Annotated in this window: 98 protein-coding genes and 1 pseudogene (2 of these 99 cut by a window edge); 39 read left to right on the top strand and 60 right to left on the bottom strand. The window is 56.9% G+C overall.

The genetic code is table 11. The features are described 5' to 3' along the window. The 8 genes and pseudogenes from KZO83_RS06165 to KZO83_RS06130 all read left to right on the top strand — a co-directional run. On the top strand, window positions 1-60 hold the 3' end of the coding sequence (locus KZO83_RS06165; protein ID WP_247620137.1) for a uracil-xanthine permease family protein. The gene continues 1,323 nt to the left of window position 1, outside the view; the window shows 60 of its 1,383 coding nt (coding positions 1,324-1,383); its start codon lies off the left edge, out of view; its stop codon occupies window positions 58-60. Between the two features lie 47 nt (window positions 61-107). Continuing rightward, entirely contained in the window at window positions 108-1,334 is a 1,227-nt protein-coding gene (gene hpxO, locus KZO83_RS06160; RefSeq protein WP_247620136.1) for an FAD-dependent urate hydroxylase HpxO, read from the top strand. Window positions 1,335-1,432: 98 nt separating this feature from the next. Next, entirely contained in the window at window positions 1,433-2,038 is a 606-nt protein-coding gene (locus tag KZO83_RS06155) for a hypothetical protein (RefSeq protein WP_247620135.1), read from the top strand. Window positions 2,039-2,094: 56 nt separating this feature from the next. Next, window positions 2,095-2,757, top strand: coding sequence for a response regulator (locus tag KZO83_RS06150; RefSeq protein ID WP_179000150.1), 663 nt, complete (start codon window positions 2,095-2,097; stop codon window positions 2,755-2,757). Then, complete coding sequence (locus tag KZO83_RS06145) at window positions 2,754-4,157, top strand: sensor histidine kinase (RefSeq protein ID WP_247620134.1); 1,404 nt, start codon at window positions 2,754-2,756, stop codon at window positions 4,155-4,157. The genes KZO83_RS06150 and KZO83_RS06145 overlap by 4 nt, the downstream gene beginning before the upstream one ends. A gap of 154 nt (window positions 4,158-4,311) precedes the next feature. After that, window positions 4,312-5,685, top strand: coding sequence for an MFS transporter (locus KZO83_RS06140; RefSeq protein WP_246923567.1), 1,374 nt, complete (start codon window positions 4,312-4,314; stop codon window positions 5,683-5,685). Between the two features lie 18 nt (window positions 5,686-5,703). Continuing rightward, window positions 5,704-6,075: pseudogene (locus KZO83_RS06135) on the top strand (YkvA family protein); the annotation flags it as partial. Between the two features lie 218 nt (window positions 6,076-6,293). Further along, window positions 6,294-6,842: a cytochrome b/b6 domain-containing protein gene (locus tag KZO83_RS06130; protein WP_179000153.1), complete on the top strand. Its 549-nt coding sequence runs from the start codon at window positions 6,294-6,296 to the stop codon at window positions 6,840-6,842. Window positions 6,843-7,153: 311 nt separating this feature from the next. On the opposite strand, the gene KZO83_RS06125 is transcribed toward KZO83_RS06130, so the two are convergent. Both KZO83_RS06125 and KZO83_RS06120 read right to left on the bottom strand, forming a co-directional pair. Then, entirely contained in the window at window positions 7,154-8,806 is a 1,653-nt protein-coding gene (locus KZO83_RS06125) for a phosphoethanolamine transferase (protein WP_247620133.1), read from the bottom strand. A gap of 13 nt (window positions 8,807-8,819) precedes the next feature. Further along, complete coding sequence (locus KZO83_RS06120) at window positions 8,820-9,560, bottom strand: phosphatase PAP2 family protein (RefSeq protein WP_247620132.1); 741 nt, start codon at window positions 9,558-9,560, stop codon at window positions 8,820-8,822. Window positions 9,561-9,719: 159 nt separating this feature from the next. Here KZO83_RS06120 and KZO83_RS06115 point away from each other — a divergent pair, with 159 nt between their 5' ends. The 3 genes from KZO83_RS06115 to KZO83_RS06105 are packed head-to-tail and all read left to right on the top strand — an operon-like array spanning window position 9,720 to window position 12,472. After that, window positions 9,720-10,478, top strand: a complete 759-nt coding sequence (locus tag KZO83_RS06115; RefSeq protein ID WP_247620131.1) for a glycosyltransferase family 2 protein — start codon at window positions 9,720-9,722, stop codon at window positions 10,476-10,478. After that, the gene (locus KZO83_RS06110; protein ID WP_075368761.1) at window positions 10,471-10,758 is read left to right on the top strand and encodes a lipid-A-disaccharide synthase N-terminal domain-containing protein; all 288 of its coding nucleotides are present in this window, start codon (window positions 10,471-10,473) and stop codon (window positions 10,756-10,758) included. The genes KZO83_RS06115 and KZO83_RS06110 overlap by 8 nt, the downstream gene beginning before the upstream one ends. Further along, window positions 10,724-12,472 carry an ArnT family glycosyltransferase gene (locus KZO83_RS06105; RefSeq protein ID WP_247620130.1) on the top strand — a complete coding sequence of 583 codons (1,749 nt, stop codon included), beginning with the start codon at window positions 10,724-10,726 and terminating at the stop codon, window positions 12,470-12,472. The genes KZO83_RS06110 and KZO83_RS06105 overlap by 35 nt, the downstream gene beginning before the upstream one ends. Before the next feature lie 35 nt (window positions 12,473-12,507). Here the strand turns inward: KZO83_RS06105 and KZO83_RS06100 are convergent, their stop codons facing one another. Continuing rightward, window positions 12,508-12,888: a hypothetical protein gene (locus KZO83_RS06100; protein ID WP_246923546.1), complete on the bottom strand. Its 381-nt coding sequence runs from the start codon at window positions 12,886-12,888 to the stop codon at window positions 12,508-12,510. Between KZO83_RS06100 and KZO83_RS16460 the strand changes: the two genes are divergently transcribed. Next, entirely contained in the window at window positions 12,830-13,348 is a 519-nt protein-coding gene (locus tag KZO83_RS16460; RefSeq protein ID WP_378075902.1) for a phosphatase PAP2 family protein, read from the top strand. The genes KZO83_RS06100 and KZO83_RS16460 overlap by 59 nt on opposite strands. A 10-nt stretch (window positions 13,349-13,358) precedes the next feature. Here KZO83_RS16460 and KZO83_RS06095 read toward each other — a convergent pair whose 3' ends face one another. From KZO83_RS06095 to KZO83_RS06080, 4 genes are all read right to left on the bottom strand, one after another. After that, window positions 13,359-13,730 (bottom strand): diacylglycerol kinase, encoded by a 372-nt coding sequence (locus KZO83_RS06095; RefSeq protein WP_178999936.1) that lies wholly within the window; start codon window positions 13,728-13,730, stop codon window positions 13,359-13,361. 110 nt (window positions 13,731-13,840) lie between these two features. Further along, window positions 13,841-15,253, bottom strand: coding sequence for a mannose-1-phosphate guanylyltransferase/mannose-6-phosphate isomerase (locus tag KZO83_RS06090; protein WP_178999935.1), 1,413 nt, complete (start codon window positions 15,251-15,253; stop codon window positions 13,841-13,843). A 192-nt stretch (window positions 15,254-15,445) separates the two neighbouring features. After that, window positions 15,446-16,081 carry a glycosyltransferase gene (locus KZO83_RS06085; RefSeq protein ID WP_247620129.1) on the bottom strand — a complete coding sequence of 212 codons (636 nt, stop codon included), beginning with the start codon at window positions 16,079-16,081 and terminating at the stop codon, window positions 15,446-15,448. 28 nt (window positions 16,082-16,109) lie between these two features. Beyond that, window positions 16,110-16,478, bottom strand: coding sequence for a protein kinase family protein (locus KZO83_RS06080; protein ID WP_247620128.1), 369 nt, complete (start codon window positions 16,476-16,478; stop codon window positions 16,110-16,112). A gap of 19 nt (window positions 16,479-16,497) precedes the next feature. Here KZO83_RS06080 and KZO83_RS06075 point away from each other — a divergent pair, with 19 nt between their 5' ends. Further along, window positions 16,498-17,211, top strand: a complete 714-nt coding sequence (locus KZO83_RS06075) for a glycosyltransferase (protein WP_247620127.1) — start codon at window positions 16,498-16,500, stop codon at window positions 17,209-17,211. Between the two features lie 9 nt (window positions 17,212-17,220). On the opposite strand, the gene KZO83_RS06070 is transcribed toward KZO83_RS06075, so the two are convergent. Beyond that, complete coding sequence (locus KZO83_RS06070) at window positions 17,221-18,120, bottom strand: LysR substrate-binding domain-containing protein (RefSeq protein ID WP_178999932.1); 900 nt, start codon at window positions 18,118-18,120, stop codon at window positions 17,221-17,223. 149 nt (window positions 18,121-18,269) lie between these two features. Between KZO83_RS06070 and KZO83_RS06065 the strand changes: the two genes are divergently transcribed. After that, window positions 18,270-19,217, top strand: a complete 948-nt coding sequence (locus KZO83_RS06065) for a YeiH family protein (protein WP_247620126.1) — start codon at window positions 18,270-18,272, stop codon at window positions 19,215-19,217. A gap of 74 nt (window positions 19,218-19,291) precedes the next feature. Here KZO83_RS06065 and KZO83_RS06060 read toward each other — a convergent pair whose 3' ends face one another. The 5 genes from KZO83_RS06060 to KZO83_RS06040 form a co-directional block, all read right to left on the bottom strand. Beyond that, on the bottom strand, window positions 19,292-20,632 hold the full coding sequence (locus tag KZO83_RS06060; RefSeq protein ID WP_247620125.1) for a UDP-glucose dehydrogenase family protein: 1,341 nt from the start codon (window positions 20,630-20,632) through the stop codon (window positions 19,292-19,294). A gap of 63 nt (window positions 20,633-20,695) precedes the next feature. Further along, window positions 20,696-21,697 carry an NAD-dependent epimerase gene (locus tag KZO83_RS06055; protein ID WP_040244702.1) on the bottom strand — a complete coding sequence of 334 codons (1,002 nt, stop codon included), beginning with the start codon at window positions 21,695-21,697 and terminating at the stop codon, window positions 20,696-20,698. A gap of 75 nt (window positions 21,698-21,772) precedes the next feature. Then, window positions 21,773-22,234, bottom strand: a complete 462-nt coding sequence (locus KZO83_RS06050) for a hypothetical protein (protein ID WP_247620124.1) — start codon at window positions 22,232-22,234, stop codon at window positions 21,773-21,775. A gap of 246 nt (window positions 22,235-22,480) precedes the next feature. Next, the gene (locus KZO83_RS06045; RefSeq protein ID WP_247620123.1) at window positions 22,481-23,248 is read right to left on the bottom strand and encodes an SDR family NAD(P)-dependent oxidoreductase; all 768 of its coding nucleotides are present in this window, start codon (window positions 23,246-23,248) and stop codon (window positions 22,481-22,483) included. Between the two features lie 102 nt (window positions 23,249-23,350). Next, window positions 23,351-24,325: a LysR family transcriptional regulator gene (locus KZO83_RS06040; RefSeq protein ID WP_247620122.1), complete on the bottom strand. Its 975-nt coding sequence runs from the start codon at window positions 24,323-24,325 to the stop codon at window positions 23,351-23,353. Between the two features lie 139 nt (window positions 24,326-24,464). On the opposite strand from KZO83_RS06040, the gene KZO83_RS06035 reads away from it, so the two are divergent. The 6 genes from KZO83_RS06035 to KZO83_RS06010 all read left to right on the top strand — a co-directional run bounded on the left by KZO83_RS06035 (window position 24,465) and on the right by KZO83_RS06010 (window position 30,714). After that, the gene (locus KZO83_RS06035; protein ID WP_247620121.1) at window positions 24,465-25,598 is read left to right on the top strand and encodes an iron-containing alcohol dehydrogenase; all 1,134 of its coding nucleotides are present in this window, start codon (window positions 24,465-24,467) and stop codon (window positions 25,596-25,598) included. Between the two features lie 171 nt (window positions 25,599-25,769). Further along, window positions 25,770-26,747 carry a tripartite tricarboxylate transporter substrate binding protein gene (locus KZO83_RS06030; protein WP_247620120.1) on the top strand — a complete coding sequence of 326 codons (978 nt, stop codon included), beginning with the start codon at window positions 25,770-25,772 and terminating at the stop codon, window positions 26,745-26,747. A gap of 13 nt (window positions 26,748-26,760) precedes the next feature. Beyond that, a complete protein-coding gene (locus KZO83_RS06025; protein WP_178999925.1) occupies window positions 26,761-27,228 on the top strand; it encodes a tripartite tricarboxylate transporter TctB family protein in 468 nt (155 codons plus the stop codon). A 3-nt stretch (window positions 27,229-27,231) separates the two neighbouring features. Continuing rightward, window positions 27,232-28,740 carry a tripartite tricarboxylate transporter permease gene (locus KZO83_RS06020; RefSeq protein WP_247620119.1) on the top strand — a complete coding sequence of 503 codons (1,509 nt, stop codon included), beginning with the start codon at window positions 27,232-27,234 and terminating at the stop codon, window positions 28,738-28,740. Further along, entirely contained in the window at window positions 28,737-29,804 is a 1,068-nt protein-coding gene (locus KZO83_RS06015; RefSeq protein WP_247620118.1) for an Ldh family oxidoreductase, read from the top strand. Before KZO83_RS06020 ends, KZO83_RS06015 begins: the two co-directional genes overlap by 4 nt. Window positions 29,805-29,823: 19 nt before the next feature. Then, the gene (locus tag KZO83_RS06010) at window positions 29,824-30,714 is read left to right on the top strand and encodes an NAD(P)-dependent oxidoreductase (RefSeq protein WP_247620117.1); all 891 of its coding nucleotides are present in this window, start codon (window positions 29,824-29,826) and stop codon (window positions 30,712-30,714) included. A 132-nt stretch (window positions 30,715-30,846) separates the two neighbouring features. Here KZO83_RS06010 and KZO83_RS06005 read toward each other — a convergent pair whose 3' ends face one another. Both KZO83_RS06005 and KZO83_RS06000 read right to left on the bottom strand, forming a co-directional pair. Continuing rightward, window positions 30,847-31,815 (bottom strand): GntR family transcriptional regulator, encoded by a 969-nt coding sequence (locus KZO83_RS06005; protein ID WP_247620116.1) that lies wholly within the window; start codon window positions 31,813-31,815, stop codon window positions 30,847-30,849. Window positions 31,816-31,894: 79 nt separating this feature from the next. Continuing rightward, window positions 31,895-33,424: a UxaA family hydrolase gene (locus tag KZO83_RS06000; protein WP_247620115.1), complete on the bottom strand. Its 1,530-nt coding sequence runs from the start codon at window positions 33,422-33,424 to the stop codon at window positions 31,895-31,897. A gap of 321 nt (window positions 33,425-33,745) precedes the next feature. On the opposite strand from KZO83_RS06000, the gene KZO83_RS05995 reads away from it, so the two are divergent. The 5 genes from KZO83_RS05995 to KZO83_RS05975 all read left to right on the top strand — a co-directional run bounded on the left by KZO83_RS05995 (window position 33,746) and on the right by KZO83_RS05975 (window position 39,623). Then, window positions 33,746-35,062 carry an L-fuconate dehydratase gene (locus KZO83_RS05995; RefSeq protein WP_247620114.1) on the top strand — a complete coding sequence of 439 codons (1,317 nt, stop codon included), beginning with the start codon at window positions 33,746-33,748 and terminating at the stop codon, window positions 35,060-35,062. A 206-nt stretch (window positions 35,063-35,268) separates the two neighbouring features. Further along, a complete protein-coding gene (locus KZO83_RS05990; protein WP_247620113.1) occupies window positions 35,269-36,339 on the top strand; it encodes a TRAP transporter substrate-binding protein in 1,071 nt (356 codons plus the stop codon). A 101-nt stretch (window positions 36,340-36,440) separates the two neighbouring features. Further along, entirely contained in the window at window positions 36,441-36,923 is a 483-nt protein-coding gene (locus tag KZO83_RS05985; RefSeq protein WP_247620112.1) for a TRAP transporter small permease, read from the top strand. After that, complete coding sequence (locus KZO83_RS05980) at window positions 36,920-38,176, top strand: TRAP transporter large permease (protein WP_178999916.1); 1,257 nt, start codon at window positions 36,920-36,922, stop codon at window positions 38,174-38,176. The genes KZO83_RS05985 and KZO83_RS05980 overlap by 4 nt, the downstream gene beginning before the upstream one ends. A gap of 25 nt (window positions 38,177-38,201) precedes the next feature. After that, complete coding sequence (locus KZO83_RS05975; RefSeq protein ID WP_247620111.1) at window positions 38,202-39,623, top strand: FAD-binding oxidoreductase; 1,422 nt, start codon at window positions 38,202-38,204, stop codon at window positions 39,621-39,623. A 35-nt stretch (window positions 39,624-39,658) separates the two neighbouring features. Here KZO83_RS05975 and KZO83_RS05970 read toward each other — a convergent pair whose 3' ends face one another. Beyond that, a complete protein-coding gene (locus tag KZO83_RS05970) occupies window positions 39,659-40,414 on the bottom strand; it encodes a FadR/GntR family transcriptional regulator (RefSeq protein WP_178999914.1) in 756 nt (251 codons plus the stop codon). Window positions 40,415-40,575: 161 nt separating this feature from the next. Here KZO83_RS05970 and KZO83_RS05965 point away from each other — a divergent pair, with 161 nt between their 5' ends. From KZO83_RS05965 to KZO83_RS05930, 8 genes are all read left to right on the top strand, one after another. Then, on the top strand, window positions 40,576-41,316 hold the full coding sequence (locus KZO83_RS05965) for an SDR family oxidoreductase (RefSeq protein ID WP_247620110.1): 741 nt from the start codon (window positions 40,576-40,578) through the stop codon (window positions 41,314-41,316). Between the two features lie 100 nt (window positions 41,317-41,416). After that, a complete protein-coding gene (locus KZO83_RS05960) occupies window positions 41,417-42,259 on the top strand; it encodes a fumarylacetoacetate hydrolase family protein (RefSeq protein WP_247620109.1) in 843 nt (280 codons plus the stop codon). A 219-nt stretch (window positions 42,260-42,478) separates the two neighbouring features. Continuing rightward, window positions 42,479-43,528, top strand: a complete 1,050-nt coding sequence (locus tag KZO83_RS05955; protein ID WP_247620108.1) for a zinc-binding alcohol dehydrogenase family protein — start codon at window positions 42,479-42,481, stop codon at window positions 43,526-43,528. Continuing rightward, window positions 43,525-45,165, top strand: a complete 1,641-nt coding sequence (locus tag KZO83_RS05950) for a UxaA family hydrolase (RefSeq protein WP_247620107.1) — start codon at window positions 43,525-43,527, stop codon at window positions 45,163-45,165. The genes KZO83_RS05955 and KZO83_RS05950 overlap by 4 nt, the downstream gene beginning before the upstream one ends. Then, entirely contained in the window at window positions 45,162-46,298 is a 1,137-nt protein-coding gene (locus KZO83_RS05945; protein WP_261529135.1) for a mannitol dehydrogenase family protein, read from the top strand. Before KZO83_RS05950 ends, KZO83_RS05945 begins: the two co-directional genes overlap by 4 nt. Window positions 46,299-46,336: 38 nt before the next feature. Then, window positions 46,337-47,323, top strand: coding sequence for a C4-dicarboxylate TRAP transporter substrate-binding protein (locus tag KZO83_RS05940; protein WP_247620105.1), 987 nt, complete (start codon window positions 46,337-46,339; stop codon window positions 47,321-47,323). Between the two features lie 95 nt (window positions 47,324-47,418). Further along, on the top strand, window positions 47,419-47,886 hold the full coding sequence (locus KZO83_RS05935; RefSeq protein WP_247620104.1) for a TRAP transporter small permease: 468 nt from the start codon (window positions 47,419-47,421) through the stop codon (window positions 47,884-47,886). Between the two features lie 12 nt (window positions 47,887-47,898). Continuing rightward, window positions 47,899-49,182: a TRAP transporter large permease gene (locus KZO83_RS05930; RefSeq protein ID WP_247620103.1), complete on the top strand. Its 1,284-nt coding sequence runs from the start codon at window positions 47,899-47,901 to the stop codon at window positions 49,180-49,182. Window positions 49,183-49,250: 68 nt separating this feature from the next. Here KZO83_RS05930 and KZO83_RS05925 read toward each other — a convergent pair whose 3' ends face one another. Continuing rightward, window positions 49,251-50,441, bottom strand: coding sequence for an ROK family transcriptional regulator (locus tag KZO83_RS05925; RefSeq protein WP_247620102.1), 1,191 nt, complete (start codon window positions 50,439-50,441; stop codon window positions 49,251-49,253). A 328-nt stretch (window positions 50,442-50,769) separates the two neighbouring features. Between KZO83_RS05925 and KZO83_RS05920 the strand changes: the two genes are divergently transcribed. The 3 genes from KZO83_RS05920 to KZO83_RS05910 all read left to right on the top strand — a co-directional run bounded on the left by KZO83_RS05920 (window position 50,770) and on the right by KZO83_RS05910 (window position 53,919). After that, a complete protein-coding gene (locus tag KZO83_RS05920) occupies window positions 50,770-51,507 on the top strand; it encodes a D-xylose 1-dehydrogenase (RefSeq protein ID WP_178999904.1) in 738 nt (245 codons plus the stop codon). A gap of 46 nt (window positions 51,508-51,553) precedes the next feature. Then, entirely contained in the window at window positions 51,554-52,960 is a 1,407-nt protein-coding gene (locus KZO83_RS05915) for a sugar porter family MFS transporter (protein ID WP_040243567.1), read from the top strand. A 68-nt stretch (window positions 52,961-53,028) separates the two neighbouring features. Then, on the top strand, window positions 53,029-53,919 hold the full coding sequence (locus KZO83_RS05910) for an SMP-30/gluconolactonase/LRE family protein (RefSeq protein WP_247620101.1): 891 nt from the start codon (window positions 53,029-53,031) through the stop codon (window positions 53,917-53,919). 115 nt (window positions 53,920-54,034) lie between these two features. Here KZO83_RS05910 and KZO83_RS05905 read toward each other — a convergent pair whose 3' ends face one another. The 24 genes from KZO83_RS05905 to KZO83_RS05790 form a co-directional block, all read right to left on the bottom strand. Next, window positions 54,035-56,155 (bottom strand): methyl-accepting chemotaxis protein, encoded by a 2,121-nt coding sequence (locus KZO83_RS05905; RefSeq protein WP_247620100.1) that lies wholly within the window; start codon window positions 56,153-56,155, stop codon window positions 54,035-54,037. A gap of 4 nt (window positions 56,156-56,159) precedes the next feature. Further along, window positions 56,160-57,317 (bottom strand): ABC transporter substrate-binding protein, encoded by a 1,158-nt coding sequence (locus KZO83_RS05900; protein WP_247620099.1) that lies wholly within the window; start codon window positions 57,315-57,317, stop codon window positions 56,160-56,162. Between the two features lie 274 nt (window positions 57,318-57,591). Then, a complete protein-coding gene (locus tag KZO83_RS05895; protein ID WP_247620098.1) occupies window positions 57,592-58,836 on the bottom strand; it encodes an NAD(P)/FAD-dependent oxidoreductase in 1,245 nt (414 codons plus the stop codon). A gap of 43 nt (window positions 58,837-58,879) precedes the next feature. After that, on the bottom strand, window positions 58,880-60,595 hold the full coding sequence (locus KZO83_RS05890) for a sensor domain-containing diguanylate cyclase (RefSeq protein ID WP_247620097.1): 1,716 nt from the start codon (window positions 60,593-60,595) through the stop codon (window positions 58,880-58,882). Continuing rightward, the gene (locus KZO83_RS05885; protein WP_247620096.1) at window positions 60,580-60,888 is read right to left on the bottom strand and encodes a hypothetical protein; all 309 of its coding nucleotides are present in this window, start codon (window positions 60,886-60,888) and stop codon (window positions 60,580-60,582) included. Before KZO83_RS05885 ends, KZO83_RS05890 begins: the two co-directional genes overlap by 16 nt. A gap of 286 nt (window positions 60,889-61,174) precedes the next feature. After that, window positions 61,175-62,395, bottom strand: coding sequence for a hypothetical protein (locus KZO83_RS05880; protein WP_247620095.1), 1,221 nt, complete (start codon window positions 62,393-62,395; stop codon window positions 61,175-61,177). 9 nt (window positions 62,396-62,404) lie between these two features. Beyond that, window positions 62,405-63,043, bottom strand: coding sequence for an HAD-IB family hydrolase (locus tag KZO83_RS05875; protein ID WP_247620094.1), 639 nt, complete (start codon window positions 63,041-63,043; stop codon window positions 62,405-62,407). After that, window positions 63,040-63,795, bottom strand: coding sequence for an SDR family oxidoreductase (locus KZO83_RS05870; RefSeq protein ID WP_247620093.1), 756 nt, complete (start codon window positions 63,793-63,795; stop codon window positions 63,040-63,042). Before KZO83_RS05870 ends, KZO83_RS05875 begins: the two co-directional genes overlap by 4 nt. Continuing rightward, window positions 63,792-65,093, bottom strand: coding sequence for an FAD-binding oxidoreductase (locus KZO83_RS05865; RefSeq protein ID WP_247620092.1), 1,302 nt, complete (start codon window positions 65,091-65,093; stop codon window positions 63,792-63,794). Before KZO83_RS05865 ends, KZO83_RS05870 begins: the two co-directional genes overlap by 4 nt. After that, window positions 65,090-66,061 carry a lysylphosphatidylglycerol synthase transmembrane domain-containing protein gene (locus tag KZO83_RS05860; RefSeq protein ID WP_247620091.1) on the bottom strand — a complete coding sequence of 324 codons (972 nt, stop codon included), beginning with the start codon at window positions 66,059-66,061 and terminating at the stop codon, window positions 65,090-65,092. The genes KZO83_RS05865 and KZO83_RS05860 overlap by 4 nt, the downstream gene beginning before the upstream one ends. After that, window positions 66,058-66,930: a decaprenyl-phosphate phosphoribosyltransferase gene (locus KZO83_RS05855; RefSeq protein ID WP_247620090.1), complete on the bottom strand. Its 873-nt coding sequence runs from the start codon at window positions 66,928-66,930 to the stop codon at window positions 66,058-66,060. The genes KZO83_RS05860 and KZO83_RS05855 overlap by 4 nt, the downstream gene beginning before the upstream one ends. A 173-nt stretch (window positions 66,931-67,103) precedes the next feature. Next, the gene (locus KZO83_RS05850) at window positions 67,104-68,873 is read right to left on the bottom strand and encodes an asparagine synthetase B family protein (RefSeq protein ID WP_247620089.1); all 1,770 of its coding nucleotides are present in this window, start codon (window positions 68,871-68,873) and stop codon (window positions 67,104-67,106) included. A 113-nt stretch (window positions 68,874-68,986) separates the two neighbouring features. After that, window positions 68,987-70,309: a lipopolysaccharide biosynthesis protein gene (locus KZO83_RS05845; protein ID WP_247620088.1), complete on the bottom strand. Its 1,323-nt coding sequence runs from the start codon at window positions 70,307-70,309 to the stop codon at window positions 68,987-68,989. 255 nt (window positions 70,310-70,564) lie between these two features. After that, window positions 70,565-71,659 (bottom strand): glycosyltransferase, encoded by a 1,095-nt coding sequence (locus KZO83_RS16410; RefSeq protein ID WP_247620087.1) that lies wholly within the window; start codon window positions 71,657-71,659, stop codon window positions 70,565-70,567. 151 nt (window positions 71,660-71,810) lie between these two features. Then, window positions 71,811-72,932, bottom strand: a complete 1,122-nt coding sequence (galE, locus tag KZO83_RS05835; RefSeq protein WP_247620086.1) for a UDP-glucose 4-epimerase GalE — start codon at window positions 72,930-72,932, stop codon at window positions 71,811-71,813. Then, entirely contained in the window at window positions 72,932-74,077 is a 1,146-nt protein-coding gene (locus KZO83_RS05830; protein ID WP_247620085.1) for a glycosyltransferase family 4 protein, read from the bottom strand. The genes galE and KZO83_RS05830 overlap by 1 nt, the downstream gene beginning before the upstream one ends. 228 nt (window positions 74,078-74,305) lie before the next feature. Next, a complete protein-coding gene (locus KZO83_RS05825) occupies window positions 74,306-75,340 on the bottom strand; it encodes a polysaccharide deacetylase family protein (protein WP_247620084.1) in 1,035 nt (344 codons plus the stop codon). Beyond that, window positions 75,337-76,482, bottom strand: coding sequence for a glycosyltransferase family 4 protein (locus tag KZO83_RS05820; protein ID WP_247620083.1), 1,146 nt, complete (start codon window positions 76,480-76,482; stop codon window positions 75,337-75,339). Before KZO83_RS05820 ends, KZO83_RS05825 begins: the two co-directional genes overlap by 4 nt. Before the next feature lie 93 nt (window positions 76,483-76,575). Then, on the bottom strand, window positions 76,576-77,538 hold the full coding sequence (locus KZO83_RS05815) for an acyltransferase family protein (protein WP_247620082.1): 963 nt from the start codon (window positions 77,536-77,538) through the stop codon (window positions 76,576-76,578). A gap of 74 nt (window positions 77,539-77,612) precedes the next feature. Beyond that, window positions 77,613-78,602, bottom strand: a complete 990-nt coding sequence (locus KZO83_RS05810; RefSeq protein ID WP_247620081.1) for a hypothetical protein — start codon at window positions 78,600-78,602, stop codon at window positions 77,613-77,615. Window positions 78,603-78,719: 117 nt separating this feature from the next. Beyond that, the gene (locus KZO83_RS05805) at window positions 78,720-79,841 is read right to left on the bottom strand and encodes a glycosyltransferase (protein WP_247620080.1); all 1,122 of its coding nucleotides are present in this window, start codon (window positions 79,839-79,841) and stop codon (window positions 78,720-78,722) included. 154 nt (window positions 79,842-79,995) lie between these two features. Beyond that, entirely contained in the window at window positions 79,996-82,200 is a 2,205-nt protein-coding gene (locus tag KZO83_RS05800; RefSeq protein WP_247620079.1) for a polysaccharide biosynthesis tyrosine autokinase, read from the bottom strand. A gap of 97 nt (window positions 82,201-82,297) precedes the next feature. Next, window positions 82,298-83,449: a polysaccharide export protein gene (locus tag KZO83_RS05795; protein ID WP_472924480.1), complete on the bottom strand. Its 1,152-nt coding sequence runs from the start codon at window positions 83,447-83,449 to the stop codon at window positions 82,298-82,300. A 454-nt stretch (window positions 83,450-83,903) separates the two neighbouring features. Then, a complete protein-coding gene (locus KZO83_RS05790) occupies window positions 83,904-85,259 on the bottom strand; it encodes an exopolysaccharide biosynthesis polyprenyl glycosylphosphotransferase (RefSeq protein WP_247620077.1) in 1,356 nt (451 codons plus the stop codon). A 405-nt stretch (window positions 85,260-85,664) separates the two neighbouring features. Here KZO83_RS05790 and KZO83_RS05785 point away from each other — a divergent pair, with 405 nt between their 5' ends. Both KZO83_RS05785 and vapB read left to right on the top strand, forming a co-directional pair. Next, window positions 85,665-87,773: a right-handed parallel beta-helix repeat-containing protein gene (locus KZO83_RS05785; RefSeq protein WP_247620076.1), complete on the top strand. Its 2,109-nt coding sequence runs from the start codon at window positions 85,665-85,667 to the stop codon at window positions 87,771-87,773. Between the two features lie 124 nt (window positions 87,774-87,897). Next, window positions 87,898-88,098, top strand: coding sequence for a type II toxin-antitoxin system VapB family antitoxin (gene vapB, locus KZO83_RS05780; protein ID WP_247620075.1), 201 nt, complete (start codon window positions 87,898-87,900; stop codon window positions 88,096-88,098). A gap of 1 nt (window position 88,099) precedes the next feature. On the opposite strand, the gene KZO83_RS05775 is transcribed toward vapB, so the two are convergent. Both KZO83_RS05775 and KZO83_RS05770 read right to left on the bottom strand, forming a co-directional pair. Next, window positions 88,100-88,540: a low molecular weight protein-tyrosine-phosphatase gene (locus tag KZO83_RS05775; RefSeq protein ID WP_247620074.1), complete on the bottom strand. Its 441-nt coding sequence runs from the start codon at window positions 88,538-88,540 to the stop codon at window positions 88,100-88,102. A gap of 201 nt (window positions 88,541-88,741) precedes the next feature. Beyond that, a complete protein-coding gene (locus KZO83_RS05770; protein ID WP_247620073.1) occupies window positions 88,742-89,716 on the bottom strand; it encodes a glycine betaine ABC transporter substrate-binding protein in 975 nt (324 codons plus the stop codon). A gap of 237 nt (window positions 89,717-89,953) precedes the next feature. On the opposite strand from KZO83_RS05770, the gene KZO83_RS05765 reads away from it, so the two are divergent. Then, a complete protein-coding gene (locus KZO83_RS05765; RefSeq protein WP_336296566.1) occupies window positions 89,954-90,901 on the top strand; it encodes a glycosyltransferase family 2 protein in 948 nt (315 codons plus the stop codon). A gap of 90 nt (window positions 90,902-90,991) precedes the next feature. Here KZO83_RS05765 and KZO83_RS05760 read toward each other — a convergent pair whose 3' ends face one another. The 17 genes from KZO83_RS05760 to cysN form a co-directional block, all read right to left on the bottom strand. Then, window positions 90,992-92,050 (bottom strand): glycosyltransferase, encoded by a 1,059-nt coding sequence (locus KZO83_RS05760; RefSeq protein WP_247620071.1) that lies wholly within the window; start codon window positions 92,048-92,050, stop codon window positions 90,992-90,994. A gap of 4 nt (window positions 92,051-92,054) precedes the next feature. After that, window positions 92,055-93,194, bottom strand: coding sequence for a glycosyltransferase family 92 protein (locus KZO83_RS05755; RefSeq protein ID WP_247620070.1), 1,140 nt, complete (start codon window positions 93,192-93,194; stop codon window positions 92,055-92,057). Window positions 93,195-93,329: 135 nt separating this feature from the next. After that, window positions 93,330-94,433 carry a glycosyltransferase family 92 protein gene (locus tag KZO83_RS05750; RefSeq protein ID WP_247620069.1) on the bottom strand — a complete coding sequence of 368 codons (1,104 nt, stop codon included), beginning with the start codon at window positions 94,431-94,433 and terminating at the stop codon, window positions 93,330-93,332. A gap of 31 nt (window positions 94,434-94,464) precedes the next feature. Continuing rightward, a complete protein-coding gene (locus tag KZO83_RS05745; protein ID WP_247620068.1) occupies window positions 94,465-95,343 on the bottom strand; it encodes a hypothetical protein in 879 nt (292 codons plus the stop codon). A 202-nt stretch (window positions 95,344-95,545) separates the two neighbouring features. Continuing rightward, entirely contained in the window at window positions 95,546-96,697 is a 1,152-nt protein-coding gene (locus KZO83_RS05740) for a glycosyltransferase (protein ID WP_247620067.1), read from the bottom strand. Next, entirely contained in the window at window positions 96,697-98,052 is a 1,356-nt protein-coding gene (locus KZO83_RS05735; protein ID WP_247620066.1) for an O-antigen ligase family protein, read from the bottom strand. Before KZO83_RS05735 ends, KZO83_RS05740 begins: the two co-directional genes overlap by 1 nt. 150 nt (window positions 98,053-98,202) lie before the next feature. Next, window positions 98,203-99,591, bottom strand: a complete 1,389-nt coding sequence (locus KZO83_RS05730) for an undecaprenyl-phosphate glucose phosphotransferase (RefSeq protein WP_247620065.1) — start codon at window positions 99,589-99,591, stop codon at window positions 98,203-98,205. Window positions 99,592-99,669: 78 nt separating this feature from the next. Then, complete coding sequence (locus KZO83_RS05725) at window positions 99,670-100,887, bottom strand: glycosyltransferase family 4 protein (RefSeq protein ID WP_247620064.1); 1,218 nt, start codon at window positions 100,885-100,887, stop codon at window positions 99,670-99,672. Then, complete coding sequence (locus KZO83_RS05720) at window positions 100,884-102,143, bottom strand: glycosyltransferase family 4 protein (RefSeq protein ID WP_247620063.1); 1,260 nt, start codon at window positions 102,141-102,143, stop codon at window positions 100,884-100,886. Before KZO83_RS05720 ends, KZO83_RS05725 begins: the two co-directional genes overlap by 4 nt. A 27-nt stretch (window positions 102,144-102,170) precedes the next feature. Continuing rightward, entirely contained in the window at window positions 102,171-103,940 is a 1,770-nt protein-coding gene (locus KZO83_RS05715; RefSeq protein WP_247620062.1) for a hypothetical protein, read from the bottom strand. A gap of 144 nt (window positions 103,941-104,084) precedes the next feature. Then, window positions 104,085-106,769 carry a heparinase II/III family protein gene (locus KZO83_RS16405; protein WP_247620061.1) on the bottom strand — a complete coding sequence of 895 codons (2,685 nt, stop codon included), beginning with the start codon at window positions 106,767-106,769 and terminating at the stop codon, window positions 104,085-104,087. 87 nt (window positions 106,770-106,856) lie between these two features. Further along, window positions 106,857-107,540 (bottom strand): alpha/beta fold hydrolase, encoded by a 684-nt coding sequence (locus tag KZO83_RS05705; protein ID WP_247620060.1) that lies wholly within the window; start codon window positions 107,538-107,540, stop codon window positions 106,857-106,859. Between the two features lie 70 nt (window positions 107,541-107,610). Further along, complete coding sequence (locus KZO83_RS05700; protein ID WP_247620059.1) at window positions 107,611-108,300, bottom strand: Stf0 family sulfotransferase; 690 nt, start codon at window positions 108,298-108,300, stop codon at window positions 107,611-107,613. 66 nt (window positions 108,301-108,366) lie between these two features. Continuing rightward, the gene (locus tag KZO83_RS05695; protein ID WP_247620058.1) at window positions 108,367-112,452 is read right to left on the bottom strand and encodes a glycosyltransferase; all 4,086 of its coding nucleotides are present in this window, start codon (window positions 112,450-112,452) and stop codon (window positions 108,367-108,369) included. Window positions 112,453-112,500: 48 nt separating this feature from the next. Beyond that, window positions 112,501-113,781 (bottom strand): UDP-N-acetyl-D-mannosamine dehydrogenase, encoded by a 1,281-nt coding sequence (wecC, locus tag KZO83_RS05690; protein WP_247620057.1) that lies wholly within the window; start codon window positions 113,779-113,781, stop codon window positions 112,501-112,503. 35 nt (window positions 113,782-113,816) lie between these two features. Further along, the gene (gene wecB, locus KZO83_RS05685) at window positions 113,817-114,935 is read right to left on the bottom strand and encodes a non-hydrolyzing UDP-N-acetylglucosamine 2-epimerase (protein ID WP_247620056.1); all 1,119 of its coding nucleotides are present in this window, start codon (window positions 114,933-114,935) and stop codon (window positions 113,817-113,819) included. Window positions 114,936-114,976: 41 nt separating this feature from the next. Continuing rightward, a protein-coding gene (gene cysN, locus KZO83_RS05680) for a sulfate adenylyltransferase subunit CysN (protein ID WP_247620055.1) crosses the window boundary here: on the bottom strand, window positions 114,977-115,343 show its 3' end. 1,547 nt of this gene lie beyond the right edge of the window; 367 of the gene's 1,914 nt are visible here — the last part of the coding sequence; its start codon lies off the right edge, out of view — the gene reads right to left on this strand; it ends in the stop codon at window positions 114,977-114,979.

Here is a 115,343-nt window from a genome sequence, read left to right as displayed (position 1 = left end):
GACGCTGAAGAAACCGCCGACACGACGCCGCGTGCCACAGCGCCGCATCAGTCTTCGTAACTCATAACAATCTCGTAACCCATAACAATCGATTGAAGGAGTTCGCCATGTCTCGCTCAGCACCACACGCTTCTCCCTTGCACGTCCTCGTTGTCGGCGCAGGAATGGGCGGCCTGAGTGCCGCACTTGCCTTTCAACACCAAGGCCACCGGGTCACCGTCGTCGAGCGTGTCAACGAAATACGTCCAATAGGCGCAGCCATTTCCCTATGGCCCAACGGGGTAAAAGTGATGCACCGCCTAGGGCTCGGCGAGACCATCGAGCGATTAAGCGGCGAGATGACCCGCATGCGCTACCTCAACCACCATGGGCAGACCTTGACCGATTTTAGTCTTGCGCCACTGTTCGAGGAAGTTGGGCAACGTGCCTGCCCCATCGCACGCGCCGCCTTGCAGCAGACCCTGTTCGATGCCGTGGGGGCCGAGCACATTCAGTTGGGGCGGCGTTGCCTCGACTATACCCAAGACGACGACGGCGTCACGGCACATTTCGAAGATGGCGGCAGCCTTCACGGCGACTTGCTGGTGATCGCCGACGGCACGCATTCACGGCTACGCGGAAAGCTCACGGGGCACGCCGTGGAACGTCAGTACGTAGGGTACGTCAACTGGAACGTGCGCGTACCCGCCGATGATGATCTGGCCCCGCTGCATAATTGGGACCAGTACGTCGGCGATGCCAAGCGGGTTTCCTTGATGCCGATGGGTAGCGGCGGCAATGACCAGGGCGCGCCGGAATTCTACTGTTTCTTCGACGTGCCATTGCCCGCCAGCACGCCCAACAACTCCCAGCGTTACCGTGACGAACTGCGCGAACACTTCGCCGGCTGGGCCGAACCGGTACAAGCGCTGATCGAACGCTTCGATCCCGAGCACATGGCGCGCGTCGAAATTCACGATATTCCACCGCTCGATACGCTCACCGCGCCCCGCGTGGCGCTGCTCGGCGACGCCGCGCACGGCATGGCCCCGGACCTTGGCCAGGGCGGCTGCCAAGCCATGGAAGATGCCTGGGTGCTGGCCGAGGCCGTGCAGCATGCCCTCGATGAGGACGCCGACACCTCGGCGGCGATTGCCGCGGCGCTGACGCACTACGATGCGGCGCGTGTCGAGCGCGTCGGCGAAATCGTCTCGCGTGCCCGCAAACGCGCGGCGATGATTCATGGCTTGGAACCGGAGCAAACCCGCGCCTGGTACGACGAACTCGCCCGCGAAGATGGAGACGCTATCCTCGCCGGGCTCAAGAAGACCGTCGTCGGCGGGCCACTTGGCTAAACATTGGGACTGGCGTCTCCGTGAGCGACGTAAGCATCTCTTAAGCGTTACCGTGCGAGCGTTGCGATTCTTTCATCTCCGCCATCGGCAGGTAACTCATGGATTGGTCGGAACGTCGCATTCTCATCACGGGCGCTGATACACCTTTCGCGGAAACCCTCATCGATTGGTTGCTACCGCGGGGTGCCTTGTTATGGACGTTGGGCGCGAACCAGGCCGCACTCGAGCGACAGGTGCGCGGCATGCCGACGCGCGTCCAGCCCATGGCGGCCACATGTCAGACACAACAAGCATGCTGCCGTGAGACCGTGGCGCGCGCCGGTATCGAGATGCTGATTCATGTGCGATCGACCGACACGAATGACGCTATGAGCGTCGAGGGTGCACTGCATGTCGATATCGGCCTCGTCACGGCAAACGAAAGTCGGTCACGGCGCCAATGTGTCTCGCGGGTGCGGGAATCGTCGCGGCCAGACAGGCTCGTACTTAGCGTCGACCCCGCCCCGAAGCGCGCCCGCTATTCGCACCTAGCGCCCGAGGACATTCCCCATGTCCATCACTTGACGGCGCTAAACCACGCCGCACGGCGCGTGATACAGGCCATCGAGCGACACAATCATCCTTCCCTTGCAGCCCAATGGCGAGGCCACATTCATTCCTATCAGCGTCGGCGTGCAGCGGCCGATGGTTTCACCCCGCCTTAAGAAAGACTTAAGCTTTACGCATCATGCTACGCTGGCGCCAATACCGAGGAGGCCCCATGCGTATACTCTTGGTCGAAGACGATCCGCTTCTGGGCGATGGCATCAAGACCGCACTCACCCGCGAAGCCTATACAGTGGATTGGTTCACCGAAGGCCATCATGCTATCGAAGCTGCCCAAAACGAGGCGTTCAGCGCCATGATTCTCGATCTGGGGCTGCCCGACATGGATGGCATGGCAGTGCTCCAGCATCTACGCCAAGCTTCCGGACTGCCAATACTCATCCTCACCGCACGCGACGCCGTCGAAGAACGCATTCGTGGACTCGATGCCGGCGCTGACGATTATGTACTCAAGCCCTTCAATCTACAGGAGTTGCTGGCGCGCCTGCGCGTCATCACGCGGCGCGCCGAGGGCCGCGCGTCACGCACCCTGACACTCGGCGCCTTGAGCATCGACGAAGCCAGTCACAGCGTCAGTTGGCAAGGACAAGACATCGCGCTGGGGCGCCGCGAATACGCCCTATTGCTCGAACTGGCACGCCACCCCGACAAGGTGCTCTCGCGCCCTCGGCTGGAAAGCCTGCTCTATGGCTGGGGAGAGGAAGTCGCCTCGAATGCCGTGGAGGTCCACGTTCATCATCTGCGCAAGAAGTTCGGCAAGTCGCTCATCATGACCGTCCGTGGTATCGGTTATCGCCTGGATCGTCGCGCAGTATGACGTCCATTCGCTATTACCTGCTCCGCACGCTGACGCTAGTACTCGTCGTGTCCGGTGGTGTGGCGATGCTCGCCTCGTATTTGATCACCGATCACGAGCTGGAAGAAGTGCTCGACACCCAACTCAGCCTCCACAGCCGCATTGTCGCCGGCCAACTACCGGAAAACGCCAGCGATGACGCGTTCAAACGACTGGCCAACCAGCTCAGTATCCCCGATTACCCGGCGCGCCTCTATCACGATGGCCAGCCCGTCGCACTCGATGGCGATGACACCACGCCGACCAAGCTTTATCACGAGGAAGAACGCAAACTTGCGCTGGGCCTATGGAAGTCCGACAAAACACCACGCCTACTCCAGGGAAAATGGACACAAGATGGATCTTTCCCTGCCCCCGATGAAGAAGGCTTTCGCTGGGTCGACTATGCCGGCCATCGCTGGCGCGTCTTCAGCATGTTCGACGAACGCCACGACCTGTGGATCAGCATGGGCCAACGCAGCAATTTCCAGCGTGAAATAGTCGAGCGCATCACCTGGAACAATCTCATTCCGATGCTGATCCTATTGCCGCTCATGTTGTGGTTGATGAACCGCATCATTCGCCGTGGCCTGACTCCTATACGGCGTCTATCTGACCAGGTGCAAGGACGCCATGCCCGCGACCTTCGGCATATCGAGCTCGACGTTCCCCACGAGTTGGAGGGATTACACCAGTCGCTGAACGACTTCATCGACCGGCTGGGCGAAACCCTGGAACGCGAACGCCGGTTCACCGCCGACGCCGCGCATGAGCTGCGCACCCCGCTGGCCGCGTTGCGCATCCACCTGGACAACGTCAAGGCTGGGGAGACAGCATCCCTGCAAAAGGCTTATACCGGCGTCGAACGCCTGCAACGCGTCGTCGAACAGCTGCTAGTCCTGGCGCGGCTGGATCGCACACCGGATAGTCACACCGCTCCGATCGACCTCTACCCCATCGTCATCGAACTCATGGCCGACTTGTGGCCCCTCGCTCATGAGCGCCAACAGCAATTGACGCTCGAAGGTCTCAAACAATTGCGCGTCCATGCCGATGAGACCGAAGTCGGCATCCTGTTTCGCAACCTGCTCGACAACGCCCTGCGTTACACCCCGGAAGGCGGCCATGTAGAGGTCGAGCTCGGCGAGACCACGCAAGGGGGCGCACAAATCCGCGTCCGTGACAGCGGCCCCGGCATCCCCGAAGACCTGCTCGAGAAGGTGACCGAGCGTTTCCGTCGCGCCTCAGACCAACGCACCACCGGCAGCGGGCTGGGACTCTCCATCGTCGTCGAACTGGCTCAGCGTCAGCAGGCGACACTCCAACTGCGCAACCGTCCTGAACATGGGTTGGAGGCCACGATCACCTGGCAGGCACAATAAGTTGCATCAGGCTCGTCAAGGCTAGGCTTATGTACTACATCTTCCATTGATTTGAACACCACAAGGTCTTACCAAGACAAGCAACAGCACATCCCCCTGACTTTTTACTACACATGCCGCCTGTAACCGACCGCCACGCCGCAAGGAGAGTCGCATGCTCGAAGTGCTGAGTCACCGTCGCTATCGCCATTTGTTCCTGGCCCAGGTCACCGCCCTCGCCGGCACCGGGCTAACGACGGTCGCCCTGGCATTGCTGGCCCATGACCTAGCGTCCGGGCAGGCAGGAGTCGTGCTAGGCACGGCACTAGCGATCAAGATGTTGGCCTATGTGGGCATCGCACCGGTGGTCGGGGCCTACGCCTCGCGTCTGCCGCGCCGCACTCTGCTGGTCAGCCTGGATCTGCTGCGGGCGTCCGTGGTCTGCGCGCTGCCCTTCGTCACCGAAATCTGGCAGGTCTATGTGCTGATCTTCCTGCTCAACGCCGCCTCGGCGGGCTTCACCCCGGTCTTCCAGGCAACGATTCCGGACCTGCTCCAGGACGAGGGGCAGTACACCCGCGCGCTGTCGCTGTCGCGGCTCGCCTATGACCTCGAGAACCTGCTCAGTCCCATGGCCGCCGCGGCGCTATTGATGGTGATGAGCTTCGATGTATTGTTCCTGCTCAATGGCCTGGCCTTCCTGGTCTCGGCCGGCCTAGTGGTCTCGGTGATGTTGCCGTCGCCCAAGGCAACGGAGGACGAGGTACCAAGCGTGTGGCGCAAGGTCTCCCACGGCATGCGGATCTACCTGAAGACGCCGCGACTGCGCGGACTGCTGGCCCTGAACATGGTGGTCTCGGCGGCCGGGGCCATGCAGATCGTCAACACTGTGGTCTACGTGCGTTCTTCCCTGGGCCTGGGCGCGCAGGCAGTGGCCATGGCTTTCGCGGCAGTCGGAGGCGGCTCGATGCTGGTGGCCCTGCTGCTGCCGAAAGTGCTGGAGCGCACGCGAGAACGTCCGCTCATGCTCGCGGGCGGCGTTCTGATGACACTAAGCCTCTTTCTTGGCCTGCTGGCACCCGGGTTCGTGGGGCTACTAGGGCTGTGGTTCTTGCTGGGTGCCGGCGCCTCGCTGGTCATGACGCCTACTGGGCACCTACTCAAGCAATCGTGCCAGCCCGAGGACCGTCCGGCGTTGTTCGCCGCGCAGTTCTCGCTATCGCATGGCTGCTGGCTGGTCTCCTATCCGCTGGCCGGCTGGTTCGGGTCGCAGGCGGGCCTGATCGAGACCTTCGCCCTGCTAGGGGCGATCGCGCTGGTGTCTACGACACTCGCGATCCGTGTCTGGCCATCACGGGACCCGGTGGCGCTCGAGCATGGCCATGCTCCTGTGGAGCACTCCCACCTGCATTACCATGACGACCACCACCAGCATGAACATGAGGGCTGGGAGGGACCTGAACCGCATCGCCACTCTCATCATCACCCAAGAGCTCGACATCGTCATGCCTTCGTGATCGATCATCATCACCCGCAATGGCCTAGATGAGTGATGGTCTTTATAACAACAAAGCTATTGCTGAGCGCCCAGCAATGGGCGCGCGCACTCAAGCGGGACGTACATGCGATCTGGCTTGCCGCGCACGACCCGCGCACACCGTGCGTCGTTAAAATTCTAGCGCTGGTTGTCACTGCGTACGCGGTGTCACCCATCGACTTGATCCCGGATTTCATCCCAGTGCTTGGCTATCTGGACGATCTGGTGATCGTGCCCCTCGGGATCCTGATAGTCGTCCGACTCATCCCCTCCAGAGTAATGGAAGAGCACAGGAAAGCAGCCGACAAAGCAATCGCTAGACCAGTCAGTCGCCTGGCGGCTGGTGTCATCATTGCCACCTGGGTCGCTTGTGCCGCGCTCTTGGTCAGGCTTTTCATGTGAATATATAGCCATCATCACATCACTTAAGCGCCATGACTGCCTGTTCAAGAGGGGGGCTCGAACCGAGATAACACGCTATCCAACCTGAACATAGAACCACCGCGCTCTTTAAGTAAGGCATCAGAATATTTTCTTACCATATAACCTCCAATAGCTTCTGCTTAATCAATAGACCAAACCTATTGGCTTTTGCTTCATACCAAGAATGGAGAAACCTGATGGCGCATAGAGAAGAACATCCACAAAAGTTAAAGATCTGGGACCCAATAGTAAGGATACTTCACTGGACATTGGCTATAGCATTCATGACAGCCTGGGTGAGCTCTGGCCAATGGCAGACACTACATGAATGGGCAGGGTATACAGTAGGCGTAGCAATAGTATTACGAATCATATGGGGAATAATAGGGACTCGACACGCACGGTTCATCAATTTCACTTACTCACCAAAAGAAATATTTCAACATTTACGAAACATGCGACATGGGCATGAACGACATTATGACGGCCACAATCCCGCCGGCAGCGCCATGGTCTTTTTACTATTAGGAGGACTTGGCCTGCAAGCAATATTGGGCTGGCTTCTAACAACGCACACCTTTCAAGAAAACACACTGATAGAAACTGTACACCCAATATTAGGAAACGCCCTTCTTATTGCAGCAATACTACATGTTGTTGGTGTAACAATTTCAAGCAAGTTAACAAAACAAAATCTTGCCAAGGCAATGCTTACTGGTAAAAAAACAAAAAAACGCCAAGAATAATTGAAAGAGCCGCCTCAAGGCGGCTCTTTCAATTCACGCCCCTCCGCCGACCTTCGCAAGAACATACCTGACGATCTTATAAAAACCAAGCGCCAGTGCAAAAGGCACAACGAGTGTCCCAATAAAAATGTATAAAGTAAAAATACAGGCCTCGAAAAAGAAACATCTAAAGAGAGCCTCGCCAGCTATACTACGGACGGCCTTGGCTAAGTTTCTTACAATCCGACAAGGCCTTGCTAACACATCATACTGAAATCTATAAACCATCATACACTCCCCAGCTCGGTGCCACTGTAGGTAAGATTTTAAAGTCATGTACGACACGCCGATGTTATGTCTTGATCGGGCTTATAGACCGATGTTGCTACTTGCATCAACCCCAGGATGCTTGAAAACAAATTGGCATGACTATATTTACCGTCTGCATTTTTATATAAACAATCATCATCCAGTCCCGTGGAGCCAATAAAACCCTTATCCAACCACCACGTCATGGGTACATGCGTTTGTTCTTTCGGTGCGATTGAGTAAGGCAATCCATGTAAATAAACACCATTTTCACCTAACGACTCACCGTGATCAGCCACATACAACATGGCAGCCGAATATTGAGACTGATATTTTAAGGCGGCAATCAGACTATCTAAGACACTATCGGTGTAAAGAACGCCATTGTCATATGCATTTACAATCTCATTTTTTTGGCACTTGTTTAAATCAGCAGTTTTACATACCGGGACAAACCTGCTAAAAGCCTCAGGATAACGCTGGTAATAACTAGGGCCATGATTGCCTAACTGGTGCAAGACAATGACTTTGTCATCGTTAGAACCCGAAGTTTTCTTCAACTCATCTTTTAAACGCTCGGCAAGAGCCTCATCATAGCAGCGGCCCGATGCACAAAGACCAGGAAAACCCTGCTGGGACAGTGTCTCATTTTTAACGCCTTCGCAGACTCCTTTGCATCCCGATTGGTTATCAATCCATTCCACATCGATACCGGCATGCTTTAACACATCAAGAAGTGACTCATGACTTTTAATATAGCGCTCGTCATAGTCATCGTGACCAAGCGGAGAGAACATGCAAGGTAAAGAAACTGCCGTGCTTGTGCCACAAGATGTTACATGAGGAAAATTGATCACGTTGCGATCATTCAACTTCGGTGTTGTCTGCCTCTCATAGCCATTGAGACCCCAATTGGCAGCCCGCATCGTCTCCCCGACCACAATGACGAGCAGCTTAGGCTTGCTATTGCCATTCGATGCCGCGTCTGCCAGTTTCGCATCGCTCTCAAGCGGAATTTTCTTATCAGGCAGAGGAGCTTGTGCAGGAGCTAAAGCTTGAACAGCAGAGACTATCGCGTTACCCGGAGTGACCAAGAAACGCAGCTCATGATGCGTCCTCATCAACGCCGACACGCTTTGAAATGTCAGTAAAATGAAGCCGCTCAATACCAGGGTGCTTGCTAGCACCACCACTGCGCGTCTCAAAACAGACCTCAAAAGGCTCTCTCTTTTTATACGCACCCAGATAACAAACAGTGAAGGAATAGCGGCATAAACAATCATGTATCCAAGGAACCCCCAAGTAAACAGCTCACCAGCTTCCTTGGTATCCGTCTGCAGAACGTTGTTCACCATATCGGTATTGAAGTATACGCCATAACGGCTTGTATAAAAGTTAACGGCCGCTGCCAAACATATTATGGCGACAAGAAAAGGTTTCGCCAGCCAACGATTCACTAAAAAGACAAATACAAAAAACTGCAAAAAAGTAAGAACAACCCCATACTCGAGCAAAAGCAACCAGTCCATTATTCCTACTGGAGAGATATAATCAAAAACCTCATCCCAAAAAGGCGTATTATAAAACAATGTAGCACCAAGGCTCACCAAAAAGGTCAGGAAGTCCGTCGTCAAAACCGGACGCAGGAAGCTCAGCCTTGAAAATAAATTATACATAAACGACCTCACCTCAAGAATTAACAAGATCACCAACAGCGACTTTTCGATTTTTAATTAAACCAAAAAACAGATACGCCAATATTCGGGAAACACTAAAACTAATCATCAATGTCCACAAATCATGCGACAAAAAATGAGCCCCACGAACTTGCTGATCAATACCAAAAAGAAGGCCCATAGACATAGCCCCCCCTGCACCTAAACGTCTCCACTTAGAAGAGACAAAGAGGTAGTCGAAAAAGAAGTACAAGGCAATCCAGGCATAACCCGCACTAGCATGCCCGGCAGGAAAGCATGCAATATCTGGAAACTTAGAAGGCCACTCTTGGAAAAAACCAACGTAAGGAATATTCCCTCCGTAGCGTACTAAATCCCAAGGACATGCCACATTAATGCTGTTCTTTATAGAAGAAACTATTAATGCGGAAAGTGCAACTGATACAAAGAGATACACCAAAGGACGACGCAGACTTTTCATTGCCCCCACAAAGAAGGTTGCAACAATTGCCACCAAGACCACTACACCTATAGATATACTAAAGCGTTTCCCTATATCATGCAGAACATACTTAGTCAGCCAGAAATCCGATAACGTCCAATCCCCTCCCTCCATCGTGTAAACGGCATCAGCCGTCCTAAAATCTAATTCAAAATAAGCTATTGCAATAATTAACAGGGTGAATAAAACCCACATCTTCAACAAGGGCACCCAAGGTGATTCACTGTATTTTAAAAAAGTTCTGGGGAGCATGTGCACATCAACTTTATATATAACAAGGATACTTCATGATGTCACCCCACTTCTTAAGTCATGCTTACGCGCAACAAATAAATTCATCAAAAGGCTTAAGAATACCTTAAGAAAAAATATTTATAATCAAGACAAAGCCACTACTTTATATATGCAATCATGCGACCAAAAACACTATCAGTCATCATTCCTGCAAAAGATGAAGTTGAAAACTTACCAACGTTGCTTGATGAAATTGATCAGGCACTTGTTTCAATTGAACACGAAATCATCGTTATCGATGATGGCTCTATAGATGACACCCAAAATTGGCTTGCAAATGAAGCCAGGAAAAATCCACGGCTACGCGCATACCGCCACCACAAAAGCTCCGGACAAAGCACGTCTATCTGGCAAGCGGCAAGGCTAGCGGAAGGGGATTGGTTGGCGACTATCGATGCCGATGGACAAAACGACCCGGCAGACATACCTATCCTTTATCAATATGCGAGCACTAACACAGTCACGGTAATTGCTGGGCACCGCAATAAAAGACGTGATATTTGGCATAAGAGGTTTTCTTCAAAAATCGCCAACCGTATCAGGAGCAAACTACTGAATGATTCAACACCCGACACCGGGTGTGGCCTTAAATTAATAAACAAAAATGCGTTTCTTAAACTGCCATATTTTAACCATATGCACCGCTTTATACCTGCGCTTATTCAAGCGCAGGGAGGGACCTGTATTTCTATGAATGTAAACCACCGAGAACGTCAAAACGGACACTCACATTATGGTTTACATGACAGACTTTGGGCAGGGATTATAGATATTCTCGGTGTTATGTGGTTGCGCCGCCGATCACGACTACCGGCAAATTTAATGCCGCTGGTGGATTCATACCCTACTGACAACGACTCCGGCAAACATGTTTAAACCCGACTTAATCTGGATGATTATTGGATTTCTTGGACAAGGCTTTTTTTCGGCCCGTTTCTTGGTCCAGTGGATTGCAAGTGAGAAGGCGCGACGCAGTATCGTGCCCAACGCGTTTTGGATATTAAGCCTAGGCGGAGGCGCCACGCTTTTTGCTTATGCAATTTATCGACAAGATCCCGTATTTATCGTTGGTCAGGGAGCAGGGCTTTTTATCTACATGCGTAATATGATCTTAATTCGTAATGAAACACATCGAAAATCAACGAAAAGTGAATAGCTTTATGCGTTTCTTGCCCTTGCCAATGACGATGGCCCGGCATAATCGGTTTTTTTGGTGCCTTTTTCTTCTTGGTAGTTTTGTAATTTTAGCGATTGGGCTGGGGCTACGTGATCCATGGCCAGCAGATGAACCACGCTTTGCACTCAATGCGCTTGAAATGCTTAAGACAGGTCAGTTTTGGTTTCCTCATCGCGCCGGCGAAATTTATCCAGACAAACCCCCTATTTTCATGTGGGCAATGGCAATAGGTATTGCTCTAACTGGCTCGGTCCGTTGGGGATTCATGCTCCCGTCTCTACTTGCTGCTTTCGGAACTCTCTTTTTAGTAGCAGATTTAACGAAAAGACTCTACGGTATACGCATCGCACTATTAGCCGGCGTTGCCCTGTTGAGCACGTTCCAATTTGCTCTTCAAGCTCGGACGGCACAAATAGATATGTCTCTCACTTTTTTTACTACGTTAGGGGCTTACGGGTTTCTACGCTATTCATTAATTGACGCCAAGAATATCTGGTGGTATGTCAGTTGGATCGCAATGGGCATCGGTATATTGACCAAGGGGGTAGGCTTTCTGCCCTTGGCGTTAATACCCGGCTGGATATTATTCTATAAACAAGGAGTAGTGCATCACCCTGCATGGAAACAGTATATAAAGGGTTTTTCATTACTTATCTTGACGGTTAGCTTGTGGGTCGTGCCCATGGTCTTGATCGCCACATTTGGAGACGATTCAAGTCTCACAGCTTATCGGGATAATATCCTTTTCAAACAGACGGGCGAAAGATATGCCAATTCATGGCATCACTTGAACCCTTGGTATTACTATCTAGCCAGTGTCATTCCTTGGGCATGGCTACCTCTAATACTGGCCTTCCCATGGCTTATTAAACACTGGCAGCGTCGATTGAGAAGACGCGATGCTAAGATTTGGATGCCTTTAAGCGCAATATTGCTGATCCTTCTGTTTTTTTCGTTGTCGCCAGGCAAACGAGGCGTTTATATATTGCCTACAATCCCATTGTTAATATGGGCGGTCGCGCCGTCCATACCCGGCCTATTGCAACAAAAGGGTCTCAATTATCTGGCAACATTTACTATCATTGCCATTTCAGGCACTTTACTAACTGCAGGAGTCTTAGGTGGTTATGGAGTCAGTAGCCTAAACGAATTATCGCAGCACTATGGAGTAGTGCCTTGGAATTGGTGGATGACGATTGGTGCGCTGTCTATCCCCCTCATCCTCTGGTTAAAACCGCACCGTGGAATGTTGATATTTGTAATATGGATGCTGGCCTTCTGGGTTTCATGGTCTACATGGGGCTATGTACTAATGAATACGGCCAGGTCGCCTCACGATATGATGCAAAATGTTCAGCGCATAACAGGAAAAAACGCTTCATTGGCGCTCCCGGATTTCGATGAAGAATTTGTGCTACAAGCACAACAACCCGTCGTGCAATTCGGCTTTAAAACCCCATTAGAAAAACAATTACAACGTGCTTACGCATGGGTTAAACAGTCTCCCGATGAGCGTTGGATATTAACACGAGCAGATCAGGCAAAAGGGGAAGCTTGTATCGATCAATCCGAAAAGCATGATCTGGGTATTCAGAACAGTGATCATTGGTGGCTTCTTCCCGGAAGCGCTTTTTCTCAGTGCCCAGGAAATAAAAAATCTGCGCCGCTATACGAAGCTCCCACGACAAAATAGTCATCACCACCCTAAAATCCCGTCAAAGAGAGGCTTTAAGCCTCTCTTAACATTATAGAAACAAAACCCCTTAACACCTCCAACCTGAGCTTTAAAATGAAAAAGACAATCGCTGTATCTGGCAATTCATCAAGATCACCAAGATCTTTCTTGATACTTTCAGCAACATGCTTTTCACTCTTCTTGATACTATCATTGATAGTTAAAACTACTAATTGGTTTACTGGAATAAATGGAACCATACACAACCTCTTTGCACAGCACCAGAGTTCTTTTCTATTCAACTTCATGCTAAGCATAACTGAACTTGGTGATGGCATCGTAGTGGGCATAATATCCTCAGCAATAGTAATATCCATGCTCGTAAGGAAAGAAAAAGCACCCGCTATACTTTTAGCCTTAACCATGACCAGCATATCTTTAACGGTTCCTCTACTGAAGTTTTTAATACATGAAAGTCGCCCAATGGTGGGGCTGTATGAAAACTGGGAGACTTTTTCTTTTCCGAGTGGTCACACCACATTAAACATAACGCTCTACTTGTGCATCCTCCTCCTATTTACTCATCACTTTAATGTTAAACACAGAATATTGACTGGCCTCACCATCTTTTCATTACTGTTCCTTATATGCTTTTCTAGAGTTTATCTGAATGCGCACTGGTTAACTGATATTGTCGGCGGGGTGTTTTTAGGGACAGGATGGGCTTGCCTTTTTTTCTATCTATTTTTGCACCAATTTTCTCAGCACCAAACCAATAAAAGCTCTTCCATTTACTTCGCAATACTTATTGCAAGCATTTTAACAGTATGGCCGCTTCACTCCTTTAAAGTCTTTCAAAGTGACGTAACAAGGTACACTTCAAACGACCACTAGATGACTGAAATCACTTCATTAAAATATTAAACCAGACCCAAACAACAAGCAAAAATGTCATAAAAACCGATGCTGACCCAAGATCCTTGGCTCGGCCGCTTAATGTATGCCATTGCGTTCCCACGCGATCCACAACAGCTTCAATAGCTGAATTTATAAGCTCCACTACCAATAGCAAGATGAGAGATGCCCCCATCATCGCTTTTTCTATAGGCAAGTAATCCCCAAAGGTAGGAATTGGCATCAACAATGCAAGGACCACTAATTCTTGACGAAATGCCGACTCATGCACCCAGGCAGCACTCAAGCCTTTTAGAGAACAAAAAAGAGCTTTATTTAAACGTACGAGACCTGTTCCATTCCATTTATCTAGATCAGCCATTTTGTCAACACGTCCAAATTTACAAAGAAGCTAGTAGGATAGACTCGATACCTTAAGGGCTGATTAAGTCTCTCCGCTTGATCATGGCTCCTGATACAAAACGTTCTCTATCAGTCGCGCCGATAATCGTCATCGAGGCGCACGATATCGTCCTCACCGAGATAGGCGCCGCTTTGCACTTCGATGAGTTCCAATTCGATGCGGCCGGGATTTTCCAGACGATGTGCGATGCCCAGTGGGATGTATGCGGACTGGTTTTCACCCAACAGGAAGATCTCGTCTCCCCGGGTGACACGTGCCGTGCCCGAGACAACGATCCAGTGCTCGGCGCGATGATGATGGCGCTGCAACGATAGGCGGGCGCCAGGATGTACGCGAATATGCTTGACCTGAAAGCGTGCGCCCTGCTCGACGCATTCGTAACTGCCCCACGGGCGATAGGCACGCCGATGGGCGATACCTTCCTGACGCCCGAGCGATTGCAGACGCGCGACCAGGGTTTTGACCTCTTGGACGCGGTGGCGATCCCCTACCAGCACGGCGTCAGCGGTTTCGACGACGACCAGATCCGAGATCCCGAGCGTCGCGACCAGGCGCGACTGCGACTGTACCCAGGCGTCTCGCGTGTCTTCCGCGATGACGTCGCCGCGCAGCAGGTTGCCGTCATCGTCTTTCGACGCAACGTCCCACAATGCTTGGTAGGAACCAACATCCGACCATCCCGCCGCCAGAGGGACGACGACACCGGCTCGGGTATGTTCCATGACGGCGTAGTCGATGGATTCGGCATCGCATTCGGCGAATGCGCCCGCCTCGGGACGTAGAAAATCGAGGTCTGCGCCGCGTCCGGCCCATGCCTTCTCCACCGAGGCATGCATGGCCGGGCGCCAATGTCTCAGCTCTTCGAGGTAACGATCACCGCGCAACAAGAACATGCCGCTGTTCCAGAGATGATGGCCGTCATGCGCAAATTCATGCGCGCGGGCGGCATCCGGTTTCTCCACGAAACGTACAAGCGGTTGCAAGCCCGCCGTGACATCGGCGACCTCCAGATAGCCATAGCCGGTTTCTGCTCGCGTCGGCACGATGCCAAACGTCACCAAGTCACCTCGCCCCGCCGCCGGCAGCGCCGTCTTCACTACTTCGTGGAACGCCGCCACCTCTTCGAGGTGGTGGTCGGAAGGCAATACCAACAGAGGCGCGTCACGGTTCGCGCTGTCTTCACGTGCCTGCTGGCAAAGCGCCGCCATGGCGATAGCCGGTGCGGTGTCGCGCCCCTCGGGTTCGAGCACGATATCCGCCTCACAGTCGATTTCACGCAACTGCTCGGCGACCAAAAAACGATGGGCATCCGCGCAGACAACGATGGGACAAGCCACGTCGAGCCCCTCCAAGCGCAAAAGCGTCGCTTGCAGCAGGCTCCGCTCGCCAAGCAGCGCCAGGAATTGCTTGGGCGTATCGCGACGCGATAGCGGCCACAGACGCGTTCCATTACCGCCAGCGAGAATCACAGGCGTCAGCATGGCATCTTCCTCATCCGGGGATATCTCTGAGCGTACGTTAACCAGCCGCCACGGCAGGCGCCAGTCCTGTCATGACATCGCCTTGACAACCTTCCCCCGCTTCCCGAGGATTAGCGCCTTGTTTTCCGAACGAGGCGGATCGCCACTCATGCCGTTGTATCGTGTCTCGCTCAATGGCGTTGCGCGCTGGTATTACATGCGCACACGCTTTGCGTTTACTTCCCGCCTCATGTTGTCGCAACCCGGCACGACACGACAAATGGAAGCGGTGGGCAGCAGTCGCTTCTTTCTCGATGCGGCGTCGAATACGCTATTCAAACTGGTAGCCGACAAATACACGGTGCGGCGCCACCCCATCAAGTGGTGGATTCGCGACATCCTGGAGAAACGCCTGCTGGGCGGTTTCGATGCGCTCAAGGAATGGCGAGCCAATGCCTGCATCCGCTTACCGGGATCGCTGAATTTCGCCGAGATATCGCTCTTGATCCAGAACCACAGGTTGGGGAATGTCAGATGTCGAGTGATCTTGTCGCAAGAACATGACAGCACGACATCCGGACCGAAAGTGCTTAATGCGCGTGCGATACGTTTGGCTTGCCACTTTTCCACCCATATGGAGGAGAATAGCTTGCTGAAGCGATTGATAACTCCGAGATTCTCGATCTCCAATCCTTCCGGCAGGCGGTGCTCGATCTTGTCGCGCAGGATGAAGACCTTGACGACGTGGCCGCGCTGGCGAAGACCGTCGGCCGTATAAAGCAGCGATTTTTCTGCGCCGCCGCCGTATAGATCGGCAATGACGAAGGCAAAGCGTTTGGGCGTTGGCATGAATGTCTTCCCTGGTGGGGGCTAATCCCTATAGCGCGAGTTGGCGAATCAAATACGCTTCGGCGAATGCTCGGTAGCGCTCGCCTTGCAATTTCGTGGGGCTAAGCATGGCCACAATGGTCTGGCGGCGTTGGCGGGCATCTTGAGGCAGACGTTTGACGTGGGTGTCGATCCAGACGATCTCGCCAGCGTCATCGAGCAGCAAGTTGCCATAATGAAAATCGCGATGATAGTAGCCGTGACGAATCAGGGCCACGGCGTCGTCACAGACGCGTTGCAGGAACGCCAAGCGTGCTTCTTCTTCCTGGCGGCGAAAGTAATCCGCACCGGACTCGCCCCGGTCGAGATGTTCCATGGCCAGCAGTGACCCCAACGGATTGAAGGGGTTGAGGGCCACGCCGACTCCACGGCATTCGATGGCGCGCAGTCCGGCCCAGCGCACCAAAGCCTTCAACAAGGTGCATCGCTTCTATAGTGGACGCAACGTCGTCGCTGTCTCACAGGGCGTCAAGGATAACTTGCTCAACGTCATCGGCCTCCAACCCGCCGAGATTCGCGCTATCTACAATCCTTACGAGCGAGAGCCCTTCCTGCGCATGGCCGAGGAATCGGCGCCAGTGCCGGACGGCGAGTACCTGATCAATGTCGGCACGTTTGAAGCCCGCAAGCGCCATGACCGCTTGCTGCGCGCCTATAAAACCAGCGGCGTGACGACCCCGCTGGTCCTGTTGGGCAAGGGTAAGGGCGATGAAGAAGCCAATCTTCGCGCGATGATAGAAGACATGGGACTCGCCGAACGCGTTATCCTGCCGGGCTATCAAACCAACCCCTACCCGTTCATTCGCAACGCCAAGGCCTTGATCCTGACCTCGGACGCCGAAGGGCTACCACGCGCGCTCATCGAATCGCTGCTGCTGGGAACGCCCGTGGTCAGCGTCGACTGTCCCTCCGGTCCGCGCGAAATACTCTCGGGAGAACTCGCCGCTTTCTTGGTCCCGCTTGAAGACGAAACGGCGCTGGCCGACGCCATCGCCCGCATGGATGCCGCGCCCATCACCGTCACCGAAGCGCACTACCGCCCCTTCCTCAAGGAGACCGTGCTGCCGCAGTTCGAAGCCTTGGCGAAGTAACGATACGCCTTACACAATTGAGCTCGCGTCCTGAAGAAATACCTTGAACGCCTGCCATAACGGGCTGCGATAACGCTCAGGATGCCACAATAACGAGAAGTCACGGACCAGATGTAGTGGAGTCTCCAGTGCGACGAGTTCGCCGCGTTCGAGTTCGCCCGCCACACTGAGCCTCGACAAACAACCAAGGCCGAGGCCAGCCCGCACGGCCTGCTTGATGGCCTCATGTTGGTCGAGTTCCATGCGTACCCGCAAGCGCGCTACATGAGGCCGAATCGCCGCTTCGAAGATCGCGCGAGACCCCGAACCACCCTCTCTCAAGATCCATTCGGCGGCCTGCAGATCCTCAGGCGACAACCGCGACTGAGCAGCGAAACGCTGTGTCGGCGCACAGACAATCACCATCTCGTCGCGACACCAGAACTCACTGGACAGACGCGGTTCCGTACACTGCCCTTCCACCAGGCCGAGGTCGGCGTCGTATTGCAATAAGTCGTCGATCACGCCTTGCGTATTACGCAGCCGTAGTTGGAGGTCCGTCTCCGGATGAGACTCGCTAAAGCTACCCGCCAGCTGCGGCAACAGATAAGTACCCACGGTGGCACTAGCCGACACTTGCAAACGCCCGCGTAATGCCCCTTGCGGCTCACGCGCCGTTTCCACCAGTACCGTTAACCCTTCTAACAACTGCTCAGCCTGTGGTAATAACCGCCGGCCGGCATCGTTGAGCACCAGACGACGCCCGAGACGCTCGAACAGCGCTACGTCAAGCTGGTACTCAAGATCGCTCAATGCCTGACTGCTCGCCGACTGTGAAAGATGCAGGCGCTGAGAGGCGGCACTCACAGAACCAGCGCGTGCCACATTCACAAATACATCGAGTTGGCGGAACGTTACCTTGGATGTCATATCGAATTTACTTAAATGGCATATCGTTATTACTCGATATTAGGTTACACGATGCACGCTTACCCTGTCCTCCTCATCGGCATTCGAGAGGAAACATCATGTGGCAGGGGCTAAGTGTATGCATCGCTTTGACGCTAGGCGGGTTCGCCATGGCTAGATTGCCAGGCATCGCCTCGAGCGGTGTCAGTCCGCTAGTGTTCACCTTATTGCTAGGACTGATGGTAGGTAATTTACCCCTGGCGCGACGCTTGTCTGGCGTGGCACCAGGACTCCAGTTCGCTACCCGCCATCTATTACGTGCCGGCATCGTATTATTCGGCTTTTCACTGACCTTGCAGCAGATCGTGGGGCTAGGGCCAGCCATCATCGCGCTTGATGTCCTTGTGGTAAGCGTCGTTTTGGTGACTGGCTATCTGATCGGCACGCAAATACTAAAGCTCGACCGCGACACCGCCTTACTGACAAGCGCCGGTAGCGCGATCTGCGGAGCCGCCGCAATCCTGGCTACCGAAAGCATGATTCGTGCTCGTCCCGCCGCTACATCAATGGCGGTGGCTACCGTCGTACTGTTCGGTTCGCTATCGATTCTAGTCTATCCGCTGATCTACCCTCTTACGCAGATGCACGAGGGCCTATTTGGCATCTATATTGGCGCCACCGTACACGAAGTCGCCCAGGTGGTAGCCGTCGGCGATGCAATCGGGCCCGAAGCGCTAACCAACGCAGTGATCGTCAAGCTGGTACGCGTCATGCTACTAGTACCCTTTCTGCTAGTGATCGGGCAGTGGTGGCATCGCCGTCAGGTTCGCGACGGTGAATTCCCGGCAACCCGAGGTTCGCTCGTCATTCCTTGGTTCGCCTTCGGCTTTCTCGCCATGGTAGTCCTCAATAGCATCGTGGCTCTGCCCGCTCCCTTGCATCAGGGGCTCGTGACGAGCGGGCAAATCACCCTAGCGATGGCCATGGCCGCACTGGGATATGAAACACGATTAGAGAAACTCCGCGCTCTGGGAATCAAACCCTTCCTGCTGGCATTAATGATGTTCGTGCTCCTGTTGATCGGCGGCGGGTTGATAACACCTTGGCTCATGCGCTGAATCCGCAACGCAAAACGGCGCCTCAAGAGGCGCCGTTTGCATATCTCACTGACTCGTATATTGCACTGATCCGGTCACGCCGACTGGAGTGAGTCTCCCCGACCTACGGCGAAGTAAAGCAAGCCCGCGCGCTTGACCGCCTGCGGGTCGAACAGATTACGCCCATCGATCACCACCGGCATGCGCAGCGTCTCTTTGAGCCAGCCGAAATCGATGCTACGAAATGTCTTCCACTCGGTGCAGATCACCAAGGCGTCGGCTCCTTCCACGGCTTGCTCGCGATTCTCGACAAGGGCGAGGTCGTCGCGCTGACCGTAAATCCGGCGGCACTCGTTCATGGCTTCCGGATCGAAAGCTTGAACGCGTGCCCCCGCCGCCCATAGCGACTCCATCAAGGCACGACTGGGCGCTTCGCGCATATCGTCGGTATTCGGCTTGAAGGCCAGTCCCCACACGGCGACCGTCTTGCCCGTTAGATCACCATCGAAGGCCTGGGAAAGCTTAGCGAAGAGCGTGGCTTTCTGGCGCTGGTTGACACCTTCCACGGCCTCGAGCAGTTCGGCGCGATACCCGATCTCACCGGCGGTTCTCGCCAACGCCTGTACGTCCTTGGGGAAGCACGAACCGCCATAACCGCAACCGGGATAGATGAAGTGATAGCCGATGCGAGGGTCGCTGCCGATGCCGCGACGGATCTGCTCGATATCGGCACCCAGGCGCTCGGCAAGATTGGCGATCTCGTTCATGAAGCTGATCTTGGTGGCCAGCATGGCGTTGGCGGCGTACTTGGTCAGCTCGGCGCTACGGATATCCATGAACATCAACTTTTCATGGTGGCGGTTATAAGGACCGTAGCACTCGCGCATGATATCGCGTACACGTTCGGCATCGGTACCGACGATGATCCGCGCGCCATGGGTGAAGTCCTCGATGGCAGCGCCTTCCTTGAGGAATTCCGGGTTGGAGCAGACATCGACGGTGAGCGCAGCGCCCCGCGCGTCGAGCTCGCCCTGTACGGCACCGCGCACCTTGTCCGCCGTCCCCACTGGCACGGTCGACTTGTCGACGACGACCTTGTCGTCGCGCATGTATTGGCCGATGCTGCGCGCCACGGTCAGCACATATTGCAGATCGGCACTACCGTCTTCGTCGGGTGGCGTACCCACGGCGATGAACTGCAGCGGTGCGAAATCGACGGCGAACGCCACATCGGTGGTGAAACGCAGGCGTCCTTCCTCGACATTGCGACGCACCATGGCGTCGAGTCCCGGCTCGTAGATGGGGATCTCGCCGCGTTCGAGGCGCGCGATCTTGTCGGCATCGACGTCCATGCACATGACCTCGTGCCCCACGTCCGCCAGGCAGGTTCCGGTGACCAGGCCCACGTATCCCGTGCCGAAGATACTGATCTTCATCGTGTGTTGTCCTTTACGTGTCATGTCATCAAAAAAAGCGTGGGCGTCAAGCCCGAGTGGGCATCAAACGTGATAGAACGCGCGATACCAGTCGACGAAGCGTGCCACGCCTTCCTCGACGCCGACCGTCGGACGGTAATCGACCGCGTCGAAAAGGGCCTCGGTATCCGCCCAGGTACGCGGCACGTCACCCGGCTGCATGGGTTGATAATCGCATTGCGCGGTGCGCCCGGTCACGCGCTCCAGGGCGCGCACGAAATCCATCAATGCCACGGGGCTCCCATGGCCAATATTATAGAGTGCGAACGGCGCGGTACTTTGATCCGGCGCCGTCGCTTGCCGTTCGGTATCGGCCTGGGGAATTACGTCCTGAATGCGGACCACGCCCTCGACGATATCGTCGATATAGGTGAAATCCCGCGATAGATCGCCGTGGTTGAAGATCGGCAGCGGTTCGCCGGCAAGAATCGCCCGAGTAAACTTGAACATCGCCATGTCCGGGCGTCCCCACGGACCATAAACGGTGAAGAAGCGAAGCCCCGTGGAGGGAATGCCGTACAAGTGGGCGTAGCTGTGCGTCATCAGCTCATTGGACTTCTTGGTCGCGGCGTAGAGGCTGATGGGGTGATCCACGGCGTCGGCGGTCGAGAACGGCACATGCGCATTCTGTCCGTATACCGAGCTCGACGAGGCATAGATCAGATGCGGCACTTGCTGATGGCGGCAGCCTTCCAGCACGTTGAGGTGGCCGACGAGATTGGCCTGCGCGTAGACATGCGGGTTGTCGAGCGAGTAGCGCACGCCGGCCTGCGCGGCGAGATGAATCACTCGCTCGAAGCGCTCACCGGCGAAGAGCGCTTGCATGGCCGCCTGATCGGCAAGATCGATGCACTCGAAGCGCACATTGGGATACGCGGCCAGATCGTCGAGGCGCGCCTGCTTGAGCGCCACGTCGTAGTAATCGTTTAGATTGTCGATGCCGACGATGGTGTGGCCATCGGCCGCCAGGCGCTTGGCCACGGCATGACCGATGAACCCGGCCATGCCCGTAATCAGAATATTCATGGGGTTACCGGTCTCTCCTGTGATGGCGCGCACTATAGCATGGCGCTTGGGGCGCGCCGATCCATGCATCGCGCTTCATTGACGAGGCGCAAGCCAGGCGACGATACCCACGAACAAGAGCATCAAGGCAAGCAATGAAATACCGTCGAGCACGTTTTCCAGCGACGGCAAGCGCGGATCGTTCGCAGCCACCTGATGCGCATTGTGCATGCCCTGCAACGCCAACTGCCCCACGGCCGCAATCAACGTCAGCATCATGCCCAACGGCAGGCTGGCACGCAGCCACGTCGGCAAGCGCAGGAACGACAATCGAGGCCGGGAGGGAGACGACTTCTGCGTCTTGGCGCTGGCCCGAGAAGACCCTTTGCGTGAGGCGGCATTGGAACGCTTGGACGCAGCATTCTTGTCACGTGACTTCCCGCGTGGCTTAGAAGACGAGGCACGCCGCCCCATCCAGCGATAAACCAGCATGGTGAAAGCAGCCGTCAACGCCACCGCAGAAATCAGGATGGAAAGAAATAAAGAAAGCGAGGCCATGGCATCCCGTTATCTTTCGAAGAGGAATAGCGACAAGGATACCAGCGATGGCCTCGCGGTTCAGGCACCGCGTGGGCCGATGCCTGCGTCTCAACGCATCGAATCAGGCGCTGTCTGCAAAGTCGGCGAGCGAAGGTCAGACAAGGCAAAAATCGGCGAAAGGGCGGAGTTTACGCGTTGTAAATGAGCACCTTGAGCCGATTTTTAACGCCGTATGGGCAAGCGCAGACACTTTTCAGATAGTGCCTAGGGCATCAACTGCCCGCCATTGACCTCGACGATCTGGCCGGTGACATAACCGCTCAAGGCATCGGTGGCCAGGAACAAGAACGCCCCCACGCACTCCTCGGGTGTGCCGAGCCGTCCCATGGGAATACCGCCACGCATGGTCTCGAGCTGAGCGTCGCTGCTGTGTCGGTCGTGGAACGGCGTGACGATGACCCCGGGCGCGACGGCATTGACGCGAATATTGTCCGCCGCGAGTTCCTTGGCCATGCCCCGTGTGAACGAACTCACGAACGCCTTGGCCGACGCATACAACGACGCGCCGGGACCACCGCCATTGCGTGCCGCCACCGAGGTGGTGTTAATGATCTTGCCGCCCTCGCCCTGGCGGCGGAAATGCGCGATGGCCGCGCGCGTCGCCAGCGTCACCGAGCGGACGTTGAGATCCATGACCCGCGCGTAATGCTCGGCCTCGATATCACCCGCCGGTACGCGTCCCAGCATGTCGCCGGCGTTATTGATCAAAATGTCCAGACCGCCCAATTGCGCGACGGCCCGATCGACGACGGCGACCGCTCCTTCGGCGGTACTGACATCCTGTTGCAGTGTGAACGCCTTGCCGCCATCGCGTTCGATCGCCTCGGCCACTTGTCGCGCTGGGGCTTCGCTGGCGTTGTAGTGAACGGCGATATGCGCGCCGAGCGCACCGAAACGCTGAGCAACGGCGGCCCCGATCCCTGTGCTCGCCCCCGTGACCAGCACACGCTTACCCTGCAATTCATCGAACATCGTGATCTCCTTGAACGCTAGAACGTGCCATGCACGCGCTGTCATACATCACACAGATTGTCCGTCTAGGATTTCAGATCGTCGCGTCCCCGGGCATTAGACTTAGGTGTCGGTCGTGACATCCGCCGGTAACAGCGCCTCACTGGCCAACTGCCGCAGATGAGCGATCAACTCGTCGGCGGCCACGGAGTGTGGCTCTTGACGACGCGTAATGATGCCGTAGTAGTCCAGCGGCTTGCCGATCACACGTTCGAGCACGACGTATTGCCCGCCCGCCAGCGGTCGTCGCATCACCGAACGCGGCAATACCGCCAGCATGTCCGAGGATTGCAGCAATTGCAGGGTTGCCTGAATCGAAGTGGTTTCGACCACATTGGCCGGCGTGGCGATGCCCTCTTCCGCCAGGGCCGACTCGAATACGCCACGCATGGGGCTCGACAACGGATGCAGTATCCACGGCCAGTGGCTCAGTTCGTCCAATCCCGGGGCGTGACCAAGTCGCGTCAAAGGATGATCGCGACGCACCACGACCCGCAGCGGTTCATCCAGCAACGGCTCGAAATCGAACAAATTGTGCTGACTGACATGCGTCAAACGTCCGATGACGACATCGAGGCGCTTGTGCTCGAGTTCGAGCAACAAGCGATCGCTGGTTTGCTCCTGTAGGCTTACCGATAAGCGTGGCCGATCACGTTTGAGCCGTGCAATCGCCGCCGGCAGGATTTCCGGCGCGGCAGCGGCGATGGCGCCGATCAGCAGTTGGCCATAGCCCCCTTCACGCAGATCATTGATGTCATCCACCAGACGTTCCATGTCATTGAGCAGGATCCACGCATGGCGAATGACCTGCTCGCCCAGCTCGGTGGGCTGCATGGCCCGCGGCAAGCGTTCGAAAAGCGCGAACCCGAAATAAGTCTCCAGGTCGCGCAACATCTTGCTCGCCGCCGGCTGACTCAGATGCATGACCCGCGCCGTGGCATGCATGTTGCGGCTCTCGGCCAAGGTGGTCAGCAACATCAGATGTTTGAAACGCAACCAGGCACACAGATGTGCATGTGAAAGCTTGCCCGCCGTCATGATCGCCCTTCCTGATAACCAGAACGAATCACAATGCCATAAACTTCGATTGGATTGTGATTTCAATGCGGCCATAGCCTGAGCGAAACGCTAACAACAATTCCCGCCTTGGCAATGCCAAGGTCACAAGGAGTCCGCCATGAGTTCGATCATCAACTACCTCACCAAGATACGCTTCGGCGACGATGCCCTGGACGATCTCGCCGACGAATTGGCACAGCTCGGTGTCGCCACACCCTTGATCGTGACCGATGCCGGGCTCACCGCCAGCGGACTGGTCACACGCGTTCAAGAGGCCATCGGCGGTACACGTCCAGTCCCGGTTTACGACGGCACGCCCGCCAACCCCACCGAGGTCGCCATCGAAGACGCCGTCGCCTGTTTCCGCGAGCATGCTTGCGACGGCATCGTCGCCCTGGGCGGCGGTTCGAGCATCGATCTCGCCAAGGGGGTCGCCCTGCTGGCCAGCCATCCCGCGCCATTGCGGCAATATGCGATGATTGAGGGCGGTGCCGCCCATATCAGCAGCCAGGTGCTGCCATTGGTGGCGATTCCCACCACGGCGGGAACGGGTAGCGAGGTTGGACGCGCCGCCCTGATCAGCATGCGCGATGAACGTAAGCTCGGCTTCCTCTCGCCGCATCTGATTCCCGACGTGGCGATCTGCGATCCACTGCTGACGCTATCGCTACCGGCGCACCTGACCGCCGCCACCGGCATGGACGCCATCGCGCATTGTGTCGAGACGTTCCTCAGTCCGCGCTTCAACCCACCCGCCGATGCCATCGCCCTGGATGGATTGCAACGCGCCACGCGCTATATCCGCACTGCCGTCAACGATGGTAGCAACCTAGAAGCACGCCGAGAGATGTTGATGGCCGCCACGCAAGGCGCTTTGGCGTTCCAGAAAGGTCTCGGCGCGGTGCACTCTCTTTCCCACGCCCTGGGCGGCTTTCACGATCTGAAGCTCCACCACGGCACGCTCAATGCCTTGCTAATGCCCATCGTACTGCGCTTCAACCAGGACCATTGCGGCGACAAGTTCGCCCGGCTACGCGATGCCATGGGGTTAGCCCCCGGCACGGATGTCGTCGAGGCCTTCACCCAGCTCAACATCGACCTGGGCTTGCCCATGCGTTTGAGCGACCTGGGCGTCACGCGCGAACGTCTGGCACCGGTTGCCCAGTGGGCGCTGGAAGACCATTCCACTGCCACCAATCCGCGTGCCCCAACGCATGACGATTTTCAGCGCATGCTCTTGGAGGCGCTATGAAGATCGCTTTTAAAGAAATTTAACTAACTGAAAAAAGAGGAGATTCAACCTACCCGGTAGACCAAAGTCTAGATAAATGAATATTGCGCACAATGTACATTAAGAACTAACTTGAAAGACGCATCCCGTGCACGACAACACTTCATGACACGCCAATAACAAGGATCGATCATGCTCAAACTGCACAATAAAGCCGGACTCGCCAGCATCGCCGTCCTGCTTACCGCCATCGCCGGACCGGCTCTCGCCGACTACCCCGAAAAACCCATCACTATCATCGTACCGTGGGCCGCCGGCGGCGGTACCGATGCCACCGCGCGCACCATCGGCAAGGCGCTGGAAGAAGAACTCGGCGCGACGGTCAACGTCGTCAACCGCACCGGCGGGAGCGGCGTGGTAGGCCACAGCGCCATCGCCCGCGCCAATCCCGACGGTTACACGCTCGGGTTGGTGACGGGTGAGATCAACATGATGCATTGGCAAGGCCTCACCGACCTGACCTATCGGGATTACACGCCCATCGCACAGATCAACTACGACTACGCGGGCGTTCAAGTGGCCGCCGATGGTCCCTTCGATGACCTCGAAGACCTGGTCAAAACCGTAGGCGAACAACCCAAGGGCACTTACACCGCCTCCGGTACCGGCCAAGGGGGCGTCTGGCACCTGGCATTCGCCGGCTTCTTGATGGACCAAGGCATGGAACCCGACCGCGTCACCTGGATTCCCAGCCAAGGCGCGGCGCCCGCCATGACCGAACTCGCCGCCGGCGGCATCGACATCGTGCCCAGCTCAGTGCCCGAAGGCCGTTCGATGATAGAAGCCGGACGTGCCAACAGCCTGGGGATCATGGCACCCGAACGCCTGGATAGTTTCCCCGACGTCCCCACGGTCCAGGAGGCCATCGGCAGCGACTATCAGATCGGCGAATGGCGTGGCATCGCAGGTCCCAAAGGCATGGATCCCGAGATCGTCTCGACGCTGGAAGACGCGCTGGAAGCCGCTTACAACAGCGATACCTACCAAGGGTTCATGGCCAAGCAAGGCTTCGGGACCGAATGGCGCAACGCCGAGGAGTTCGGCCAACTGATGGCGGACATGGACGAGCGCTTCGGCAAGATCGTCGAACAAGTCGGTTTGGCCAAATAGCCGGGAGGCCACGATGAAAGACTTCCTCCTCGGCCTCGCGTTCATGGCAGCGGGCGCTATCGTCTATCTCGTGGCCCAGCAGTTCCCCACCATGCCGAGCCTGCAGTATGGGCCTTCACTGTTTCCCTCCCTCATCGGGGGAGGGTTCATGATTGGCGGTCTGATACTCGCAATCAGTCATGTCGGGGCACTCAAGGGCATCGGACACGGTATGACCTGGCGCATGGAGCGTGAGCAGCTGCGCAACACGCTGCTCTCGCTGCTGCCCGCCCTGGCCATCGTTTTCTATATTCTCACCAGCGAGTGGCTGGGCGCCCTGCTCAGCCTCGCCCTGGTCATGTTCGTATTGATGCTGGCACGGCGCACACCGCCTCTGCTGGCACTTGGCGTTTCCCTCGTCGCGGCGCTGATCGTCGATCTCTTGTTCTCTCGTTACCTGCTCATTCCCCTCCCCGAGGGCCTCATGAGCATCTGGGGGTAAGCCATGGATGCATTTCTGCAAGGCCTGGCGCTGGTCTTCAATTTCCAGACGCTGCTGGTGATCGCCGGCGCGGCCATTTTCGGCGTATTCGTGGGCGCAGTGCCCGGGCTGACCGCCACCATGGCCGTCGCGCTACTGGTGCCCATCACCTTTTACATGGACCCGACGCCCGCCATCGCGGCGATCGTCACTACCTCGGCGATGGCTATTTTTGCCGGCGACATTCCCGGCACCTATCTCAATATTCCCGGTACGCCCGCCTCGGCCGCCTATGTCGGCGAATCGCATCAGCTGGCACGACAAGGGCGCGCGCGCGAAACGCTGGGTACTAACTTGGTGTGCTCGATGTTTGGCGGGCTGTTCGGCACGCTGGTGCTGGTTTTCGTGTCACCTTCGCTCGCCGAGGTCGCGCTCAAGTTCAGCTCGTTCGAGTATTTCTGGCTGGCCCTGCTGGGTCTGAGCTGCTCGATCTTCATTTCCATCGGGTCCAAGACCAAGGCCTTCCTGTCGCTGCTGGTGGGCCTGCTGCTTTCCACCGTCGGGCTCGATATGATGAGCGGTGCCCCACGCTTCACGTTCGGCATCCCGGACTTGATGGCCGGCGTCAATTTCATCCCCGTGATGATCGGCATGTTCGCGCTCAACGAGCTAATGATGTTCTACGGCTCGCGCAACGAGGGCCGCAACGTCCCCGCCGTGCATAAGGACGAGGTCTTCAGCAGCGTTCCCAAGCACCTCAAGCGCTACTGGCGCAACCTGCTTCGCGGGAGCTCGACCGGCACCCTGATCGGCGCGCTGCCCGGCGCCGGTGCCGATATCGCGGCCTGGATTTCCTATGCCATGGGCAAGAGCCGGTCGAAAAACCGGGACGCCTACGGCACCGGCCACATCGAGGGCATCGTCGACGCCAGCTCGGCCAACAATTCCGGCATCAGCGGCGCCTGGGTGCCGGCACTGGTGTTCGGCATTCCCGGCGATTCGATCACCGCCATCGTCATCGGCGTGCTGTACATGAAAGGCATGAACCCCGGGCCGACCATCTTCATGGACGGCGGCGGGCTCATCTATGCCCTATTCATCGTGTTCTTCATCGCCAACTTGATCATGCTGCCCATTGGCTATATCGCCATTCGCTCGGCCAAGGTCTTCATACTGACTCCGCGCAAGATATTGATGCCGATCATTTTATGCTTCTGCATCGTCGGGGCCTTTGCCATCAACAATACGATTACCGATGTCTGGATCATGCTGATCACCGGCTCGGTCGCGTTCATTCTGGCACGCAACGACTTCCCCATGGCCCCAGCCATTCTGGGTCTGGTACTCGGCGGCACGCTGGAGAACAACTTCATGAGCTCGATGCTCAAGAGCAACGGCGACCTGCTCAGCTTCTTCTCGCGCCCGATCAGCGCGAGCCTGGGCGCCATGGTCATCCTGATCTGGTTCCTGCCGTTATTCATTCGTCTCTATCGCCGTTATCGCGGCGCTCCCCAATCCCCGAGGACGCCATGACCACCTACTCCCCTGAACACCTCCATGAGCTCTTGACGGCCCTCTTCGAGGAGGCCGGTGCACATCGAGAGGTCGCCGACATCACCGCCGACGTGCTGGTCGAGGGCGATCTTCTCGGCCACCACACACATGGCATCAAGCTCGCGCACGGTTATCTCAAGGACCTCAAGGCCGGTAAAGCAAGCGGCAACCCCGATGCACTCGAGATGACGGAAAGCAGCCCCGTGGCCGCCGCGATCGATGGGCATTATGTGTTGGGGCCATACCTGGTCAGGCGCGCGCTGGAACATGCACGAAAAGCGGCCGAGGGCTTTGGCATCGGCATCGTCACGCTCAAGCGCTCCCACCACATCGCCTGCCTGGCGGCCTATCTGCGCCCCCTCGTCGAACGCGACCTGGTGCCCATCGTGCTCAGCTCAGACCCCGCAGTGGCGTCAGTCGCCCCCTATGGCGGCGTAACGGCTGTGTACACGCCGAACCCACTGGCGATCGGCATTCCGGGTCGCGACAACCCCATGCTGATCGATGTCAGCATGTCGAGCATCACCAACGGCACCGTCAACAAGACACGCGCCGCAGGCGGCAAGCTCGCGCACCCGGCCATCCTCACCAACCGAGGAACGGCCAGTGACGACCCCGAGGACTTCTTCACCACCCCGCCCGGCAGCATTCTGCCACTCGGGGGGCAAGCCTTCGGCCACAAGGGATTCGCCCTGGGACTGATGGTCGAGGCGCTGACCTCGGCTCTCGGCGGTTTCGGGCGCAAGGACGCTCCCACGCAATGGGGCGCCTCGGCCACGGTGATGGTCATCGATCCAGCGCGCTTCGGCGGCACCGATGCCTTCGTCGAGGAAACCGACTTCCTCACCCAGCGCTGTCTCGATGCCGAGCGCGCCGATCCCGATGTCGCGGTCCGTCTACCCGGCCAATCCGGACTTGCCAAACGTCAGCGGTATCTACGTGAGGGAATTCCCCTGCCCGATGACGTCGTCGACTCGTTACGTCAGGCCGTCGCCGACTCGACGCTAGCGGGCGGCTCATTGAGTCGCACACTGGGGTTATGAAATGACACGAGGTAAGCGCATGCACGACATCAATACCATCGGTGTCATCGGCACTGGCCTCATGGGCGCGCCGATGGCCCGCCGCCTCGCCGAGGCGGGACATCGAGTCCGCGCCTGGAATCGTACGCCCGACAAGACAGAGACACTGCGCGAGCACGGTATCGAAATCGCCCCATCGGCGAACGATACCGCCACCGACGCCGATCTCATCATGGTCATGCTCAGCTCGGGACCGGTATGCGATGACATCTTGCTAGGCGACGACGGCGTGATCGCCCACATGGCACCCGGTGCAATTCTAGTGGTGATGAGTTCGATCCCGGTCGAGACGGCCAGGAGCCAGGCCCAGGCCGCCGAGGCAGCGGGTGTCGGCTATCTGGATGCACCGGTGTCCGGTGGCGAACGTGGCGCCATCGACGGCACGCTAGCGATCATGGTCGGCGGCGAAGCGGCCACCCATGCTCGGGCACGAGCGCTTTTTTCACACCTCGGTCGCGACGTGCACGTCGGCCCCGCGGGGAGTGGCCAACTCGCTAAACTCGCCAATCAGACGATCGTCGCCAACACCATCGCCACCGTGGCCGAAGCCTTGCTGCTCGCCGAACGCGGCGGTGCCGACCCCGGCAAAGTGCGCGAGGCCTTGCTGGGCGGCTTCGCCGACTCGACGATCCTTCAAGTCCACGGCGAACGCATGCTAAAGGAAGATTTCCGTCCCGGCGGACCCGCCAAATGGCAATGGAAGGACACGCAAACCGCCCAAGCGCTCGCGGATGAGCTGTCACTCGAGCTTCCGGTATCCCGTCTGGTGGATGGCTTGTTCGCCGATATGGTCTCGCACGGCGACGGCGATTTGGACCACAGCGCCCTGATCCGCGAGCTGCGCCGGCGCAACGGCGAACGCCCGAGCTGATCGACACCGAGCCCTCACGCTGGGAGCAGGTTGGAGCAAGGGTCTTTCGACAGGATGGCGAAAGTAGCGCCCAGGGAAGGGTTTATAGCGCCCTTGCGAAAACCTGCTCCAGGCGTTTGTTTTGTCGCGCACTCAGGAAGGCGCGACCTCGCGCAGATAGTCCGGCACTTCAATGGCACCGGCCTCGCGGAAGTCGCTGAGGCGCGTCTGCACCTGGGATTCGGAGCGCGCCAAATGTTCTTCGAGAGCGCGCCCTGCATCTTCGCCGCGACGGGCACGCGCTTTTTCGAACACATGGCGGTGTTCGTCGAAGAATGGCGCCACGCTGGGCAATTCGATCGACGAGCCCAATAGGTGCTTGCTGATCAATAGAATCGGGCGTGTGCGACGCAACATGGTCATGATTTCGGCATTGTTACCGCGCATCAGTGCCTCGTGGTGCAGATCGTTCTCGAGGGCATCGAGCAATGCGCTGGGCACCTTGGGGTAATCGCGCGCGGCATCGTCCAAGCGCGTCAGATAACGCTGTATATCCGCGTCGCTCAACGTCTCGGCAGCACGGGTCATCATAAACGGCTCCAACTGACGCCGTGCCTGGTAAAGATCGTGCAAGCGCGTATCGTCCAGCGGCACCACCGTCCAACTGCTGTACTTGACCTTCTCCACCACACCGATGCTCTGCAGATACAGCAGGATACGATGCGTCAGGGTCCGACTCACCGCCAACGAACGCGCCAGTTGCAGTTCATTGAGTTCGAAGCGCCCTTTCATCGAACACAGCACCACGTCGCGCTCTACGCTTTCGGCATGCGCACGCCAGGTATCCGTGCGCTCGATACGCGAAGCGCGAAAATCGCCCTGACCCAACGAGCGGCGCACCGCATCGCCGGGTTGCGTCCCCACTTGGTAGCCGCGCCCTTCGAAGCGACAGATGCGCCCTTCCTCGTGAAGGCGAGCCAACGTCTGGCGTACCGGCGATCGGCTCATTGCGAAATGCTCGGCGAGATGGCCTTCCAGCAGCACCAATCCCGGCTCGAGACGCCCATCCTCGATGGCCTCGCGGACTACCCGATAAAGTTGATCCTTCAACGATCTGGCCATGCGGCTGTCGTACTCCCCCCGATTAGTGCGCGCACGCGCGGTTCGAGTGCCCTTGAACGTGATGGAAATGCAGTGTCCGTCAGGTGATCGCGCCGACCATCCAGGGCACGAACTCATTGCTGCCATAGCCCAGCGACTCGCTAGCACTGGTATCTCCGGACGCAACGGCGACGATCCGTTCGAAGATCGCCTCACCCATTTCCTCCACCGAAACGTCACCGTCGATGATGGCGCCGCAGTTGAGATCCATATCCTCCTGCATGGTCTCATACATGTGCGTGTTGGTGGCCAACTTGAGGCACGGCGCTGGCTTGAAGCCAGAGACCGAGCCACGCCCGGTGGTGAAGCAGACCACGGTCGCCCCCGAGGCGATCTGTCCGGTGACCGAGACCGGGTCATAACCGGGACTATCCATGAAATTGAAGCCCGGCACCTTGAGCGGTTCGGCGTATTCGAGTACATCGTTCAGGCTCGACGAGCCCCCCTTTGCCACCGCGCCCAACGACTTTTCCAGAATCGTCGACAGCCCGCCGGCCTTATTGCCCGGCGAAGGGTTATTATTGAGTTCCGCACCGTTGATCTCGGTGTAGTGCTTCCACCAGGCGATACGTGCCAGCAGCTTACGCGCGACGTCCACATTCACCGCGCGGTCCAGCAACAGATGCTCGGCGCCATAGATCTCCGGCGTTTCGCTCAAGATCGCACTCCCCCCGTGGCGCACGATCAAATCGGCGGCATGTCCCAGCGCCGGATTGGCGGTGATACCCGAGTATCCGTCCGAGCCACCGCATTGCAGCGCCACGCTCAAGTGATGGAGCGGCGCGGGACGTCGCTCATCGCGTTCATGGCTGCGCGCCATGTCCAGCACCTTGTCGCAGGCCATCTGGATGCTGGCGCGCGTGCCGCCGACCTGCTGAATGTTGAAGTAGGCCAGACGCCCGGCCTCTTCCAGCCCCGACTTTTCCACCAGTTGCTTGACCTGGTTGGTCTCGCAGCCCAACCCGATGATTACCACGTGCGCGAAGTTGGGATGCCGCGCATAGCCTGCGATGACGCGCTCGAGAAATGCAAACCCCTCGGACTCGGTATTCATCGCACAGCCCGAACCGTGGGTAATCGGCACCAGCCCATCAAACCCCAATGCCGCGATTTCACCCTCCGCATTGAGCCGTTCAGCAGCGACCTTGGCCACGGTCGCCGAACAATTCACGGTCGACAGAATACCGATGTAGTTGCGCGTGCCCACCTGACCATTGGGGCGGTGATAGCCCATGAAGGTGCGCTCCGAATCACTTACCGGCGTGCGCGGAAAAGGCTCGAAGCCCTCCAGCGCCGTATCGCGCTCGAGCATGGCAAGATTATGAGTATGCACGTGTTCGCCGACGTCGATATCGCGGCTCGCCCGGCCGATGACCTGGCCGTACTTGATGACGTTGTCTCCCTCAGCGAGCGGTGTCAGCGCCACCTTGTGTCCGGCATCGATATTGTGACGTGCCACGCACTCGTCGACGCCGAGCGGCAGGCCTTCCGGCACGGCACGCGTGGCGACCCCCACGTTATCGGTCGCATTGAGTCGGATGACCGACGGTGTCGTATTGATGAGCTGCATGATGGACCTCGGTAACAAGGACACGCCTCGCCGCCACGGTGGGACGCATCGGTTTCGGGACATTGCTTCTAAATCTACTCTCAGACGCCGATCGGAAAACGTCGATTAGACCAACGTCACAATATTGAATATTGCACACAATGTTCAATTAAAATCTTAACGCACCATGAGCAGCCCCGCGAGCCCTCGCATCACGCGATAACTAGAAGAAATCGCCACAATAAAATTGCGATTGGCCTGTTATTGATGGTTCGCCTTAGTCTGATCCTGAAAACACTCGTTGACGCGGCGCAGACCGCTCTCTCTTCAGGACCCTAGATCATGACCACGATTACCCACCTGCAAGCGCGTGATATTCGCTTCCCCACCTCGCGGCAGCTCGACGGCTCGGACGCCATGAACGCAGCGCCGGATTATTCGGCCACCTACGTGACCCTCACCACCGATGCCGACGATGACCATCAAGGCCATGGCCTGACCTTTACCATCGGGCGCGGCAACGATGTCTGCGTCAAGGGCGTCGAGGCGTTGGCCTCGCGTATTGTGGGGCGCGATCTCGACGCGATAACCGCCGATATGGGCACCTTCTGGCGCGATCTCACCAGTGGTGATAGCCAACTGCGTTGGCTGGGACCGGAAAAGGGCGTCATGCACCTGGCGGCGGCGGCCATCGTCAACGCCGTATGGGATCTATGGGCCAAGCGCGAAGGCAAACCGGTCTGGAAGCTGCTGGCGGACATGTCCCCCGAGCAACTGGTCCGCTGCCTGGACTTCCGTTTCGTCACCGACGCGCTGACGCCGCAAGAAGCCATCGCCCTACTCAAGCGCAAGGAAGCCGGCAAAGGCGAGCGCGAAGCCCATATGCGCGCCGAGGGCTATCCCGGGTATACCACTTCCGCCGGCTGGCTCGGCTACTCCGAGGACAAGATGCGGCGCCTGGCGCGCGAAGCGCTGGCCGAAGGCTGGACGCATTTCAAGCAGAAGGTCGGCGGCAACCTCGAGGAGGATCGCCAACGCGCCCGCATACTGCGCGACGAAATCGGCTGGGACCGCGAGTTGATGATGGACGCCAACCAGATGTGGGACGTGGACGAAGCCATCGCCAATATGCGCGACCTGGCGGAATTCGATCCATTATGGATCGAGGAGCCCACCAGCCCGGACGACATCCTCGGCCATGCCGAAATTCGTCGTCGTCTCGACCCCATGGGTGTCGCCACCGGCGAGCACTGCCATAACCGCGTAATGTTCAAGCAGCTATTGCAGGCCGAGGCCATCGACTATTGCCAGATCGATGCCGCGCGGCTGGGTGGACTCAACGAAGTGATCCTGGTGCTGCTGATGGCCGCCAAGTTTGATGTGCCGGTCTGCCCGCACGGCGGTGGCGTGGGGCTGTGCGAGTACACGCAGCACATCTCACTGTTCGACTATATCGCCGTCTCCGGCTCGCTGGACGGCCGCATCCTCGAATACGTCGACCATCTTCATGAGCATTTCGTCGATCCGGTACGCATTGAACGTGGCCGCTATCAGGTACCCGAAGCTCCCGGCTACAGCATCACCATGCATGACGACTCTCTCGAACGTCATCGCTACCCCGAGGGAGAGGCCTGGCATGCGGCTTCCAACGAAAATTAATTGGCCATCTACGACTAACGATGAAGTCTCAACGGGGGGCATCTAGGTGTATGTTCAACATTAAGATGCTCAAGAGCAGACACACACTCTGCCGTAGACATCGCGCGACCCATCAGTAGGCAAGGGTTTTTGGTGCAGGTCGCGATGATACCGGTGTCATTCGTGACACACATGCCAGCACTAACCATCAGTTCCAGGAGGACAAGATGACAACAACCACAACGACACGCTTTGTTTCGGTCGTCGGCGGCGCCTTTCTCGGCTTGACCGCACTGAGCGCCTCCGCGGCGACCGAAATGCCCGCGCTGCCCGACGTCACAGGCGACAAGGTTCAAGCCGATGGCGACTTCAAGATCAAATTCAGCATCGGTACTACGGAATCCGGCGCGCAATACCGCGGCCTCGAGTACTTCGAGAAGATCGTCGAACAACGTAGTGACGGGCACATCCAAGTGGATCTCTTCCCCGGTGCGCAGCTAGGCGATGACCGCGAAGCCACCAGCGCACTCCAGGCCGGCACGCTGGAAATGACCATGCCGTCCACCTCACCGCTCGTGAACATGTTCCCGCAGTTCGCCGTATTCGATCTGCCGTTCCTGTTCCCACAGCCGGAAATGGCGGATGCCGTGCTGGATGGCGAAATCGGCCAACAAATGCTGGAAGATGCGTCCTCTCAGGGACTGGTCGCCATCGGCTGGGGCGAGAATGGCTATCGCCAGTTGACCAACAGTCAGCATCCCGTCGAAAAGCCGGAAGATCTCGATGGTCTGAAGATCCGCACCATGGAAAACGATCTCCACCTTGATATCTGGCGGACACTGGGCGCCAATCCCACGCCGATGTCCTTCGCGGAACTGTTCACGGCGCTTGAGCAAGGTGTCGTCGATGGCCAGGAAAACCCCTGGATTACCATCGAGTCGTCCAAGTTCAACGAAGTTCAGGACTACGCCACTGAAACCAACCACGTTTATACGCCGTTCATTACCTTGGTCTCTGCACGCTTCTGGGACCGTCTACCGGAAGACTATCAGCAACTCCTGCGCGACGCGGCTACCAAGATGGGCGATTACCAGCGCCACGTAAGCCGTACGCTGAACGACCAGATCAAGCAGGACCTGAAAGATTCAGGCATGCAGATCACCGAACTGAGCCCCGAGCAAGTCAAGGTCTTCCAGGAGAAACTGGAACCGGTCTATGAAGATTGGCGCGATGAGATCGGCGGCGAGCTGATCGACAATATCCGCGAGCAGGTGCAGCAGGCACAAGAGCAAGAATAAGCACCACACATCCTCAGTAACACACGTACGCAGGGAAGGTCGGCCACGCCCTTCCCTGCTTTTGGCATCAACACGATAAGCATCCCCTCCTTGGAGGCTTCATGAAGTCACGTTCGGGTAACGCCTACTTGAACAAGCTGATAAGCGGATTGGACGTCATCATCGGGCTCCTCGTCATTGGCGTGGTCGTTACCGTCTCGATGAACGTCTTCGGACGCTTCTTATTCAGCTACTCCTTTGCCTGGGCAGCGGAAATCTCACGCTTGTTCTTCATCTGGATAGTGCTACTCGGTGCGGGCATCGCCAGTCTAACCAACGAACACGTCGCCGTGACCTTATTCAAGGACAAGGCGCCTCCCATACTGCAGAAGATTTTCGCCTTGCTTGCAGCAGCGATCATCTATGCCGTGTGCATCAGTATCTTCCTCGGTTTCAACAACATCATTTCAGGCTATGTGGGGACGACCCCCTTCCTGGGCATTTCCAAGACCGTCCTCTATAGCGCGATGGTGGTCATGGCAGTACTCACCATCATCGGTAACACCATTTTTCTCTATAAAGTCTTCAAGCGAGGTGCGGCATGATCCTATGGAGCATTCTCTTAGGGCTGTTCGCCTGCATCGTGATCGGCATGCCGATCTCGTTTGGCCTGGCCGCGATCTGCCTGTTCATCTTTCACTTCGCCGACTACGGCCTCTCCTCGCTAGTATCGGAAGCCGTCAACGGGCTTGATTCATTCCCCTTGCTGGCCATTCCTCTATTCATCCTCGTTGGCGAAGTCATGAGTTCGGGCGGCATCGCCAAGCGTCTTGTACGTCTAGCCAGTGCCATGGTCGGTTTCGTCGCCGGCGGTCTGGGCCAGGTGACCGTATTGACGTCGATGTTCTTCGGCGGCATCAGCGGCTCCGCCGTGGCGGACGCCTCCGCGGTGGGCAGCATGATGATCAACCCCATGAAGCAACACGGCTATTCGGGGCCGCGCGCCACCGCCATCGTCGTCGCCGCTTCGGTGGTCGGCATCATCATTCCACCGTCCATCCCGATGATTCTCTTCGGGGTCGTGACCGGCACCTCGATTTCGCAGCTGTTCATGGCAGGTATCGTACCGGGGATTCTGATCACCATGGGCCTCGCCATGGCGACGTATTTCCAGTCCAAGAAGACCGGCTCCGCGCAGCCGTTCGACTTCAAGGAACTGATCGCCGCCCTCAAGGACTCGGTACTCGCGTTGCTGCTGCCGATCATCATCGTCGGCGGGATCTTGAGCGGTGTCTTCACGCCCACTGAAAGCGCCGCGATCGCCCTGCTGTACGCCGTGGTGGTCTCGATGTTCGTGTATCGAAGCCTCACCTTGAAAAGCTTCTTCGCCCTGTGCGTTTCCACCGGCCGTTTGACCGGGGTCGTCCTACTGTTGCTGGCATTTGCCAGCGTCCTGGCGTGGCTTTTGACCGCCAATCTGATTCCACAGCAGATCGTCGTCATGCTCTCGGAGCTATCCCAGAACAAGTACTTCATTCTGGGTATTCTGACGCTGTTCCTGTTGGTCGTGGGCTTCTTCATGGACCTCACACCGGCCATGGTCATTCTGGCGCCGTTGATGACGCCCGTGGTGGTCAAGCTTGGCATCGACCCGGTCTACTTCGGCGTCCTGATGTCGTTCGTACTCGGGATCGGCCTGATCACACCGCCAGTGGGCACCGTACTCTATGTCGGCTGCGGGGTCGGCAAGGTCAAGCTCGAAGAACTGGTCAAGAGCCTGCTGCCCTACTACTTCACGCTGATCGCGCTGCTCATCGCGTTCCTGGCCTTCCCCGGCCTGGTGCTCTGGTACAAGTGACATGAAAGGACAACGAGACGATACGATGCCGATCGATACCGCCGAGCTACATCGTTTTCTGACCGAGCTGCTGGGCGCTAGCGGGGTCATCGACGACCCCACGGAGTTTGCTCGCTACACCACCGACTGGGCCGGCGACAAAGGCGGCGATCCCTGGATGATCGCCCGTCCCAGAACCCCCGAACAGGTCGCCGACATCGTCGCGTTCTGTCATCGTCACCAGATTCCCATGGTGGCGCAGGGAGGCCATTCAGGTCTTGTCGGCGGCGCGCAACCCGATCCCGAGCGCGGCGAACTAATGATCAGCCTCGAGCGGCTTAATCGGATTCGGCATCTCGATCCCATCAACTTCAGCATGAGCGTCGATAGCGGCTGCATCCTGCAAAACGTCAAGGATGCCGCCGAAGAGGCGGATTGCTACTTCCCGCTCGCTCTCGGCGCACAAGGAAGTTGTCAGATAGGCGGCAACGTCTCCACCAACGCCGGCGGGCTCAATGTGTTGCGCTACGGCATGATGCGCCAGTTGGTGCTCGGGCTCGAGGTCGTGCTGCCCGACGGTCGCCTGTGGAACGGCATGCATGCCCTGCATAAGGACAACCGCGGTTACGACCTCAAGCAGTTGTTCATCGGTGCCGAAGGCACGCTGGGCATCGTCACCGGCGCTGTGCTCAAGCTCGCGCCTCGGCCGCAGACGAGTCGCACCGCACTGATCGCGGTGCCCGATGTCGCCTCGGCTTTGGCGCTGTACGCTCAGGCACGCCGTAGTTGCTGCGACCTGCTCTCGGCGTTCGAGTTGATTCCTCGCGTATGCATGGAACTGGCTTTCGAAGCGGCGCCCGACCTCCCCGACCCACTCGACGAAGCGCATCCGGTCTATGTCTTGATGGAAGTCTCGGCCAGTGGCCCGGCGGATCTCGATACGATGATCGAGCATCTCTTCGAGACGGGCTCGGAGCAGGAGCATGTGTTGGATGGCGTACTCGCTAGCAGCGAGACGCAGGCAGCGCAACTATGGCAGATTCGTGAGAGCATGCTGGAAGGCCAGCAGATGCGTGGCGAACACCTGCGCACCGATATCTCGCTGCCCATTTCGTCGTTGACGGCGTTCTGTGACGCCGCCAATCACGCCATGGCCCAGCGCTCGCCGGAGACACAGGTCATCGCCTACGGCCACATCGGCGACGGAAACCTCCACTTCAACCTCCTACCGCCCGCGAGTCTCGATCTCGAGGCCAAGAAGGCGCTATTACATGAGCTGGAAGAGGTCTTGTTCGATCTCGTCGATGCGCACCATGGCAGCATCAGTGCCGAGCACGGCATCGGGCGCGTCAAACAGGTACCTTTCCTCGAGGATTTGGGCGAGACCGAGTACGAGCTCTTGAAAGGTCTCAAGCACCTCTTCGACCCAGAGGGACTAATGGCAGCCGGCCGCATTCTGCCGCGTTGATCTCGGGAAAGCCCGATATCGGGTAGACACGACCACTACTCCGCGAAAAACACCCGCAGTACATGATCGAGGTGGACTTCCATGGCCTGGCGTGCCGCCGCCGGGTCACGCGCCTCGATCGCTGCCACCAGGCGCTCGTGATCCTCCTGCGAGCGCTGTGGCATACCGGTTTCCATGAACAATTCCTGCAGGCGCCGGAACATGACTCCGTACTGGTGGCCCAGCAGGTGCTTGATCAACAGCGCATAGGCCGCGTTGCCCGAGGCTTCGGCGATGCGGATGTGCAGCAATCGGTCCCCCGCCAGGTTTCCCCCACCGTGGTTGTTATCGTAAATGTTGCGCTCCAACGCCGCGCGTATGGCACTAAGGTCCTCGTCACTGGCGTTCATCGCCGCCAGGGCCGCATTCTCTGGTTCCAGATAACGCCGCGCCTGCAATAGGGAAAACGGCGGTATTTCCTCGTCGAGATTGAGTTCGATCTCACTGGTGAACTCAGGATCGAGCGCCCACGGTTCCTTGCGAGCCGCGGCCTGCATCACCGAGCCCGGCGGCATGGCATCGACTTCCTTTACCAACACCCCATGCCCCACGCGCACCTCGACGATGCCCACGACTTCCAGCGCGATCAGCGCCTCACGCACCGAGGCGCGGCTGACACCCAGTTGCTGCGCCAAATCCCGCTCGGGAGGTAATAGTGCCCCCGGGGGAAACTCACCGTCACGAATCAGTTGTTGCAACTGATCGGCGATCTGCCGATACAGGCGTTGTGAGCGAATGGTTTGAATCGGCATCGCGTCGTCTCTCCGCACCGCGTTGCGACTAAAGTTGATGGCAATTGACTTGCCGCCGAGACCTAGCCCAGTAGATGATGGCTCGACCATTGGTCAGGCCTCTGGATCTTCGAATGGCTGGCCGCGCTATGTTCCCACGTTCAGCAGGGATTCGCCACACCATGAGACTTCAACACAAGACCGCACTGGTCACCGCCGCGGGACAGGGCATCGGCCGCGCCACGGTGGAGCGCTTTCTCGCCGAGGGCGCCAGCGTCATCGCCACCGACATCGACCCCGGCCTGCTCGACGACCTCGACGACGTCCGGGTACACCGGCTGGACGTCACCCGGCACGCCGACATCGAGACGCTGGCCGACGAGATCGGCGGTATCGATATCCTCTTCAACTGTGCCGGCATGGTGCCGGGCGGCTCGATACTCGAATGCGACGACACCACTTGGGAGCGCAGCTTCGGCCTCAACGTGACCGCCATGTTCCATATGATTCAGGCCTTCCTCCCCGGCATGCTCAATCGAGGCGGCGGCAGTATCGTCAACATGGCTTCTCTGGCATCCAGCATCAAAGGTATCCCCAACCGCTTCGCCTACGGCACCACCAAGGCCGCCGTCATCGGCTTGACCAAGTCGGTGGCCGCCGACTACATGACGCAAGGCATCCGCTGCAATGCCATCTGCCCCGGCACTGTCGAATCGCCTTCGCTGCATCAGCGCATTGAGGCCCAAGCCCAACAACAGGGGCGCGACAAGGCCGCGGTGTTTCAGGACTTCATCGACCGCCAGCCCATGGGGCGGCTCGGAAAACCGGAAGAGATCGCCGCGCTGGCGACGTTTCTCGCCTCCGACGAAGCAGCGTTCATCACCGGCACCGCGCAGCTGATCGACGGCGGCTGGGCCAACTGATCGCGGCGCGATCGCCCGCAGCGCCCCGACACCGGCGCAGCGCTGGTGCTCGCTGACCATCAGTCTCAACTCACTAACGTGGTACATAAAAGGAAATCGCATGAAACTGCTACGCTTCGGCCCTCCGGGCCAGGAAAAGCCCGGCCTGCTGGATGCCAACGGCAAGATTCGCGACCTCTCGTCGCTGATCCAGGACGTCGCCGGCGAGTCGCTCGATGACACCGCCCTGGCGCGCATCGCCCAAGCCGATCACGAGAGCCTGCCGGAAGTCCCCGAAGGGACGCGTCTGGGGCCCTGCGTGGGTCGAGTCGGCAAGTTCATCTGCATCGGCCTCAACTACTCCGACCATGCGGCGGAGACCGGCGCCGAGGTGCCGCCGGAACCGGTGGTCTTCAACAAGTGGACCAGCGCCATCTGCGGTCCCAACGATGACGTGGAGATCCCCCGCGACTCGCAAAAGACCGACTGGGAGGTCGAGCTGGGTGTCGTCATCGGCAAGGGCGGACGCTACATCGACGAAGCCGATGCCATGAACCACGTGGCCGGCTACTGCGTGATCAACGACGTCTCCGAGCGGGAATTCCAGCTCGAGCGCAGCGGCAGCTGGGACAAGGGCAAGGGCTGCGACACCTTCGGCCCGCTCGGCCCCTGGCTGGTCACTCGGGACGAGATCGTCGATCCCCAGTCGCTCGACATGTGGCTGGAAGTCGACGGCAAGCGTTATCAGGACGGCAACAGCCGCACCATGGTCTATCAGATCCCCTACCTGGTCGCCTACCTGAGCCGCTTCATGAGCCTGCAGCCCGGCGATGTCATCTCCACCGGCACACCGCCGGGCGTCGGCGCCGGACAGAAGCCGCAGGTCTTCCTCAAGTCCGGCCAGACCATGCGCCTGGGCATCGAAGGCCTCGGCGAGCAGTGCCAGCGCACCAAACAGGCGTGATCGCGCCAGAGACCGCCCACGCGGCGGTCTCGGCCCTCATAGCGTGGCGTTAGACCAAAGACGACCACGACCTATGTCTAGCCCTGGTTGCTACTACAACGCTTGAAGTCAGGTCCATCGCTTGGGCATCTTGTTAGCCAATTGGCCTGACCTCTAGATCAAAAGACCGCTAGGTGACTGGCCTGACCATCCTGCCTGGCGATGCGCGAAGGAACCCTTATGCAAACGCTTGTCTGTACCCAACCCCGACACATGGAACTGCGCGACGTGCCCGAGCCGCAGTGCGCGCCCGGCGAGGCCATGCTCAGGATTCGTCGCGTGGGTATTTGCGGTACCGACATCCACGCCTATGGCGGCAATCAGCCCTACTTCACCTATCCCCGCGTGCTGGGCCACGAGCTGTCCGGCGATATCGTCGACGTCGGGGAAGGCGTCGACGAGGCGCTCGTCGGTCACAGCGCCTACGTGATCCCCTATCTGCATTGCGGTGAATGCCGCGCCTGCCGTCAGGGCAAGACCAATTGCTGCCAGCACATGCAGGTCATCGGCGTACATCGCGATGGCGGCATGGCGGAGTATCTCAGCGTGCCCATGGATCACCTGGTCACCTCGAGCACTCTCGACGCCGAACAGCTGGCGCTGGTCGAGTGCCTTTCCATCGGCGCGCACGCCGTGCGCCGCAGCGGCATCGAAGCCGACGAGCTGGCCGTAGTGGTCGGCGCCGGGCCAATCGGCATCGGCATCGTGCAAATCGCCCAGAGCCGTGGAGCGCGGGTGCTGGTGGTGGACACCAACCGCGACCGCCTGGCCTTCTGCCGCGACACGTTAGGTGTGGATGGTGTGCTGCACGCGCTGGACGACGACGTGGAAGCTGCCATCGAGCGTCACAATGACGGCGCCCTGGCCGATGTCGTATTCGACGCCACGGGCAATCCCGCCGCCATGAATCGCGGCTTCGATTTTGCCGGCCATGGCGGTCGCTACGTGCTGGTGAGCGTGGTCAAGGCCGACATCACCTTCAACGATCCTGACTTCCACAAGCGCGAGCTCAGCCTACTGGGCAGCCGCAATGCCACGCGTGAAGACTTCGAGACGGTGGCCCGCCTGATGGAAGAAGGCCGCCTGCAGTCGACGGCAATGATCACGCATCGCAGCCGTTATACCGACCTTCCCTCGTTGATGCCGCAGTGGTGCGACCCGGCGACCGGCGTCATCAAAGCGATGGTGACGTTCGATGATGCCACCGCTGATGGAGGTCGCTCGGCATGACCCAGACCATCGTCTCCGACCAGCTTCAGCAGCGCAGTCTGCGTGTCCATGCCCACGACAACGTGCGTGTTGCACTGCGCGACTTGCCCGAAGGCATGGAGATCGACGACAACGGCCACCGCCTGTGTCTGTCCGAAGCCGTACAGCACAAACACAAGTTCACGTTGCACGCCATGCAACCCGATGAACTCATCGTGATGTATGGCGTGACCGTGGGACGTGTCGTTGAGCCCATCGCCGCAGGCGCCGCCATCACCACGGCCAACGTCGAACACGCCACCGCCGACGCCGAGCCCCAGGGCTGCCGCGCGCAGTGGGATGCCCCGGACGTCAGCGCCTTCACCGGGCAGACCTTCGACGGCTACCACCGCCCCGACGGGCGCGTGGGCACCGCCAACCACTGGCTGGTCGTGCCCCTGGTGTTCTGCGAGAACCGCAACATCGAGGTACTGCGCCAGTGCGTCGAGGATGCCATCGGCGACGACCCCTACCGGGATTACAAGCACATGGCCCGCCGCATGCTCCACGGCGATGCGCAGGCGGCGCCGGCCGCGACGCCCGACGCGTCCCTGTTCCCGAACGTCGACGGCGTGCGCTTTCTGACTCACACGCTGGGCTGCGGCGGTACCGACGACGATGCTCAGGCGCTGTGCCAACTTCTCGCCGGCTACATCTGCCATCCCAACGTGGCCGGCGCCACGGTGCTTAGCCTGGGATGCCAGAAGGCCCAGATCGAGATGCTCAAGGAGGCGGTGGCCAAGCGCGACCCCGAAGGCCTGCGCCCCGTTCACTATTTCGAGCAGCAGGCCACCGACACGGAGCCCGAGCTGATTCGCCAGGCACTGGGCAGCATCTTCGACGGTCTCAAGGTCGCCAACGCCGTCGAACGGCGCCCGGCGCCGCTGTCCGAGCTCACCATCGGCGTGGAATGCGGCGGCTCCGACGGCTTCTCCGGGCTTTCGGCCAATCCGCTGGTGGGCGCCGTCATCGACCGCCTGGCGGCGCTGGGCGGCAGCGGCATCCTGAGCGAGTTCCCCGAGCTGTGCGGTGTCGAACACGAACTGGTGGCGCGCTGCCGCGATGACGCCACGGCCTCGCGCTTTCGGCAGCTCATGGAGGCCTACCAGCGTCACGCCGCCTCGGTGGGCGCGCATTTCTCGATGAATCCCTCGCCCGGCAACATTCGCGACGGCCTAATCACCGACGCCATGAAGTCCGCCGGCGCGGCCAAGAAAGGCGGCGACAGCCCCATCGTCGATGTCCTGGACTACACCGAGCCCCAGGTGCGCAAGGGCCTCAACCTGCTCTGCTCGCCGGGCAACGACGTCGAGTCCACCACCGCCCTGGTCGGCTCCGGCGCCAATCTGGTGATGTTCACCACCGGCCTCGGCACGCCCACCGGCAACCCCGTCACGCCGGTCCTGAAGCTCGCCAGCAACAGCGAGCTGGCGCAGCGCATGCACGATGTCATCGACTTCGACGCCGGGCCCATCATTCGCGGCGAGGCGGATATCGCCGAGCTCGCCGACGAACTCCTGCGCCTGTGCATCGACACCGCCTCGGGGCGTTACCGCACCAAGGCCATGCGCCTCTCGCAGCTCGATTTCATTCCCTGGAAACGCGGAGTCTCCCTGTGACAGCGCCAACGCTCGCCGAGGCCGGCATCGTGCAGTTTGGCACCAGCCGCTTCCTGCTGGGCCACGTGGCCGCGTTCGTGCACGCCTCGAGAGAGGCCGGCCACACGCGCGACGGCATCCTCGTGGTCCAGACCTCGCCGCGCGAGGCCGGCAAGCAAAAGGCCCGCGACCTGGACACGCACCGGCAGTACCCCCTGGCGATTCGCGGCCGTCGCGACGGCCGCGACATCGACACCCGCGAGACCGTCACCAGCATCGCCGGCTGCTGGATCGCCGACGAACAGTGGGACGCGCTGGAACGACACGTCGTCGAGCACGCCCGTTTCGTGGTGTCCAACACCGGCGACAGCGGCTACCGCGTCGATGACGACAGCGCCCTGGCATCGGTGCCGCAAAGCTTTCCGGGCAAGCTCGCCAAGCTGCTGCACGCGCGCTACCGCGCGGGACGCGAGGGCCTCACCGTGCTGCCCTGCGAGCTGGTCAGCCGCAACGGCGAGCAGCTCCTGGCCCTGGTGCGGGAACTGGCGCAGCGCGACTACGCCGATGCCGACTTCGACACCTGGCTGACGACCCGCTGTCTATGGGCCAACACCCTCGTCGACCGCATCGTCTCGGCGGCCCTGGAACCGGTGGGTGCCGTCGCCGAGCCGTATGCGCTCTGGGCCATCGAGGACCAGCCCGGCCTCGAACTGCCCTGCCGGCATCCCGACGTGCAGCGCGTGACCTCCCTGGCCCCCTACGAGATGCGCAAGCTGCACATCCTCAATCTGGCGCATACCTATCTCGTCCACCGCTGGCAGCACGAGCCTCGATCGCACATCCGCTTCGTGCGCGAGGTCATGGACGACCCGGCATGGGCGGCGGAACTGCGCCAGGTGCTCGACGACGAAGTACTGCCCACCCTGGCGGAACACCTCGAGCGGCCCTCTATCGAGGCCTATCGCGACGCCACGCTCGAGCGTTTCGCCAACCCTTATCTCGACCACGCCCTGCAGGACATCGCCCAGCACCACGCCACGAAGTGCCAGCGACGCCTGCAACCCGTGGTCGAATCGGCGCGCCGACGAGGCATCGCCACGCCGCGACTCGATGACGCCATATCGAGCGCTCAATCCACGACGCATTCCCGGTAACCCGACCGCACGACCGACAACAACCAAGGAGCACGACAATGCGTTTCAAGAAACTCACGCTCATCGCCACCAGCCTCTCCATCGCCGGCCTCGGCAGCCTGAACCTCGCCCAGGCCGCCACCGAGATCCGCGTCGCCTATGGCAACCAGCCGGGCGAGCCGGTCGATGTGGCCGTCAAGGAATGGGCGGAAAACGTCGAGCAGGCCAGCGACGGCGAACTCACGCTCAGCGCGTTCCCCGCCAGCCAGCTCGGCTCCGAGACCGACGTCATGGAACAGGCGCGTTTCGGCTCGCTGATCATCACCATCACCGCCTACAGCAACTTCATGAGTTCGGTGCCCGACCTGTCGGTACTCGATGCGCCCTATCTGGCCGACAGCTTCGACGACAAGCTCAAGGTCTTCGACTCCGAGTGGTTCGCCGAACAGAGCCAGAAGGTCGAGGAAGCCGGTTATCACATCGTCATTCCCAACACCGTGTACGGCACGCGCCACCTGCTTTCACGCGAGCCTGCCACCACACCCGAGGAACTCGACGGCGTGAAGATCCGCGTGCAGAACTCGCCGATGTACGTCGAGGCCATTCGCTCTATGGGCGCCACGCCCACGCCCATGTCGCTGGGCGACGTCTATCCGGCGCTGGCCCAGGGCATGGTCGACGGGGTCGAGAATCCCACACCAGTCTTGTTCGGCGGCAAGTTCCACGAAGTCGTCAAGCACCTCAACCTGACCGGCCACATGAACACCGTGGCGCCGTTCGTCACCGGCAAGGCGTTCTGGGACCAGCTCAGCGAGGAAAACCGCCAGATCCTGACCGAGACCGGGCAGGACATGGCCGCGCATCTTCGTGAACTGGTCGAGAAGCAGAGCGACGTCGCCCTGCAGCAGCTCAAGGATGCCGGTGTCGAGGTCCACGAGGTGGATACACAGCCGTTCCGCGAACGCGCCGCTGAGCAGATCCCTGCTGCCTTCCCGCAGTGGAGCGACGGCCTGTACGAACAGGTTCGCCAGATCATCAACGGATAAGCGTTGACCGACCGCCGGCGCCACACAAGCCTGTGGCGCCGGCACGCGTATCACGCACGGCAACACCGTGAATTGCCGTGACCGAGGAGTCTCAAATGAAACGCGTATTCCATTGGATCGACCGCATCATGCGCCTCGATGAAGTGTTGGCCAGCGCGGCGCTCTTCGCGATCTTTCTCGTCGCCATCAGCAACATCTTCATGCGTTATATCTTCAACACCCCGCTGGCCTGGACCGAGGAGGTCCTGCAGCTACTCATGGTATGGGCCACCTTTCTCGGCGCCAGCGCCTTGGTGCGGCGTAACGAACACGTGCTCATCGGCATGCTGTCGGAAAACCTGCCGGCGTCGCTCGCCCGCTGGAACGACCGTCTCTTCAACGTCGGCATGGTGCTGATCGCCGCCATCGTGCTCGGCTACTGGGGGCTGCAACTGTTGCCCTACTCCAATTTCCGCAGCACGCCCATGCTGCAGATCCCGTACATGTGGATTCACGTCGCCATTCCGGTCAGTGCCGTCATCATGGCCTACCACTGCCTCGTCCGACTGGCTCGCGATACCTAAAGGATACTACCCATGGCCGTAGGCATAGCACTCGCAGCGCTGTTGCTTCTTTTCGTGCTGGGCACCCCCGTCGCCTTCGCACTGTTTCTGTCGACGTTCCTGTATTTCCTGTTCGGTGCCGACCAGCCCACCATGCTGCTGATTCAGCGCCTGGCCGGGGGGCTGGAGTCCATCTCGCTGCTGGCGATCCCGTTCTTCATCATGGCGGGGGTGTTCATGAACCACTCCGGCATCACCGACCGCCTGCTCAAGCTGGCCGAGCTCATGACCCGACGCCTGCACGGCGGACTGGCGCAAGCCAACGTGCTGCTGAGCACCTTCATGGGTGGGCTCTCCGGTTCCAACATCGCCGATGCCGCCATGAACGCCAAGCTGCTCGTACCCAGCATGACGGCCAGCGGCTATCCCAAGCCGTTCTCCACCGCCGTCACCGCCGCCTCCTCGCTAGTGACCTCGACCATTCCGCCGGGGATCGCGCTGATCGTCTACGGCTACGTCAACAACGTCTCCATCGGCCGCCTGTTCCTGGCCGGCGTGGTGCCCGGGGTGCTGATGGCGGTGTGCATGATGCTGCTGGTATCGCGTCAGTGCCGTCGGCTGGGCTACCAACCGCCGCGCAAGGAGCGGGTCTCGCGGCGTGAATGGGTCAGCGTGACGCGCGCCGGCATCATCGCCTTGCTGTTGCCGGTCGTGGTCATCGGCGGCATACGTGTCGGCGTCTTCACACCGACCGAAGCCGGCGCCATGGCCGTGCTATATGCCTTGATCGTGGGAATGTTCGTCTACAAGGAAATGAACGTGGGCAGCGTCGCGGTGGCCACGCGGGAGTCGCTGTTCGCCTCGGTCAACGTGCTGTTCATCATCGCCGTGGCGTCGGGATTCGCGCGCTTTCTAACCTGGGAGCACATTCCTCAGGACATCGCCATGCTGCTCTCGTCCCAGGTGGGCAGCGCGGTGGCGTTCCTGTTGCTCGCCAATGTCATCCTGCTGGTGCTGGGCATGTTCCTGGAAGGCAACGCCATTCTCATCGTGCTGTCCCCCCTGCTGGCACCCGTGGCGGCACAGTTCGGCATCGACCCGGTGCATTTCGGGATCATCTTCATCCTCAATGCCTCCATCGGCACGATCACCCCGCCCCTTGGGACGGTGATGTTCACCACCTGCAGCATCACCGGCGTGAAAGTGCCCGATTTTATTCGCGCCATCATGCCTTATTGGCTGCTCTTGGTCGGCATACTGTTGATCGTGACCTTCGTGCCTGCCGTATCGATGGCATTACCCAACGTGATTTTCTGAACACAGGCACTTTTTAACACGGGCACTTTTTTAACACGGGCACTTTGCTGAACGCGGAACAACCAGACTCACGCCTCCAGCGCCGCCTTGGCCATGACCTGGGCGGCGGCTCCCCGCGCGGCGGTGAAGGTACTGTCGTGAATGACCTTGACGGGGACGCGCTGCGTCCCTCGCAGCAAGTCATTCTGGTGGGCTTCGAAATAGGCCAGCGCCGGGGCGATGAGCCGCTCGCCTAGATGCATTAGCGATCCGCCGAGTACCAACATGGCTGGGTTGAGCGTGTGATGCAGATTGAGCATGAGAGTCCCCAAGGCTTCACCGGCACGCCGCAGGACAGCATTGACGTCGGGGTCGTCGCCCCGCGCCGCTATCGCCGCTTCCAGGTCCTCGGTATCGGCGATACCCAGCGCGGCGCGAATCGCCCAACCACTGACCAGGGTTTCAGCACAGCCGCGATTGCCACAGTGGCAATAAAGTCCCCCCGGCTGCACGATGGTGTGACCGATCTCGCCCACCAGTCCCTGTATGCCACGCGGCACGAGAGGGTAATTGTCGCCAGTGACAAGGCCGCTACCGATACCGCTTCCAGCGCTGATATAGACGATGGATTCCGGTGGGATACCGTCATGGAAGTAGAACTCGCCGAAGGCCGCGGCGTTGGCTTCGTTATCCAGAAGCCAGGCACCGTCGAGGTCCGGCAGGTGCGGGCGAAGCACCTCAAGGAAAGCGACATCGATCCACCCTAGATTGGGCGCGAGCCGTAGGATGGGCTGCTCCGGGGCGACCGGCCCCGGCACCGTCACACCCAAACCCAAGCAGTGCCGATCGACGATGACGGGATCGTCGCGCAGGACGCGCAACATCTCGGCCAAGCGCGTTGCCGTTTCCTCGGGGGTCGTGGGCGCCTCGGTGACATAACGCTGCAGAAGCACCTCGCCGCCCAGCGTGCATGCCACGACACGTAATCCCCTTACGCCGATATCCGCCCCCAACAGCACATGATGGGCGTCGTCCAGATACAGGGCCCGCCCCGGACGCCCGCCGCCCCGTGGCTGCAACTCACCTTCCCGCAGCCAGCCGCGCTCCAGCAGCGCTTGCACCACGCCCCCCACGGTGGCCTTGGTCAGCTGCGTATGCGCCGCGATATCGGCACGTGTCGCGCCGGGATAACGGCGCACGGTCCCTAGAATCGAGCTGCGATTGAGCTTCTTGAGAAAATTGAGATCACCGGCGGCTTGAGGGGCAAAGGTACTAACCATGGCAATAAAAGGTGCCTCGCTGAAATGCGGATCGAGTTCCGCAATATAACAAATTATTGCCCTTCGCCGCCGTGGCGCAACGAAATTGACAATGCATCGCCAGCGTTTTCATAAAGTACCAGCCTCTATCGCAGCCGATGCGCTGTCGCCCTTGTCGAGGAATTCCCGCTTCGTGTGATGCCCCTAGTCTTCTCTCAGTAAAGCGTATGACTATCGTCGCATGGAAATCATCGCCTCTCTGAACGATCATCCACTTAGTTAAATCTATTAACTAAAGCATGAAAGATCGCCTAAAGACAGCTCGCTCCCAATGCGATAGAGGTCCTGCATGAGTTCCGCAATTTACCCCAGCCTCAAGGACAAGACGGTCGTCATCACCGGTGGCGGCTCCGGCATCGGCGCCGGTTTGGTCGAGGCCTTCGTAAACCAGGGCGCGAACGTCCATTTCCTGGATGTCGCTGAGGCGCTCGCCAACGAACTGGTCGATAAATGCAGTGGTGCGCCGCATTTCCACTACTGCGACCTGACCCAGCCCGACCAGCTCCGCGCCACGCTGAGCGACATCGGTCACGTCGACGTGCTGATCAACAACGCCGCCAACGACGACCGTCACAAGCTCGAGGACATCACACCCGAGTACTGGGAAGACCGCATGAACGTCAACCTGCGCCACCTGGTGCTCGCCGCTCGTGAAGTGGCCCCCGCCATGCGTCGTCAAGGCCAGGGGGCGATCATCAACCTGGGGTCGATCAGCTGGCATCTGGGGCAGCCCGACATGCTGCTCTACGAAACCGCCAAAGCCGGTATCGAAGGCCTGACTCGAGCCCTGGCGAGCGATCTAGGCAGCGACGGAATCCGTGTCAACTGCATCATCCCCGGCAACGTCAAGACACCGCGTCAATCACGTTGGTATAGCCCCGAGGACGAGGCGCAGATCGTCGAAGAGCAAAAGCTCAAGGTACGTATTCATCCGCATCACGTGGCCGCGATGGCGCTGTTCCTGGCCTCGGATGACGCCGCTGCCTGTACCGCTCACAACTACTGGGTCGATGCCGGCTGGATGTAATCCCTAGCCACTGGCGCCCACGCCATTAACAACAACGGAGCACACCATGCCAACATACAGCGATTCGCAACGTTCACTGATTGTCTTTTTAACATGCTGTGTCGCCGCCATAGGCGGCTTCCTGTTCGGCTTCGACAGTGGGGTCATCAATGGCACCGTCGACGGCCTGCAATCTTCGTTCAATTCCGACAGCGTCGGCACCGGTTTCAATGTCGCGTCCATGCTGCTGGGTTGTGCGGTGGGTGCGTTCTTTGCTGGGGGGCTGGCTGATAAATACGGGCGTCGCACTCTCCTGCTCGTTGCCGCCATCTTCTTCATCGTCAGCGCCTGGGGCTCGGGTGTCGCCGGTGGCTCACTGGAATTCGTCATCTATCGCATCCTGGGTGGCTTGGCCGTGGGTGCCGCGAGTGTCATGGCACCGGCCTACATCAGCGAAATCGCTCCCGCACACCTGCGTGGACGCCTCGCTACCATCCAGCAAGTCGCCATCATCTCGGGGCTTTTCTTCTCGTTTTTGAATAACTACTTGCTGGCCAACGTCGCCGGGGGCTCCACCTCCGAATTGTGGTTCGGCTTTACCGCTTGGCGCTGGATGTTCTGGATGGAACTGATCCCCGCGACGATCTTCCTGGTGGCGCTGTTATTCATTCCGGAAAGCCCGCGCTATCTGGTCAGCGCGCGTCGCGACGATCGTGCCGAACACGTGCTGCACATGATCTATAACGAAAGCGACGCCAAAGAGCGCCTGGCTCAAATCCGCGACTCTCTATCCGAGCAGCGCAAGCCACGCTTTAGCGACTTGATCAATCCCAAGACCGGCAAGGTAATCAACTTGGTCTGGGTCGGGATCGGCTTGGCCGTGTTCCAACAATTGGTGGGGATCAACGTCGTCTTCTATTACGGTGCCGTCCTCTGGCAAGCCGTGGGCTTCTCCGAAGGCGATGCCTTGCTGATCAACGTCATCAGTGGCGCGGTGAGTATCGCAGCCTGCTTCGGCGCCATCGCCTTGATCGACCGTATTGGACGTAAGCCGCTGCTGTGGGGCGGTTCCGTCGGTATGGCCATCACGCTCGCCATTCTCGTCTATGCTTTCTCCACCGCCGAAATGGTCGATGGTAGCCTGAAGCTCTCCGATAGCAACGGCGTGCTCGCGCTGATCGCTGCCAACGCCTATGTGTTCTTCTTCAACAGCTCCTGGGGCCCGGTGATGTGGGTCATGCTCGGCGAGATGTTCCCCAACCAGGTACGTGGCTCAGGGCTCGCCGTCGCCGGTCTGTTCCAGTGGGTCAGTAACTTCGCCATCACCATGACCTTCCCGATCATGCTCGCCTCCATCGGCCTGACCGGTGCTTACAGCTTCTATGCCATTTGCGCGGTCATCTCGATCTTCTTCGTCATCAAATTCGTCCGCGAAACGAAGGGACGTGAACTCGAAGACATGGCTTACGCATAATTGCCATTATTCCGGTGTCGGAGGAAACTCCGACACCGGTTTTTTGTTTTTGGCCCCAGGAGGTCACGATGCCTACACTCATAGCTCCGCAGGCAACACCGCGCGTCGTCCATCCGGCCCACAACATCCTCGGCGAAGGGCCGCTATGGGACGACACGGAACAAGCGCTTTACTGGGTGGATATCAAAGGCCACCAGCTCCAGTGTCTAGCCGGCGGTAACGTGCGCCAGTGGTCGTTCGACGAGGAAATCACTAGCGTGCATCGTCACGCCGAAGGTGGGTTCATCGTCACGCTACGACACGCCATCGCGCGTCTTCAACTGCCCGAAGGTACGCTCGAAAAGTGGCTCACCCCCGAGCCTGAGCTTCCCGGAAACCGCTTCAACGATGCCGTCGTCGATACCAGCGGCACGCTATGGTGCGGCACCATGGACGACGCCGAGGGCCACACTAGCGGCTCGCTCTATCGCGTGCGTCTCGACGGCGACTGCCAACGCCAAGACAGCGGATACACCGTCACCAACGGCCCGGTGCTCTCACCTCAGGGGGATTGGCTCTACCACACCGACACGTTGGAACGCCTCATCTATCGATTCGCCGTGGATGAACATGGCAACCTTTCGGACCGTGAACCCTTCATCCGCATCCCCCAGGATCAAGGCTGCCCCGACGGCATGACCACCGACCGCGACGGCAACCTCTGGGTCTGCCAATTCGGCGGCTGGCGTATCAGCATATTCGATAGCCAAGGCCAACTGCGCGAAGAAATCCCCATGCCCGTCGCCAACATCACCAGTTGCACCTTCGGTGGCCCCGACCTTTCCACTCTCTACATCACCACCGCACGCAAGGGGCTCGACGATGCAGCGCTCGCGGCGCAACCCGATGCCGGTGCGCTATTCGCCATCGACACTCAAGCACAAGGCTTGCTTGCTGGAACCTTCGGCGCTCTTCGCTAAGCCTCACCGCTAAGCCAATGCATCAGCGTTCTTCGGTATCACCAAAAACGCCTTCACCGCGCTAGGCAGTGAAGGCGTTTTTCATGCCAGCCCGGACGGGGCTGGCAAGCTACGATCACGTTGCGGGTAACGCCTTGGGCGAGGCGCTGTCGTCCGTGGCGTCGTCTTCCGAGTAGGCCGAATCGCTCACCTTGAAGCGTCCCACCAGCACATGCATGTCGTTGGCCCGTTCGTCCAGCGACAGGCTGGCCGAGGAGGCTTCCTGCACCAGCGAGGCATTCTGCTGGGTCACCTGGTCGAGCTGAGCAATCGCCTGATTGATCTGGTCGATCCCCGTCGACTGCTCTTGCGTGGCCTCGGCGATTTCGGAGACGAACTGCGATACCTTGTCGACGCTATCGACGATCTCGCGCAAATGCCCTCCCGTCTCTTCGACCAGGTTAGCGCCCTCACCCACCTTGGCCACGCTGTCCTTGACCAAGTGGCGAATCTGCTCGGCCTCATCGGCACTACGGCTGGCAAGACGACGCACTTCCTCGGCGACGACGGCGAAACCACGACCGTGCTCACCGGCGCGGGCCGCTTCCACCGAGGCGTTCAAGGCCAGCAGATTGGTCTGGAAGGCAATGGAGTCGATCGCCTCGACGATCGTGGAAATCTTGGCACTGGATTCGCGAATCTCCTGCATCGCGCTATGCGTCCGATCACCCACGTCGCCCGCTTCACGGGCGCGCTGACCGACCCCATGGCTCATGTCGCGCGCCTGGTGGGCATAGTCGGCAGTTTGCTTCACGGTCGCGGTGATTTCCTCGAGGCTCGCCGCCGTTTCGGCCAGCGACGAAGACTGCTCGTCGGTACGTTGCGCCAGATCCTGATTGCCGGAGGCGATCTGACGACTGCTGGACGCCACCGACTCGGCCCCGTCGCGAATCTGCGCAATCAGCCGCTCGAAGGTCACCATCATCTGATTGAAGGCCTGCGCGGTATGGCCGATTTCATCGCCATGGCGCACCTTCAAACGCATCGACAGGTCACCGGTTTGTCCCGCCGCTCCGCTAATGCTTTCCATCTGGCGACGCATTTCACCGATAGGCTTGAGTACGCGGGTCATCACGCGCCAGCCCACCGCCGCCAGAATCACGATCACGATCAGCAATACGACAAGCTGCAATACGCGGCCGGCCTGCGCTGTCGCGGCGGCTTGTTCGGCGGCCTCATCGGCGCGCTCGGTCGCATAGGCTTCGACGCGCTCCAGGCTCTCGGCCATGCCATCCATCGCCTGGGCAACGCCAGTCAAGGCCTGTTGAGAGCGCTCGCGCAAGCCAAGCTGACGGTCGCGCAATGCATAAACGGCGTTATCGCCCGTCAGCATCAATTCGTTCAGTTCGGTCACGACATCTTCCAACTGACCGGCACTTTGCTGCTGGGCCGGCGTCGCCCCGACCGCGCCCTCGATACTCGCCAACGCCTGATGAATGCGCGAAATCTGCTGGGCGATCTGGTTATAGCGCAGATCGACCAACGCATCGTGGCTATCGACCTGCATCAGTTGACGCCCTTGATCGGCCAACTGCGCCACCAGCATCTGTACGTCACCGCTGAGTCCGGCGATGTTGGCACGCCGCTCCGTCAGCGTATCGAGCATCGAGATCGGCACCATCGACAGCCCATCGTCCTGCATCGACTGGATGCGCCGGATCAGGGCGCGTTGCTGACGCACATCCTCGAGAGTCGCACGTCCCGCCATCGATTCGGCGTCGGTCAATACTTCGCCGATCTTGTCTTGCATCTCGGCGATACGCGCGCGCATGGAGGCGGTCAGCGCCACATCTTCGCGCCGCACTTCTTCCAGCGCGGTATCGGCCTGGCGCAAGTCGGCGTAGTCGCTATCCAGTGTCTCGAACAACGCCTGATTATCGTCGCCGATCAAGGTGGCGAGCCGTTCACGTCCCGCCGTGAAGGCTGCATCGGCCTCGGCCTGATCGACCACCCCCCCGAAGTCAGCCTCGCTGTCGGCGGCCAACAGGCCCGACTGGCGCTGGCGATAACGCGTCAGCGCATCGCTCATGTCACGACTGGCCGCCTGCTGAGGCAATATCTCGTCGGTGAATAGATGCTGCGCCTCGATCAACCGCTGGTTGGACAAAAATCCGGCCGCCGCCGGAATCACCGCGCCGAGCACCGCGGCCACGAACAACCCGATCAACATCGCCCGTAGGCTCAAACTCTTTTTCATGGGGTTACTCCTTGGCCGCGACATCATCGAGCAGGGTGAACCAATCGACGGGTTCGAATTGGCCGTCGTGAATACGCGTTGTCCACACGGAATTGCTCGCTTGATGATCCTTGGGGCCCAACGTCAGTGACTTGCCAAGACCGAGATCGATGTCGCCCAAACCTTCCAAGCCATCGACGAGCGCCTCGCGGTCGGCATCGGCCCCGGCCGCATCGAGCCCTTTGATGAACAACGACGCCGCCAGATACCCTTCCAGAGAGACAAAATTCTCGTCAGCGCTCGCATCCTCGGCTTGCAGTGCCTCGCGGTACGCCTTCACGCCCGGCAAATCAGATTCGTAAGGCGGCACCACTTGGGTGACGATCACGTCCTCGGCGGCATCGCCCAGCTCATCGAGTAGCGCCTGACTACCCACGAAGGAGACATTGAGAAACAACGCATTGGGCAGATCCTTGCGAGCCTCGCGGATGAAATCCGCCGCCGGTCCGTAGGTGCCCACGATGATCACCGCACGCGGCGTGACGGGCGCCTGCAAGACATTGGCGAGCCCGCGATGAACGTTACGCGTGCCGCGCGTATAGCGCCCATGCGCCAAGCGTTCGGGATGAGAATAGCCATGGTTGGCCAACGAGCGCAGCGCGCCCTGATAACCGGCATCGCCGTAACCATCGGCCTGAGTAAAAAAGGCGATCTCCTCGGGGGCAATGCCGGCCAACAGCAAACCTTCGATCATCGTCGCGGTTTCCTGGGCGTAACTCGCGCGATAGTTAAAGACATAGCGATCCGGCGGGGACTGACGCAAGACGCCGCTGCCGGTGAACGCCCCGATCAGCGGCATCTCGTGGTCGAGCAGGATGGGCAGGTTGACGATTGCGGTGGGCGTGCCGACATTGCCCAGCATCGCCAATATATCGTCGTCTTCCAGAAGCTCGCGTGTCGCCTTGGCCGAACGCAACGGCTCATAACCGTCATCGCGTGTCACCAACGTCAGCGTCTCGCCATTCACACCGCCCGACTCGTTGGCCTCGGCGAAACGCGCCTCTATGCCCTGGCGCATCCCCTTGCCAAGCGATGACGCCGACCCGCTGAAGGGCGCGACCATCCCGACCTTGACCTCCGCCATGGACGGCGTCGCCAGCAACGCGAGAGACACGACGCTCATCAGCGACGCCACATTCACCAACGACGCCACTCTCATCAATGACGCCACTCTCACCAACGACGCCACACGCACTGGCGACCCTAGGCCCGCCAGCCACCTGCAATGAACCTTCATGTATCCCTGCCTCTTTATAGTGATGCACGCGAACGCGGGGCTTATCGGCTCGCCCGCGACGATGATGCAGACACTATCGGCAGTGATTCAGAAAAGTTGAATCGAGCAGCCCGGCTCAGCATTGAGCTTCACAGGAAGACGTTGGGCGTTACAGCAAAAGTTACAGGAAACGCTCAGCGCTGAAGGGCTCCATTTCGATGGCCGGCACCTCACCTTCCATCATCGAGGCAAGGAGTTGCCCGGTCGCCGGTCCCAGCGTGAAGCCCTGATGGGCATGACCGAGGGCGAACCATAACCCCTTATGGCGTGGCGCCGGGCCGATGATGGGCTTCATGTCCGGCGTGCACGGACGTGCGCCTTTCCAGGGACGCGACTCGAGACGCTGCCCGAGCGGGAACAAACCACGCGCAGACGTTTCCGCGGCCTCGAGCTGCGCATAACCCGGTGGCGCATCGCGCGGCGCCAGCTCCGCACCAGTGGTCAGACGAATGCCCGCACGCATCGGCGACAGCAGATAGCCGGTCTCGGCATCCAGCAACCAATGCTGCAATGTCGTCTCGTCACGCGTGGCGTAATGCATGTGATAGCCACGCTTCACGAACAGCGGCAGGCGATACCCTAGCGTCGTCAGCCACTCATCCGCCCAGGGCCCCAACGCGAGTACGATATCGCGTGCCTCGAAGGTGCCGGCGTCCGTCGTCACGCGCCAGCCCTCGCCATGGCGTGCAATCGCCTGAATCTCGCCTTGCAGGCATTCTCCGCCCTCGGCCTCGAAAGCCCGCGCGTAGGCCGCCACCAACGCGCCAGGGTCGGCCGCGCTCCAGGAATCCCGCCAATGCACGGCGCCGATGGCCTGAGCATCCAGATCGGGCTCACGCTCACGCAATTCACTCGCATCCAAGGTCTCATGCGCCAGGCCGAAACGCTCGCCCAACGCCCGCACCTCACTGAAGCGCGTCTCCAGCGCCTTCGGCGTGCGAAAGACTTCCATCCATCCGTCGCGGCGGATCACTGCCTCGGCGCCCGATGCCTCGATCATCTCCGCATGCGTCGTGATCGACAGCTCGATCAGCGAGGCATATTCGGGAACGATCCGCGCATAGGACTCAGGCGCGCTGTTCTGCCAGTACTGCCACAGGGCACGCCCCGCCTGCATCACGCCACGCGGTGTATAGCGAATATCCACGCCCTGGTTACCCAACACACGCCACAGCGTGTGCATATCACGCGGAAAGGCATGCGGCGCCACCGCTTCACGCTGGATGAGGCCGGCATTACCGTAGGAGGTTTCACGACCCGGTGAGCGTCGATCCACCAGCCCCACCCGGCGACCACGCCGCGCCAGATGATACGCCACGCCAACGCCTACCATGCCCGCGCCTAACACCAGAGTATCGTGCTTCATCTTCTCGTCGTTCCTCGTTCGTGTTGCGTATAAAGGCGCGACATCATTCGCAACGCGCGTCGTTCATCATGCGGTTCTTGCCTTTGGCCTTGGCGTCATAACTTGCGGTATCGGCACGCGTCACCATCGCCTGGGCGTCGCTATCATCGGGACCCAAGCATGAAATGCCCAGGCTCGCGGTGACACGGTAGCGCTTGTCCTTACTCAGCACCGACAACTCGCTTACGGCATGGCGAACCTGCTCGGCGATGCGTATGGCCTGTGGATTGCCACACCCAGGCAGCAGAATGGCGAATTCATCGCCGCCCAGGCGCGCTAAGTGGTCATCACGACGCACACAACCTTCCAGACAACGAGCGATCTCGCGCAGCATTTCATCGCCCAAGGCATGACCGCCCTCATCGTTGATCGGCTTGAAACTATCCAGGTCGAAGAGAATCAACGACGCCGTTTCGCCATGTTCGCGGAAACGCCGGTAGGTCTCGTCGAGACGTCGTTCGAAACCGCGTCGATTGAGCAGCCCGGTGAGCGGGTCGTGCTCTGCCTCCCAGAGTTGGCGCTTCTGCTGCTCGCGCAGATGGGTGATGTCCTTGATGAAGCCCACCACGCCTTGCGGCTTTTCACCGTTCTTGACCTGACTGGTGTAAAGCTCCAGCCACATCATTGCTCTATCGCCGCACTCAAAGCGCAACTGGCGATGCAGTTCGTGACCGCCATCCACCGCGTCGCGCCACAGCGCAAATAGCACCGAGCGATCCTCGGGATGCAGACGACGCAACCAGGCGCGATGCCGGAACGACGCCGCTGAAAGCCCCGTCAAGGCTTCCAAGGCGGGATTGACGTAACTAATCCGACCCTCGATATCGGCCAGGAACATCGGCAACGGCGACGAACTCAATACCGCATCCAGATAGGCTTGGCGGCTGCGTCGCTCCGCGCGCTCGCGACTGCGCTCGTACTCCACGCTATTGAAGGTATGGGCGATACGCCGCAGCTCCTCCAGCGATGTATCCAAGGAAATACGGGCAATATCCCCGCGCCCCACTTGTGCGATCTGACGCGCCAGGCGCCGCAACGGTGAGAGCCCTAAATGCAGCAACCACCACAACAAAGGCAGCATCGACAGCACGACGGCCACGGCCACCCACCATTGGCGGCGCACGTAATCGATAATCGGTTGATGCGTCTGGCGTTGCGGCAGGAAGACACCCACCACCCAGCCCGGTTCCCAGACTTGGTGATAACTCATCAACGCCGGTTCGCCGTTGATGAGACGACCGGTACCGGTGCCCTGCCAACCATCCAGTGCCTGCGACAGCACCGGACTCTCCAGCGTGGAAGGGACATGCTGCATGACAAGGGAACTATCGGGGTGGCTGAGCACCGTACCATCGCTGGTCATCAACACCGCATACCCCTCCTCGCCGATGCGCAAGCTACGCAAATCAAGGAAGAAGCGTCCATCGCGCAGATTGACTACACCGCCCAGCATGCCGGCAAAACGGCCCTGCGCATCCGTCAGCGGGACCCCCATCACCACCAGCGGGCGACTATCGTGGAGTTTACTGATGATCGGACGCCCCACGAAGGGACGCCCTACTTCCCGAACGAAGCGAAAATACTCGCGGTCGGCCACGTTCAAGCCCACAGCGCCCGGCAACGACGGCGTGAAGCCCCTGACATTCCCCTCGGCATCGACAACGAATGCCGAATCGAACAGCTCCAGCAGCGCCGTGTGGTCGCTCAAACGTGCCTGCACATCGTTATCGCGTCCTCGGCCAGCGGCACATCGCCCTGCAATACCCCCGCTTGCGAGGTGGCAATGCTTTTAAGCGTATCAAGGCGCAACGAAATGGATTGCTGAATGTTGCGCGCGATCAGCGAAGCCTCGTAGTTCAGATGCGCCCGATTGATCTCCTCGGCGAGACCGCTACCGCCACGCAGCGATACCCACAGGATGGCGATGACCAACACACTCCAGCCCACTCCGGTGCCCAGGATCAAACGCCCCAGCAGTGTCTTGGGTAGCAATGTCTTGAGTAGTCGTCTCATGCGATTCGGCCATATTCGCATTGTGCCTCGCCGGCCCCGCGTCATTATTTAGTGGTAGGCGACAAGCGTATCCCAGCGGCTTCAGTGAGCAAACCCCGTGCCACCGATTGAGCCCCCACCACCGATTCGTCCCATTGCATGAGCGTTGTGGCAGGCATGCGCTCGAACCGCCAAGGCATAAAAAAACGCCGGTGCACAAGGGCACCGGCGTCAGGGGCAGACACGGTTGAAGGTAAGATGTCCGCCAAGATAATCGAGTATGAACACTACGAGTGCTGCAGTTACTCTATAACTTAGGCATAACAGATCCCACAAATTTTGCTGTATATACAACCACATCAAAGCTTTCTGTAACACACAAAGGACCAGAAACAAGGCCAAACAATACAACAAAGGAAACCAGCTTCACCCTATCTTCGAGAAATGACAGCACACCATCTCGAACGACTTTATCTCGCAACACAATAAAGCATATTGCCAGTATAATATTTGTTATAGTCAATGACCACCACCTAAAATGATCTTGCCCCAAGGGATAAAGGGCCAAAGGGGATAACGACGCTATAAAAATAAGCTTAACCTTTAAATCAATCTGGCCACGCATTGACATGTAAAGCTTATACATCATATACATAAAAGGCATCATAAAGAAAACAAGAGCTCCATGATGCACCAAGCGTGGGAAGCTAAGTCCAAGCCTTATTGTCCTACTAACATTTTCCTCAAGAGAAGAGTGATGAATAACAACAAGAGAACTACTCACCACTCTATCACCATAAATACTTCTCAAGGCTTCCAGATGATCTTCGAACCCAAGCGCACTATACTCTCCATGCGTAGAAACCAAAAACGTAATGAAAAATATAACTACAAAAGCAAGACCTTGCAAAACAACACCCTTTCTGGAGGAGTCGATGTAGTTCCAAAAAACAAGGGAAAGAGGCAGTATCATAAAAAGTGCAGCCTCATGCACTAAGACTGACAAAGAAAGCCCTGCAACAACAATAGCAAAAGTTACGTAAACACTCCTTTCAGCCAAAAAATTTATTGACAAAACAATCAATATAAAAATCATGTATATAATCAGATCAAACCTTCCAACATCGAAAGCAAAGTGCTGCAAAGTCGCAGGCGAAGCAGCAGCAAAGACCATGAGCAAAAAGGCACCAAACCTCTCCCCATGACCTATGTAAGCTTTAGAAAAAAACAACAAAAACAAAAAGGAAAGCCCCCCGAGGGATACATATGAGACAAAGCTCACAAAGTCATATGAAACATGGCCCACAAGGGTCTTGAGAAAATCCCCGACAACCCCTCTCTTTACAAATCCATCGTCATAATTAAAAAGGTAATGAGTGTAATTCCAATTGCTTAAGTAACTCGTTCCATTTATGAAAAGATAGGGATTCGATCTGATCCAGACAATCAGCGCCACCATAGAGCATCCCAGGAAAAAACTTATTTTCCCGGCATCCCTAACACCCCAAGCATTTGTTTTAATATCCATTCTTCCCACCTAAACAGAAGAAACAGAAAAAACTCCCCTTTCGAAAACAAACCCATGATCTACCAACTTAAGCATAGGCAAGTCCCCCTTAGAGTCCCCATACGCATATGTCAATCTTCTACTATTAAAATTAGAAAGAACTATTCGCCTAACCTTCTCTTCCCCATGACAATTCTTTCCCTGAATCCTCCCTGAGACATGGCCCTTCTTGCCAACTTCTAGCGCTGTGCAGATAACCTCCGAAAAATGCTCTCGCTTAGCCCAAGACGTCAGGTAAACATTCATCGAGGCACTCACCAGCACGCACTCATGGCCTTGGGCCTGGTGCCATCTGAGACGCTCCATGCCTTCTGGGCGCAGCATGGTGGGGATCACCTCTTCACTGAAACGCTCTCCAAGTGTAAAGAGCTCATCAATGTGGTACCCCCCTAAGTACTGTTTGAGCACGATTTGCTTGGCGATGTCGTTACGCAGTAGCTTCGCATAATAAGCACCGAGTACCGGGCTCAGCAGCGAAAGCTTGCCATAGTAGGCCGGTGTGCCGACGACAAACTTGAGAAACGGCATCAACGTATCACCGGTCGTCAAGGTTCCATCGAAGTCAAAAAACGCGACGGGACGAGCATCGAACTCAGGAAACTGATTCATAACGACATCCGTTTGAAGATAGCTTCAGGGATATGCTTGATGATCAGCATGATGCCCCACCAGAACCATGGCAGGTACACTTCGCCCTTGCCCTTCTGCATGGCCTTGATGATGCCCTTGGCGATCTGTTCGGGCTTGGCCCACAGCGGCCCACCCTTATCGAGCTCGGCGGTCATAGGGGTATCGACAAAACCGGGCTTGATGGTCACCACGTCGACATTGCTCTTGGCCAGCCGGTTGCGTAGGCCCTGGAGAAACAACGTGACCATGCCCTTGGCGGCGCCATAGACATAGTTGCTCTGCCGCCCCCGATCGCCGGCTACCGAGCTGATCACGGCGATCACGCCGTACTGCTGCTGCTCGAGGCGGTTGGCCAGCAGGGTCAGCAGACTGATCACGCTCAGGGCGTTGGTCTCGATCTCCTGGCGTGTCTGGGTAACATCCGCCTGGCAGGCCTGCTGGTTCGGCAGAGTGCCGTGGGCAATCAGCACGCCATCGATGCCGCCCAGCGCTCGTTCACCAGCGTCAATAAGCCGAGCATGCTGATCGCTGTCGGTCAGATCGGCCACATCCCCATCGATTTGCTGGTGGTCGCTGGCCCTTACCTTGAGATCATCAATAAGCGCCATCAGCTTGTCGCGGTTGCGTCCCACGCAGTAGAGGGAGGCGCCCTGGGCAACCAGTTGCCGGGCGGTCTGCTCGGCAATGGCGGACGTCGCCCCAAAGAGGATCACACGATTAAGAGAGTTCATGGGGTCACTCGCTGCCAGAAACGGGAAGAAAAGCCGGGATCGACGTAAGCGCTGAAGGCTTCCCATTGGGGATAGCCAGCCTGAAACAAGCTCGCCGGCATACGGGCGTCCTTGCCGGGGTAGAGGGTGCCACCGGCCTCGCGCACGATGGCATCCAACTCCTCGAGAAGGCGCAGGGTCTTGTCGCCCCGATTGGGAAAGTCCAGGGCCAAAGTGGTGCCGGGGCGCGGAAACGAGAGCATGCCCAGCGACGGCTTACGACCGAAGGTCTTGAGCACGGCAAGAAACGACCCCTCCCCGCGCCTGGCGATGGTATCGAGCAGCGCCGCGGTAGCGGCCTCGGCCTCGCGGGGCGGAATCACGCACTGGTACTGGTAGAAACCACGCCGCCCATAAATGCGGTTCCAACCTTGAATGGCATCCAGCGGGTAGAAGTACGGCACATAATGAGTCAGCGCCCCCTGGGGCTTGACTGGCTGCCGGTAATAAAGAGTATTGAAGGCGCGCAGGCTCAGCCCATTGACCAACGAGAATGGTGGATCGACGGGGATCCGCTTGCCGCTTTCCTTGAACGTCGGCAGCTCAGCCTGTGCCGCCGCATGCTGGCCGGCCAGCAATATCCCCCGGCCCTGCGCCTTGCCTTTGGCCAAGCAGTCGATCCAGGCCACGGTATAGGGCCAGCGGGCCTCAGCACGACGGTTGAGTGCCCAAAACTCGTCGAGATTGGCGAAGCGCTGTGACTCGACCCACATCCAGGGGTTCTGGATAGGCATCAGCTGCAGCTCGACCCAGCGAATCAGCCCAGTCAGGCCCAGCCCGCCGATAGTCGCCGAAAACCAGCCGTTGTCGTCCTCGGGCCGGCACGCAATAATGCTGCCATCGCTGCGCCACAGCTCCAGGGCGCGCACGTGATGGCCGAAGCTGCCTACGGCATGGTGGTTCTTGCCATGCACGTCGTTGGCCACGGCACCACCCACCGTGGCCAAGCGCGTCCCCGGCGTGCTGGGCAAGAACCAGCCTTGGGGCACCACCAGTGCGAGGAGCTCGGCTAGGGTGACGCCTGCCTCACAGCGCAGTATCCCCTGCTGCGGGTCAAATTCGATAAAGCGGTCGAGCCCTCGGGTAAGCAGCAGCGTGCCCTGTTCGGTCAGGCACACATCGCCATAGCTACGCCCATTACCATGGGCCAGTAATGGCCTTGGCAAACCATCCGGCACGCCAGCGTAGCGTTGGGTTAACGCATGGACGGCGTCGGGAGCCACACGCGGCAGACGGTTCCATGAACGTGGTGCGGTCATGCGGTCTCCTCCGCAGGCGCTTCACCATGACGGCTGCGGATCAAGGCCACCAGGCCGATTAGTACGGCAAACCACAGCGTTGCCAGGCGAATGAATACGGTCGCCGCGATGGCGACGGGCATAGTCATGCCCTTGAGGACCAGCAGCGAGACCATCACCGCTTCAGCGCTCCCCAGACCGCCCGGTAGGAAACTCAGGGCGCCGGCCAGCATCGACAGCGCATAAACGAAGATGGCGAACGACAGCGAGATGTCGGCATCGAGCCAGCCCAGCATCCAATAGAAAGCCAGCGCCTCCGCCCCCCAAGCAATCACGCTGATCACGGTGGCTATGCCTAGAAGGTCGGGGCGATGGCAGCGGCGCGCGCCCCCCAGCATCTCGCTGACATGGGTAACCAAAGCCATCAGCTTGCCCTGGCGAGCCGAGGCCCAACGATGCAGCCGGTCCAGCAGGGTCTTGCTCGACAGGCAAGCCAGCACCACCACGATCCCCAGTACCCCGGCAAGCACAATGCTCCGCGCCTGGGGGTATTGGGCCAGCCCCACCAGTGTGAGCAGCACGATGGCAACGAGGTCGGAAAGTCGCTCGCTGATGAAGGCAGCGAAGGTCACCGGGAACGGTACCCCGCGCTGCTTGAGGAGTACGCCCCTGAAAGCCTCCCCCGCCTTACCGGGCGTGGTGGTCAGGGCAAAGCCACTGAGATAGATTCGCAGACTCGGCGGCCAGGCTACGCGATGCCCCAGCTGCGACAAGTAGAGCTGCCAGCGACAGAACCGCAGGGCGTAGTTCATCAGCGACAAGATCAGGGCGATCAGCGTGCCTACCAGGCCAATCTGCACGAAGGCGGCTACCACCTCATTCCAGCCTCCCCACAGGGAAAACGCCAAATAGCCGGCGGTGGCGGCCACGATGGAGAGGATCAGCGCCCGCAGCCGCCACCCTTCCAGGTAACTCACTGCCGCCGTCATGTTAGGACCCACAGAGTCGACCCCACCCAGCCCACGACCGTGGCCAACAGATGGCGGTCGATAACCAGGTCTTTGGCCGTATCATTGCCTTTGGACTTTTGATGCAGCAGGTAAAGATAACGAAAGATGCCATACACCACGAAGGGTAAGGTGTAGATCAATCCATCACTGCCATGTAGGGCGATCGTCTTCGGGGACACAGTATAGAGGCCGTAGGCAAGCACCGTGCATGCAGCCGTGACAGCGATGAACTGCTCGAGCATGGCCGGGCTATAGTCATCCAATACACGTCGGGTCAGCCCTCCGTTGCAGTGCTCGTTACTCTCAAGCATCAGTAGTTCGGCGCGTCGCTTGGAGAAGCCCAGAAACAGCGTGACCATCAAACCGCACAGCAGCAGCCACGCAGATGGCGCGATGCCTAACCCCACCGTGCCAGCCAGAATCCGCAGCATGAAGCCAGACGAGATCAAGAATACATCGAGGATCACGATGTGCTTGAGGCGCCAGGAGTAAAAGATGTTGATGACAAAGTAGGTTGCCACAAACAGAGCGACCCAGCCGCTAACCAACAGTGCCAGCAACATCGATGCGGCTATCAACCCACCAAGCAGTCGTTTGGCCACACGTGTGGAAATGGCACCACTCGGCAAGGGACGACGACACTTCACCGGGTGGGCTCGATCCGCCTCGATGTCCATGATGTCGTTGAGTACATACACCGCACTCGCCATGCAGCAGAAGGCCAAGAAAGCCAACAGTGCTTGAGAGAGTGTGAAGAGATCCCACTGATGGGCAAATAACGGCCCGACTAGCACAAAACCATTCTTGAGGTACTGGTGTGGCCTTACCAGCTTTATGACCGAACGCATATATAAAACCCCTGCGACGAGACATTGACTTGCCCTCTTGTTCAACCGACCCCGAACTTCTAGAAATCCGCTCACAATAGCCTCGTTATCATTGCGCGAAACCGAATCGCCGGAGCTTTATAAAGCAGACCACCTCCCCCCGGCATATTAAAAGAGAGTCTTGAACTAGAATTTTAACTAATAGTAGCGCGTGCCTCGTCTGTTGCACGGCGTTGAAAGTTAGCCGCTCTCGAAGCGTCAGAGGTCAACATTTTATGCATTTTTATAATCATAAAAACTCTAAATGCAAGAACGTTGCCATCGACTGATCGGCGAACTACCGTTTTACGCAGCCGGCTTTTTATGGAGGCAGGTAAAAGCGAACTCACCAGTCCTTTCACACCCCATCTTCTCGACCCATCATTTCCAACTTTTATTTCACTGATAACTCTATTTGCAAAATCAGGGCCGAACAAGCCAGCTGAATAACTACTATTTATCTCTGATTTCATAAGATCGACACACCCTTTCTCGCGGAGTATGTCTTTAGGATTAGCATTTGCGCTTTTAAGGGCAAATGGAACACCCCCCTCCATAGACTCAACTATACTCTTAAACAAACACTTGTCTTCTCTGAGGTCATCAGGCAAGCTTCTAACAACACTCAGAATTGACCTGGAAAGCAAGGGGTTAATCTCTTCCAAATACGAAAACTTGATATCTGACAATGCAGCAAACACGGTTGGCATACGATATTCTTGGTGGACTCTATCCCGCCATGCATAAAGCGTTTCCCCCTCTTTTTTATGCAACTCAACCGGAACCTCTTGATGGAAAGGCGCAAAATCTTCAGTAAATTGCGATAAATTCTTGTAGTCGCAACACAATCCAAGACCAACTAAGTTCCTGACATCTAATTCTGATGAAGCAGGCAACTCTCCAAAACTTTCATCTCCTCTAATTGTCCCGTCTACTCCTTCGTCATGGAGCTGCTTCCAGATATCCATACCATCCATGTACCCAGCAATATGATCAACACGACCTTCACTGCAAAAAAGGAATCGATCGAAAACCACCTCGAGTGGCTCGGGAGAAATATCTGTATGATAGTATTTATGCTGAACTCCCACAGAGTGTGCTAGCTCCTTAGCCACATAGGCATCATTGTATTTTTCATACTGAGATTTCTCTAAGCCCCATGTTATCGTTTTCAGATTATCTGGAGCCCCTATTGTATTTTTTATAAATAACAATATCCCGCGACTATCATACCCCCCGGACAGCGGTAGCACCCATCGCTCAAAGTCAATACCATCAAGAGACTCCATAGTTTGACTAATCGCATCAGTCAATACTCTTCTATGACCTTCCCTCTTACGATTAACCACGGAAAAATTAATAGGTCTTTGGGTGATAGAGGCACGCCATGATTTCTTTTCAAGCGACAAATAACTATCGACCGGCAGGCGCTTAATGCTTTTATCCCAAGAAAACTGCGGACCCAACGAGCCTGTCGACAGCATCCACGGAATCACTCTCTCATCAAATTCAAATGCACCAAGGAACATAATTATTGCGCGTTGCGACGTTGATGCAATAAATACCTCTTCATCATGGTAATACCAGACCGTTCTAGTCCCAACACAATCGCTAACCACTTCAATCTCGTCCTCATCGACCCTAAACAAGGCATAATTACCATCTGGATAGCATGTTTTAGGCTTATCCCAACTCACTTTGTTTTTTTCATACAGAAACCCCAGAAGCAAGCTCCCTCCCGACTCTTGGAGGGCACCACTATCCATGCATACAGCATATGCCAAATCATCTTCGACACGTACTACATGAGGTTTAGGTACCGCAATATTATCCGGGACAAGATGATTGCAAACATCATATAGCTTTTCTTTGGTACTGGCATTGAAACCAGAGTTTCGGCTGCAAGCGTATAACACTTTGGACATGGAACTTCTCCTTGTTGATGCTACACTTATTACTTTAATTTAGGGTTACCCCCTATAGATCGTTGGTCACCGGAAGACCATAAACTTATCTCGATACTCAAGAGCACGGCTTATTAACTGATTCTTGCATCACGGTCCCACCTCACCGCACACAAATAAATCCACAGCATCACTCCGCTATAAGCAAAAATACCAATGATAGAAAATATTGCGACTGCCCAGATGTCGCTATTTAGCCAATAGAATCCGAGCAAAAAACCAGAAACTTTACCACCGGTGCTCAAGACCTCATAAAAAAGCAAGCCACGCTGAATACCCAAAATAGGAACTGCAGCGTTGCTTGGCTTATTGGCTAAATTAAAAAAGAAGAAAAAAGCCAACCATCGAGCATATTCTCCCGCCACACCCCACTCAGCTCCAAACACCAAACTAAATAGCCAAGGGCCAAACAATACAACAATTGAAAAGGGCACGATGCCAATTGCAGCTAGCACACCTGTAGCTCGTAAAATGTGTCTAGAAAGACTCTCGCCATTATGTGCCGCTTCCGTTATTCGCGCATAAAAAACATCGCTAACTGCCATTCCAATCAAAGTAGTTGGCATCCCCATCACCATTGTGCTGAGCATGTAGAATCCTGCAGTGGACGGACCAAAGAAAGCAGCCAACATCAACACTGGTAAACTTTGCGATGCGGCGTTGATCGTAATCTGTGGAGCCCGGTACAGTGGGAAATCGCGATGGCGATGGGCCAGTTCGATGATGCCCAGGTTGGGGGCCTCTAAAGGTTCACTGCGATTTATCGTAGTGCGCTTCCGAATTCCTATCCACATCAGCAATGCGTGCAATACACTTCCCAAAGATGCCAACACAATGAGTACAGCGCCGGTGGGGTGAACGAAGCCAAGCAAGGCCCTGGCACTATTCAGTAGTCCGGAATTAGCTAAGGCGGAACGAGCAATCACTCCGAATTCTTTTTTGCGTATCAACCACTGCTGAGCCATCTGCATCCAAGCAGCGAATAATATCGCTACGGGTAGCAAGTAGATCAACTTTCCCACGCTCTCTATTTCCAACAGCGAAATAGCTACAGCACCCCATAACCACAAGCCAACCGCTATTAAGGTCGCAATAAAGACGGAGATATAGGCACTCAATCGTAGAAGCCCAATGGCTTCTTCATCTCGTCGTGGCAAAACGACAGAAATCGGATAGGCAAGAGCACTGAAAGGAGTTGCCACACCCAATATTGCAATAAAAGTACCTTGCACACCGTATGCTTCAGGACCATAAAGGCGAGTAATCAGCGGTGAAAAAGCCATCGTGATCGCCTGCGCTCCTGCCGTTCCGGTGGCAACCACCGCAACACTTCTTACAAAGCGGCTGCGCCATACTTCATGGGTTTTCTGTCGCAATGTAATAACTAGATTCAGCATGCACATCTCTGCCTATCAGAAAGCCCGTTTGACCCACTGGGCCGAGAAAGAAAAGAAGGTACCGATTTTTTTATCTTGTAGAATCAGCATGTCCACCAAAACACGCCTCAGGAGAGTCACTCGCCATATGTGAAGTACTGGCTTTGGACACCGCCTACAGCGGCTCTGTCCGTATCGAGCTGAACGAAGAGCGAATCACAAGAACTGAACCGGCAGACAGCCTGCTCAGTCATTCAAGAGCATAAAATCAATAATTTAACGGCTTGCTTCCAAATATTTTTTTGCAACAGCTTCAACTGTAAACTCATTGGCACGCTTCTTAAGTTCTTCAAAGTTCCACGCGCCCACATTATTTATATGGTTAACCATTTCCAATGAAAGTCGTTCTGCATCACCACAAGGTACTAATACGCCATACTTGCCATCAGCAAGTATGGTCCTTGGACCACCGGGACAATCCGTACTAATAACGGGCGTACCACATGCCAATGCTTCTACTATTACATTTCCGAACCCTTCCCAGTCAGAAGACAAAACAAATAAATCTGCCGCCTTGTAATACGGATAGGGATTATCTTGGAAGGCAACAAAATCAACATTATCCTCAACACCCAGCTCACTTGATAGCTTTTCTAAATTCTTCTTTTCTTCACCTTCTCCAAGAATGACAAGCTTAAGATCAGGAACCGATTTGACAGCCAAAGAAAATGCATTTAACAAAAGCGCTTGGTTTTTTTGGACATCAAGACGACCAACGTGCAAAACAACACGAACATCAGGGGAAGACAACCACTCATGACATAAAACATCTCCAGCCTTTTCATTTAAATCATCATTAATCACCGGATTACCAATAACTTCCACATGGCTTTCTTGGACTATCTTATTAACTATCAGGTCTTTTTTGGTGTCCATAGAGTTTGCAATAACAATATCAGCACGTCGATAGGAAAACTTCATGAGAAGTTTATGAATCAACCTGCGACGCCAGGGTATACGTCTGAAAGCTTCCATTGTATTAGCTTCACGAAACGTAACTCTTATATTATTAATTATTGGAAGAGATAGCCCGACGAAGATATTTGCGCCTCTCATAACAGATAGAATATATTCTGGAGATTCATCTTTTATGGCTTTTCTCAACTTCAACCAAGCATTATAGCGCAACCGTTTAACATTAAGATCAATCAACTTTATGGAGCTATTTATTTGCCTACGATATGGACCGACTCCATCAAAAACAACTAGACAGACATCCAACCCGTTTTTAGCGTAAAAATTTGCCAAATTGACAGCTATCCTTTCGGCCCCTCCTCCTGAAAACGAGGGTGTAACAATACAAATCTTCACGACTTATTCCTTTACTTTGTATAGCATCAAAAGCCCACCTCACCTATGGGAAGGCGTCACTATTCATGCAACACGAGCTATTCAGACAACACGAACTACAAGTATTAGAGCGTGGCTGGATGGCCACGCCTGGTCTTCTCTGGTTAGGTCGTTACGAGGCAGCGCGGTTGGCGCGTGCGGTATCAATGAGGTAGATCTTCGGCAAGGCATTGGCCACGCCGGCGGGCTTGCCGAGGCTGTCACGTCTCACCACGCGTTTGCTTGGATAGCCTTCGGGATTGTTCGACTGCCAGCGCCAGGTATCGGTGATCATCTCGGTCAGACCACGCTGAGCCTTCCAACCCAACTCATTTGCTGCCAGCGAGGCATCGGCCCAGCATTCGGCGATATCCCCATCGCGGCGCGGCACGATGCGATACGCCACATCACGCTGCGAGATCATCTCGAAAGCGCGCACCATTTCGAGCACGGAATACCCCTGACCGGTTCCCAAGTTCCAGACATTCGCCCCTGAACGGTCTGTCAATACGCGCATCGCCGCCAGATGTCCCTCGACCAGATCCATGACATGGATATAGTCGCGCACGCCAGTACCGTCCGGCGTCGGATAGTCATCGCCGAAGACCGATAGCGCCGGTAGTCGCCCGATTGCCACTTGGGAGATAAACGGCAGCAGGTTATTGGGCTTGCCCGATGGGTCCTCTCCGATGAGCCCGCTGGGATGCGCACCCACGGGATTGAAGTAGCGCAGCAGTGCGATCGACCAGCGTGGGTCAGACCGCGCCAGCTTCCGCAGCACCTCTTCGACCATCAGCTTGGAATGTCCGTAGGCGTTGGTCGGCTGTCCGGTGGGCGCGCTTTCGCTCAACGGCATGCGCGTGGCATCGCCGTACACCGTCGCCGAAGAACTGAACACCAGTCGGAAGACCCCCGCCGCCGTCATGGCCTGACACAGCGTGATGGTTCCCGCTACATTGTTCTCGAAATACGCCAATGGCTCGTTGACGCTTTCTCCCACGGATTTGAGCCCAGCAAAGTGCAACACATCGCTGATCTCGAAATCCGCAAAGACGTAATCCAATAGCGAACGGTCGCGTATGTCGCCCTCGATGAAGACAACTTCTTTGCCGGTCAACTGTGAGACGCGCTCCAGCGACTCACGCGAGGCATTACAGAGGTTGTCGATCACGGCCACGTCGTGGCCGGCCTCTATGAGCCTCAGCACCATATGCGAGCCGATGTAGCCTGCGCCGCCTGTCACTAAAATCGTCATCATGCCTCCATTTTTACGCGTTGGTGACTCATCAGGCCGCTTTCCAGGCAGGCCAGGTATCCCATTACGACGATGTCCTGCGAGAACTCTTTCTCCGCACGCCGGCGCGCTGCTACTCCTACGCGGGAAAGCGCCCACGGCGTCATTACCAGGCACGCGCGCATACGCGCCGCCAGCGACTCGACGTCCTTGACGCGGCACAACCAACCGGTTTCTCCATCGGCCACGGCATGGCGACATCCCGGCACATCAGTGGCGATAGTTGGCCTCCCCATCGCGCCCGCCTCCAATACGGTGGTCGGTAAGCCTTCACGGTAGGACGGCAATACCAACACATGGGACTGGGCGAGCCAGGGACGCACGTCGTCCTGGGCGCCGACATATTCGACGACACCCCGCTCGTGCCAAGCCTCGATCTCGTCGTCATCAATTGCCGTGCGATTGCTGACACCCTTGGGCCCGACGATCAAAAATCGTGTTTCGGGATTTTCCCTACGCACCTGCACGGCCGCCGCGACGTACTCGCGCACACCCTTGTCGCCCAGCAGCCGTGCGATCAATACAAAGGTGAAGGGCCCTTCCTGAGGCAGCGGTGTAAACGCAAAGCGCGTTACATCAACCCCCGCGCCCGGCAACATCCCCCAGTCGACTTTTTGCAACATGCCTTGGCGCTCAAAGACCTCGCGGTCATCCGGGTTGAGGAAAAACACCCTGTTCGCCCCGGCATTGGCCACGCCATAGAGCCGTCGAACTTGGCGGAATAAGTGACTGTCATGCAGGAAAGCCGTCCCCAAGCCGGTGACGGTATTGGCATACGGAATTCTCAGAGCGCGGCACGCTAATCCCGCATAGATGTTCGCCTTGACCGTGAAGTTGAAAACAAAGGCGGGACGCAGCGCGCGCAACTGCCCATACAGCCAGAACAGGCACTTCCCCTCCCGCGCAGGGGCGGTGCTCTTGCCGTCCATGGGCATGCTTCGCAGGGTGACGCCGAATTCATCGAGCAAGCGTTGCGAATAGTCGTCGTTGGGCACCAGACACACCACACGAAAACCGCGCCTCTCTAGCGCCCTCAAAAATCCCTGGCAGAAGTTGTAGAGAGACCAGGACGTGTTGGAAACCAGCACAATCGTTTTATCGTTCATGGAAACAACTCCTCTGCAGTGGAGATCATCTGCGGGGCACGTTTTGAAGGTCCGCTCTTGAAGGCCCGTTTGTTGAAGACTTGTTTTTGAAGACTTGTTTTTGAAGACTTGTTTTTGAAGACAAAGCCCCCCGGCCCTCGCGCTAAAGCGCGTCGGTAAGTAGTCATCAAAAGCAGTGATCAAATGTCGTGAAGGCAAGTGGTGCGTGGATGGCTAGCGCCTAGGAAGCTAGGTCAATGGGGCTGTCACCGAGGCCTGCTCCTGACGCGTCAGTACATCGTTCATCGACATCGAGCGCATACCGTATTCGATGGAAAGAACCTGGAAATAACCGATGATGGCGGCGAGGTCACGCAGATGGGCATCGGTAGCCAGGCCGAAGTTGTGTGGATGCCACCAAAGATGAAATATCTCGCCACGCTTGGCGGCACGGCGCATCGCCTTCTTGATGCGTCTAAGTCGCAAGGCATTCAGTTGCGGTATCCCACGACGCGGACGCAGAAACATACTGGCAGGAATATTCAGCGGGTCGCCCTTTAGATCGTGCCATTTGATGCCGTGGTGCCCGGTCAGATTGACGTAGCTATCCATCAGTCGCAGTGCACGAGTCGGCGCAGCATCGTGATACTTTCGTTGGAACCCCGCACGCTGTGGATTGCCGCGATAGCAACGAAAGCCCGCCTCGCGCATTGGTTCCAAATAGGCCTCGTCGACCTGATTGCGCGGCAAAACCAATGAACTCGGCTGGTGTCCGGCGTGCTTGGCGATGGCCATTGCCGCCGCGAGATCGGCCTTGAAGTCATCCGGTGTCTGACCCTCTTCATAGCAGTAATAATGCGAGAAGGTATGTGAAGCGATTTCCTGGCCTGGCGTTTGCGCAATCAGATCGATCAGGGAGCGCGCGTAATGCAGTGGGTCGCTTGCCTCGTCGTCACCGATCTCCTGCCGATAGTTATCACGTGCCGGATTGGCATAGTGTGGACGTCTAACAGGCGAGAAACGCGTCAATGTTTCGCGATCCTCGGCGAACAGATAGCCCACCGTGGCCCAGGTCGCGCGGATATGGCGTTCACGGAAAAGATCAAGTATCGCCGGTACAGCACGGCGTGCGCCGAGCAATTGCCGCATATAAGGGTGCTCTGGCGTGGTCACGATATCCGACATGCCCCAGTGCAATTCGAAGTCCAGCGAAATCACAAAGGCCGGCGGACGCAGCGGTTCGCCTTCGGCGCGCGCCAAACGGGTCATCCAATTAGCATTCATACGTGGCACACCTGATGCCAAGAAGCACTATAACCGTCGATCATGCGCTGTACGCTGAAGGAATCGACGACCCGTTGATGCGCGCGCTGCTTACGCGCTTGCCACGCTGGTACCTCCGCGTATTCATCAAGTGCCATAGCTAGATGATCTGCCAAGGCCGAAGGATCGCTGGGTGGAACTATCCAACCGGTATCGCCAACGATAAAGGCAGCATCGCCGACATCGGTGGACACACACGGCGTGCCGCAGGCCATTGCCTCGGACAACACATTAGGGAATGCCTCACTAAGCGACGACAGCACATGCACATCGAGCGCGTTCATCACCGCAGGAATATCGCTACGTCGCCCTACTAACAGTACCCGTTCGCGTACGCCGTAATCCTCCAATAGCTGGACCAGTTCAGCGTTATCGGCATCCACCTCCTCGCCGATCAACGCACACCGAAAGTCCCAGCCCAGCCCCTTGAGCTGCGCCAAGGCGGCGATCAAGTTGGCATGATCCTTCAGCGGATCGAAGCGAGCCACCATGCCGAGTAGCGGCATATCATCATCGAGCCCCCACTCCTGGCGCACACGCGCCCTGGCCTCGGCATCGGGGGTCAGTAGCAGTAGATTGTAGCCATTGGGCACGACCACGAATTTCATGGCCGCATAACGTAGCTGGCGATGCACTTCCACCGCATGTTGCGAACAGCTCACGATGCGGCTCGGCACCACGCGGGATAACGCCCCGCAGGCCTTGGCGACCCAGATCGTGCTGCGCTTGGTAACCCCCGGCATCAGGTTGCTGTTATGGATTCCCCAGCAAATAGCCTTGACGCCCGCTAACCGCGCCATGACCCCGCCCACCAGGTTGGCGTGGTACATCCACGTCTGCACCACATCTGGCCGGAGTTCACGCAGGGTCCGCCACAAGCGCCACAGGCCCGAGAACGTCACGCGGCCTGGCGGCATATGCAGATACACGACCTCGACCCCCGCCGCCTCGAAACGTGGTCCGTATTGTCCGGCGTCCATCAGGCACACTACACGATGAACGTTGTGGCGATCGTTATTGCAAAGCTGGTAGAGCGAGTCCTCGGCACCACCATCGGTCAAGCCGGTGATGACATGTAAGACCTTCAGCGGTTTGGCTAGCATAAGCGATTGCATCCTCTCGAGTGGCCGATGCCCGACAGCGCTCGGGCATAGCGGATATGATCTTGAACAAGCGCCAGCGATTCGGTGGCTGCCTCACCCACCGAAGGCAAATCCCAAGCGCTTGCGGCTTCCCTTGAGCAGCATCACGGCAAGCAGCGACGACGCCAGTGCCAACAACGCCAGCATGTTGCCGGGCCGATAGGAGAGCGCCTCGAACAACGAGATGAAAAGCGGATGAATGAAGTACAGCGCTGTCGCGTAATACGCTAGGGAGGTACTGTCACCAGGGACATGAAGCGACGACACCCACAAGAAAAGACCAGGGCAAAAGACCAGGAGGCTCAGATACATATCGAAATGTGGCAGCCCTTCGAGACTGACATAATTGAGATAGGATTCCCCCAGCAGCAAGAGCATGCCCACCAGGCTCCAGATCGCGTAATAACGGCGATCTAGCTGACGTATCCCTTCCCAAGACCGCAACAGATATCCGATACAGAAGAAAGGGAAGCCAAAAAACAAGAAGTTGCGATAGGGCCAACCTTCAAGGAGCAGCGCATCTAGCATGCTGCCGGAAAATAGATCGTAATTACCGGCATACATCAAGGAAACGCCTATGCCATAGAGCATCACCGCCGATACCAGAAGGACTTTCATAGAGTAATTGCGCAGCATGTACAGTAAGATGGCAGCCCCAATCAGTGCCGAGAGAAACCACAGATGGTGATAACCCATGACCGCAACACGCAGTAATCTCAAAACCTCATGCAAGTTCGCCGCCGGAATATCAAGCCAGAAATACACATACACCAGCATCCAGAAGAGATACATCGGCACTACTTTTTTCAGCCAGCTAGCAAGTGACTTTGTGCGAATCACGCCAATAAAGAAATAACCGCTAACCATCATGAAAATCGGCACCACGATCCGAAATAGCCCCTCCACCGTCAGCTGATACCCCAGATCGCTATAGCCCATTAATACTTGGGCATGTGAAATTACCACGATGACGGCTAATGTCAGCTTTAGCACATCTAACGAGACATTACGCTGCATTTCTCCCTCCCCCCTTAAATCGCCCGATCCCTGAAATAGAAACGTCGATGCATTATCGTTTTATAAAGTTAGGATTACATACTGCCTTCGGCGGCCCAGCCGTAACCGGGGATTCCAAGAACCGGATACCACTGCATGAAGAAATAAAAGGCATAAAGTCCGTAAATTGTGTAACGACGCCAGTCCGTCAATCCCAGGGATGCCAGCAGCAATACCAACATGCCGCTTTCGAACACGCGTGCCGTGACCGGAAGCAGAAAGTACGTAGAGAGATAAAAAATTAAAATCGACGCCGCAAAGAAGTTGTTCCTGAGAAATGACTTACCCTCCATGAAGAAGATCACGGAGAACACGACCCAGAAGAGGAATGCTAATCCCGACCCCCCCGAGCCCATGGCGCTGTATTCATCGCTACCACCTTGTCGTGCCCCGAGCGCACCGGCCAGCCAGATCCCTAATGCTCCCAGTACAATGCCCACGCCCAAGGTGTATACTATCCGCCACACGGTCGAAATTCTAAACGTCGAGAAGGCAACATTGAGTAGAAACAAAGCATCAATGAAGAAAAAGGATGCATGGACCAATGGTGCCAGCCCGATGAAGAAGATACGCAAAGGCAAGTAACGACACCACCAGCCGATAAAAAACAGAGTAATCCCTACTCCCTGCCGTAAGTGGATAATATTATTCTTCAATACCTGAGGCATCAGAATAAAAAGAATCAAGAAAAAAGCGTACTTCGGGTAGCTTCTCAACACTAGAAAAGAAATCAAAAACGATGAGAAAAAAATGATTATGCGCAGCGTATCTTCCGGTGAGAAATGCTTGGAAGCCCATATATTGAGTAGCAGCCAAACCGGCTCGTTGGTGATAAATGCTTTGAGGCTACTAGCGGCATACATGGCGAAAATTTCATCGGAGTGCTGGGCATAGATAAGATAATTTTTCCGATCGAGATAACCATCGACATCCAGCCCCATCAAAAACCAGGCATAAATACCCGCCAGGACCAGACACATGGCCTTGTAACCGAACGAGCCTTCAGTAGGTATTAGTAGTTTCATCGCTCGCCTCAACTTACGGGAGTGCTGACGCGCCTAAACTCAAATGGGCTGGCGCCACATGACGTATAAATAATCTTGAATACCTAGCCGAGCCCAGATGCCAGCATGCGTTGAGCATCATTCACAGCGATGCTCTTGCGGCAGAGGCACCCGCAGCGCGTGTAGGTAGCCGGAAAGCGCCTGCTGCAAATTGAAGCTACGGGCACGGTGGCGCACATCGGGGTGAGTCTCATCACTAAGGGTCGCGGCCATCGCCCGGGCCAACGCCGAAGCGTCACCGACCGGCACCAGCCGCCCCCACTTTCCATCTTCAAGAATCTCTGCCGAGCCACTGGGACAATCCGTGCTCACCACCGGCGTGCCGCAAGCCATGGCCTCGGCCAGCACGTTGCAAAAGCCCTCCCACGCTGAAGACAACACGAACAACGATGACTTGCGCATCCACGGATAGGGGTTATCCACGAAGCCGGGCAAGGCTACATCCTCGGCGATGCCCAGTTCCGCGATACGAGCCTCGAGCGTGGCGCGCAGTTCGCCCTCGCCAAGGATCACCAGCCGGGCGCGATGAGTCTGACGCACCATCGCGAAGGCCTCGACCAGGGTGGCGAAGTCCTTCTGCACGGTCAGCCGCCCCGCCGCGACGATCACCGGCGGCTCGCCCTCGGCCAGCCAGGGATGCACGACCGGCGCCTCGGACAACCGAGGCAGGTTGGAATTGATGGGGTTATAGACAACATCGATCCGCTCGCGCGGCAAGCGCGCCGTCTGCGCGAGGTCATCCGCCACCCCGCTGGAGACCGCAACGATAGCGTCCGCTGAGGAATAACTAAGACGCATCAACCACGGCAACCCTCGCTTGAAACGACTGTTCGACACATCGCGAGATAGCGTATTGCGCTCCGACACCACCAGACGTGTCCCCGAACGGGCCAGCTTGCGTGCCCAAAGCGCAATAATGTTGGCGTGATTGAGCGCCGAGAGTAAGGCATACGGACGCTCACGGCGTAGATAGCGCACCAGTGCCGGCAAGCTGAACAGCACGCGCGAGGCACCGAGCTCAACCAGCCGCACACGCGGCGAGACATCCGCCAGATACGCCCCCTCGGCGGCAACCACAACAAGATCCACAGGCACCCCCCGAGTCGCGAATCCATTGGCGAGGGTTACCATCACACGCTCAGCGCCACCGCCCGCCAGCGAAGGTAGGAACACCGCAATCCGTTTATAGTCGTCTTTCATTTCGCCGTCCGTCATTTGGCAAATACCATCCCAGGCAGGTTTGCCATTTCTAGAAGAAATACGCTAACGGTATAAACCGCCCCGCCCCCAACCAAAGCAAGGTGGTGCGCGTAAGGCGCCCGAACAGTGCCGGGCGTCAGCACAGAGGCGTCTTTTAACGATAGGAATAGTTGTAATAGCCGTAGGTATACGCCGTGGCTGCCTTGCGCTCGAGCCCATTGAGTATCGCGCCCTTGACGCGCACCCCACTGGTATCCAAACGCCGCATCGCTAGTTCGACTTCCTTGGGCGGGTTAACCTGGAATCTTGCCACCATCAGGGTCGTGCCCACGCTCTTGCCGATCACCGTGGCATCAGTTACCGCCAGCACCGGCGGCGAATCGACGATCACCAAGTCGTAGCGCTCACTAGCCGTGACCAGCAACTCGGTGAAACGCGACGAAGCCAGCAATTCCGAGGCATTCGGCGGGACGACGCCACGCGCCAAGTACTCGAGCCCCTCGACGCTTTCCACGGAACGCGCCATTTGCGCCAAGGTGTGACGCCCAGCCAGTATTTCGCTCAAGCCATCTTCAGAAGGCCCCTTGAAGATCTTATGCATCTGGCCCTTGCGCATGTCGCCGTCGATCACCAACACACGCTGACCGTTCTGAGCGCACACCGCTGCCAAGTTGGCGGCAATGAAGCTCTTGCCTACGCCCGGGCTTGGCCCAGTGATCATCAAGCGATTGTCGGTGCTATCCAGCATCGCGAAGTGCAAGCTGGTACGCAGGCTGCGCATTGCCTCGATGGAGACATCCAACGGGCGATGCCACGCCAGCAGCCCCGCCGGTACGCTCTGCGTGCGTCCTCCCCGGCGAATGCGACGGCTGAGCCGGCTCTGGTCATCCGATTTGGGCACGATGGCATAGACCGGCAGGCCCAGCTGCTCGAGCTGATCGGGACTTTCCAAACCACGATTGAACATTGCCCGCAGCATCACCACCGCCACCGCGAAGGCTGCGCCCAGCAAGGTGGCAAGCGCGATATTCATCATCTTGTTAGGCGCCACCGGCTGCGGAAACTGCTCCGCTTCATCCAGCACCCTCACGTTACCCACGGTGCTGGCCTCCGCGATCTGCATTTCCTGCACCTTGTTGCGCAACTGGACATAGATTTCTTGATTGACGGAAACATCGCGCTGCATACGCAACACTTCCTGCTGCGTTTCCGGCATACCGTCGATGCGCTCCTCAAGGGACGCCAGTTCCTTCTTCAGTTGTGCTTTCTTCTCTAGCAACGCCGCATAGGTCGGGTGGCTGGGCGTAAAGCGCCGCGAGATTTCCGCTTCGGAGAACTCCAACTCATTGAGCTGACTTTCCAAATTGACCACGCGGTCGAGCACCGACTGAGTCTCCATGGAAATATCCACGCTGTCGTTTTCGGAGCGATAAGCGTTGAGTTGTTGCTCGGCAGTGGCAAGTTCACCGCGTACCTCGGGCACCTGCTGACTCAAGAACTCCAGGCTCTTACGGGCCTCTTCCGACTGACGCTGAATATTCTGCGTGACATAGATATCACCGATGGTGGCCAATATTCGCTCGGCCAATGCCGGCGACGGGTCCGTCAGGGTCCAGGCCAGTATCCCCGTACCATTACCCCGCTCGGCAATACCGAAATTATCGCGTAGCTGATCGACGGCCACCACGCGCTGCGCATGGGTCAGAGTGAAGGTCGCGCCTGGCGCCGCCGCGATCGACTCTACCTCCACGCCCACCGCACCGGCGAGAAAGCTTTCCTCCTCGCCGACAACGCCCTCTCCTAGACGCTCGCCACGGTAGTTCAAGGCATAACGGGTCTCGTCGAGTACTTCGAGGGTGAAGGTCTGTCCCAAGTACTCGTCAGCCACGGGCATACCAGCGACCTGAATATGATCGTCGCCCCAGGCATAACCCCAGTCCTGGGCGAACGCGGGCGCGGCGATCCGGTGGCGCTGCAAAAACCCGCCGATGATCGGCACGCGTACCGGGTCGACGCGGATATCGAGGTTGAGTATGTCCACCGCACGGCCGAGCACCATGCGCGACTTCATGATCTCCATCTCCGAGCGCGACGGTGGCGCTTGCGAAAGCATCGATATCGACGCATCCGCCAGAGGGTTATTGGGACTCTTGGTTTCCACCTGGACCAGCGACTTAGCCTGAAAGATCGGCGTCGTAAGAAAGGCATACGCCGCCCCCAAAAACGCGAACAATACAATCAGGCTGATCACCAAGCCCTTGGCGTCGAACAAGAGGCCTAAGATGCGCCCCAACTCCATGTCATTGTCGTTGCCATTGTCGGTTTTATTGGTTTCTGGGGCAGGTACATTGAGATTCATAGATTCCCACTCCATGAGAATGTGGGCTCGAGACCCGACGCCGTGTCATATCAATGCACTAGGCGGCAGCGACGGCGGGCCTTGAGACAATGACGGCTTAAAAGTCGTCGTTGAGGTCCTTGATGTCACGCGTGGCCTGCGACAGCTGGTAGATCGCCGTCACGCTAGGCAGGATCTGGCTGATAACGCGGTTCCAACGCGCCATCGGCGCGGCGGTGACATACACCACATCGGTGGGCTGAAGGATGAATTCCGACCCCAGTGCAAAGGCGATCGCGCTCTCGGCGTTGAGCTGGTAAACAGTCGCGTAGGTGTCGCTGTCGACATCCTGTTTGCGGCGAATCACGAAGATACCCGAAGCATCGGCGCTGCTCTCGCTGATGCCCCCGGCCTGTGACAAGGCATTGGTCAGCGAGAAGCGTGCATTCGGCATCGGCACGGCGATCGGCGTATTGACCTCGCCCATCACGTAGACCTGCTGATTGCCGACAACCGGCACATGCAACACGTCGCCATCCTGTAGCAACAGGTTCTGATCGAGATCGCCATTAACCAGCATGTTGTAAACCGACAAGTGCCGCTCGACGCCATTACGGGTCAGCACGACGTCATGCCAGTCGCCGCCCTGCGTCAGACCACCGACGCTGCTGAGCGCATCCAGCACTGTAAGCGGCACGTTGGTGATAGGCTGCGCTCCCGGACTATCGACCTCCCCGGTGACATAGGCTTTCTGCGCATTGAAGGCAGCGACTTTTACGTCCACCTGTGGCTGCGCGATGTAGCCTTCCAAGCGGCGTTGGATCTCCCCACGAACATCGCGCACGGTGCGTCCCGCGACTTCCACCGTGCCGATGTAGGGATAGAAGATGGTGCCGTCCGAATGTACGACGTTGCCCGACTCTTCCGCGCTCCGCTCACTCCCGGCGGGAATCGTCAACTCAGGGTGGTCATATACCACAACGCTAAGTACATCACCGCGCCCGATCATGTAGTCGTAATCGATCTTGGATTCGGGCACCGCATTCTCGGTGTACTCAAACAACGAGTCGCGCAAATCGTCTTTCGACTCCGCCATCGTCTTGACGAGACTCGGCGTAATTGCCTTGACCTCGATATTGTCGGAGATGTCCTCTCCCTGCGGATCAGCTTCATAGTCGATATTGCTGCCGGGCGCGAACGCACAACCCGACAGCGCCACCATGAAAGAAAGCCCCAGTAGCGGCTTTCTCCACCCTGAACGGTATTCCATACGGCTTGCAATCATGCCGATTCCCTCACTCTTCGTTTTGTTAGGGCCTAAAATTCTTTTACCCACGCTACCGCCCTGGAGCGACACCACATCTCCCGGGCCATAACCACTAATTTTCAAACCCTTTCTCTAGTTTTGGCTTGCGGCACGCATCGCTTGTGTTACTTACTGCTTTAATCATCAACCTTTTGAACTGCGCGCCCATTCCCTTACTTACACAAGTATCGTATTGCGGATTTCATTCTATGCATTGTGTAACGTTTCATAGGCTGAATTTACACAATGCTTACATTGGATTTTACTCGTTGCTAAATCGCGCCTTTTAATCAACAAGCTCATCCATCAAGTACGATAATTTAGCTGTGCAGGAGTACGAGAAAACTCATACTCTAAATAAAATACCCCCGTACGCAGACGGGGGCCCCACAATGACTCAATTCAACGAGAGCACGCCTCAGCGCGCCCCAAATCCACTACTGATCGTCTTCAGCGTGCGCAGTAGAATCAGCACGTCGAGCCACAGCGAAAAATGTTTGATGTAATAGAAGTCGTACTGCAGCTTGATAGCCATATCATCGACCTCTGCGGCATAGCCCTGTTCGACTTGGGCCCAGCCTGAAATGCCCGGCCTGACGACACGCCGGTAGCTAAAAAGCGGTATGTCCTGCTCGTACCACTGTGAGAGATCCACGGGCTCGGGGCGCGGACCGATGAAACTCATGTCGCCCTTGAGCACGTTGAGAAGCTGCGGTAACTCATCCAAGCGGTACTTGCGGATCACCCTGCCCACCGGCGTGATGCGCGGATCATCCTCACCGGAAGCGAATTCCTTCCCCTTCATGTCGCAATACATGCTGCGAAACTTGTAGATTCGAAACGGTCGGCCGCGATGTCCCATCCGCCATTGCAAGAAAAACACCGGCCCCGAACTGTCGCGGCGGATCGCCCATGCCGTGGCCAACATGATGGGCGCCAGCAACGGCAACAGCAGCATGGCACCGCAGATATCAAGCCCCCGCTTGCAGGCGCTATACAAGGGTGACGGCAACCAGGAGACCAGCTCCGTATCCGCCAGGTGTTCGTACTTCACGCGGCCGGTGCGCGACTCATCGATCTGCTTGATCTGGTACACGGGAATGCCGTGCAAAGTGCACTTGGTGAGAAACCGCACCCACTCCTGATTGAGCTCATCGCTGCGCAGGTCGGCGATGATGCCGTCGATACGCTGCGCGCCCAGGCGCGGCACTTCGAGTCTGTACAGTCGACTCTCTTCGGTCTCGGTGAGGTGGCGCGCCTCGCCCAGCGGAACCAAGGCAAAGCGCGGGCGCCTGAACCGCTGCGCCGCCGCATAGCCGACCAGGAACCACAGCAGGCTTGCCACATAGCCCCCCCACAGCACGCGTTCGTCGACAGGCGCCACGCCAAGCAGCAACGCCCAGGTCAATGCGAACACCGCACTGACCAGCGGCACGACATAGACCACCGCCTGCGTCCCAGGAAAACGCGTCATGCGATGCAAGACGAACAATGTGATCAGGAATGCCGCCCCCACCGCCCATAGCGTCGTAGCAAGGCCCGGCGGAAGATCGCGCCAAAACCCCTCACCGTGCACCACCAGCGACGGCACCATCACGACCGCCGGCAAGCCTACGATGAAGTGAAACGGCATACCCATCAGGCACTGCTCGTACCAGCGTGAGTGGCGGCGTTCGTAACGCGTGTCTAGCGCTTGGCCACTCGCCGCCCACGACTCACCGCCCCCCCATGCCGAACGATCCATCTTCTCCAGAACTTTATGCTTATTGAACATGATTGACGCCACCTTTTCAGTGTCCCGTGCCGCCCGCTTAAGGACGTAAATAACCGGGTTTTCGCCAAACAAGTTACAAAGTGTTCATCTTTACAGCCAGACGGTTTTAGTGATTAAGGAACCCCATATTATTCATACGCAAAAGCACCCAAATCGTACGTCAAAAACCAGTCGCACTTTACACTTACAATGCCGTAATAAACGGATATCAAACGAGACCACACAATAATATTAACGCTACTCATCACGCGCTTAACGCGTCCTCACTACGAGTAACGAAAGACAACTAAAATGATGAAAATACGCCACCAATAAGGAGAATACTCACCTCATTACTCAACAAAATTTCATCTACGCTAGGCAATTATTTCGGAGGGAAAAATGAACACTTCGAGAAGACGGCTCTTGGCTCGACTACTCCAGGGCGGCGCTGTACTGACCGCTTCCGGTTTATTGCCGACTCACGCTGCAGGTATGGAAAAAAGAGACAAAGAGGGAAAAACAACGCAGGAGGGAGCAGAGACGCTGCATGCCGACTCCATCGCCGAGATGCAGGCACTGGACGTTACCCGCCTTCAAGATGGGCAACGTATCCAAGTCGCCGGTTACCACGCGGGGGAATCACTCGGCGGGGGAAGTTTCATCTGGTACGCCCATGAACGACGCGAGGAAGACGGGGGTACCTGTTTTCGTGCCCATGACCAAGCCGACGGGCGTTTTCTACGACGCCTCGACGACACGCTCACGCCCGGCATGTTCGGCGCGCGCGGGGACGGCAGCGATCAGTATCTCGCCTTGAAGCAACTTGCCAAAGCCGCCAATGCCCAGCAGCGCGATATCGTCTTTCCCGAGGGTGATTTCGCCTCGTCGGGGACCGGGTTACGCTTTACGGGCATCCGCGTGACCGGGGCGGGCGTCACGCGTACGACCCTTCGTTATACCAGTGACACTTACGGTGCGTTTGTCGCGATCCACGATGGTGCCACCCTATCGGGCATGACGCTGGACGGTAATGTCAGTGACGACCCCGCCCGCTGGAGTACCGCCAACCACGACGCCTTTACCGGCGCCTTGCCACTGGACCTCCTTGGCCACGACGTCACCGCCCACGACCTTGTTTGCCGCCGCTCTCCCCGCTCCTGTCTCCGCGTTGGCGCACGCAACTTCGTGCTCCGCGATGTCGTCGCCGAGCATGCGCGCGGTAACTATGGGGACGGCATCTTCATCGCCGACTCTCGCGATGGCATCGTCGAACGCTGCCAGGCACGTGACTTCACGCGTATTGGCTTCGTCACCGACACTTACGGCGAGAGTCCAAGAAACATCCTCAGCGAGCGCATCGACTTCATCGACTGTCTCGCCGAAAACGGCCATCACGCCAGCGTCGATTACGGCGACGATGAATACAACGCCGGTTTCTGGGCCGAAAATAGCAACGACGTTCGCTTTATCAACTGTCGTTCGCGCGACACGACGCATCACGGCTTCGTCGCCACCACCGGACGCACTCCGTCGCAAGGCACTGGGCACTTCACCCTGCGCGGCTGCATCGCCGAGACGACGGGCGATGGGTATTTACTCAGCGATCTGAATGACACTCCCGTACGCCATACCGTCGACGACTGCCTGTCACGCGACATCGACAGAGGCTTTTGTATCGAGATGGACCTTGCGGCCAGCCACCTAACGGGGCAACGTCTCTGTACAAAACTACGTGGCTCCCAACGCAGTGGCAGCTCCCTATTGCTCACAGGCGATGGACATATCGATATCCGCCATTTCGACGAAACCTGGCAGACGTTCAACGCATCGCGCCATGACAGCATGCGCGCCAGTTACGCCTCAATCGTCTCGGCGGCCGGCTTCAAAGGCGATCTGCATCTCGCCCACTTCCAGAGCCGACACGGCGACACCGATGAGCCCATTGCCGTAGGCTTCAAGCTCATCGGCCAATCGCACCTGCGCGACTTCACGCTGAGCGCCACGCGGGCACGGCTCTTTCATGTACCGGCCGAGCGCATCAGTCTGCACGACTGCGAGATATCCGCCGGCTGGGTCAAAGCCTTCGAGACGCTCGATGTAGACGCCTGCCGACTCGGTGACGGCGTACCGCGCTTCGATATCTTCGACACCACGCAGCATCACCGTTACCGCCACTGCCAGTTCGACTTCACTCCCGGCGGCGGGCATCTCTACCTGCACAACAGCGACAAACGCAATGCGCGGCATGTGGTGCGCTTCGAACGCTGCCGTTTCAAGAAAGACCTCGCCCAGCACGGCTACATGATCACCTTGGACGCAGCGCCCGGTGTCTTCATGGCCAATGAGAGCAACTATCTCACCTTCCGCGACTGCACCTTCGAAAACACTGGCCAAGCCACCGAGACCCCCGCGATACGCACCCTCCAGCGCCCACCGCAAGCCTCGCTGACCGGGTACGGCAATCGCAAGAACGCCGCTATCGGCACCCTGACCGCCTTCGAACTCGACGACGACCTCATGGCCGACGGCTAACGCAGCGACAAGCTTGCCCCACCAACGAAAACGGCCCCAAAAGGGGCCGCTGTTCATTCGTGCTGGCAGGTAGGCTAGACTTAAATAATTAAATATACATACAAAACATCTTAAGGTGACTGTCATGCTACAAGGTTCCGTCTTTCACTCCCAACGCCATCAAACCATACGACTACCCAGGGAAAGCGCCTTCCTCAACGGGGTAAAGCGTATCGAGATTATTTCCATCGGAGAGACGCGCATCCTCATCCCTGAGGGCAATTCATGGGAGGAATGGTTCGATGGGCAAGATGCCACCGCCGACTTCTTTAACACGCGTGATTAATTTACAACTTCCCCGCCCATGCCTCGGCCGCGTTGACCAGTTGCCGATGCACGTGCGTGAACGCTTCGTCGCTTTTGCCGTAGGGGTCGGAAATTTCCGGGTTGGCCAGCCAGCGCCCGAACAGCATGGTCTTGCCGAAGGCCGAGGGTAATAGCTCCCCCACCGCGCGACGTTGTCGTTCCGTCATCACCAGGACCAAGTCCGCTTCGCGCAGCATCGTTTCATCGATCTGGCGTGCCTTATGCGCCTTGAGCGCCTTGGCGAGCTCCGGCCGTTCGGCCTCCGCCAACGCGCGGGAATGCGTCTCGACGCCCTCTCCCACACGCGCGCCAAGACCCGCCGTGGCAATCATCCGATCAGGATACTGCCGCTGTAACAGCGCCGCCGCCACCGGGCTACGACAGATATTGCCCGTACACACCACCAGAATACGTTTAAACATCAATGCCGAGCCCCATTTCGCTTTGCACAACACCCTATCGTGACGCCAAAGCGCACCCACCGGAAGATGAAAAGCCTCGCCATCCAAGCATGGGCGTGCTCATATCGCGGCCACCAACGAAAACGGCCCCGAAAGGGGCCGTCTAAAAGCGGGACTTATGCAGCGTTCCTCTAGAGAACGAACTTCAGGAGAGAACAAGCTTCAGGGAGCGGGCTTCGCCAGATCGCTGATTTTTTCGAGATCGTAGCGCTTTGCGGTCTCGGCGGTGACCACGAAGCCGTTCTTGTCTTGCGCAGGGGCTGGCTCGAAGCCCACCAGGTCGCGCTCAGGCAGCAGTGTCGACAGAGGTTGTCCGCTCGTGTCGGCGAGCGTGTTCAGCCAGCCACCCAGACTGCCGGTGTATTCCGGAAACAAGTCGATCTCGCCACTTTCGAGCAGGGGCAGATAGGTGGCGCGGTTGCCGATTTCCTGCCGATGCCGGGTGGGGTATCCCGCCTGGTCGAGCGCTTGGTGATACATTTCCGCCAGGATGATGCTCTCACCGAAATTACCGGAGCCGACCACGATGGTGGGGCCCTCTTTTGTCGGCGCACTTTCCGAAGGCGCGGGCGCCCCGTGTTCCTGTAGCCATTCCTGGGCGATGGTCTCCGCCTCCACCCCGTCGAGCGCGAAGCGCCGATTCATCTCGGCCAACTCCGGGGTCGTCAGGTCTGCGCTGAGCGGATTGAGCACCTTACCGAGCTCGGGATAGGCGTCGGCGATGGACTGGTGGGCCACCGGAATGATGTTCTCCGCCGGCTGGGCGTGACGATCATCCTCCAGCAGGACGAAGCGGTCAGTGGCAAGATACCCATTGGTGGTGAAGAGCACGCCGATCTGGATGTCTCCGTTCAGGAGCGCCTCTCGCGTGCGCGGCCCACCGGGGTCGGTGACCACGAAATCGGCGAAGTGCAGGCCGTACTCTTCCTCGAGCGCGGGCAGGCAGTACGGCTCATGGGGACACTCCTTGCCGGAGCCGAACACGAACTGGCTAGCAATGGTTTCCGACCCGCGCTTGCTGGCCGACTCTTCCTGCTCGGCCTCACTGGCCGACAAGGAAGGCGCTGCCAGAAACAAAGCGGCCAAGGCCGTGCTGAACATCAGGGAGCTGCGTGCGGTCAGTAGCTGGTGGCTCAATTCGATCACCCCGTCATATTGAAGTTGTAAGTCAGATTTTTAGGCATTGTTGAACGCCGAGACCCATCGCGGGCGCCGACGTTCGACACAAAATGTACACACACCCTATATAGCTATTGCTGTCGTTACAAAATTCTGGGTACATCGCCGATGATCCAGGGCTGAGCGCTGTACAAACCGGAGACGCCGTCATGCTACGCTCAGACCTCAAACCGCCGCCACCGACTCGCCTCTCCTATGACCCCTGCCTCTCCTATGACCGACGTGCCGCTTGTCTCCGTTATCATCCCCATGCATGGGCGATCCCACTTCATCGAAGCGGCACTGCGCAGCGTCATCGCCCAGACGCATCCCCGGGTCGAGACGATACTGGTCGACGACAACGGCGAAGGCTCCGCCAACCAGTTGGCGACGCACGAGCAGGTCGCGCCCTTTCTAGGGCCCAACGTCCGCTACTCGGCGAACCCCGCCAATGTCGGTGTCTCCGCGACGCGCAACCGGGGCGTCGAGTTGGCCCGGGGCGAGTACATCACCTTTCTGGACGACGACGACCTGTATTACGAGCACAAGGTCGCCCATCAATTGCAGCACATGCTGGATCACAAGCTGGATATCAGCATCTGCTCCTTCGACCGGTTCGACACGGACGGCGAGACGCAACCGCCGAGCGCCATCCAGCCGCCCCTGACGTGCGCCCAGGATGTGCTCTTCGGCGACCCCTCTCCGCATGCGCCCACCATCATGATCGAACGCGCCTTCTTCCAGCGGATAGGCGGCTTCAACGAATCGCTGGCCTACCGCGAAGACCTGATGCTGGTGACACGGGCGCTCATTCACGGTGCCGCCATCGGCTCGATACCGCAGCCTCTCTTCAATTATCGAGTGCACGCCGGCTTCCAGCTCTCCAAGAAGCGGTTCGCGTGCGACGAGATCGACCGCATCTACGCGATCATCGACGAGGAAGAAGCCGAACTTCGGCGCCAGTTGCCCCCGGCGGAACGGGAACGATTGGTGTCGGTGCGGCGCTACAAGCAGCTCGAGGTCCTGTTCAAGAACGGCTGCCGCATCCCCTTCGCGCTGCTCGCCGACACCGTGAAGTACGCCTTCAAGACCGGGGACCACAAGCAGTTGGTGCGTGGCATCTCGAAATACGTGCGCGCAGCCCCGAGGCGCAACACGCATTAGACGCCGTAAAAACAAAAAAGCCCCGGTTCGGGGCTTTTTCGATCATGACCTGTTGGGACTCATGGCGCCTCATCGCGCGTTATAAGAAACTCATGGCAGCGCCTCGTAGCGTTCAGCGATGGCGCTAGGTGAGAAGCCCCGGTAATGGCTCGGGTCGATACGTGGCGGTGCCGCGACGGTGTTGGCGATCTTCTCGGCCAGTGCGGCTTCGTCATCGCAGGCCACCAGATAATTCGCCAGCTCCCCCGTCAGGATATCCCGCGGCCCCGAGGGGCAATCGGTACTCACCACCGGCGTGCCGCAGATCAGAGACTCCGCGATCACGCGGCCGAAGCCCTCGTAGTCGGAGGCCAGCACCAGCAGGTCGGCGTGACGAATGTACGGGTAGGGGTTGGCCTTCTGGCCGAGGAATACCACGCGCGACTCGAGCCCCAGCTCACGGACCAGCGCCTGGGCGTTTTCCAGCTCACCCTCGCCGACGAAGACCAGCTTCTGCGCGATACCACTCGCCTTGTAGGCGCGCAGCAGGCGGTCATAGCGCTTTTGCCGCAGCCCCAGGCGCCCCACGCTGACGATATAGTCGCTCACCTCAACGTCCTGGTGCATGCGACGCTCGATGTCGTCCGCGTCGATGATGTTGTGAATCACCTCGCCATGGGCCGGCGTCGCCCCGTGGGCGTCCAACGATGCCAGGATACCGTGGGAAATGGCGATGACCCGCCGGCCACCGTAGAGTCTGCGGATCTTGCGTACTGCCTTAGTGCGCGAGCCACGCTTGCCCAGCAAGGCCTCCGTGGGGTCGGTGCGAATGCACAGCCACGCCCGCGCCGCCAGCGAGGATTCGGTGACGACCCGGTGCGCGTAATACAGGTTCGCGATGACGACATCGTACGTTCTCGCCTCGTCGCGCAACCAGGCATCGAGTTTCTCGGCGTGCAAGCGAAAGCGCCGCAGCTTTTGCCAGGCGTTCGCATACTGGAAAGGAAGCGTCTTGACCGTCACGCCTTCGGGTATGTCATGCCATACCTTGTCGCTGAGCACGGCGATGGTGACGTCATGGCCGCGCCCCGCCAGTGCCTTGGCCAGGTTCAGGATCGAGATCGGCGCACCGCCACCACCCAGGTGGTCGGACACGAATAGAAACGACATGTTGTCACCGCTCACCGGCCAGCCCCTTTGACATGCTTTCCGTATTCCCATTCTTCGAACCGGGCATCATAGGGATATGACTTTCGTCTTTCACCAGCCCCTCCGTGCCCACTTCTTCAAGCTTGTTCAAACGTGGCTGCCAATTCGTGGTGATACCCAAGAAATGCAAAAAATACGAGGATGGACTGACGCAAGTATCCGGCTTGTTGCGCCTCATCCGACCGCCCAGAAAAAGGGAAGATCGCTTCCATGTGGCGTGCTGCGAGATGACATCCACCTTGTCTTCCTTGCAAACGAACTTTCTCGCCGTTGCCTTGAGCTCCGGAAAGCGGTACACAAAATCCTTGTGGGTATAATTCTCACTTGCCGGCTTCACGAACGGCACATTATAGCTATTGAAATAGACCACCCCTTTGCCAGCCAGCTCAGACGCAAGCGTCTCTTTATTGGATATCAAGAGCTCGTCGATATCGAAATTATAAAGAATCCCACGTCTTGCAAAGCGAGTCAGGCAGTGATTCAACGCCCCAGCCTGAGCGAATTTATTATGGGTCTTCCCCGGTGGTCCGTACGGGAAATCCCAATCCACGACGTGCGCCCGCCCTTTCAAAGCTTCTTTCAACTCGCCTCGATTGCGACTGCCGTTGTCATAGACGAACACATCATCGATCTCGAAATTCTCTCTGTAATGATCCACCCACTCAGAGACCCATGACACCTTGTTGTCCTTGGATATCGCGGCTAAGACCTTCCTGCCTTGCGCTCCACGCTCCCCAACATCCACCGTCACCGAGAACTCGTTGAACTGCAATTCGACAGCCCTGGCGCCATGCCCGGAATGACGCGAAGGCATTTTTGCCTTCAAAACCGACAGCTTGAGTTCCGGATGGTCACGCCATTTATACGGGACCGTTTTACCATCGACAACCAGCCTCATTCCATCAAGGCGAGACGCAAGGTTAAGGAGTGGTGGCCCAAGGCCGACCAGGACATCTTCTTTGGCTGGGTCCGTGAAGAGGTCGTAAAAAACGGTTTTCTTATCAAAAAACCGTAATTCCTCTTCGGAAACACGATCTTTATCGTTTGGGGCTCTTTCTATATCAACCCTGTCAGGTATAACAACCGGCTGAATCATCACGCTCATCAAGAAATCCCAGCATTCCTATAAAATCAAACAATTCTAATGCAGGACATGATATCTTGCGCCTTCAATCCGAGCAATGCCACGGATACATCCCCGACGCCGGGTCTGCTTTCGGGTACACAAGAGAGTAACGCTTCATGCTGTTGTCTTGTTTCTGCTTCCCACGCGCGCCGTCTGCGGCGTCATGACATGCGCGTCATCATACACGAGGCCTTCCGTCGACTCTTCCTTGAACCGCTGAATCCCGGGCTCCTGCTTGTTGCTGATCCCCATGAAGTGCAGGAAGTACCCACCCTCCAACAGTAGTTTCTCGGGCTTGTTGCGACGCAGCTTGTTCAGGAGCGGGACCCGCCACCACGACCAGGTGTTGTGGTAGGAAATCACATCGACGGCATCCGCCCGGCACACGAACTTGCGCGCGGTCTCCTTCACCTTCGGCGAGCGGTAAAGGAAGTCCGCGTGCGTGAATCGCGCCTTGCCGGGATCCCGGTACGGCACCAGAAAGCTGTTGAAATAGACGATGCCTTTCTTCCGCAAACGCGCATCGATGGCCGCACGATCCGCGGTCAGCAACTCGTCTATATCGAAATTGAACAGCACGCCATGTTTGGCGAAACGGTGCAGGCAGTGATTGAGCGCCCCGACCTGGGCGAACATGTTCACCGTCTTTCCAGATGGACCGAAGGGAAAGTTCCAGCGAATGACATGGGCCTTGCCCGCCAGGGCTTGCTCCAGCTCGACGACGTTGTCGCTGCCGTTGTCGTAGAGGTAGACATCCTCGACGCCGTAGCGGCTTTTGTAGAAGTCGACCCAATACGTTATCCACTCGATATCATTGTTCTTCGAGATGGCGGCCAGCACACGCTTACGCTCCGGCAGTTCGAGGGCCGTCAACTTGAACGTCTGCGTGAAATCCGGAAACGCGAACGCGACATCGTACTCGTCGCCCTCGGGGATGGGCGCCTTCAGGATCGACAGCTTGTACTCGCCATACTCGTGAAGTTGAAACCGGGTGGCGGTGCCATTGATGCGCAGCACGAGCCGCTGCAGATAGCTTTCCAAGTTCAATGCCGGCGGTCCCACGGCCACCAGGCAACCGGCCTGCTTATCGACGAACACGTCGTAAAAGACGGTCCTGGCATCGAAAAAGGGTTTCTCGCCTTCTTCCAGGCTACTGCGAGGGCTGGAGAGCCTTTCCAGGGCCATGTCCTCGGGGAGTGTCATCGTATTGATTTGCATGTCTCGACTCGATATTCAGTAACCGGAAGTATCATCCACTCGCCTCGCCAAGATAAGAAACCGTTGTTTCCGGGGTGCAATCGGCAAGGTTCTCTTTCATCAGCGCCAAGGCATGGTTGCCGCGGGCGCCCTGGGTTACGCGCTGCCACCAATCTCGATGCACGGCCTTGACGAGTACCGGCACGGAAGGCAAGCCGATATGCTGCGCCATCGCCAGGCGATGCAGGCCCCGGTTGATCTTGAGAAGCCGCCCTTCACGTGTGACAGCCACGCCCAGCATGTCTTTCCCACGTGTGGAGTCGAAGCCTCGCACGGCCATGTCGTCCATGAAACTCAGGTAGACACGCAAGAAGGTAAGAATACGGGCCTCGCTATCCAGCAGGATACCTTGCTGATGCGACGACCAGGGCTTGCCGGCCTTCAAGCGTGCCATGTACTTGGCGAAGGCTTCCGACTGCGAGAGATCGTCGCGATGGGCATCGATATCCGCAATGAAACGCGCTCGAGAACCCTGGCGCAGATCGCCGCGCCGTAGATCCCACTCACCATCCCAAATGAACGCCGAGGAATTCGGGCGATACTTATGGGGCCAGCCTTGCCAGTGAGTAGCGCGAACCAAGTCATTCGGGTTCACGTGCAAGATCAACTGATCGCCAAGCGTTAACTCAACGGCACGGCGCGGTAAACCAATATGCTCGACCCAAGCGGCACCCGGCAGGTTATATTGCCACAAGCGAAGCAAACCACACTCTACGGGCACGCCCAGGGATTGAGCGCCCTCCCTCACCGTTTTTGCCAAGCGCGCCCGCTGTACCGGCCAGTACATGCGGGGGTCTTCCAAGGGGGCGAAGGCGGGGTCGCCTGCGGGCGGGGTGGGCAACCGATGCTCACCCAGTAGCAAAGACTTCATGCCTCACCTCCCCGCCTTACCGAGAGAGGAGAAGATGAGCTTCGCTTATGCCGTCGCGGCAAACGGCAGATAAGATACGGTTGCCCATGTTCCATGCGTCGTGCCTCGTTATATGCATCATGCTGTCTTAATAGTTAGCATGATAGCAATTAACGCATGACGAGCGTAGTACTAATGTCTTATATAATGTCGAAAAAAACGCTTAATCCGCATCGGGTCTATGCATGAAGCGTGCGGCCACCGTCTCGGGCTTGAAGTCATCCAGCCACGACTCCTGCACTGGCGGGGGCTCCCCCTCCAACGCGGCTTGCAGGCCGCGCGCCAGGCTTTCCTCGTCATGGGGAACGACACTGTCCTCGAGCCCGCCCTTGAGAATGCTGCGAATGCCGCCGGGGCAATCCACGCTCAGCACCGGCGTACCGCAGGCCAGTGCCTCGAACAGCACGATGCCCATGCCCTCGAAACGCGAGCTGAGCACGAACAGTCGCGCGTGATGCATCCACGGGTACGGGTTCTGCCGCTGCCCCGCGAAGATCACCCGCTCGGCGATACCCAGCTCCCCCGCCAGGGCCTCGAGGCGCTCGCGCTCCCGGCCGTCCCCGACCAGCACCAGCGGCAAGGTCACGCCCGAGCGCGCATAGGCGCGCAGCAGCAAGGCGTGATCCTTGGCGGGCACCAGGCGTGCCACGTTGACGATATACGGCCCCGCCGGCAGGTCCGGCTCGGGCGCTTGCATGGCCTCGCGTATCGCGGGGATCGGGCACGGATTGGGGATGACCCGCAGGCTGGCAGGCTCGAATCGCCAAAAGGGCATCGCCTTTTTGACGCTTTCCGCCACGCCCTGGGAGACCGCTACCAATTCCCGCCCCTGATACAGGCAGCGCGCGAACAAGCGCCGGCGCCAGCAAGGTCCCTTGGCATGGAAGATGTTCTCCAGCACGTAGCAGGCCCGCTCATCGCGAAACGTCCACACGAGCTCGAAGGTGCCGATCCCCCGAAAGACGATGCGATCCACCCGACCATAGCGACGCTCAAAGCGCTTGAGCCACAGACGGAACACCACGCCGCCCATCAGCCCCGTGCCCAGGAACAGTGCCCGCTTGAGAATGGGGTTCAGCAACCAGCGTGCCACCCACTCCGCGAGCAACCCGACGACGGTCAGCCGGGTCCAGCGGCTCAGCGCTAGCTGATGCTGTCGCACGCCGGTGTGGGAAGACGTCAACGGTTCATCCACTCGCCGCAGCGCTACCAGATGGCTCTCGTGCCCGGCCTCCGCAAAGGCATCGGCCAGGTTGATCGCCACCCGTTCCATGCCCCCCATCTTCAGGGAACGCACGACCACCAATGTGCGCATCACGTGCTCCGCCGCGCCGGCCAGGCCAGCACCCGCCGGCCGCTTTCCAACTGCCAGCGCCAGATATGCGTGACCAGCCCGCCCACGATGAGGTTATGCACGTACACCCCCGTCCAAAACGAGTTATAGGATTCGAACTGATTGACGATCATCCAGTACACGAAGAACGACGCCCCGAACAGCGCCATGTCGTTCGGGATGACGCCCGCGCGCCACGCCAGCCAGGTGCCCCAGCCGATCCAGAACGCCAGCGCCGCGATGACACCCAGCCCCAGCAAGCCATACGCCACCCAGACTTCCAGGAAAAAGTTGTGCAGGTGACCGAAGCGCTCCTTTATGTTGTCTGGCAACCACTCGGTATGGTCGATCACCAGGCCGCGCCCTTCACCGCCCCAACCGACCAAGGGACGCTCGGCGATCCATTCGCCCGCGGCCACCCAAGTATGAATACGAATGCCGATACTGCTATAGGGCACCGACTCCAGATCGCCCTGCAGCAGCTCCGCCACGACGCCGGACTCCGTCTCCACGCGCTCGCTCAGCGTGCCCCCGAAGAACACTCCCCCCAGCACGATGAGCACCAGCCCCACGCCGATGCCCCCCAGCACGGGGCGCAGCACGCGTTGGCCCAGGCCCCGCGAGCGCGCCCATAGCAACACGATCAACACGGCCACGGGGAGAGAAACGGCCAGGGCCAGCCATACCGCGCGCGTCTGCCCGATGGCAATAGCGACCACGCAAATGCCCAGCGCCAACCCCCAGGCCACGCAGCGCCAAGGTACCCAGCGTGTGCCGCTTGTCATGATACGGCGGGCAAAGATCGCAAGCCCCAGCAAGGCCACCCCGAACAGCATCGAGCCATGCTGTTTATTGCGAATGCCAAAGCCGGTTCGCATGCCTTCCAAGCCCTTGCGCCATTCTTCGAGGCCACCGACCGCAAAGGAGGCAACGAGATAGCCGAGAACCGCCAATCCCCATACCAGCAGCGTGTTGCGGGAGCTTCCGCCCAGCCACCAGGCAACGCCAATGAAAATGAACAGCTTAGCCAGCCGGTCGACTTCCGGGTTGCTCGACACCCACTCGGGATGATGAAGATATCCCAGCCCCCATGACAGCACCTGCACGACGACCGACAGCAGTAGCAGCCACAAGGGCGTGGTCCCGCGTATGCCCTTCCCCCATGCCAGCACGGCGATCAACCCCAATAACGCCGTGGCGGTCCCCGCAGGACTGCCGACGCCAGGCCACAGTACACGCAACAGGCCATACACCAGCAGCGTTGTCACCCCCACGATCACAAGAACATCGGGAGACCGACCGATACCGCTCGGTTCCCACAGGCGAGAACGCAGCATTCCACCCCCAAAAACAGCCGTTCCAGCCCCGTGGTGCGCCATGCAATGACATGGTGACGCCACGCGGCCTTTCCATGAAAAAGCCGCTGATACCATCAGCGGCCCGTGAATATACCAATGTGCCCGTCAGCCTGCATGCCACACGATGCGTCAATACGCATTCTTGTGTATGAAGCCATGCAGGATCGTCAAACCGATGATGCGCAGATCGAGCCAAAGCGACCAGTTGTCGATGTACCACAAGTCGTGCTCGACCCGCTTTTCCATTTTCTCGATGGTGTCCGTCCCGCCGCGAAAGCCATTCACTTGCGCCCATCCGGTGATGCCCGGCTTGACCTTGTGGCGCTTCATGTACGACTCGACCAGCTCCTTGTAGTGGTCGTTGTGCTTCAGGGCGTGCGGCCGAGGGCCGACGATCGACATCCGCCCTTGCAGCACGTTATAGAACTGCGGCAATTCATCCAGCGAGGTACGCCGCAGAAACGCCCCGAAAGGCGTCACGCGCGGATCGCCCCGCTGCGCCTGGGTGATCTGACCGGTGGGCTCGTCATGCACTTCCATCGAACGGAACTTGTAGACCTTGAAGTGCTGCCCGTTCACGCCGGTACGGTACTGCTTGAACACAATCGGCCCACGCGATTCGTATTTCAGAATAATCGCGATGACAGCCCCGATGGGCAGGGAAATGAGCAAGAACAGCGTGCCCAGCACCACATCCTCGACGCGCTTGAGAAAGCGCGCCGTTTCGGTCATGGGCGTGACGCTCAGGTCGATGGAGAAGCGACCCGCCACCTCGCTGATGCGATGGTTGAGCAGCTTCAGATCCTGAAATTCCGGCAGGAAACGCACTTCGGCGGTCTGGTGGCGCAATGCGAACATGATGTCTTGCACGGTGCCGCCCATCTCCAGCGGTAGGCATAGCCACACTTCACGCGCGTCGGAAGCCTCCACCCGGCGTGCCAGGGTCTCGAGGAAAGCCTCATCCGGTATCGCGTTCACGCGCTGCACGCCGGCAATGGCAAACCCCTCGCCCGGCGACCGGCGCATGCCGTGCGCGACATTGAGTAGGTTCTCTTGCGGCCCCACGAGGAACACGCCGCGCAAGTTCTTGCCCAGCGCCCGCGCCCGTTTCAGCGACAGCATCACCAGGATCCGAAAGCCCGCCGCCATGGCAAACGAGAACAGCAGGGTCATCCCCAGCCACAAGCGCGAATACCGAACGGAGGCCTCGGCCAGGTAGATGATCGAGGTCGCCAACAGAGCGACGATTGCCCAAATGCAGAGCAAGCGAAACAGAATGTTGGAAAGGCGTGTCGTGCGCCAGCGCACATAGGCGCCATCGATGAAATTCGCCATCACCACGAAGATCGCGATGATCAGCATGCCTAGCAAGAAGCGGTCATGCACATCCGTGGAGCCGAAGCGTATGCAATAGGCCAGGAAACCGGCAAAGAGCACGGCGCCAGCATCAATCATCGGAACGAAGACCTGCGCCGGAAAACGCTCAGTAATGACCTTCTTGCGAGGTGACTTGCTCATTTAGTCAAAACAATCCAAACCGGTTTATAGGAGCCATGCGAGGACACTGAAACGAGGCCGACATTCAACCATATTCACTCAGCGAATCAACGCGAGTGCATCGTCGGCCATTTCCCTCATGATCCTATCCCGGTGGAAACGCTCGACGAACGCTTGCCTCGGCTGCGGCGCCATCGCCAGTGTCTCGAAAGCCTCCAGTGCGGATTCGGCATCGCAGGGCTCAAACACAGAGGTGTTGGCGATATGCTCTTGGCAGAACTCGGCCGGGAAGGCTCGCACGCCCGCCCAGATCGGCTTGCCCATCGCGGCATACTCGAACAGCTTGGAAGGGATGACCCGCGAGAAGCAGAACATATCATTCAGGTGCAGAAACAACACGTCCGCTTGCCGGTATTGTTCGATGAGTTGATCCCGGGCAATCGGCGCGCGTATTTCCACGTTGGAAACGCCTTGCACCTTCAAGGCAGCTTCCAGCGCTTCACGGCGCCCACCGTCTCCAATCAACAGAAAATCGACACGCCCCTCGAGGTGCTTAGCCAACGTCGGCAGGATGCGGTCGATCCCCTGGCACTGGCCAATATTGCCCGCATAGAGCACGCGCAAACGTGAGGCTGCCGAACCGGGCGTATTTTCGACATCAGCGGTTGCCGGCTGCGGATGCTCGGCATCTTGCAAGGCCGCATCGGCAAAGAGCGGGTCCACCCCGTTGGTATGCCAGGTGAATACCTGATCGGGAAACCGATGTTCGAAATAGCTCCCGAATCCCGGCGAGACCAGATTGACCTTGGCCGCGTAGCGAACCGCCCAACGTTCCAGGGCGCTGAAGAAACCGATGCCCAAGCGTTGGGTGCCCTTGGGCAGAAGGAAAGGCAGGTTCTCCACGAAGATATCGCGTATATCCAGGTACAGACGCGTCGACGCGCGACCGGCCACAAAGCGCCCCAACACCCCGGTCATCAATCGCGATGACGTCGCGATCACCAGATCGTAATGCTTCCCGCGTGTCAGCCGCGCCACCTGCCATGCGTAAGCGAGGAAGGCTCTCGACTGATCCAGCATGCCGCTTTGGTGACTGGGCAAATCGACACGCCGCACGGTGAGCCGCCCCTGATCGAAGGTTTCGACCTCAGGAGCGGCGCTATCGTATTGGGCGTAGCGGTTGGGCGCCGTGGTAATGACCTCTACTTCATCCTCCGGTGACAGGCGCTCCATCAGGGCATCGACCAAGGCTCGGCTTCGAAACGCCCCTGCGCCCAAGTCTGGGGGGAAGTAAAACGTCAATAACAGAACTTTCAAGCGGTATCCTTCTTCGCGCTTCTGTTTCTTTGCTGGTCGAAAATCTTGCGATAAAGCGATACCAACAAATGCTCTTGATCTTCCCAGTTCAACGTCTGCGCGGCTTCACGCGCATTCCCCGCGTACGTGGCTCGCTTCGCTGGATCATTCACAAGTGCCTGAATGGCCTCAGCCAAGGCTTTCGTATTGCCTGGCTCGATGAGCAGGCCCAGCTCGTGCTGCCTGACGACCTTACGAATCTCGGGCATATCAGAAGCGACAACGGGCAACCCGGCAATCACATACTCGAGCAGCTTGTTGGAATCCGTGGTGAAATGGTTCAGGCACGTATTCTCGATGGGCTGCACTCCGATATCGGCCGACGCCGTGTAGTGCGGAAGCTCACTCAACGCCACCGTGGGGATGAAATGAACCCGATCCTCAAGCCCCAGCTTCTCACGCAGCTCGTACAGCTCCCGCTCCTGACGCCCGCCCCCGATGAAAACGAAGTAAGCATCAGGCACGCTGGCGGCAGCCTCGACCAACCTGGGCAGCCCTCTCCCCTGCTGAATGCCACCCTGGTACAGCACGATGGGCCAAGGCTGAGTCAAGCCGAGTTCTTCTCGTATACGGTCATTGCGTGCCACGACGGTCAAGCGCGGCCGGTTCTGTAACACCACGGGCCTCTCGACGCCATAGGCGCGCGCGAAGAACTTGGCACGAGCGTCCGTCGTCGTGATCGTTCCAGCAGCGCGGGGCATGATACGCCTTTCAAACCAGGCGACAAGGCCCTTGAAAGCCGCATAGCCCTCCCGGTCGGTACTTATTTCATGGGCATCGTAGACCAGAGGAGCACGCGTCAGCGTTGCGGCCAGCCACGCCGTAGGCAATACGTTCACATCATGAGCGTGCACAACATCCGGGCGAGATTTGACGAGCTGATACACCAACTGCGCATGAGTCCATAACCGCGCCATCAAACGAAGCAACTGCCGATGAGGCCGCATGGAAGGCAGCGGTCCCTTGGGCTGGGCCTTGCTAGCGGTTTTTGACGTGGCTTGTTGAGCCTTCCCTTTTCGTAACCGCCAAAATGGACTACGCGCGACACGTACTACTTTCACCCCTGATTCTAGGGCTTCCGTCTCTTGCGTACGCCCTGGGGTGTGGAGTGCATGAACGATTACTTGGTGCCCTTGTTCCTGAAGTGTTTCAGCCTCTTTGGTCACTCGCGCATCATTGAGAAATTCGTTCCAGACAATCATGGAAACAATATACAAACCACACTCCTCATATTCACCCAATACTCATACCTTACCTTGGTTTTCCTTTCTTGCCATCGCGAAATACGACAAAATGCGGGGAATCATTTTGATCGCTGAAACGTATGCTTGGCGGGCATAAAATCGCTCTAGAGAAAAAACCAAGGCAGAGAGGCAGAGATCTTTTTCGCCAACATCATGTAACGCAACTCGTTGGGTTTTCGCACTCTCCAAAGCAACGGCGATATTCTCGATCAGTTTAGGCTCTACGGGCCAGTTTGCACCAACAGGCTCTAATGACCAACGCCCCCAATGTGCTAGAACCAGCTCACCTTTCTCTTCAGTCTCCAGAAACGTTTCAGGCCCAAACTCAGGGTTTATAATTGTCAGAGGAAGCTCCCTAAGACGGTTCATGATCAAAGGTAATTTCTCGCCAAATCGCTCTACGTTCCTCACATGCTTGGGACTCAACATTTCCGCTACAGTGAGAAGCCGGGCTATAAGACTGGAATCGACACGCTGCCAGATCGGTGGGCGAGAGCGCTTAAACTGTGAAACCAAAGTCTGCGCTGGCTCAACAGAAAGGAGCTTCTCAACCATTTTCTGCTTGGCCACATTCAACTGCTTTTTTGGAATTTTCTTCACTGGCTCCCACTCAAAAACATGGCAATGCAACCCCCCCACCTCATCAACATAAGTTAACGACAAAGCAGGCAACCCAGTGGCTACGGAAAGGAGAGTCGCTTCATGCTTGGCCAATGACTTACGATTAGTATTAAAAACCTTTATCATATGGTCGGAAATTTTGGACATTCCATCATCAAAGCCACAAACTCGCAAGCAAGCAATATCTTGCCCGCCCAACTGCCACCACTCTATGTCAAGTTTAGAGATAGGCTGTACCACCACGCTTTTCAAAATATCAACAAGCCATTGCTCTCGCTGCGAAGAATCCAGCAACGACCAGAAATTGTTTTCATGCCTTTTGGACTCATTGATCAGTACGTGCCCATGAAAAAATAAAGCATTGAGTTTGAAGCGCTGCGTATAAAGGCCCTTCAGATCATTGACCAATGCAGTAAGTCGGGAAAAACCCTGACGCATAAGTATCAAGGAGATAATAGCTACTAAAAGGCTAGGCGGTTCCCCCATCAGAAACTGGGCCACCATAAAGCCGAAGGTCAACAGAAACCCCATACCAGTAGCGGTATTGACGACACGGCCAGGCGCATCGTCCAAACTGCCTTTCATACCCTCATTATTTTCATAAGTCACGGCAAAAAAGAGAAAGACCATTACGCTAAACCCCACTAGCACCGCTAGCAGTTCGGGATATAGCCAAATAAGCGCTAAGGCAACCAGCAACAAGAAAACACTTCCCGCCAGGCTACGGGAATACCTCTGATATCCGCGGCTCGCCACCTCTTCTTGATTATCAAACAGAGCAATTTTCTGGTTCCTTTCTAACAATACCTTGGAACCTCGATCAGCACTCAGCGCAACAACCTTTTCCGCCAGATGATAAATAAAATAAAAAACAATGGCCGCAAAGCTTAATAGCACCACCAAAAGATCATGACCAATGCCTTCAAAAAATGAGGGGAAATACCTAGGAACTCCAGTAGATCCCAACAAAATCAATATCTTTAATGGCAAAAGAAATGCAAGCAATATCGTGACTTGCGAAACTAGCGTGGCAACAATAACCAAAATAGTCTCTGCCGGCACCACACGAAAAAACTTATTGCCAATAGAAAGAGACCATCGCAAAACAGTCAGCACTGTTGTTATCAGTGCACCTTTATATAAAGCCAAAACCACCACCCTCTAGAAAGGTTAAATATTGTTTACACTTCGCCACACAGCTATTAATAAAAATTCTATATAACTCAAAAGACGGCTTGCCATGATCAATAATTTAAACGACAATTATAAAAACCAAAAGCATCCTATGCAAACTCAAGGCTCACCCAACTCAAATTCAAAAACAGTAGCGACTTTCAATACGGCACGTTCTTTAAAAAGGACTCGCAAGGACTGACTAGGCTCGAATGTATTCGCTTTATATGAAAAACAACTAAAAACTCGCTCTCCTTTTACTCCTTTAACAACTGAGATATTATCCGGCACGGCCCCTTCGAACTCAATATACAATCGATTACCTACGGGACTGACTACCTGCACCCGCCCATCTTCAACTATAATTTTTTTATCTTTAGGAAAATGCCACTGCAAGGTAACATTACGCAACTTCTCATCATTGCCTTCAAAATTATCGCTTACTTTTACTAACTTCGCAAATGAGTCAAAGTCTACTCGGCGCTCATGTAACACCGGGGCCATCACACCTATTCTCATACATACATAGGGTTTGGGTGGATTGTCATCATAATGTGTAACTTCCCAAGCATTAAGTCGATGCTCGAACTCTTTATCATAGCTTGCATGAGAGATCATTGGGACATTATGAGCTAGCCGACTTCGCATATATTTGCGCACTGGATCTTTGTTTATATAATTATACAAACCTGAATCAATCAGCCAATCTTCTCCCCCAGCGTATATACTGATATGACCTTCATCCTGCTGGTGATGATATCGGCTGGAACAGCCAACTTTAGCAACAAGATGAAAAGCCTTATGGTATTGCTCTTTAACAGACCATTGATCACGCAATATTGCATAGCCAGTCTGGGGGTAAACACGGTTCAGCACGGGGGGCGCCACCCCCTGCTTGCCCTGGGTTAAAGCGTATAAAAAATATTGATACTCCTTCGTGTCACCTAGCATTTCGCGATAGGCGTCAGTGGTAGGTAATTGTTCAGTATCACCGATAGGAGGCAGCTTTCCATCTGGGCGAAGAATATGAGTTATAAAATTTAGTGCTTTCGCGGAGAATTGATTAAATTGCTTCGCAAGATCACCTAACACCTCTACCGGATAGTCTTTAATGATACCCAAGAATACCTTAAAAACAAAAACATGGTAGGCTGGGCTGTTCTCAACATGAACACCCTCACTCGTAAAAGCAAAATCTAACTCACTAGAGATTCGGCTGATGGCAAGTTCTTGCCATTCGTGGGCCTGGACACCTTCAAACACTGTCCCTAACAGTAAAAGTACTCGTGCCTGTTCCAAGCCATGGTTAGTATGCTCAGAATAGAAACTATCTTTGGAGAGCCATTCCCCATGCACCATCAGCGCTCTTTGCAAGTATTCTAAAAAGTCGGAATGCTGCTCGACCCATTCTGGTGCATACCTATAACAATAATAAGCAAACAATACCAACTGCTCAGCGCGCAGCGCAGTGGCGTGATCATGCCAAATGAACTCGAAGGGATAACTCGTATCTGTCTCTAGATAAGTATCCAGCCAAGACTGAATGGCGTCACTAGCAAAGCTTAACACTTCATTATCGCGTGAAGCATTGTGGTACGCCTGTAAATATGACAAAAACGAGAGCCAATTCAAGCGCCACTGCCAACTACGGTTATTGAGTGGATCCTGTTCCCAGTCACTCCAGCTTGAAAAATTCACTGATTCAAAGGGAGATAACTCAAGTTGCTTCGAGCAAAACAGCCCCCTTCCTAGCTGTATATTGGAAGAATCCTTTATAGAATTATCGATTTTCCTTGAAACACATCCTTCAAGGCTCGCAAAGGTGCTGGGCCTCAAGGTCGTAAACATCATATCTTCTTCACGCAAACTTTTATCAGTGAGGTTGAATCTTTTAAAAGCACGCAACCACTGATAGGCTTTATTGGCTATCGATAACATCTTATCATCGTCAACGCCGAGGTTTTTGTTTAGACTTGGTTGAATATGTAAAAGCCAATCGCTCTCTAGATCCATAATAACTGCATCTTCGGAGCGGCCAGCTAAGGTCAGCGCAGTACGACTGCCAAAAGGAGAGCAGTAGCTTAGCAAGCGAAACCAAGCATTACGCTCATCTTCTGACACCACCACTCCATTCAACTGCCGAATAATTTCTACTTCTTCAGCAAGGAGACTAACATTACTAGAGTCTTCCTCCTCTATGAAGCGTACATCTTTTACTAACCAACTAACAATTTCACAAACAACGCCATCTCTATATTCGAAAACTTTCGCACTAGAGCCTGCAAGATCTTTTACTTTACTCACCATTCCTTGGAAATCCAGCAGACGCTTTATTTCAGGCAAAGCCGAAAATTCTTCAAGGGTAAGCTTTGTGGAATAAAAGCTCACCAGCGGTGATGATGGGTTTATCACAGCTTGCTTATAATAAGACCTCAAGAAACTATTTGAGTCTCGACGGACCACCAGTAATTCTAGCGATCCCAACTGCTTTAAGCTTTCAAAAAACCGTCGCCAACAAGAAGCATCAATGCTATCAAGGTGATTAATAATAGACTCTGTCGAAAGCACGATAGTATGAAGATCACCAAAGCACTTAACCTCATGCTTAAGCAATCTCACCAACTTCTCAACTTTATTCAAACGAAGATACCGCAAAATTTCTTCGTGCTTGGTTGCGTTTCCCCCTATTAACGACTCTGGATAGAGTATACCATTGCTTCTCAGGAAGGCTCTTGAACTCGCCAAGGTGTTCTGGAGTGACGTTGATGCAGATTTAGGATATCCTATATGCAGTATTACCTTCACCTTAGACAAGCCCCTAATAACAAATATTACAAGTAAGTTTATTCCCCGCCCCAAAAAGGGCCAACACTATCAGTGTTACAACATAACTTAATACTTTTTGAACAAGGCTATAGCTTCAGAAATTCCATGATTTTTCCCATGAGCAGATTGGGGCCTGACTTCAACGTACATAGGCTGTTTAAATGAATGTAAGTGCGATATAAAATTCAAGCCTTGCTCGCCAAAATAATCAGACCCCTCAAGCTGATTAAAACATAGAAAATACTTGCATGACGTCCTTTTCTTAAGAACCTCCTTTAAGTCGTTATACTTACTATACCCACCACCAAATATATATGAAAAGTACTTAAACATGCCATTATCAGAGTACTTCGAGTCTAGCAAAACTGTCTGAGGGACATTAGCATATACTGCACGCGCCCCTAACAAGTGCCCATATAATATGCTTGCATAGCCTCCCATACTTGATCCCCACATAAAGAGCCCACCTTCACCTGAGCGCTCTCTTACATAACTTAATATCTTTGGCATTGCCTCCAGCCAAAACAGATTTCCTTGCTCTCCCAAAAACCAAGAACCTAACCCATTATACCCATAACCATCTAGGGGACATACAACATTCCAATTTGGGCTCTTAAACGCAGAAGGGCTAGAGTTATACCCATGTCCATGAAAAATAAATAGGATAGGCTTATCTAGATCTTGGGCAGGAGAAAAGTAAAAACAAAAAACTCTTCCGGCCACCTCAACTTCGATTTTATCTGATTCCATTTTCCAGTAACGGCCCGAATCGCAACAATTTAAAGATCAATTCACGCTTTCGTAAATCCATATATTAAAGCTAAACACTAATTAAATTTTCTCTAGATTCACGAACAAACCTTTCTTTAAACTTTTCACTCAGTGCATCCCTCTGCTTGCTAACGTATACATCCCCCCCGAAGTTAACGCAATCAGGCTTAGAAACTCCCAGATAATCCATAACTTTTTCAACCTCTGCTACCGGGTTTTTCTCAATTTCTTCATATACTACATTCAAGGGGGTCACATCAATAGACGCAAAGAAACTTTTCCAAAGTGCTTTTTCTTGGCAAATGAAATATAACGCATCTTTTATGCCTTGATAATCGTAAGCTACTTCATCCTTGGGTATATGGTTACTAGACCAAGCACCAGTCTGCCTAGCCCTGAATAGTGATACTGCCTGGGCCAGCATGTCTTCTCTATCTATGTAGATATACCTAAAATCACCTATCAGACTCTTCAGCTCTTTTTTACTAAGAAAGTCCATATATTGATGGTAGTGCATTTTCAAACCAAAAACACCTGTTTCATGGCTCGTCCATTTTTCTTTAACCAGCTTTGCAACTGTCAGCTCATCACTCTCCACATCATATTTTTTCGCTACCTTATCGCACCCTCCTTTCTTTCCAAAAAGCTCTGTTGGCCGACCAAGAAGAGACGAACTTTTAAGCAAATGACAAAAGTAAGAACTCCCACTCCTTTGTGTAGAACACACAAGATAGTTCATCGCACCCTCCTATACAGGCTCATTATTAGTGACATCACGCTGTACTTATAGCAAGCACAGAATTAGTTAAAACTCATCTGTTATTTTTTTTGCCACCACTCCAATGTCAAAGCTATTCATGATGAATGCAACCATATCCCCTTCATATCTAGGACCATTAACTATCCCTTGTGCAGCAGTTTTAATATCAGGGTAAACCCAATCACTCGGATAAATCTCAGCAGCGCCATCCCAAGGTAGAATTACCGGTATGCAGCCAGCCGCAGCCCCATCGGCAACCGTAAAATGGAAACTTTCAAAATCACTCATGGAAAGCACATAATCAATGCCCGCATACCACCCAGGCATATCGTTGCCGTGGGGATCAAAAATTACTGCGTTTTTCAGCAGCGGATCTTCTTCTAAACGTCGATATTGAGCTTCATACCAAGCTATTTCTTCGGAGCGCTTAACCATCCAGGTGTATTCTTCTGGGCGCTTTCCCTTGATACGTAGTGTATAACCGGTATCTTCCTTACGGAGCTCTTTTAGAATGTCTAGCGCAAGGTCAAACCGTTTACGCTGCGGGACCATACCTACAAAACCGAGCACCTTCCTATTAGTCTTTTTCCGAGGGACCACTTTAAAACTTCCGACATCAACTCCATTGAAAATGACGATGCCGTTTTGTTCAAGATCCGGGTTCTTGGCAACTGCTTGACGCAAGATGTGAGGACCAACAAATATTACTGACTCGAAGTTTTCGAAGGGTACCTTCGAAAAGAGTGCATGATCAATCTCTTGTAAATGAAGTCGGCCAACCAGTTTCTGTCCTTCTCGCTTATGCTGGCCGTACCATATAGCATTACCTAGCATCCACTCGCAGAACACTGTATCAGCTTGGCGTACGAGGCGCTTGCTGGCAATTTCATTGTGCTGGTTGTGGCCACTCCAAAAGTCGAGGAGTATCCGAATACCCTCTTGCGTAAAATAGGGATAAAACGGCCTGATGAACTTGAGGTCATGCCCGGCAATCACCACCGTTTTCTGAGGCGGGACATCGGGTGCTTGCTCGTGGGCTTGTGCAGGCTTGCGCAGGGCCAACGTTGACTGCTGCGAGGCCCAATCGTCGAGGGCCTCGAGAGCCATATCTGCAGGGGGGCGAATAAGCTCTACTCCCGGTGAAACATTACTACTCTCCAAAGCTACGCCCGGCCATTCTTCTTTTTTGAGAATAGCATCGCGTATAAAGCCGACGCGCCTTTGCGGGGCGTAAAGGGTTGGCCAAACCAAGTCTTCCAGATCTTCGGGCTCGAGCTCTTCTAAAACATGAGTGTCAGCCAGCAGCCATAGTTCATCATGTTGGGTAGTCACATCATCCAGCAAGGTGCATTCGATCCCGGCAGTCTCCAGTGTTGCCTGGGCCTCGGCATGCCAATGTCCGGCGACAACGCACCTAGGACGCAGCGTCTGGGCGAGCAAACGCTGTACACCCTTCATGGTGATTTCTCTAGCCAAGACGTTTAGTGATGGTGATTCAGGAGCCGTCATCACCAGACCCGCTGTACGCAGCATCTGTGTCAAACGCAACTCTGTGGTATGCGCGCGCATCACCGCACGAGCCCCCTTTAGAGCTATTCGCCAGCGATAAGCCGGGTGATGCATAAGGTTCTCCAGCGCTTGCGCAGCGTCACTTTCAGTGCGCACAACATGTCCGGCGCCTTCAAGGTAACGATTCATGCCTAGCGCTGGGCCGGAGACAATCGGAGAGCCGCACGCGGCAGCTTCCATAACTCGCCGCGAGAACATGGTCGGAGAATCCAGTACTGAATTGACATTGATCTGTACCGGATGAGCCTTGTAGGCCTGAACCATCTCATCGTAGTCGAGGCTGCCAGCTACGTAGCCATCCAAACCACCAGGATACTTATAGGGAGACTCCGGATCATCGTGCTGACGGTCGTAGACCGTAAGCCCCAGCGGGGCCGCAGCACTCATGATCTTGTCCATATACTCGGTGCGCTCGGGGTAACGCAGACCATAGTACGTGCCACCATAAGCTGCGGTGGACTGCCATTCACGGGAGGATGGCAACAAGTTGTGAAGCTTAGGTGAGGCGTAGAATGGACAACTGGTGGCAGTCTGGCTCAGAGCCCCTGGGGTGGCCAGGTAGGAGATGATCCGGCGACTATCAGTAGTAAACACATGGTCACACAGACTGGCCGCCTTACGGAACCGATCAAAGTGGACCGGATCTTCCTTGTTCCAGAATAGTGAAGGTATTCCCTGATGACGACAGTGTTCTAGTAATTCGCTTAGCGGAGCGAATTCTTCGTCACTGTAGTGGCCCACCTTGCGATGCCATTGACCGCTGTTACCCTTCCAGGCCGATTCAACCAATACGGCATCGATGTTTTGACGACTGAGCTCTTGTCGCCAAGTATCTGGTGAGAGTGCCACAACCTTGATGGCGCTGGAAAGAGTATCGGTAGTGAATCGATCTGCTATCAGCCCTAGAGTGACGTGCTCCAATTTCTTAGCCGTGACAGCTTGGTCAGTCGATACCGGATTGCTATAGCCGACTCGCACACGCTCTAGGGTCTCGGCGTATAGGCTAGTCACATGATTCCAGGTACGCTCATTCTCGATCCAGGTACGAGCTGCCTGGCCCAGGCGCTTGCGTTCCGCGGGGCTGTCAATCAATGCCCTGAGCACGCGGCATAGATCGTCGGCACTATCTTTAGAGAATAATTGAGCACGCTGGTTATCTCCCGCCATGATTTTGTGGGGGGAGACATCAGAAAGAACCACGGCCTTGCCCATGGCCATAGCTTCCAAGGGCTTGAGCGGTGAGACCATTTCAGTGACAGAAGACGAGAGGCGCGGCACCGGCATGATATCCATGCAAGATAAATATCGCGGGACTTCATCAAACGGTACTCGGCCAGTAAAACGGCAGTTATCTTGAATACCCAGCGCCTTGGCTTTGTCTTTTACAGTCTCAATTACTTTACCGTCACCAACCAAAACGAAGATAAAGTCTTGGCCTTGCTTTTTAAGCAATGCCAACGAGTCAAGCAACAGCCCCAATCCCTCGTAGGCCACGGCACTGCCTGCATAACCGATCACTGGTATGCCAGGCATCAGATCTAGCTCTCTAGCTACCTCGGCATCAGCCGATGCCGGCTGGAAACGGTCAGCATCGACGGCGTTAGGCACCACCACGATGCGCTCGCGAGAAATGCCCCACGACGCGAGTTCATTAGCAAGCTCTTCTGTCAGGGTGATTACTAATTCCGCCTCGCGTGCTGCCTGCTTCTCGAGTGTGCGCATCAAATGATATCGCTCGGAATCAGCCCAATCCGGCTGAGTGGAAGCTTGGGTCACTTCCCACAAACCACGCACCTCATAAACGAAGGGAAGCCCCAATCGTCGAGCTGCCAACAAGGCAGGTAATGAAGTGATATGATTAGAGGCTGCTACGATAATCTCAGCGCCACTGGTTTGGGCCTCACGCAGATAGTGGTCGGCAGCCTCAGCCAGATAGTGATCTAACGGTGTCTTGGCCAAGTTCCAGCCACTTACGGCAGCGTAAGTAACTCCATCAACCTCGGCCTCATGATAACCTTTATTAAGACCTATCGCCCCCGTATCCCAAGGAAAACCAGATCGAGTGGCAGCGCGCACCTTCCACCCTGCGTTTTGCAAACCAACAGCAATACCATGCGAACGAGTAGAATAGCCATTAGTGGCATGAGGCACAGATTGATGTAGGCAATAAAGCATGCAATGTTTGTGAGTAAATAGGCCAGCATTTGGTTGCTTTGGTGGAATATTCCACCCCTTCTTCAAACGCAGTAAGCCATACAAGAACTCATGAAATTCTCTATCTTTTTTATCAAGCCTCCCCACTTTGGCTTTGACTTCTTCCACAATATCTACCGCAAGCTGAATGCTACCACGCTTATAGAAGTAATACCTAGCATCATCAAGAGCTCTACGATGTTTCCTTGACTTAACCTTAGCCACAACCAGAGCGGGCTTTCTGACAATCCGAACTGCACCAACAGCTCCCCTTTTAATCGACACTAAAAAGCCATAAAGACCTAACCTTTTAGAAACCCTCTTGATTATTTTTTTACCTTTAAAAAAGGCCTTTTGAAAAAATAACATAATATTGCTTCCGGGCTGACATCACGTGAGCTATTTAAACATCCAGACTCAACTCCAAACACCTCTACTATCCACCAAATATTTAACTCCGGCGTCACACGGCGAGATGTTTTTAAACTGCTTATGGTCAACCAGAAGCACAATGACGTTAGCGCTTTCAAGTGCTCCCTCTGCAGTAACCAGTGTGCATCCATTCAGCTTGCTCATAGGCAGCTCTTCGATGTTGGGCTCAACAATCAGCGTCTGGCCTGGGTTGGAAGTAGCGATTTGCTGGGCAATGGCAAGAGCCGGGCTCTCTCGCAGATCATCGATATCCGGCTTGAATGCCAATCCAAAGCAAGCAATAGTGACATCCTTGGCGGTTTTGTCGGGGTTCTCGATCAGGAACTTGCCGACAGCCTCGTTGACCTTGTCGACCACCCACTGCGGCTTGCCATCATTCACTTCACGTGCGGTGCGAATCAGGCGAGCCTCATCCGGTGTTTCACTGACGATGAACCACGGGTCGACAGCGATGCAATGCCCACCGACCCCCGGGCCAGGTTGAAGTATGTTGACTCGAGGATGCCGGTTGGCGAGACGAATCAACTCCCAAACACTGATATCGAGCTTGTCGCAAATGATGGAAAGCTCGTTGGCAAAGGCGATATTGACGTCTCGAAAGCTGTTTTCGGTCAGTTTTGCCATCTCGGCGGTACGAGCCGTCGTCGTGATGCACTCCCCTTCCACGAAAATCTTGTAAAGCTCCGTGGCGGCTTGAGAGCACTTGGCGGTCATGCCCCCTATCACACGGTCGTTTTCCACCAGCTCTCGAATCACATGCCCGGGTAGTACGCGCTCGGGGCAGTGGGCGATTCGAACATCCGACTCTTCGCCGTGGGTTTGCGGAAAGCTCAAATCCGGGCGAGCCTCGGCCAGCCATTCGGCCATGCTCTCCGTGGCGCCTACCGGCGAAGTCGATTCCAGAATGACCAAGTCGCCCTTCTTGAGCACGGGGGCGATGGATTGGCTGGCCGCCTTGATGTAGGTCAGATCCGGCTCGTGGCTGGTATGCTCCGGGTTCGTCTTGAACGGTGTCGGTACGGCCACGAGGAAGGCATCGGCAGGCTCGGGCGTAGTGGTGGCATGCAAATAGCCTTCCTTCACTGCCGCATGCACCAGCATGTCGAGTTCCGGCTCGACGATATGGATTCGCCCTTCATTGATTGTCTCTACGGCATGCTGGTTCACATCGATGCCGATGACTTTTTTCTTCCGGGACGCAATGACGGCGGCTGTCGGCAGACCGATGTAACCCAGGCCAACGACGGCAATGGTATTAAACTCCATTTATAAAAACTCCTGAAAACGATCTAAAACGTAAATTAACGGTCTGCCAGAACGTCGAGAATTCTTTGGCACGCCTTCCCATCACCATAGGGGTTATGGGCATAGCTCATCGCTTCATAGGCGGTTTTGTCCGTCAGCAAGCTATGCAGCTCGCCCACGATCGTGTCGACATCAGTACCGACAAGTTTGACCGTGCCGGCCTGCACCGCTTCGGGCCGCTCGGTCGTCTCACGCATCACTAGCACCGGCTTGCCCAGCGAGGGGGCTTCTTCCTGAATGCCGCCGGAGTCGGTCAGGATGATATGCGAGCGATTCATCAGATAAACGAACGGCAGGTAATCCAGCGGCTCGATCAAGTGCACATTATCGACATCGCCCAGCAGCCGGTTCACCGGCTCGAGTACATTTGGGTTCAAGTGCACCGGGTAGACGATTTGTGCTTCGGGGTGCTGCGCGGCGGTATCATGCAAGGCACGGCAAATGCGGTCGAAGCCTTCACCGAAGCTTTCCCGCCGGTGCCCCGTCACCAGGATCAACTTGCGGTTGCTGTCCAGAAAGTCAAAATGCTGCTCGAAACGCGTGCGGTAGGTATCGTCGCCTTCCAGCTTTTCCACCACCTCGAACAAGGCATCGACCACGGTGTTGCCCGTCACATGCACCTGGTGGGGAGAAACGCCCTCTTCCAGAAGGTTCTGGCGTGAGCGATCCGTGGGGGCGAAATGCAGCTCGGCCAGTGCTCCCGTCAACTTGCGGTTGGCTTCTTCAGGCCAGGGAGAATAGATGTTGCCGGTTCTCAGCCCCGCCTCGACATGCGCGACCGGAATTTGCTGATAATAACTGGCAAGCGTCGTCGCCAGCGTCGTGGCGGTATCTCCATGCACCAGCACGATGTCCGGCTTCACCTCGGCCAGAACGGCTTTCATGCCCTGCAAGATGGCCGTGGTCACATCGGTGAGATCCTGACCGGGTTTCATGATGTTGAGATCGTGATCCGGCACCAGGGAGAAAAGATCCAGAACCTGATCGAGCATTTCGCGGTGCTGGCCCGTCACGCACACTTGGGATTCGAAGCGTGAATCCGCGCTCAGGGCTAACGCGAGTGGCGCCATCTTGATGGCTTCCGGTCGTGTTCCAAACACGCAAAGCGTTTTCATATATTTCTGATTCCTTGCTCTTGAGCCTTTTGCGGCTCTATTCAAATCGTTCTAACGATGCGAGTGATGATGTCTTCAAGGCTCTGCTCGTCGGTATTCACTGAGATTTCCGCTTTCTCGGGCACCTCGTAAGGGCTGTTGATCCCAGTGAAGTCCTTGATCTTGCCTTGTCGGGCTTTTTCGTAGAGCCCCTTGGGATCGCGCTGCTCGCAGATATCCAGCGGTGTGTCGACATGTACCTCGATGAAGTCGCCATCGTCGAACAGTTCGCGCGCGGCCGCCCGGTCGGAACGGAAGGGCGAGATGAAGGCGGTAATCACGATGATGCCGGCATCGGCGAACAGCTTGGTGATTTCCCCCACGCGGCGGATGTTCTCGGTACGGTCGGCTTCGCTCATGGCGAGGTCT

This window comes from Chromohalobacter moromii, from assembly GCF_023091865.1.
In the GTDB taxonomy this organism is placed as follows: Bacteria; Pseudomonadota; Gammaproteobacteria; order Pseudomonadales; family Halomonadaceae; genus Chromohalobacter; species Chromohalobacter moromii.
The sequence above is the reverse complement of the archived record's forward strand: the minus strand, read 5'-3'. Positions and strand labels throughout refer to the sequence as shown.

What these genes read in the sequence shown, in the direction of transcription:
- KZO83_RS05925 (WP_247620102.1), bottom strand. Translation starts at nt 50,441, where the DNA reads ATGGTTAGTACCTTTGCCCCTCAAGCCGCCGGTGATCTCAATTTTCTC.
- KZO83_RS06090 (WP_178999935.1), bottom strand. Translation starts at nt 15,253, where the DNA reads ATGCTGACGCCTGTGATTCTCGCTGGCGGTAATGGAACGCGTCTGTGG.
- KZO83_RS05845 (WP_247620088.1), bottom strand. Translation starts at nt 70,309, where the DNA reads ATGCTGAATCTAGTTATTACATTGCGACAGAAAACCCATGAAGTATGG.
- KZO83_RS05775 (WP_247620074.1), bottom strand. Translation starts at nt 88,540, where the DNA reads ATGTTTAAACGTATTCTGGTGGTGTGTACGGGCAATATCTGTCGTAGC.
- KZO83_RS06065 (WP_247620126.1), top strand. Translation starts at nt 18,270, where the DNA reads ATGGCTAGATTGCCAGGCATCGCCTCGAGCGGTGTCAGTCCGCTAGTG.
- KZO83_RS05740 (WP_247620067.1), bottom strand. Translation starts at nt 96,697, where the DNA reads ATGCGCACATTGGTGGTCGTGCGTTCCCTGAAGATGGGGGGCATGGAA.
- KZO83_RS05915 (WP_040243567.1), top strand. Translation starts at nt 51,554, where the DNA reads ATGCCAACATACAGCGATTCGCAACGTTCACTGATTGTCTTTTTAACA.
- KZO83_RS05760 (WP_247620071.1), bottom strand. Translation starts at nt 92,050, where the DNA reads ATGTCGTTTCTATTCGTGTCCGACCACCTGGGTGGTGGCGGTGCGCCG.
- KZO83_RS05700 (WP_247620059.1), bottom strand. Translation starts at nt 108,300, where the DNA reads ATGAACTATCTTGTGTGTTCTACACAAAGGAGTGGGAGTTCTTACTTT.
- KZO83_RS05930 (WP_247620103.1), top strand. Translation starts at nt 47,899, where the DNA reads ATGGCCGTAGGCATAGCACTCGCAGCGCTGTTGCTTCTTTTCGTGCTG.
- KZO83_RS06030 (WP_247620120.1), top strand. Translation starts at nt 25,770, where the DNA reads ATGCTCAAACTGCACAATAAAGCCGGACTCGCCAGCATCGCCGTCCTG.
- KZO83_RS06140 (WP_246923567.1), top strand. Translation starts at nt 4,312, where the DNA reads ATGCTCGAAGTGCTGAGTCACCGTCGCTATCGCCATTTGTTCCTGGCC.
- KZO83_RS05815 (WP_247620082.1), bottom strand. Translation starts at nt 77,538, where the DNA reads ATGCAGCGTAATGTCTCGTTAGATGTGCTAAAGCTGACATTAGCCGTC.
- KZO83_RS05870 (WP_247620093.1), bottom strand. Translation starts at nt 63,795, where the DNA reads ATGAACTCTCTTAATCGTGTGATCCTCTTTGGGGCGACGTCCGCCATT.
- KZO83_RS05940 (WP_247620105.1), top strand. Translation starts at nt 46,337, where the DNA reads ATGCGTTTCAAGAAACTCACGCTCATCGCCACCAGCCTCTCCATCGCC.
- KZO83_RS05820 (WP_247620083.1), bottom strand. Translation starts at nt 76,482, where the DNA reads ATGCTAGCCAAACCGCTGAAGGTCTTACATGTCATCACCGGCTTGACC.
- KZO83_RS06145 (WP_247620134.1), top strand. Translation starts at nt 2,754, where the DNA reads ATGACGTCCATTCGCTATTACCTGCTCCGCACGCTGACGCTAGTACTC.
- wecC (WP_247620057.1), bottom strand. Translation starts at nt 113,781, where the DNA reads ATGGAGTTTAATACCATTGCCGTCGTTGGCCTGGGTTACATCGGTCTG.
- KZO83_RS05935 (WP_247620104.1), top strand. Translation starts at nt 47,419, where the DNA reads ATGAAACGCGTATTCCATTGGATCGACCGCATCATGCGCCTCGATGAA.
- KZO83_RS05995 (WP_247620114.1), top strand. Translation starts at nt 33,746, where the DNA reads ATGACCACGATTACCCACCTGCAAGCGCGTGATATTCGCTTCCCCACC.
- KZO83_RS05950 (WP_247620107.1), top strand. Translation starts at nt 43,525, where the DNA reads ATGACCCAGACCATCGTCTCCGACCAGCTTCAGCAGCGCAGTCTGCGT.
- KZO83_RS05880 (WP_247620095.1), bottom strand. Translation starts at nt 62,395, where the DNA reads ATGGATATTAAAACAAATGCTTGGGGTGTTAGGGATGCCGGGAAAATA.
- galE (WP_247620086.1), bottom strand. Translation starts at nt 72,932, where the DNA reads ATGACGATTTTAGTGACAGGCGGCGCAGGCTACATCGGCTCGCATATG.
- KZO83_RS06100 (WP_246923546.1), bottom strand. Translation starts at nt 12,888, where the DNA reads ATGCTGGTCATGGTTAAGGCTAAAAGTATAGCGGGTGCTTTTTCTTTC.
- hpxO (WP_247620136.1), top strand. Translation starts at nt 108, where the DNA reads ATGTCTCGCTCAGCACCACACGCTTCTCCCTTGCACGTCCTCGTTGTC.
- KZO83_RS05705 (WP_247620060.1), bottom strand. Translation starts at nt 107,540, where the DNA reads ATGGAATCAGATAAAATCGAAGTTGAGGTGGCCGGAAGAGTTTTTTGT.
- KZO83_RS05875 (WP_247620094.1), bottom strand. Translation starts at nt 63,043, where the DNA reads ATGAATCAGTTTCCTGAGTTCGATGCTCGTCCCGTCGCGTTTTTTGAC.
- KZO83_RS06055 (WP_040244702.1), bottom strand. Translation starts at nt 21,697, where the DNA reads ATGAATATTCTGATTACGGGCATGGCCGGGTTCATCGGTCATGCCGTG.
- KZO83_RS05695 (WP_247620058.1), bottom strand. Translation starts at nt 112,452, where the DNA reads ATGTTATTTTTTCAAAAGGCCTTTTTTAAAGGTAAAAAAATAATCAAG.
- vapB (WP_247620075.1), top strand. Translation starts at nt 87,898, where the DNA reads ATGCTACAAGGTTCCGTCTTTCACTCCCAACGCCATCAAACCATACGA.
- KZO83_RS05955 (WP_247620108.1), top strand. Translation starts at nt 42,479, where the DNA reads ATGCAAACGCTTGTCTGTACCCAACCCCGACACATGGAACTGCGCGAC.
- KZO83_RS05985 (WP_247620112.1), top strand. Translation starts at nt 36,441, where the DNA reads ATGAAGTCACGTTCGGGTAACGCCTACTTGAACAAGCTGATAAGCGGA.
- wecB (WP_247620056.1), bottom strand. Translation starts at nt 114,935, where the DNA reads ATGAAAACGCTTTGCGTGTTTGGAACACGACCGGAAGCCATCAAGATG.
- KZO83_RS06060 (WP_247620125.1), bottom strand. Translation starts at nt 20,632, where the DNA reads ATGAAGATCAGTATCTTCGGCACGGGATACGTGGGCCTGGTCACCGGA.
- KZO83_RS05865 (WP_247620092.1), bottom strand. Translation starts at nt 65,093, where the DNA reads ATGACCGCACCACGTTCATGGAACCGTCTGCCGCGTGTGGCTCCCGAC.
- KZO83_RS05975 (WP_247620111.1), top strand. Translation starts at nt 38,202, where the DNA reads ATGCCGATCGATACCGCCGAGCTACATCGTTTTCTGACCGAGCTGCTG.
- KZO83_RS05920 (WP_178999904.1), top strand. Translation starts at nt 50,770, where the DNA reads ATGAGTTCCGCAATTTACCCCAGCCTCAAGGACAAGACGGTCGTCATC.
- KZO83_RS05795 (WP_472924480.1), bottom strand. Translation starts at nt 83,449, where the DNA reads ATGGAATACCGTTCAGGGTGGAGAAAGCCGCTACTGGGGCTTTCTTTC.
- KZO83_RS05810 (WP_247620081.1), bottom strand. Translation starts at nt 78,602, where the DNA reads ATGAAACTACTAATACCTACTGAAGGCTCGTTCGGTTACAAGGCCATG.
- KZO83_RS05885 (WP_247620096.1), bottom strand. Translation starts at nt 60,888, where the DNA reads ATGAGACGACTACTCAAGACATTGCTACCCAAGACACTGCTGGGGCGT.
- KZO83_RS05900 (WP_247620099.1), bottom strand. Translation starts at nt 57,317, where the DNA reads ATGAGCGTCGTGTCTCTCGCGTTGCTGGCGACGCCGTCCATGGCGGAG.
- KZO83_RS06130 (WP_179000153.1), top strand. Translation starts at nt 6,294, where the DNA reads ATGGCGCATAGAGAAGAACATCCACAAAAGTTAAAGATCTGGGACCCA.
- KZO83_RS06125 (WP_247620133.1), bottom strand. Translation starts at nt 8,806, where the DNA reads ATGTATAATTTATTTTCAAGGCTGAGCTTCCTGCGTCCGGTTTTGACG.
- KZO83_RS06150 (WP_179000150.1), top strand. Translation starts at nt 2,095, where the DNA reads ATGCGTATACTCTTGGTCGAAGACGATCCGCTTCTGGGCGATGGCATC.
- KZO83_RS06110 (WP_075368761.1), top strand. Translation starts at nt 10,471, where the DNA reads ATGTTTAAACCCGACTTAATCTGGATGATTATTGGATTTCTTGGACAA.
- KZO83_RS06035 (WP_247620121.1), top strand. Translation starts at nt 24,465, where the DNA reads ATGAGTTCGATCATCAACTACCTCACCAAGATACGCTTCGGCGACGAT.
- KZO83_RS06120 (WP_247620132.1), bottom strand. Translation starts at nt 9,560, where the DNA reads ATGCTCCCCAGAACTTTTTTAAAATACAGTGAATCACCTTGGGTGCCC.
- KZO83_RS06010 (WP_247620117.1), top strand. Translation starts at nt 29,824, where the DNA reads ATGCACGACATCAATACCATCGGTGTCATCGGCACTGGCCTCATGGGC.
- KZO83_RS05905 (WP_247620100.1), bottom strand. Translation starts at nt 56,155, where the DNA reads ATGAAAAAGAGTTTGAGCCTACGGGCGATGTTGATCGGGTTGTTCGTG.
- KZO83_RS05805 (WP_247620080.1), bottom strand. Translation starts at nt 79,841, where the DNA reads ATGAAAGACGACTATAAACGGATTGCGGTGTTCCTACCTTCGCTGGCG.
- KZO83_RS06045 (WP_247620123.1), bottom strand. Translation starts at nt 23,248, where the DNA reads ATGTTCGATGAATTGCAGGGTAAGCGTGTGCTGGTCACGGGGGCGAGC.
- KZO83_RS05750 (WP_247620069.1), bottom strand. Translation starts at nt 94,433, where the DNA reads ATGCAAATCAATACGATGACACTCCCCGAGGACATGGCCCTGGAAAGG.
- KZO83_RS05860 (WP_247620091.1), bottom strand. Translation starts at nt 66,061, where the DNA reads ATGACGGCGGCAGTGAGTTACCTGGAAGGGTGGCGGCTGCGGGCGCTG.
- KZO83_RS06020 (WP_247620119.1), top strand. Translation starts at nt 27,232, where the DNA reads ATGGATGCATTTCTGCAAGGCCTGGCGCTGGTCTTCAATTTCCAGACG.
- KZO83_RS05965 (WP_247620110.1), top strand. Translation starts at nt 40,576, where the DNA reads ATGAGACTTCAACACAAGACCGCACTGGTCACCGCCGCGGGACAGGGC.
- KZO83_RS06155 (WP_247620135.1), top strand. Translation starts at nt 1,433, where the DNA reads ATGGATTGGTCGGAACGTCGCATTCTCATCACGGGCGCTGATACACCT.
- KZO83_RS05800 (WP_247620079.1), bottom strand. Translation starts at nt 82,200, where the DNA reads ATGAATCTCAATGTACCTGCCCCAGAAACCAATAAAACCGACAATGGC.
- KZO83_RS05755 (WP_247620070.1), bottom strand. Translation starts at nt 93,194, where the DNA reads ATGAGCGTGATGATTCAGCCGGTTGTTATACCTGACAGGGTTGATATA.
- KZO83_RS06000 (WP_247620115.1), bottom strand. Translation starts at nt 33,424, where the DNA reads ATGCAGCTCATCAATACGACACCGTCGGTCATCCGACTCAATGCGACC.
- KZO83_RS05855 (WP_247620090.1), bottom strand. Translation starts at nt 66,930, where the DNA reads ATGCGTTCGGTCATAAAGCTGGTAAGGCCACACCAGTACCTCAAGAAT.
- KZO83_RS06015 (WP_247620118.1), top strand. Translation starts at nt 28,737, where the DNA reads ATGACCACCTACTCCCCTGAACACCTCCATGAGCTCTTGACGGCCCTC.
- KZO83_RS05960 (WP_247620109.1), top strand. Translation starts at nt 41,417, where the DNA reads ATGAAACTGCTACGCTTCGGCCCTCCGGGCCAGGAAAAGCCCGGCCTG.
- KZO83_RS06070 (WP_178999932.1), bottom strand. Translation starts at nt 18,120, where the DNA reads ATGACATCCAAGGTAACGTTCCGCCAACTCGATGTATTTGTGAATGTG.
- KZO83_RS05830 (WP_247620085.1), bottom strand. Translation starts at nt 74,077, where the DNA reads ATGAACGATAAAACGATTGTGCTGGTTTCCAACACGTCCTGGTCTCTC.
- KZO83_RS06050 (WP_247620124.1), bottom strand. Translation starts at nt 22,234, where the DNA reads ATGGCCTCGCTTTCTTTATTTCTTTCCATCCTGATTTCTGCGGTGGCG.
- KZO83_RS05895 (WP_247620098.1), bottom strand. Translation starts at nt 58,836, where the DNA reads ATGAAGCACGATACTCTGGTGTTAGGCGCGGGCATGGTAGGCGTTGGC.
- KZO83_RS05790 (WP_247620077.1), bottom strand. Translation starts at nt 85,259, where the DNA reads ATGTTCAATAAGCATAAAGTTCTGGAGAAGATGGATCGTTCGGCATGG.
- KZO83_RS06085 (WP_247620129.1), bottom strand. Translation starts at nt 16,081, where the DNA reads ATGCCAACGCCCAAACGCTTTGCCTTCGTCATTGCCGATCTATACGGC.
- KZO83_RS05765 (WP_336296566.1), top strand. Translation starts at nt 89,954, where the DNA reads ATGACCCCTGCCTCTCCTATGACCGACGTGCCGCTTGTCTCCGTTATC.
- KZO83_RS05730 (WP_247620065.1), bottom strand. Translation starts at nt 99,591, where the DNA reads ATGAGCAAGTCACCTCGCAAGAAGGTCATTACTGAGCGTTTTCCGGCG.
- KZO83_RS06105 (WP_247620130.1), top strand. Translation starts at nt 10,724, where the DNA reads ATGAAACACATCGAAAATCAACGAAAAGTGAATAGCTTTATGCGTTTC.
- KZO83_RS05745 (WP_247620068.1), bottom strand. Translation starts at nt 95,343, where the DNA reads ATGAAGTCTTTGCTACTGGGTGAGCATCGGTTGCCCACCCCGCCCGCA.
- KZO83_RS06025 (WP_178999925.1), top strand. Translation starts at nt 26,761, where the DNA reads ATGAAAGACTTCCTCCTCGGCCTCGCGTTCATGGCAGCGGGCGCTATC.
- KZO83_RS05825 (WP_247620084.1), bottom strand. Translation starts at nt 75,340, where the DNA reads ATGAATGCTAATTGGATGACCCGTTTGGCGCGCGCCGAAGGCGAACCG.
- KZO83_RS06115 (WP_247620131.1), top strand. Translation starts at nt 9,720, where the DNA reads ATGCGACCAAAAACACTATCAGTCATCATTCCTGCAAAAGATGAAGTT.
- KZO83_RS05970 (WP_178999914.1), bottom strand. Translation starts at nt 40,414, where the DNA reads ATGCCGATTCAAACCATTCGCTCACAACGCCTGTATCGGCAGATCGCC.
- KZO83_RS16460 (WP_378075902.1), top strand. Translation starts at nt 12,830, where the DNA reads ATGCTCGTAAGGAAAGAAAAAGCACCCGCTATACTTTTAGCCTTAACC.
- KZO83_RS06040 (WP_247620122.1), bottom strand. Translation starts at nt 24,325, where the DNA reads ATGACGGCGGGCAAGCTTTCACATGCACATCTGTGTGCCTGGTTGCGT.
- KZO83_RS05850 (WP_247620089.1), bottom strand. Translation starts at nt 68,873, where the DNA reads ATGTCCAAAGTGTTATACGCTTGCAGCCGAAACTCTGGTTTCAATGCC.
- KZO83_RS05910 (WP_247620101.1), top strand. Translation starts at nt 53,029, where the DNA reads ATGCCTACACTCATAGCTCCGCAGGCAACACCGCGCGTCGTCCATCCG.
- KZO83_RS06005 (WP_247620116.1), bottom strand. Translation starts at nt 31,815, where the DNA reads ATGGCCAGATCGTTGAAGGATCAACTTTATCGGGTAGTCCGCGAGGCC.
- KZO83_RS06075 (WP_247620127.1), top strand. Translation starts at nt 16,498, where the DNA reads ATGGCGCGCAGTCCGGCCCAGCGCACCAAAGCCTTCAACAAGGTGCAT.
- KZO83_RS05735 (WP_247620066.1), bottom strand. Translation starts at nt 98,052, where the DNA reads ATGCTGCGTTCTCGCCTGTGGGAACCGAGCGGTATCGGTCGGTCTCCC.
- KZO83_RS05980 (WP_178999916.1), top strand. Translation starts at nt 36,920, where the DNA reads ATGATCCTATGGAGCATTCTCTTAGGGCTGTTCGCCTGCATCGTGATC.
- KZO83_RS05990 (WP_247620113.1), top strand. Translation starts at nt 35,269, where the DNA reads ATGACAACAACCACAACGACACGCTTTGTTTCGGTCGTCGGCGGCGCC.
- KZO83_RS06095 (WP_178999936.1), bottom strand. Translation starts at nt 13,730, where the DNA reads ATGGCTGATCTAGATAAATGGAATGGAACAGGTCTCGTACGTTTAAAT.